The 114,047-nt window shown below is 71.8% G+C and carries 98 protein-coding genes, 4 tRNA genes and 1 pseudogene (1 of these 103 running past the window's edge); 25 read left to right on the plus strand and 78 right to left on the minus strand.

Going from position 1 to position 114,047, the window contains the following annotated elements:
* Window positions 1-45: 45 nt before the first annotated feature.
* Window positions 46-1,428, minus strand: a complete 1,383-nt coding sequence (locus tag AB0F18_RS04560) for a glycine--tRNA ligase (RefSeq protein WP_362054956.1) — start codon at window positions 1,426-1,428, stop codon at window positions 46-48.
* A 155-nt stretch (window positions 1,429-1,583) separates the two neighbouring features.
* On the opposite strand from AB0F18_RS04560, the gene AB0F18_RS04565 reads away from it, so the two are divergent.
* The 4 genes from AB0F18_RS04565 to AB0F18_RS04580 are packed head-to-tail and all read left to right on the plus strand — an operon-like array spanning window position 1,584 to window position 4,725.
* A complete protein-coding gene (locus AB0F18_RS04565; RefSeq protein ID WP_362054958.1) occupies window positions 1,584-2,558 on the plus strand; it encodes a metal ABC transporter substrate-binding protein in 975 nt (324 codons plus the stop codon).
* A 29-nt stretch (window positions 2,559-2,587) separates the two neighbouring features.
* Window positions 2,588-3,379 carry a metal ABC transporter ATP-binding protein gene (locus AB0F18_RS04570; RefSeq protein WP_362054960.1) on the plus strand — a complete coding sequence of 264 codons (792 nt, stop codon included), beginning with the start codon at window positions 2,588-2,590 and terminating at the stop codon, window positions 3,377-3,379.
* On the plus strand, window positions 3,379-4,248 hold the full coding sequence (locus tag AB0F18_RS04575) for a metal ABC transporter permease (protein WP_362054961.1): 870 nt from the start codon (window positions 3,379-3,381) through the stop codon (window positions 4,246-4,248). The genes AB0F18_RS04570 and AB0F18_RS04575 overlap by 1 nt, the downstream gene beginning before the upstream one ends.
* A gap of 48 nt (window positions 4,249-4,296) precedes the next feature.
* On the plus strand, window positions 4,297-4,725 hold the full coding sequence (locus AB0F18_RS04580) for a transcriptional repressor (RefSeq protein ID WP_150519707.1): 429 nt from the start codon (window positions 4,297-4,299) through the stop codon (window positions 4,723-4,725).
* Window positions 4,726-4,831: 106 nt separating this feature from the next.
* On the opposite strand, the gene AB0F18_RS04585 is transcribed toward AB0F18_RS04580, so the two are convergent.
* The 5 genes from AB0F18_RS04585 to leuA form a co-directional block, all read right to left on the minus strand.
* On the minus strand, window positions 4,832-5,653 hold the full coding sequence (locus AB0F18_RS04585) for an isoprenyl transferase (protein WP_362054963.1): 822 nt from the start codon (window positions 5,651-5,653) through the stop codon (window positions 4,832-4,834).
* Window positions 5,654-5,676: 23 nt separating this feature from the next.
* Window positions 5,677-6,423 carry a DNA repair protein RecO gene (gene recO, locus AB0F18_RS04590; protein WP_362054965.1) on the minus strand — a complete coding sequence of 249 codons (747 nt, stop codon included), beginning with the start codon at window positions 6,421-6,423 and terminating at the stop codon, window positions 5,677-5,679.
* 94 nt (window positions 6,424-6,517) lie between these two features.
* The gene (locus AB0F18_RS04595; protein WP_362054966.1) at window positions 6,518-8,218 is read right to left on the minus strand and encodes a solute carrier family 23 protein; all 1,701 of its coding nucleotides are present in this window, start codon (window positions 8,216-8,218) and stop codon (window positions 6,518-6,520) included.
* A gap of 559 nt (window positions 8,219-8,777) precedes the next feature.
* The gene (locus tag AB0F18_RS04600; protein ID WP_362054968.1) at window positions 8,778-9,473 is read right to left on the minus strand and encodes a TerB family tellurite resistance protein; all 696 of its coding nucleotides are present in this window, start codon (window positions 9,471-9,473) and stop codon (window positions 8,778-8,780) included.
* A gap of 212 nt (window positions 9,474-9,685) precedes the next feature.
* The gene (leuA, locus tag AB0F18_RS04605; protein ID WP_362054970.1) at window positions 9,686-11,449 is read right to left on the minus strand and encodes a 2-isopropylmalate synthase; all 1,764 of its coding nucleotides are present in this window, start codon (window positions 11,447-11,449) and stop codon (window positions 9,686-9,688) included.
* Between the two features lie 364 nt (window positions 11,450-11,813).
* Here leuA and AB0F18_RS04610 point away from each other — a divergent pair, with 364 nt between their 5' ends.
* From AB0F18_RS04610 to AB0F18_RS04625, 4 genes are all read left to right on the plus strand, one after another.
* On the plus strand, window positions 11,814-12,893 hold the full coding sequence (locus AB0F18_RS04610) for a M4 family metallopeptidase (RefSeq protein ID WP_362054972.1): 1,080 nt from the start codon (window positions 11,814-11,816) through the stop codon (window positions 12,891-12,893).
* A gap of 10 nt (window positions 12,894-12,903) precedes the next feature.
* A complete protein-coding gene (locus tag AB0F18_RS04615) occupies window positions 12,904-13,176 on the plus strand; it encodes a protealysin inhibitor emfourin (RefSeq protein ID WP_362054973.1) in 273 nt (90 codons plus the stop codon).
* Window positions 13,177-13,244: 68 nt separating this feature from the next.
* Window positions 13,245-14,054 carry a GNAT family N-acetyltransferase gene (locus AB0F18_RS04620; RefSeq protein ID WP_362054975.1) on the plus strand — a complete coding sequence of 270 codons (810 nt, stop codon included), beginning with the start codon at window positions 13,245-13,247 and terminating at the stop codon, window positions 14,052-14,054.
* A 111-nt stretch (window positions 14,055-14,165) separates the two neighbouring features.
* Entirely contained in the window at window positions 14,166-14,867 is a 702-nt protein-coding gene (locus tag AB0F18_RS04625; RefSeq protein WP_362054977.1) for a class I SAM-dependent methyltransferase, read from the plus strand.
* Window positions 14,868-14,891: 24 nt separating this feature from the next.
* Here the strand turns inward: AB0F18_RS04625 and era are convergent, their stop codons facing one another.
* Both era and AB0F18_RS04635 read right to left on the minus strand, forming a co-directional pair.
* Window positions 14,892-15,833, minus strand: a complete 942-nt coding sequence (gene era / locus AB0F18_RS04630) for a GTPase Era (protein WP_362054979.1) — start codon at window positions 15,831-15,833, stop codon at window positions 14,892-14,894.
* A 463-nt stretch (window positions 15,834-16,296) separates the two neighbouring features.
* Window positions 16,297-17,331 (minus strand): helix-turn-helix domain-containing protein, encoded by a 1,035-nt coding sequence (locus AB0F18_RS04635; RefSeq protein ID WP_362054981.1) that lies wholly within the window; start codon window positions 17,329-17,331, stop codon window positions 16,297-16,299.
* Between the two features lie 71 nt (window positions 17,332-17,402).
* On the opposite strand from AB0F18_RS04635, the gene AB0F18_RS04640 reads away from it, so the two are divergent.
* A complete protein-coding gene (locus AB0F18_RS04640) occupies window positions 17,403-18,716 on the plus strand; it encodes an MFS transporter (RefSeq protein ID WP_362054983.1) in 1,314 nt (437 codons plus the stop codon).
* A gap of 64 nt (window positions 18,717-18,780) precedes the next feature.
* Here AB0F18_RS04640 and AB0F18_RS04645 read toward each other — a convergent pair whose 3' ends face one another.
* The 12 genes from AB0F18_RS04645 to hrcA all read right to left on the minus strand — a co-directional run bounded on the left by AB0F18_RS04645 (window position 18,781) and on the right by hrcA (window position 29,465).
* Window positions 18,781-19,146 (minus strand): cytidine deaminase, encoded by a 366-nt coding sequence (locus AB0F18_RS04645; RefSeq protein ID WP_079426830.1) that lies wholly within the window; start codon window positions 19,144-19,146, stop codon window positions 18,781-18,783.
* Between the two features lie 169 nt (window positions 19,147-19,315).
* The gene (locus tag AB0F18_RS04650; RefSeq protein WP_344156017.1) at window positions 19,316-19,669 is read right to left on the minus strand and encodes an MmcQ/YjbR family DNA-binding protein; all 354 of its coding nucleotides are present in this window, start codon (window positions 19,667-19,669) and stop codon (window positions 19,316-19,318) included.
* The gene (locus AB0F18_RS04655) at window positions 19,666-20,973 is read right to left on the minus strand and encodes a hemolysin family protein (RefSeq protein WP_362054985.1); all 1,308 of its coding nucleotides are present in this window, start codon (window positions 20,971-20,973) and stop codon (window positions 19,666-19,668) included. The genes AB0F18_RS04650 and AB0F18_RS04655 overlap by 4 nt, the downstream gene beginning before the upstream one ends.
* Window positions 20,970-21,467 (minus strand): rRNA maturation RNase YbeY, encoded by a 498-nt coding sequence (ybeY, locus tag AB0F18_RS04660; protein WP_362054987.1) that lies wholly within the window; start codon window positions 21,465-21,467, stop codon window positions 20,970-20,972. Before ybeY ends, AB0F18_RS04655 begins: the two co-directional genes overlap by 4 nt.
* 13 nt (window positions 21,468-21,480) lie before the next feature.
* The gene (locus tag AB0F18_RS04665) at window positions 21,481-22,542 is read right to left on the minus strand and encodes a PhoH family protein (RefSeq protein ID WP_362054989.1); all 1,062 of its coding nucleotides are present in this window, start codon (window positions 22,540-22,542) and stop codon (window positions 21,481-21,483) included.
* A 129-nt stretch (window positions 22,543-22,671) separates the two neighbouring features.
* On the minus strand, window positions 22,672-23,769 hold the full coding sequence (locus tag AB0F18_RS04670; protein ID WP_362054991.1) for a PfkB family carbohydrate kinase: 1,098 nt from the start codon (window positions 23,767-23,769) through the stop codon (window positions 22,672-22,674).
* A 177-nt stretch (window positions 23,770-23,946) separates the two neighbouring features.
* Window positions 23,947-24,849, minus strand: a complete 903-nt coding sequence (locus AB0F18_RS04675; RefSeq protein WP_362054993.1) for a ribonuclease Z — start codon at window positions 24,847-24,849, stop codon at window positions 23,947-23,949.
* Window positions 24,850-24,855: 6 nt separating this feature from the next.
* On the minus strand, window positions 24,856-25,215 hold the full coding sequence (locus AB0F18_RS04680; RefSeq protein WP_362054995.1) for a histidine triad nucleotide-binding protein: 360 nt from the start codon (window positions 25,213-25,215) through the stop codon (window positions 24,856-24,858).
* A 102-nt stretch (window positions 25,216-25,317) separates the two neighbouring features.
* Window positions 25,318-26,064: a 16S rRNA (uracil(1498)-N(3))-methyltransferase gene (locus AB0F18_RS04685; RefSeq protein WP_362054997.1), complete on the minus strand. Its 747-nt coding sequence runs from the start codon at window positions 26,062-26,064 to the stop codon at window positions 25,318-25,320.
* Window positions 26,061-27,152 (minus strand): nitronate monooxygenase, encoded by a 1,092-nt coding sequence (locus tag AB0F18_RS04690; RefSeq protein ID WP_362054999.1) that lies wholly within the window; start codon window positions 27,150-27,152, stop codon window positions 26,061-26,063. Before AB0F18_RS04690 ends, AB0F18_RS04685 begins: the two co-directional genes overlap by 4 nt.
* Window positions 27,153-27,308: 156 nt before the next feature.
* Entirely contained in the window at window positions 27,309-28,448 is a 1,140-nt protein-coding gene (gene dnaJ / locus AB0F18_RS04695) for a molecular chaperone DnaJ (RefSeq protein ID WP_007263998.1), read from the minus strand.
* Window positions 28,449-29,465, minus strand: a complete 1,017-nt coding sequence (hrcA, locus tag AB0F18_RS04700; protein WP_362055121.1) for a heat-inducible transcriptional repressor HrcA — start codon at window positions 29,463-29,465, stop codon at window positions 28,449-28,451.
* 166 nt (window positions 29,466-29,631) lie between these two features.
* Between hrcA and AB0F18_RS04705 the strand changes: the two genes are divergently transcribed.
* Window positions 29,632-30,363 carry an MBL fold metallo-hydrolase gene (locus tag AB0F18_RS04705; RefSeq protein WP_362055001.1) on the plus strand — a complete coding sequence of 244 codons (732 nt, stop codon included), beginning with the start codon at window positions 29,632-29,634 and terminating at the stop codon, window positions 30,361-30,363.
* 28 nt (window positions 30,364-30,391) lie between these two features.
* Window positions 30,392-31,192, plus strand: coding sequence for a DUF3097 domain-containing protein (locus AB0F18_RS04710; protein WP_362055003.1), 801 nt, complete (start codon window positions 30,392-30,394; stop codon window positions 31,190-31,192).
* A gap of 5 nt (window positions 31,193-31,197) precedes the next feature.
* Here the strand turns inward: AB0F18_RS04710 and AB0F18_RS04715 are convergent, their stop codons facing one another.
* The 4 genes from AB0F18_RS04715 to lepA all read right to left on the minus strand — a co-directional run bounded on the left by AB0F18_RS04715 (window position 31,198) and on the right by lepA (window position 37,231).
* Window positions 31,198-31,728 (minus strand): Uma2 family endonuclease, encoded by a 531-nt coding sequence (locus AB0F18_RS04715; RefSeq protein ID WP_362055005.1) that lies wholly within the window; start codon window positions 31,726-31,728, stop codon window positions 31,198-31,200.
* A gap of 124 nt (window positions 31,729-31,852) precedes the next feature.
* Window positions 31,853-33,085: a radical SAM family heme chaperone HemW gene (gene hemW, locus AB0F18_RS04720; RefSeq protein ID WP_362055007.1), complete on the minus strand. Its 1,233-nt coding sequence runs from the start codon at window positions 33,083-33,085 to the stop codon at window positions 31,853-31,855.
* 133 nt (window positions 33,086-33,218) lie between these two features.
* The gene (locus AB0F18_RS04725) at window positions 33,219-35,111 is read right to left on the minus strand and encodes a long-chain fatty acid--CoA ligase (RefSeq protein WP_362055009.1); all 1,893 of its coding nucleotides are present in this window, start codon (window positions 35,109-35,111) and stop codon (window positions 33,219-33,221) included.
* Window positions 35,112-35,365: 254 nt separating this feature from the next.
* Window positions 35,366-37,231: a translation elongation factor 4 gene (gene lepA / locus AB0F18_RS04730; protein WP_362055011.1), complete on the minus strand. Its 1,866-nt coding sequence runs from the start codon at window positions 37,229-37,231 to the stop codon at window positions 35,366-35,368.
* A 210-nt stretch (window positions 37,232-37,441) separates the two neighbouring features.
* Between lepA and rpsT the strand changes: the two genes are divergently transcribed.
* Window positions 37,442-37,702: a 30S ribosomal protein S20 gene (gene rpsT, locus AB0F18_RS04735; protein ID WP_030030523.1), complete on the plus strand. Its 261-nt coding sequence runs from the start codon at window positions 37,442-37,444 to the stop codon at window positions 37,700-37,702.
* A 195-nt stretch (window positions 37,703-37,897) separates the two neighbouring features.
* Here rpsT and holA read toward each other — a convergent pair whose 3' ends face one another.
* Window positions 37,898-38,890 carry a DNA polymerase III subunit delta gene (gene holA / locus AB0F18_RS04740; RefSeq protein ID WP_362055013.1) on the minus strand — a complete coding sequence of 331 codons (993 nt, stop codon included), beginning with the start codon at window positions 38,888-38,890 and terminating at the stop codon, window positions 37,898-37,900.
* Window positions 38,891-38,951: 61 nt separating this feature from the next.
* On the opposite strand from holA, the gene AB0F18_RS04745 reads away from it, so the two are divergent.
* Window positions 38,952-39,194, plus strand: coding sequence for a hypothetical protein (locus AB0F18_RS04745; protein ID WP_362055015.1), 243 nt, complete (start codon window positions 38,952-38,954; stop codon window positions 39,192-39,194).
* A 20-nt stretch (window positions 39,195-39,214) separates the two neighbouring features.
* Here the strand turns inward: AB0F18_RS04745 and AB0F18_RS04750 are convergent, their stop codons facing one another.
* On the minus strand, window positions 39,215-40,075 hold the full coding sequence (locus AB0F18_RS04750) for a YceI family protein (protein ID WP_362055017.1): 861 nt from the start codon (window positions 40,073-40,075) through the stop codon (window positions 39,215-39,217).
* 157 nt (window positions 40,076-40,232) lie between these two features.
* A pseudogene (locus tag AB0F18_RS04755) lies at window positions 40,233-42,365 on the minus strand (ComEC/Rec2 family competence protein); the annotation flags it as partial.
* On the opposite strand from AB0F18_RS04755, the gene AB0F18_RS04760 reads away from it, so the two are divergent.
* The gene (locus tag AB0F18_RS04760) at window positions 42,303-42,707 is read left to right on the plus strand and encodes a hypothetical protein (RefSeq protein ID WP_362055019.1); all 405 of its coding nucleotides are present in this window, start codon (window positions 42,303-42,305) and stop codon (window positions 42,705-42,707) included. The pseudogene AB0F18_RS04755 and the gene AB0F18_RS04760 sit on opposite strands and share 63 nt — an antisense overlap.
* A gap of 212 nt (window positions 42,708-42,919) precedes the next feature.
* Here the strand turns inward: AB0F18_RS04760 and AB0F18_RS04765 are convergent, their stop codons facing one another.
* From AB0F18_RS04765 to AB0F18_RS04820, 12 genes are all read right to left on the minus strand, one after another.
* Window positions 42,920-43,564, minus strand: a complete 645-nt coding sequence (locus tag AB0F18_RS04765; protein ID WP_362055021.1) for a ComEA family DNA-binding protein — start codon at window positions 43,562-43,564, stop codon at window positions 42,920-42,922.
* 635 nt (window positions 43,565-44,199) lie between these two features.
* Window positions 44,200-45,045 carry a DegV family protein gene (locus AB0F18_RS04770; protein ID WP_362055023.1) on the minus strand — a complete coding sequence of 282 codons (846 nt, stop codon included), beginning with the start codon at window positions 45,043-45,045 and terminating at the stop codon, window positions 44,200-44,202.
* A gap of 133 nt (window positions 45,046-45,178) precedes the next feature.
* A complete protein-coding gene (locus AB0F18_RS04775; RefSeq protein WP_362055025.1) occupies window positions 45,179-45,937 on the minus strand; it encodes a hypothetical protein in 759 nt (252 codons plus the stop codon).
* Window positions 45,938-46,060: 123 nt separating this feature from the next.
* Complete coding sequence (leuS, locus tag AB0F18_RS04780) at window positions 46,061-48,931, minus strand: leucine--tRNA ligase (protein WP_362055026.1); 2,871 nt, start codon at window positions 48,929-48,931, stop codon at window positions 46,061-46,063.
* A gap of 246 nt (window positions 48,932-49,177) precedes the next feature.
* Window positions 49,178-49,250: transfer RNA gene (locus tag AB0F18_RS04785), tRNA-Ala, on the minus strand.
* A 146-nt stretch (window positions 49,251-49,396) separates the two neighbouring features.
* Window positions 49,397-49,630: a hypothetical protein gene (locus tag AB0F18_RS04790; protein WP_007264019.1), complete on the minus strand. Its 234-nt coding sequence runs from the start codon at window positions 49,628-49,630 to the stop codon at window positions 49,397-49,399.
* A gap of 142 nt (window positions 49,631-49,772) precedes the next feature.
* A tRNA-Ala gene (locus tag AB0F18_RS04795) sits at window positions 49,773-49,845 on the minus strand.
* Between the two features lie 112 nt (window positions 49,846-49,957).
* Complete coding sequence (locus AB0F18_RS04800; protein WP_362055122.1) at window positions 49,958-50,638, minus strand: histidine phosphatase family protein; 681 nt, start codon at window positions 50,636-50,638, stop codon at window positions 49,958-49,960.
* Window positions 50,635-51,081, minus strand: coding sequence for a ribosome silencing factor (gene rsfS, locus AB0F18_RS04805; RefSeq protein WP_045950430.1), 447 nt, complete (start codon window positions 51,079-51,081; stop codon window positions 50,635-50,637). The genes AB0F18_RS04800 and rsfS overlap by 4 nt, the downstream gene beginning before the upstream one ends.
* A 66-nt stretch (window positions 51,082-51,147) precedes the next feature.
* Window positions 51,148-52,803 (minus strand): LCP family protein, encoded by a 1,656-nt coding sequence (locus tag AB0F18_RS04810; RefSeq protein ID WP_362055028.1) that lies wholly within the window; start codon window positions 52,801-52,803, stop codon window positions 51,148-51,150.
* Between the two features lie 27 nt (window positions 52,804-52,830).
* Window positions 52,831-53,448, minus strand: coding sequence for a nicotinate-nucleotide adenylyltransferase (gene nadD, locus AB0F18_RS04815; protein WP_045951639.1), 618 nt, complete (start codon window positions 53,446-53,448; stop codon window positions 52,831-52,833).
* 60 nt (window positions 53,449-53,508) lie between these two features.
* Window positions 53,509-53,676, minus strand: a complete 168-nt coding sequence (locus tag AB0F18_RS04820; RefSeq protein WP_344156102.1) for a hypothetical protein — start codon at window positions 53,674-53,676, stop codon at window positions 53,509-53,511.
* Window positions 53,677-53,815: 139 nt separating this feature from the next.
* On the opposite strand from AB0F18_RS04820, the gene AB0F18_RS04825 reads away from it, so the two are divergent.
* Window positions 53,816-54,910 (plus strand): M48 family metallopeptidase, encoded by a 1,095-nt coding sequence (locus tag AB0F18_RS04825; protein WP_362055030.1) that lies wholly within the window; start codon window positions 53,816-53,818, stop codon window positions 54,908-54,910.
* On the opposite strand, the gene AB0F18_RS04830 is transcribed toward AB0F18_RS04825, so the two are convergent.
* The 7 genes from AB0F18_RS04830 to AB0F18_RS04860 all read right to left on the minus strand — a co-directional run bounded on the left by AB0F18_RS04830 (window position 54,894) and on the right by AB0F18_RS04860 (window position 61,576).
* On the minus strand, window positions 54,894-56,189 hold the full coding sequence (locus AB0F18_RS04830) for a hypothetical protein (RefSeq protein WP_362055032.1): 1,296 nt from the start codon (window positions 56,187-56,189) through the stop codon (window positions 54,894-54,896). The genes AB0F18_RS04825 and AB0F18_RS04830 overlap by 17 nt on opposite strands.
* Before the next feature lie 67 nt (window positions 56,190-56,256).
* Window positions 56,257-56,790 carry a hypothetical protein gene (locus AB0F18_RS04835; protein ID WP_362055034.1) on the minus strand — a complete coding sequence of 178 codons (534 nt, stop codon included), beginning with the start codon at window positions 56,788-56,790 and terminating at the stop codon, window positions 56,257-56,259.
* 77 nt (window positions 56,791-56,867) lie between these two features.
* Window positions 56,868-58,151 (minus strand): glutamate-5-semialdehyde dehydrogenase, encoded by a 1,284-nt coding sequence (locus tag AB0F18_RS04840; protein ID WP_362055036.1) that lies wholly within the window; start codon window positions 58,149-58,151, stop codon window positions 56,868-56,870.
* A gap of 304 nt (window positions 58,152-58,455) precedes the next feature.
* Complete coding sequence (locus AB0F18_RS04845; RefSeq protein WP_362055124.1) at window positions 58,456-58,848, minus strand: hypothetical protein; 393 nt, start codon at window positions 58,846-58,848, stop codon at window positions 58,456-58,458.
* A gap of 96 nt (window positions 58,849-58,944) precedes the next feature.
* Window positions 58,945-60,072: a glutamate 5-kinase gene (gene proB / locus AB0F18_RS04850; protein ID WP_362055038.1), complete on the minus strand. Its 1,128-nt coding sequence runs from the start codon at window positions 60,070-60,072 to the stop codon at window positions 58,945-58,947.
* 83 nt (window positions 60,073-60,155) lie between these two features.
* On the minus strand, window positions 60,156-60,602 hold the full coding sequence (locus tag AB0F18_RS04855; protein WP_362055040.1) for a GtrA family protein: 447 nt from the start codon (window positions 60,600-60,602) through the stop codon (window positions 60,156-60,158).
* Window positions 60,599-61,576, minus strand: coding sequence for a glycosyltransferase family 2 protein (locus tag AB0F18_RS04860; protein ID WP_362055042.1), 978 nt, complete (start codon window positions 61,574-61,576; stop codon window positions 60,599-60,601). Before AB0F18_RS04860 ends, AB0F18_RS04855 begins: the two co-directional genes overlap by 4 nt.
* 159 nt (window positions 61,577-61,735) lie before the next feature.
* Here AB0F18_RS04860 and AB0F18_RS04865 point away from each other — a divergent pair, with 159 nt between their 5' ends.
* The gene (locus AB0F18_RS04865) at window positions 61,736-64,615 is read left to right on the plus strand and encodes a bifunctional glycosyltransferase family 2 protein/CDP-glycerol:glycerophosphate glycerophosphotransferase (protein ID WP_362055044.1); all 2,880 of its coding nucleotides are present in this window, start codon (window positions 61,736-61,738) and stop codon (window positions 64,613-64,615) included.
* Complete coding sequence (locus AB0F18_RS04870) at window positions 64,612-65,760, plus strand: glycosyltransferase (RefSeq protein WP_362055046.1); 1,149 nt, start codon at window positions 64,612-64,614, stop codon at window positions 65,758-65,760. Before AB0F18_RS04865 ends, AB0F18_RS04870 begins: the two co-directional genes overlap by 4 nt.
* A gap of 71 nt (window positions 65,761-65,831) precedes the next feature.
* Here AB0F18_RS04870 and galE read toward each other — a convergent pair whose 3' ends face one another.
* From galE to AB0F18_RS04960, 18 genes are all read right to left on the minus strand, one after another.
* A complete protein-coding gene (gene galE, locus AB0F18_RS04875; protein ID WP_362055048.1) occupies window positions 65,832-66,845 on the minus strand; it encodes a UDP-glucose 4-epimerase GalE in 1,014 nt (337 codons plus the stop codon).
* Between the two features lie 16 nt (window positions 66,846-66,861).
* Window positions 66,862-68,493 carry a glycosyltransferase family 2 protein gene (locus tag AB0F18_RS04880; RefSeq protein ID WP_362055050.1) on the minus strand — a complete coding sequence of 544 codons (1,632 nt, stop codon included), beginning with the start codon at window positions 68,491-68,493 and terminating at the stop codon, window positions 66,862-66,864.
* A gap of 90 nt (window positions 68,494-68,583) precedes the next feature.
* On the minus strand, window positions 68,584-70,029 hold the full coding sequence (gene obgE / locus AB0F18_RS04885) for a GTPase ObgE (protein ID WP_362055052.1): 1,446 nt from the start codon (window positions 70,027-70,029) through the stop codon (window positions 68,584-68,586).
* Between the two features lie 170 nt (window positions 70,030-70,199).
* Complete coding sequence (rpmA, locus tag AB0F18_RS04890) at window positions 70,200-70,454, minus strand: 50S ribosomal protein L27 (RefSeq protein WP_007264038.1); 255 nt, start codon at window positions 70,452-70,454, stop codon at window positions 70,200-70,202.
* Window positions 70,455-70,467: 13 nt separating this feature from the next.
* Window positions 70,468-70,788 carry a 50S ribosomal protein L21 gene (gene rplU / locus AB0F18_RS04895; protein ID WP_015033583.1) on the minus strand — a complete coding sequence of 107 codons (321 nt, stop codon included), beginning with the start codon at window positions 70,786-70,788 and terminating at the stop codon, window positions 70,468-70,470.
* 278 nt (window positions 70,789-71,066) lie between these two features.
* Window positions 71,067-74,723 carry an Rne/Rng family ribonuclease gene (locus AB0F18_RS04900; RefSeq protein WP_362055053.1) on the minus strand — a complete coding sequence of 1,219 codons (3,657 nt, stop codon included), beginning with the start codon at window positions 74,721-74,723 and terminating at the stop codon, window positions 71,067-71,069.
* 232 nt (window positions 74,724-74,955) lie between these two features.
* Window positions 74,956-75,735, minus strand: coding sequence for a TIGR03936 family radical SAM-associated protein (locus AB0F18_RS04905; RefSeq protein ID WP_362055054.1), 780 nt, complete (start codon window positions 75,733-75,735; stop codon window positions 74,956-74,958).
* Between the two features lie 109 nt (window positions 75,736-75,844).
* Window positions 75,845-76,786 (minus strand): hypothetical protein, encoded by a 942-nt coding sequence (locus tag AB0F18_RS04910; RefSeq protein WP_362055056.1) that lies wholly within the window; start codon window positions 76,784-76,786, stop codon window positions 75,845-75,847.
* 126 nt (window positions 76,787-76,912) lie between these two features.
* Window positions 76,913-78,835 carry a TIGR03960 family B12-binding radical SAM protein gene (locus AB0F18_RS04915; RefSeq protein ID WP_362055058.1) on the minus strand — a complete coding sequence of 641 codons (1,923 nt, stop codon included), beginning with the start codon at window positions 78,833-78,835 and terminating at the stop codon, window positions 76,913-76,915.
* Window positions 78,836-78,911: 76 nt separating this feature from the next.
* Window positions 78,912-80,495, minus strand: coding sequence for a CYTH and CHAD domain-containing protein (locus AB0F18_RS04920; RefSeq protein WP_362055060.1), 1,584 nt, complete (start codon window positions 80,493-80,495; stop codon window positions 78,912-78,914).
* Between the two features lie 82 nt (window positions 80,496-80,577).
* The gene (rodA, locus tag AB0F18_RS04925) at window positions 80,578-81,777 is read right to left on the minus strand and encodes a rod shape-determining protein RodA (RefSeq protein WP_362055062.1); all 1,200 of its coding nucleotides are present in this window, start codon (window positions 81,775-81,777) and stop codon (window positions 80,578-80,580) included.
* Window positions 81,778-81,783: 6 nt separating this feature from the next.
* A complete protein-coding gene (mrdA, locus tag AB0F18_RS04930; protein ID WP_362055064.1) occupies window positions 81,784-83,958 on the minus strand; it encodes a penicillin-binding protein 2 in 2,175 nt (724 codons plus the stop codon).
* A gap of 13 nt (window positions 83,959-83,971) precedes the next feature.
* Window positions 83,972-84,685, minus strand: a complete 714-nt coding sequence (gene mreD, locus AB0F18_RS04935; protein ID WP_362055066.1) for a rod shape-determining protein MreD — start codon at window positions 84,683-84,685, stop codon at window positions 83,972-83,974.
* 12 nt (window positions 84,686-84,697) lie between these two features.
* Window positions 84,698-85,645 carry a rod shape-determining protein MreC gene (gene mreC, locus AB0F18_RS04940; protein WP_362055068.1) on the minus strand — a complete coding sequence of 316 codons (948 nt, stop codon included), beginning with the start codon at window positions 85,643-85,645 and terminating at the stop codon, window positions 84,698-84,700.
* Window positions 85,646-85,810: 165 nt separating this feature from the next.
* The gene (locus AB0F18_RS04945) at window positions 85,811-86,830 is read right to left on the minus strand and encodes a rod shape-determining protein (protein WP_008738981.1); all 1,020 of its coding nucleotides are present in this window, start codon (window positions 86,828-86,830) and stop codon (window positions 85,811-85,813) included.
* 306 nt (window positions 86,831-87,136) lie between these two features.
* Window positions 87,137-87,547 (minus strand): nucleoside-diphosphate kinase, encoded by a 411-nt coding sequence (ndk, locus tag AB0F18_RS04950; protein WP_361136923.1) that lies wholly within the window; start codon window positions 87,545-87,547, stop codon window positions 87,137-87,139.
* A 64-nt stretch (window positions 87,548-87,611) separates the two neighbouring features.
* Window positions 87,612-87,962, minus strand: a complete 351-nt coding sequence (locus AB0F18_RS04955; protein ID WP_362055070.1) for a DUF4233 domain-containing protein — start codon at window positions 87,960-87,962, stop codon at window positions 87,612-87,614.
* Between the two features lie 6 nt (window positions 87,963-87,968).
* A complete protein-coding gene (locus AB0F18_RS04960) occupies window positions 87,969-89,495 on the minus strand; it encodes a folylpolyglutamate synthase/dihydrofolate synthase family protein (RefSeq protein ID WP_362055072.1) in 1,527 nt (508 codons plus the stop codon).
* A 117-nt stretch (window positions 89,496-89,612) separates the two neighbouring features.
* Here AB0F18_RS04960 and AB0F18_RS04965 point away from each other — a divergent pair, with 117 nt between their 5' ends.
* Window positions 89,613-90,662, plus strand: coding sequence for a rod shape-determining protein (locus AB0F18_RS04965; RefSeq protein WP_362055074.1), 1,050 nt, complete (start codon window positions 89,613-89,615; stop codon window positions 90,660-90,662).
* A gap of 17 nt (window positions 90,663-90,679) precedes the next feature.
* On the opposite strand, the gene AB0F18_RS04970 is transcribed toward AB0F18_RS04965, so the two are convergent.
* Together AB0F18_RS04970 and AB0F18_RS04975 are read right to left on the minus strand one after the other, a co-directional pair.
* Window positions 90,680-91,828: a histidine kinase gene (locus tag AB0F18_RS04970; RefSeq protein ID WP_362055076.1), complete on the minus strand. Its 1,149-nt coding sequence runs from the start codon at window positions 91,826-91,828 to the stop codon at window positions 90,680-90,682.
* A gap of 153 nt (window positions 91,829-91,981) precedes the next feature.
* Window positions 91,982-94,603: a valine--tRNA ligase gene (locus AB0F18_RS04975; RefSeq protein WP_362055078.1), complete on the minus strand. Its 2,622-nt coding sequence runs from the start codon at window positions 94,601-94,603 to the stop codon at window positions 91,982-91,984.
* Window positions 94,604-94,777: 174 nt separating this feature from the next.
* Between AB0F18_RS04975 and AB0F18_RS04980 the strand changes: the two genes are divergently transcribed.
* On the plus strand, window positions 94,778-95,728 hold the full coding sequence (locus tag AB0F18_RS04980) for a hypothetical protein (protein WP_362055080.1): 951 nt from the start codon (window positions 94,778-94,780) through the stop codon (window positions 95,726-95,728).
* A 500-nt stretch (window positions 95,729-96,228) separates the two neighbouring features.
* Here the strand turns inward: AB0F18_RS04980 and clpX are convergent, their stop codons facing one another.
* The 5 genes from clpX to AB0F18_RS05005 all read right to left on the minus strand — a co-directional run bounded on the left by clpX (window position 96,229) and on the right by AB0F18_RS05005 (window position 100,948).
* Entirely contained in the window at window positions 96,229-97,515 is a 1,287-nt protein-coding gene (gene clpX, locus AB0F18_RS04985; RefSeq protein WP_007264060.1) for an ATP-dependent Clp protease ATP-binding subunit ClpX, read from the minus strand.
* Between the two features lie 153 nt (window positions 97,516-97,668).
* Window positions 97,669-98,337, minus strand: coding sequence for an ATP-dependent Clp protease proteolytic subunit (locus tag AB0F18_RS04990; protein ID WP_079426940.1), 669 nt, complete (start codon window positions 98,335-98,337; stop codon window positions 97,669-97,671).
* An 80-nt stretch (window positions 98,338-98,417) separates the two neighbouring features.
* Window positions 98,418-99,035 carry an ATP-dependent Clp protease proteolytic subunit gene (locus tag AB0F18_RS04995; RefSeq protein ID WP_362055082.1) on the minus strand — a complete coding sequence of 206 codons (618 nt, stop codon included), beginning with the start codon at window positions 99,033-99,035 and terminating at the stop codon, window positions 98,418-98,420.
* Window positions 99,036-99,311: 276 nt separating this feature from the next.
* Entirely contained in the window at window positions 99,312-100,706 is a 1,395-nt protein-coding gene (tig, locus tag AB0F18_RS05000) for a trigger factor (RefSeq protein ID WP_362055084.1), read from the minus strand.
* 165 nt (window positions 100,707-100,871) lie between these two features.
* A tRNA-Pro gene (locus AB0F18_RS05005) sits at window positions 100,872-100,948 on the minus strand.
* 181 nt (window positions 100,949-101,129) lie between these two features.
* On the opposite strand from AB0F18_RS05005, the gene AB0F18_RS05010 reads away from it, so the two are divergent.
* Window positions 101,130-101,200 (plus strand) — tRNA-Gly (locus AB0F18_RS05010).
* Window positions 101,201-101,265: 65 nt separating this feature from the next.
* Here AB0F18_RS05010 and AB0F18_RS05015 read toward each other — a convergent pair.
* The 4 genes from AB0F18_RS05015 to AB0F18_RS05030 form a co-directional block, all read right to left on the minus strand.
* Window positions 101,266-101,460: a hypothetical protein gene (locus AB0F18_RS05015; RefSeq protein ID WP_362055086.1), complete on the minus strand. Its 195-nt coding sequence runs from the start codon at window positions 101,458-101,460 to the stop codon at window positions 101,266-101,268.
* 199 nt (window positions 101,461-101,659) lie between these two features.
* Window positions 101,660-102,121 carry an HD domain-containing protein gene (locus AB0F18_RS05020; protein ID WP_362055088.1) on the minus strand — a complete coding sequence of 154 codons (462 nt, stop codon included), beginning with the start codon at window positions 102,119-102,121 and terminating at the stop codon, window positions 101,660-101,662.
* Entirely contained in the window at window positions 102,118-103,506 is a 1,389-nt protein-coding gene (locus AB0F18_RS05025) for a pyridoxal-dependent decarboxylase (RefSeq protein WP_362055090.1), read from the minus strand. Before AB0F18_RS05025 ends, AB0F18_RS05020 begins: the two co-directional genes overlap by 4 nt.
* A gap of 513 nt (window positions 103,507-104,019) precedes the next feature.
* Window positions 104,020-105,165, minus strand: coding sequence for a PP2C family protein-serine/threonine phosphatase (locus tag AB0F18_RS05030; protein WP_362055092.1), 1,146 nt, complete (start codon window positions 105,163-105,165; stop codon window positions 104,020-104,022).
* 117 nt (window positions 105,166-105,282) lie between these two features.
* Between AB0F18_RS05030 and AB0F18_RS05035 the strand changes: the two genes are divergently transcribed.
* Entirely contained in the window at window positions 105,283-106,521 is a 1,239-nt protein-coding gene (locus AB0F18_RS05035; protein WP_362055094.1) for a GNAT family N-acetyltransferase, read from the plus strand.
* A gap of 13 nt (window positions 106,522-106,534) precedes the next feature.
* Here AB0F18_RS05035 and AB0F18_RS05040 read toward each other — a convergent pair whose 3' ends face one another.
* Together AB0F18_RS05040 and AB0F18_RS05045 are read right to left on the minus strand one after the other, a co-directional pair.
* Window positions 106,535-107,341: a DNA-formamidopyrimidine glycosylase family protein gene (locus AB0F18_RS05040; protein WP_362055096.1), complete on the minus strand. Its 807-nt coding sequence runs from the start codon at window positions 107,339-107,341 to the stop codon at window positions 106,535-106,537.
* 75 nt (window positions 107,342-107,416) lie between these two features.
* Entirely contained in the window at window positions 107,417-107,905 is a 489-nt protein-coding gene (locus tag AB0F18_RS05045) for a ribose-5-phosphate isomerase (RefSeq protein ID WP_362055098.1), read from the minus strand.
* A gap of 219 nt (window positions 107,906-108,124) precedes the next feature.
* Between AB0F18_RS05045 and AB0F18_RS05050 the strand changes: the two genes are divergently transcribed.
* Window positions 108,125-109,591, plus strand: a complete 1,467-nt coding sequence (locus AB0F18_RS05050) for an amino acid permease (protein ID WP_362055100.1) — start codon at window positions 108,125-108,127, stop codon at window positions 109,589-109,591.
* Between the two features lie 87 nt (window positions 109,592-109,678).
* On the opposite strand, the gene AB0F18_RS05055 is transcribed toward AB0F18_RS05050, so the two are convergent.
* Window positions 109,679-110,263, minus strand: coding sequence for a biotin transporter BioY (locus tag AB0F18_RS05055; protein WP_362055102.1), 585 nt, complete (start codon window positions 110,261-110,263; stop codon window positions 109,679-109,681).
* Between the two features lie 284 nt (window positions 110,264-110,547).
* Here AB0F18_RS05055 and AB0F18_RS05060 point away from each other — a divergent pair, with 284 nt between their 5' ends.
* The 3 genes from AB0F18_RS05060 to AB0F18_RS05070 all read left to right on the plus strand — a co-directional run.
* On the plus strand, window positions 110,548-111,960 hold the full coding sequence (locus AB0F18_RS05060; RefSeq protein ID WP_362055104.1) for an amino acid permease: 1,413 nt from the start codon (window positions 110,548-110,550) through the stop codon (window positions 111,958-111,960).
* Between the two features lie 143 nt (window positions 111,961-112,103).
* Window positions 112,104-113,501: an amino acid permease gene (locus tag AB0F18_RS05065; RefSeq protein ID WP_362055106.1), complete on the plus strand. Its 1,398-nt coding sequence runs from the start codon at window positions 112,104-112,106 to the stop codon at window positions 113,499-113,501.
* Window positions 113,502-113,669: 168 nt separating this feature from the next.
* Window positions 113,670-114,047 carry the 5' portion of a superoxide dismutase gene (locus AB0F18_RS05070; protein WP_362055107.1) on the plus strand. The gene runs 279 nt beyond the window's last position, so only the first 378 of its 657 coding nucleotides appear in the window; the start codon lies at window positions 113,670-113,672; its stop codon lies beyond the right edge, outside the window.

Raw genomic sequence — 114,047 nt, forward strand, 5'->3', positions numbered from 1 at the left:
GGTGCGCGATCGCGCACCGGGCCACCGGTCTTTCAGGCCCGGGACCTAGCAGCCCAGCAGACGGCTGCCGAGGTAGGTCTGAATCTGGTCCAGGGAGACGCGCTCCTGCTTCATGGTGTCGCGCTCGCGCACGGTCACCGCGTTGTCGTCCAGGGTGTCGAAGTCGACGGTGACGCAGAACGGCGTACCGATCTCGTCCTGGCGGCGGTAGCGGCGGCCGATGGCGCCCGCGTCGTCGAACTCGATGTTCCAGTTCTTGCGCAGGTCGGCGGCCAGGCCCTTGGCCTTCGGCGACAGCTGCGGGTTGCGGGACAGCGGCAGGACGGCGACCTTGATCGGGGCCAGGCGCGGGTCGAAGCGCATCACGGTGCGCTTCTCCATGACGCCCTTGGCGTTCGGGGCCTCGTCCTCGATGTACGCGTCGAGCATGAAGGCGAGCATGGCGCGGTTGACACCGGCCGCCGGCTCGATGACGAACGGGGTGTAGCGCTCGCCGGCCTCCTGGTCGAAGTACGTGAGGTCCTGGCCGGAGGCGGCGGAGTGGGCCTTGAGGTCGTAGTCCGTGCGGTTGGCGACGCCCTCCAGCTCGGAGAACTCACTGCCACCGAAGTTGAAGCGGTACTCGATGTCGGCGGTGCGCTTCGAGTAGTGGGACAGCTTCTCCTTCGGGTGCTCGTACCAGCGCATGTTCTCCTCGCGCATGCCCAGGCCGCGGTACCAGTTCCACCGCTCCTGCATCCAGTACTCCTGCCACTGCTCGTCCTCGCCCGGCTTGACGAAGAACTCCATCTCCATCTGCTCGAACTCGCGCGTGCGGAAGATGAAGTTGCCCGGCGTGATCTCGTTGCGGAAGGACTTGCCCATCTGCGCGATGCCGAACGGCGGCTTGCGGCGCGAGGTGGTCTGGACGTGGGCGAAGTTGGTGAAGATGCCCTGGGCGGTCTCGGGGCGCAGGTAGGCCTTCGAGCCGGTGTCCTGGGTCGGGCCGAGGTGGGTCTCCAGCATGCCGGAGAACTGCTTCGGCTCGGTGAACTGGCCCTTCACACCACAGTTGGGGCAGTTGACGTCGGCGAGGCCGTTGGCGGGCACGCGGCCGTGCTTGGCCTCGTACGCCTCTTCCAGGTGGTCGGCACGGTGACGCTTGTGGCAGGAGGTGCACTCGGTCAGCGGGTCCGAGAAGGTGGCGACGTGACCGGAGGCCACCCAGACCTCGGGCGCCAGGATCACGGAGGAGTCGAGGCCGACGATGTCCTCACGCCCGGTGACCATCGCCTTCCACCACTGGCGCTTGATGTTCTCCTTGAGCTCGACACCCAGCGGACCGTAGTCCCAGGCAGCCCGAGAGCCGCCGTAGATGTCACTGCAAGGGAAAACGAAGCCACGGCGCTTGCTCAGGCTGACGATGGTTTCGATCTTGTCGGCGGCCACGGTGCTCTCTTCATTACGAGGACGAACGGCGAAGGCTTTAGGTTACCGGCGCCCGCACCCTCCACTTCAAGTCGGTATCCCCTTCCAGCATGCTCCCCCGGGCCCCCTACCTGCCTTGTTGACAACCGTTTCCACCTTTGATGAAAATGGATGTCATGAACGTACGACGCCTCATACCCACCGCCGCCCTCGCCGGTGCCGTCGCCCTCGGCGCCACGGCCCTGACCGCCTGCTCCGGAGCCGACACCAAGGGCGGCGAGGACGGCAAGCTCGCCGTGACGGCGTCGTTCTACCCCATGCAGTTCCTCGCCGAGCAGATAGGCAAGGAGCACGTGAAGGTCGACACCCTGACGAAGCCGGGGGTCGAACCGCACGACCTGGAGATCACCCCGCAGCAGACCGCCCAGCTCGGCGAGTCCGGCCTGGTGCTCTACCTCAAGTCCCTCCAGCCCGCCGTGGACAAGGCCGTCGCCCAGTCCGGCGTGAAGAACATCGTCGACGCCGCCACCCTCACCAAGCTGGAAGTGCACAGCTCCTCCGGCCACGACGACCACGACCACGCGGCCGAGCCCAAGGGTGCGGGCGAGGGCGAGGGCCACAACGAGGCCGGCGAAGACCCGCACATCTGGCTCGACCCCGTGAAGTACGCCGAGGTCGCCAAGGGCGTCGGCGCAGCCCTGGAGAAGGCCGACCCGGCCCACGCCGCGGACTACCAGAAGAACACCGGCGAGCTGGTGACCAAGCTGACCGCCCTGGACACCGAGTACAAGAACGGTCTGGCGAACACCGCCACCAAGACCTTCATCACCACGCACTCGGCCTTCGGCTACCTCGCCGAGCGCTACGGCCTCGACCAGGAGGGCATCGCCGGCTTCGACCCGGAGGCCGAACCCAGCCCGGCCCGGATGAAGGACCTCCAGGCCGTCGCGAAGAAGGACAATGTGTCCACCGTGTTCTTCGAGACCCTGGCCAGCGACAAGACGGCCAAGACCCTCGCCGCCGACACGGGCCTGAAGACCGATGTCCTCGACCCGCTTGAGGGAATCACGGACAAGTCCCAGGGTGCTGACTACTTCGAGGTCATGCACGCCAACCTGAAGAACCTCCAGAAGGCACTCGGTAGCAAGTAATGGCAGTAGCAGCAACGGAGGCGCGTGCCATGCAGTCCCCGCCCACGAAGGCAACGGACCAGCCCGTCATATCCCTGAGCGGGGCCACGGCCTCGCTCGGCTCACGCCCCGTGCTGCGCGGGGTCGACCTCACCGTCCGACGCGGTGAGGTCGTCGCCCTTCTCGGCGCCAACGGCTCCGGCAAGTCCACGGCCGTCCGCGCCGTCGTCGGCCAGGTCCCGCTGTCCGGCGGGACGCTCTCCCTCTTCGGCACCGAGTTCAAGCGCTTCCGGCAGTGGTCGCGCATCGGCTACGTCCCGCAGCGCACCACCGCCGCCAGCGGCGTCCCGGCCACCGTCCGCGAGGTCGTCTCCTCCGGCCGTCTGGCCCGCTCCCGTTTCGGCGTCCTGCGCAAGGCGGACAGGGCAGCCGTCGACCGCGCCCTGGCCCTGGTGGACATGGGCACGCACGCCGACGCCTCCGTGAACGCCCTCTCCGGCGGCCAGCACCAGCGCGTGCTCATAGCCCGGGCGCTGGCCGTCGAACCCGAACTGCTGATCATGGACGAGCCGATGGCCGGCGTGGACCTCGCCAACCAGGAGGTTCTCGCTCACGCGCTGCGCGCGCAGGTGGCGGCCGGCTCGACCGTTCTGCTCGTCCTGCACGAGCTGGGCCCGCTGGAGCCGCTGATCGACCGCGCCGTCGTCCTGCGTGACGGCTGCGTCGTCCACGACGGCCCGCCCCCGGAGGCCGTGGGCCAGCACGCCCTGCCCGGCCACGACCACGTACACCCCCACGCGGCGCAGGACGCCGAGCCCCTGCGGACGGGACTGCTGAGCTGATGGACCTCCTGAACTACGCCTTCATGCAGCGGGCGCTCATCGCGGCCGTGGTCGTCGGGCTCACCGCCCCCGCCATCGGCACGTACCTCGTCCAGCGGCGTCAGGCCGTCATGGGCGACGGGATCGGCCACGTGGCGATGACGGGTGTCGCGCTCGGCTTCCTGTTCCACACGAGCCCGGTGTGGATGGCGACGCTCGTCGCCATCATCGGCGCCGTCGGCATGGAGCTGATCCGCTCCCGCGGCAAGACCAGCGGCGACATCGCGCTCGCCATCCTGTTCTACGGCGGCATGGCCGGCGGCGTCATGATCATGAACCTGGCGCCGGGAGGCTCGACCGCCAACCTGACCACCTATCTCTTCGGCTCGATCACCACCGTCTCGCAGCAGGACGTCACCGCGGTCCTGGTCCTCGCGGCCTTCGTGCTCGCCGCCACCCTGGGCCTTCGCCGCCAGCTCTTCGCCGTCTGCCAGGACGAGGAGTTCGCCCGCGTCACCGGCCTGCCGGTGCGCGCCCTGAACCTGCTGATGGCCGTCACGGCCGCCGTCACCGTCACCGTGGCCATGCGGATCGTGGGCCTGCTGCTGGTCAGCGCCATGATGGTGATCCCCGTCGCGGCCGCCCAGCGGGTCACCCGCGGCTTCACCGCGACCCTGTCGCTGGCCATGGCGATCGGCGTGGTGGTCTCCCTCAGCGGTACGGCCGCCACCTACTACATCGACGCGCCGTCGGGCGGCACGATCGTGCTGCTCGCGATCGCCGTCTTCGTGACCACGACGGCCCTGTCCACGCCCCTGGCCCGGCGCCGCGCGAAGGCCGCCCGGGCCGCCGAGGTGGTCTGCACCCGGGACGACGTGAAGGTCCAGTAGGACCGGCCGCCTGGCACAATGGGGCGAGGCCGAAACGAGGAGGAACCGGTGGCGACTGCGCCTGGCGAGACGAATACCGCGCCAGTACGAGGACGGTCCACCCGGCAGCGGGCCGCCGTGGCGGCGGCGCTGGACGAGGTGGACGAGTTCCGCAGCGCCCAGGAGCTGCACGACATGCTCAAGCACCGCGGCGACTCCGTGGGCCTGACCACCGTGTACCGCACCCTCCAGTCCCTGGCGGACGCCGGCGAGGTGGACGTGCTGCGCACCAGCGACGGCGAGTCCGTCTACCGCCGCTGCTCCACGGGCGACCACCACCACCACCTGGTCTGCCGCAAGTGCGGCAAGGCCGTCGAGGTGGAGGGCCCGGCGGTGGAGAAGTGGGCGGAATCCATCGCGGCCGAGCACGGCTACGTGAACGTGGCCCACACCGTCGAGATCTTCGGCACCTGCGCGGACTGCGCGGCCGCCGGTTAGCCCGAAAAGCTCGGATTCCGGTCGAACACCGGTCGGAATCCGGCCGAAATACCACTGCCTCCGCCGCCGGGCCCGTCAGGGCCACGGCGGCGGAGTCGTACCGGGGTCAGCTCTCGGAGCCCTCGGGCTGGTTCGGGACCGCGCCGCCGAAGCGGCGGTCGCGCTTGGCGTACTCCATGCAGGCGTCCCACAGGTGGAGACGGTCGAAGTCCGGCCACAGGACGTCCTGGAAGACCATCTCGGCGTAGGCGCTCTGCCAGATCAGGTAGTTGGACGTGCGCTGCTCGCCGCTGGGGCGCAGGAACAGGTCCACGTCCGGCATGTCCGGGTAGTAGAGGTACTTGGCGAGGGTCTTCTCGTTGACCTTCGACGGGTCCAGCCGGCCGGCCTTCACGTCCGCGGCGAGGGCCTGGGCGGCGTCGGCGATCTCGGCGCGGCCGCCGTAGTTCATGCAGAAGTACAGCGTCAGCTTGTCGTTGCCCTTGGTCTGCTCCTGGGCGATCTGGAGCTCCTTGGCCACGGACTTCCACAGCTTGGGCATGCGCCCCACCCAGCGGACCCGGATGCCGAGGGCGTCGAGCTGGTCGCGGGTCTTGCGGATGAAGTCGCGGTTGAAGTTCATGAGGAAGCGCACCTCGTCGGGCGAGCGCTTCCAGTTCTCGGTGGAGAAGGCGTACAGGGAGATGTTCTTGACGCCCATCTCGATCGCGCCCTGGAGGACGTCGAGGACCCGCTCGGCGCCGACCTTGTGGCCCTCGGTGCGCGGCAGGCCCCGCTCCTTGGCCCAGCGGCCGTTGCCGTCCATCACGATCGCGACGTGCTCCGGCACCAGCTCGCCCGGGATCTTCGGCGGACGGGCGCCGGACGGGTGCGGTTCGGGGAGCGTGTAATCACGGCGGGAGAGTCCCAGGAATCCGCGTACTGCCATGGCGCTTCGGTCTCCGATCTCGGTCACTTCTCTACGTAACGCAGGGAACGCAGCCCGCGCTCCAGGTGCCAGTGCAGATAGGCGGAGACGAGTCCGCTCCCCTCGCGCACGTACCGCGGCTCCGCCGCGTCGGCCGTCGGCCAGTCCCCCGTCAGCAGGGCGCTGAGCAGCCCGATGGCCTCAGCAGATGGTACGACGCTTCCGGGGACCCGGCAGTCGCCGCATACGACCCCGCCGGCGGCGACGGAGAAGTGCCGGTTGGGTCCGTGGATCCCGCACTTCGCGCAGTCCTCGAAGCTGGGCGCGTAGCCGTTGACAGCCAGGGAGCGCAGCAGGAAGGCGTCGAGGATCAGGTGCGGTGCGTGTTCGCCGCGCGAGAGGGTGCGCAGGGCGCCGACGAGCAGGAGGTACTGCTGTACGGAGGGTTCGCCCTCGTTCTCGGTGAAGCGTTCGGCGGTCTCCAGCATCGCGGTGCCGGCGGTGTAGCGGGCGTAGTCGGTGACGATGCCGTTGCCGTAGGGGGCGATGATCTCGGTCTGGGTGCACAGGGGCAGGCTGCGGCCGATCAGCTCGCTGCCGCGGGCGAAGAACTGCACGTCGGCGTGGGAGAAAGGTTCCAGCCCGGCGCCGAACTTGGACTTCGTGCGCCGTACTCCGCGGGCGACGGCCCGGACGCGGCCGTGGCCGCGGGTGAGCAGCGTGATGATGCGGTCCGCCTCACCCAGCTTCTGGGTGCGCAGCACGATGCCGTCGTCGCGGAACAGACTCATGCGCCCATTGTCCCCTGCGCGCGGACAGCACCGACCCCCGTCCGGAGCGGTGTCCGGACGGGGGTGGCACCCCTTGGGAGGATCAGGGAGGCGGTCAGACGGCGGGAGCTCCCGCCTCGTCGGCCTCTTCGGCATCGGCCTTCACCGCGTCGTCCTTCGCGGCGTCGGGCTTCGCGGCGTCGGGCTTCGCGGCGTCGTCCTTGGCGGCTTCGGGCTTCGCCGCGTCCGCCTTCACGGCGTCTGCCTTCACGGCGTCCTCCTTGGCGGCGTCCTCCTTGGCGGCTTCGGGCTTCGCCGCGTCCGCCTTCGCGGAGCCGGCCTTCTCGGCGGCCGCCGGGGCGGCGGACGGCTGGGCGGGCAGCTCGACGTGGCCGGTCAGGGTCTCGGACAGCACCTCGGCCAGGGCCTCGGCCGCCGGGGCGGCGGTCTGCGCGTCGTCCTTGGCCAGGCCGTTGAAGATCAGGTTCAGGACGATGGCGGCGGTGGCACCGAGGGTCACACCGCTGTTGAGGAGCGAGGACAGGTCCGGGCTCATGTGCTTGTCGAAGTAGACCGGGACGGTGGCGGGGAAGAGCGCGAAGGCCAGCGGGACGCCGACGATCAGGGCGTTCTTCTCCTCCTTGAGGTCCACCTTGGCCAGGGTCTGGATACCGGCGAGGGCGACCATGCCGAACATGACGGTGGCGGCGCCGCCGAGCACGCCCGGCGGGACGGAGGCCACGATCGCGGCGGCCTTGGGGATCAGACCGAGGACGATCATGAAGGCGCCGGCGGCCACGACCACGAACCGGCTCTTGACCTTGGTCATCCGCACCAGGCCGACGTTCTCGGCGAAGGCCACGTACGGGAAGGAGTTGAGGATGCCGCCGAGGGCGGTGGCGGCGCCGTCGGCGCGCAGGGCGCGGGCGACGGTCTCGCTGTCGACCTTCTTGCCGACGATGTCGCCGACGGCGTAGGTGTCACCGGTCGTCTCGACCATGGTGATCAGCATGACGATCAGCATGAGGAGGATCGGGAACCACTCGAACTTCGGGGCACCGAAGTGGAAGGGGGTGGTGACGCCGATCCAGTCGGACTTGCCCACGTCGCCGAACTTGGCGTCGCCGAGCAGGAAGGCGACGGCCGTGCCGCCGACCAGGCCGAGCAGGATGCCGATGCTGCGCAGGAACGGTCCGCCGAACTTCATCAGGACGAGGATGAAGAGCATGGTGCCGCCGGCGTAGGCCAGCTGCGTCGGGACGCCGCCGTCGGCCACGGTGGGGGCGCCGCCTGCGGCGTCCTTGAGGCCGACCGGGATCAGGACGATGCCGAGGACCGTGATCACCGTGCCGGTGACCACCGGCGGGAACAGCCGCATGACCGCGCGGAAGGCCTTGGCGGGCAGCCAGGCGAAGGCGAAGGTCGCGAGGCCGGCGGTGATGACGGCGCCGTAGATGACCAGCAGCGCGGCGGTTCCGCCGCCCGCGCCGAGGCCGATGGCGATCATCGGGGAGACGGCGGTGAAGGTCACGCCCTGGATGAGCGGGAGCCGGGCGCCGACGCGTCCGATGCCCCAGGCCTGGATGATCGAGGCGATACCGCAGGTGAAGAGGTCCGCGTTGATCAGGTAGACCAGCTGTTCAGGGCTCAGCTTCAGCGCGCTGCCGACGATGATCGGGACGATCACCGCGCCGGCGTAGAAGGCGAGTACGTGCTGGAAGCCGTACAGCGCGAGCTTGGGGAGGGGGAGCACCTCGTCGACCGGGTGCGAGCTCTGCTCTCCGCTTTCGGAAAGCCGGGCGGCGACACGTGCCATCTCTGCCTTGCCCTTCAAGGAGGTAGGTAACTGAGAGGAAGCTGGTTATCCCCTGGCCGGAGTGGGTCGCTAACCCGTTGGTCCGCCGGGGTTGTCAGTCGGAACACGCAGATCTCGTCGTGTGACCGGAATTGAACGCCTGTGGAAGTGCTCACAGATATCGGAGACTTCGACAAAGTGTTGACGTTCAGAGACCTTGTCTCTGGAGGTTTCTCCCATGGCGGGCAGCCGCGTACAGGAGTATGGGCGACAGGCCCCCGAGCAGGTCGTTCCCCCTGCACACCTGCGAAGTTCCCTGCTCTGACAGGCGATGACCTGGTACGCAAGCATTCGGCCACGCAAATCCGACGGCCCCATTTCGGCCGTCCGAAATGCGGAAATTTTGTACGGAATTGGGGACTCCACCCCGTGCACGGACCGAACGACCCTCCGGTTCACGCCGCAGAGGCCGGATCGTTACTTCCCGAACGCCCACATCCTGGGATTTCGGGCCCCCGAAATGCGTCCGGGCCCGGCGGAAGACCTCCCCGCCGGGCCCGGATCGACGTACGGAGGCCTCCTAGGGGGCGCGCACCGCCGACAGCAGCCCGGCCACCTCGTCCGAGGCCATCCGCAGCGCCGCGCCCACGGTGGCCAGCACCTCGCGCTCGGCCGGGATGTAGGGCCCGTCCGCCAGGGCGATCCGCGCGCCCTGCAGCAGGATCGATTCGCGCCCGGGGGCGGCCAGGTGCGCGGCGAGCGGCTCCAGCGCCTCGTGGAGCTCGATGGACAGCGCGGCCCCGCAGCACTCGGGCCCGTCGTACAGCCCCAGCCGGCCCTCGTCGGTGGCCAGCGCCTCCACGAGGGACTCCAGCTGCTCCTCGGTGCAGTCCTGGAAGCCGGCGGCGCGTACGGCCGACACGGCGGCCTCCAGCGCGCTGCGCGAGGAGGTCCCCCCCGCGGCGAGCACGGCCAGCGTCACGGTGTGCACGGCGTCGCGCAGGAGCGAGGAGAAGCGGGTGGTGGTGAGGTGGTCCAGTACCTCGGTCCCGAAGCGCTCCCGGCAGGCCTGGCACTCCACGACGGGCCCCGCCTGCCCGCGCGGCAGCAGCGGCAGTCCGAGGACGGTGAACCGGCGGCGCCCGGTGCGCCGGCGGTAGTTGCGGTCACCACCGCAGCCGGGGCAGAAGAACTCCCCGTCGCCCACGGTGTTCCAGATGGTACGGATGCCCCAGAGCGTCAGCTTCCGGCCGTTCCCACCCCGAACTGGCAGCACGTCGCACCTCCGTAACCCCCCGGCAACGACGCCGGGTTGGCGTGATGTTAGCCACATCGGTGAGTGTGCGTCAGTCGTGCGACAAGACAACATGGGCCCGGGGGCGCACTTGGCCGATCTGCGCCCCCGGCCGACGGGCCCCTGACGGCCCCGGACGGCATGACGGAGCCCCGCCGCTCCGGCTGGAGGGGCGGGGCTCCGTCAGGGGTGGATCAGCGGCCCGCGCGGTTGACGGCGGAGATGACCGCCTTCAGGGAGGCGCGGGTGGTGTTGGCGTCGATGCCAATGCCCCACAGGACCCGGCCGTCGATCGCGCACTCGATGTACGAGGCGGCCACGGCGGAGGCGCCCTCGCTCATCGTGTGCTCGGTGTAGTCCAGCAGGCGGGCGTCCACGCCAATGCCGGCCAGCGCGTCGAAGAAGGCCGAGATGGGACCGTTGCCGGTGCCCGTCAGGACCGTCTCCACACCGTCCACGACCGCCTCGACGGTCAGCGTGTCCGTGCCGTCCTTGTCGGTGGCGGTGGAGCCGGAGCGCAGCTGGATGCGGCCCCACGGGTTCTCGGGGTTGGGCAGGTACTCGTCCGAGAAGACCTCCCAGATCGCCTTCGGCGTGACCTCGCCGCCCTCGGCGTCGGTCTTGGCCTGGATGATCCGCGAGAACTCGATCTGCATGCGGCGCGGCAGGTCCAGCTTGTGGTCGTTCTTCAGGACGTAGGCGATGCCGCCCTTGCCGGACTGGGAGTTGACCCGGATGACCGCCTCGTAGGAGCGGCCGACGTCCTTCGGGTCGATCGGCAGGTACGGGACGGCCCACTCGATCTCGTCGACGGTCTTGCCCTGGGCGACCGCGTCGGCCTCCATGGCGTCGAAGCCCTTCTTGATGGCGTCCTGGTGGGAGCCGGAGAAGGCGGTGTAGACCAGGTCGCCCGCGTAGGGGTGGCGCGGGTGGACCTCCATCTGGTTGCAGTACTCGCTGGTGCGGCGGATCTCGTCGATCTGCGAGAAGTCGATCTGGGGGTCGATGCCCTGGGAGAACAGGTTCATGCCCAGGGTGATCAGGTCGACGTTGCCGGTGCGCTCGCCCTGCCCGAACAGGCAGCCCTCGATGCGGTCGGCGCCGGCCATCAGGGCCAGCTCGGCGGCGGCGACGGCGGTGCCGCGGTCGTTGTGCGGGTGCACGGAGATGCAGATGTGCTCGCGGCGGGTCAGGTTGCGGGCCATCCACTCGAAGCGGTCCGCGTGGGTGGAGGGCGTCGAGCGCTCCACGGTGGCGGGCAGGTTCAGGATGATCTCGCGGCCCTCGCCCGGCTGCCAGACGTCGCAGACGGCCTCGCAGACCTCCAGGGCGAAGTCCAGCTCGGTGTCGGTGAAGATCTCGGGGCTGTACTGGTAGCCGAAGACGGTCTCGGGGCCCAGCAGCTTGTCGGCGTACTCCATGACCAGGCGGGTGCCGTCGACGGCGATCTGCTTGATCTGCTCCTTGGAGCCGCGGAAGACGACCCGGCGGAAGGTCGGGGCGGTCGCGTTGTACAGGTGCACGGTGGCGCGCTTGGCGCCGATCAGCGACTCGACGGTCCGCTCGATCAGGTCCTCGCGGGCCTGGGTCAGTACGGAGATCGTGACGTCGTCCGGGATCGCGCCCTCTTCGATGATGGAGCGCACGAAGGCGAAGTCGGTCTCACCGGAGGAGGGGAAGCCGACCTCGATCTCCTTGTAGCCCATGCGCACCAGCAGGTCGAACATCTCGCGCTTGCGGGCGGGGGTCATCGGGTCGATCAGCGACTGGTTGCCGTCGCGCAGGTCGGTGGACAGCCAGCGCGGAGCCTTGGTGACGCGGGCGTTCGGCCAGGTGCGGTCCGGGATGTCCACCTGCTCGTACACGCCGTACTTGTGGATCGGCATCCCGGAGGGCTTCTGGGTGTGGGTCGCGTTCGTGATGGGCGTGGGGCGACCGACGAAAGTGTGCTGGCTCATGGCGTTGGGCTCCTCGCGTGTCCGCGTGTAGTTCGCTGAACGGCCGACGGCGGTCGTAAAAACCGCAACACCAAACTCCGCGGGGAGGGGGCCGGCCTACGACTACAGACCCTCGCCGCGGCAGCTAAGGAGAAGCAGCCCGAAACGCATGATGGGCCGAGCCTAACCGAGCCGCGCCGTATCGCGAGGACCTGTTTCAGTATGCAAGACCGACGTGTCCGATTTGTACCCTTTGTGACCCAGGACTCCTTTCATCCGGCAAGGTCCGGCGGATCCGTCAACACGGCGCGACGGCTTTGAGACAACCGAATGAATCATGCTCGCCAGTAGTGACACCACCATCACCCACTGCCACATTTCCGGGATGGATGCCTTCCTTTCCCACGCACACGCCCCCCACCACCCCGTCTTCTGCACCGTGGTGCCGCCGCACCTGCTGGACAAGGCCGCCCGGTCCGCCGACTCCTCCCGGGCCGACGCCGCGCAGCGCACCCTGGAGACCGACGCCCTCCTGCGCACCCGGCGGCGGATCAGCACCGTCCGCGGGATCGCCCCGGCGGCGGTGGACGCCTCCGCCCCCGAAGGACCGCGGCGGACGGTCTACGACGCCCAGCACCACACCCGGCTGCCCGGGAAGAAGGTCCGGGCCGAGGGCGCCGACGCCGTCAAGGACGCCACCGTCAACCGCGCGTACGCCGGGCTCGGGGCCACGTACGAACTGTTCCTGAAGGGCTTCGGCCGGCGCTCGATCGACGGCTCCGGGCTGGCGCTGGACGCGAGCGTCCACTACGGCGAGGACTACAACAACGCCTTCTGGGACGGTCAGCAGATGGTCTTCGGCGACGGGGACGGGGACCTGTTCGTCGACTTCACGGTGTCGGTGGACGTCATCGGGCACGAGCTGACCCACGGGGTCACCCAGTACACGGCCAACCTCGACTACCACGGCCAGTCCGGCGCCCTCAACGAATCGATGTCGGACGTCTTCGGCTCGCTGATCAAGCAGTACTCGCTCGGCCAGACCGCCGACCAGGCGGACTGGCTGATCGGGGCCGGGCTGCTGGGCCCCAACGTGACCGGGGTCGCGCTGCGCTCGATGAAGGCGCCGGGGACGGCGTACGACGACGACGAGCTCGGCAAGGACCCGCAGCCGGCGACGATGGACGACTACGTGGCCACCTCGCGCGACAACGGCGGCGTCCACATCAACTCCGGCATCCCCAACCACGCCTTCTACATCGTGGCGACCGAGCTCGGCGGCAAGGCCTGGGAGCGGGCCGGGCAGATCTGGTACGACACCCTGACCGGCGGGCAGCTGGAGTCCCGGGCCGACTTCAAGGACTTCGCCCGGCTGTCGACGGCGGCCGCCGTCACCCGGTTCGGGGAGGGCGGCGCCGAGCACCAGGCCCTCCAGAAGGCCTGGGCGGCCGTCGGCCTGGGGTAGGAATGCCGGTATGAAGATCGAAGTGGTGCGGACGGGCGGTTTCTCGGGGATCGAGCGCCGGGCCGAGGTGGACACCTCGGGCCGGCCCGACGAGGAGGAGTGGCAGGCCCTGGCCCAGCTGGCCCTGCGGCCGGACCCCCGGGCCGCCCAGGGGCCGGGCGGGGTCCGGGACGGGTTCTCGTACCGCATCACGGTGGACGGGCGGACGGTGTCCTGCCACGACCCGCACCTCTCGGACGCCCAGCGCAGCCTGATCACCCGGGTACTGAAGGAAGGCGCGTAGCGGCGGGCACCCGCGGCCCGGGCGGCAATGCGGGTGCCCGGGCCGGACGGTCCTGCTTGGATGGCCGGATGACCACGACGATCTTGAACACCCTGGAGCAGTACTACGACACCGTCCCCCGCCGGGGCGGTGCCCGGGGTGAGGACTTCGGCCCGCTGACCCTCTTCGTCCAGGAGGGCAACGGCTGGCCCTACTACGCGCGGCCCACGCTCGGCGGCCCCGACGCCACCCCGGCCGACGTACGGAAGGTGCTGGAGAGGCAGAAGGAACTGGAGGTGCCCGAAGCCTTCGAATGGGTGGCCGAAAACAGCCCCTCCCTGCGGGCCGCGGTGGAGGCGGCGGGCCTCCACGTCCACGCGCACCCGCTGATGGTGCTGGACACCGCGGCCGAACCGCTCGCCCCGCACCCGGAGGTCCGCACCCTCGGCTCCGGTGACCCGCTGCTCGCGGCCGCGGTGACGGTGGTGCGGCTGGCCTTCGAGGAGCCGGGGACGGCCCTGGGCCAGGCCGGGCCGGCTGAACTGGCGGCGACGCCGGCCGACCCGTCCGTGGAGGAGCGCCGGGCCCGGGTGTCGGCAATGCTCGCGGACGGGCGCACCGGGATGGCGGCCGCCGTCCGCGACGGGGTGGTGCTGTGCGCGGGCCAGTACAACCCGGTCGGCGAGGTCGCCGAGGTCGTCGGGGTCGGTACGCTGCCCGCCGCCCGGCGCCAGGGGCTGGCCCTCGGCGTGACGGCGGCCCTGGTCGCCCAGGCCCTCGACGGCGGGGTGCGGACGGTCTTCCTGTCGGCGGGCGACGAGGACGTGGCCCGGATCTACGCCCGCGCCGGCTTCCGCCGGGTCGGAACGGCCCTGATCGCGGAGCCGCCGGCCGCGTAACGGGCCGCGCGCGCTCCGCCGTTTTGCGGGAACGGCAAGAAGGATTGCCCCGGTCACGGCGGGGGGCGGAGCATCGGCGGTGTCCGTACAGGCCCCACCGAGGAGACCGCCGTGCCCGTCCCCACCCACGACCACCCCCGCGACGACCGGGGCCACGACCACGGCCACGACGGCCGGCCCGGCGAGCGCGGCGCGACGGCCGTCGGCCAGGAGTTCTGGGACTCCCGCTACCGGGAGAGCGAGCGGATCTGGAGCGGCCGGCCGAACTCCGTACTGGTCCGCGAGACCGGGGAGCTGACTCCCGGCCGGGCCCTGGACCTCGGCTGCGGCGAGGGCGCCGACGCGGTCTGGCTGGCCGGGCGGGGCTGGCTCGTGACCGGTACCGACATCTCGCCCGTGGCCCTGGAGCGGGCCGCCGGGCACGCGGCCGACGCGGGCGTGGCCGACCGGATCACCTTCGAGCGCCACGACCTCGGGGAGTCCTTCCCCGCCGGCGAGTTCGACCTGGTCGCGGCCTGCTTCCTGCACAGCCCGGGCGAGATGCCCCGCGAGCGCATCCTGCGCACCGCCGCCGCGGCCGTCGCCCCCGGCGGGGTCCTGCTCGTGGCCGGGCACGGCGGCCCCGCGCCGGGCGCCGAGAACCCGCACCCCGAGCTGTACTTCCCCACCCCGCAGGAGGTCCTGGACGGCCTGGAGCTGCCGCAGGACGGCTGGGAGGTGCTGGTCTGCGCCGAGCACGAGCGGGTCGGCGCGGAGGCCGACCGGCCCGGGCACGGCTACGACAACACCCTCAAGGTCCGGCGCCTGGCCTGAGCCCGGCGACGGGCCGCGGCCGGCTCAGAAGCCGAGCTTGCGCAGCTGCTTGGGGTCCCGCTGCCAGTCCTTGGCGACCTTCACGTGCAGGTCGAGGAAGACCGGCGTGCCGAGCAGCGCCTCGATGTGCTTGCGCGACTTCATGCCGACCTCCTTCAGGCGGGAGCCCTTGGGGCCGATGATGATGCCCTTCTGGCTGGGCCGCTCGATGTAGACGTTGGCGTGGATGTCGAGCAGCGGACGGTCGGCGGGCCGGTTCTCGCGCGGGATCATCTCCTCGACGACGACGGCGATGGAGTGCGGGAGCTCGTCCCGTACGCCCTCCAGCGCGGCCTCGCGGATCAGCTCCGCGACCATCACCATCTCGGGCTCGTCGGTGAGGTCGCCCTCCGGGTAGAGCGGGGGGCTCTCCGGCAGCATCGGCGCGATCAGGTCGGCCAGCAGCTGGACCTGCTTGTCGCCGACCGCCGACACGGGGACGATCTCGGCCCACTCGATGCCGAGCTCGGCGCCGAGCTGCTGGATCGCGATGAGCTGCTCGGCCAGCTGCTTGGACTCGACCAGGTCGGTCTTGGTGACGATGGCGATCTTGGGGGTCTTCTTGATCCCCGCGAGCTCCTTGGCGATGAACTTGTCGCCGGGGCCGAGCTTCTGGTCGGCGGGCAGGCAGAAGCCGATGACGTCGACCTCGGCCCAGGTGGTGCGCACGACGTCGTTGAGCCGCTCGCCGAGCAGGGTGCGCGGCTTGTGCAGGCCGGGGGTGTCCACCAGCACCAGCTGGGCGTCGGGGCGGTGCACGATGCCGCGGACGGTGTGGCGGGTGGTCTGCGGCCGGTTCGAGGTGATCGCGACCTTGGTGCCCACCAGCGCGTTGGTCAGGGTCGACTTGCCCGCGTTGGGGCGGCCGACGAAGCAGGCGAAGCCCGCGCGGTGCGGGGCGGTGGGCTCGGGGGAACGATCGCTCATACGGGCCATTCTCCCCGATGCCGCCCGGCACGCCGACCAGGCCGCCCCTCAAACGCCGGCGGGGCTGTAAATAGCCGCGCCGACGATTGAGGCGGGAACGGTGGAAGGGCGGGTAGGGGACGGCCCCGCGCAGCGGCGGGCCCGCCCGGCCCGGCTACGACAGGGTGAGGGTCAGGGCCGCCCTGTACGCACCCGGCGGGGTGAACGCGGGCAGCCCCAGCACGACCGCGGCGTCGACCGTGTACGCCGCCGGGCCGAGCCCCGCTCCGCCGACCAGGTGGTGCCCTCGTACGCCACGACCCCCGTCGTACCCCGCTCCCCCACCACCGGCTCCGTCCCGAAGGCCCCGGAGCGGTCCGCGGTGGCCGTCACCCGGTCGGCCGTCCCGGCGGCGCCCGCGCGCCCGGCGACGGTCACGGCCGCACCCGGGGTGAACCCGGCCCCGGGCGGGCGGCGGAAGAGGTCAATGCACGGGCACCCCGGGACCTGGCGGCCCATCAGGGTCCGGTCCCGCGCCCGCCCCCGACGCCCGGAACGTCCGCCGGTAGGCCGTCGGGCTCACCCCCAGCGCCGCCTGGACGTGCTTGCGCAGCGACTGCGCCGTCCCGAAGCCCGCCTCCCGCGCGACCGCCTCCATCGGCAGCTCGGTCCGCTCCAGCAACTGCCGCGCCCGCTCCACCCGCCGGCCGGTGATCCACTCCCCCGGGCTGACCCCCGACTCCTGGCGGAAGCGGCGCGTGAAGGTCCGTACCGACACGGCCTCCTGCCGGGCCAGGTCGCTCAGCCGCAGCGGCTCGTGCAGCCGGTCCAGTACCCAGGCCCGCGCGGCCGTCGTGCTGGCCTGCTGCGGCGCGGGCACGGGCCGGTCGACGAACTGCGCCTGCCCGCCTTCCCGGTGGGGCGGTACGACGGTCCGCCGGGCCGTCTCGTTCGCGACGGCCGCGCCGTGGTCGCGGCGGACGATGTGCAGGCACAGGTCGACGCCGGCGGCGACCCCGGCGGAGGTCAGGACGTCCCCGTCGTCGGTGTAGAGCACGCTCGCGTCCACGCGTACGGCCGGGAACATCCGCTGGAAGTGTTCCGCGTAGACCCAGTGGGTGGTGGCCGGGCGGCCGTCCAGGTACCCCGCGGCGGCCAGGACGTAACCACCCGTGCAGATGGAGACGAGCCGGGTGCCGGGCCGGATGTGGGCGAGGGCCGCCGCGAGTTCACCGGTCAGCCGGCCCTCGTCGTGGACCGGCCCCAGCTCGTACGAGGCGGGCACCACCACGGTGTCGGCCGTGGCGAGCAGTTCGGGGCCGTGCTCGACGTGGATGGCGAAGTCGGCGTCCGTCCGCACCGGCCCGGGGGCGAGCCCGCAGGTCAGGATCTCGTACAGGCGCCGCCCCTCGCGGTCTTTGGCCAGGCCGAAGATGCGGTGGGGGATGCCCAGCTCGAAGGGCAGCAGCCCGGCGAGCACGAGGACGACGACACGGTGCGGGCGCGGCTCGATCGGCATGGCCCGATCGTATCGAAGCATGTCGGTCAGGCCACTGTCGTACCACGCACCCCCGGCCGGATGCTGTCGGGGTGACGCAGACAGCACCCCCCTCCAGCCCCCGGGCCGCCACCCTCCCGGCCCCCCGCGAGCCCGGCCGTATCCACCGGGCCTGGTTCGCCGCGGCCGTCGCCTTCGTGACGATCATCGGCGCGGCGGCGTTCGCCTCCCTCCCCGGACTGCTCATCGAGCCCCTGCACGAGGAGTTCGACTGGTCGCGCGGCACGATCGGCTTCGCCGTCTCCGTCAACCTCGCGCTCTACGGGCTGACCGCTCCCTTCGCCGCAGCCCTGATGGACCGTTTCGGCATCCGGAAGGTCGTCGCGCTGGCCCTGACCGTCATCGCCGGCGGCTCGCTGGCCACGGTGTGGATGACCGCCTCCTGGCAGCTGGTGCTGTTCTGGGGCGTGCTGGTGGGCCTGGGCAGCGGTTCGATGGCGCTGGCCTTCGCGGCGACGGTGACCAACCGCTGGTTCACCGCCCGGCGCGGGCTCGTCACGGGCATCCTGACCGCCGCGGGCGCCTCCGGGCAGCTGATCTTCCTGCCGCTGCTGTCCTGGCTGGTGGAGCACCACGGCTGGCGCCCGGCCTCGGTCACCGTGGCGCTGGCCGCGCTGTCCGTGGTGCCCTTCGTGTGGCTGCTGCTGCGCGACCACCCCGCCGACGTGGGCCTCGCCCCGTACGGGGGCACGTACGAGCCCAAGCCGGCGGCCGTGCCGGGGGCGGCCCGGCGGGCCGTGACCGTGCTCTTCCAGGCGGCCCGGACGGGCCCGTTCTGGCTGCTCGCGGGTACCTTCGCGATCTGTGGCGCCTCGACGAACGGGCTGGTCCGGACCCACTTCACGCCGGCCGCCCACGACCACGGGATGCCGGTGACGGCCGCCGCCGGGCTGCTCGCGGTGATCGGCGTGTTCGACGTGCTCGGCACCATCGCCTCCGGCTGGTTCACCGACCGGTTCGAGGCGCGCCGTCTGCTGGCGGTGTACTACGCCCTGCGCGGGGTGTCCCTGCTGTTCCTGCCGATGCTGCTGGCGCCCGCCGTGCACCCGCCGATGGTGTTCTTCATCGTCTTCTACGGTCTGGACTGGGTCGCGACCGTCCCGCCGACCATCGCCCTGTGCCGGGAGCACTACGGGCAGGACAGTGCGATCGTCTTCGGCTGGGTGCTGGCCTCGCACCAGGTGGGCGCGGCGGTGGTGGCCTTCCTCGGCGGGGTGGCCCGTGACGCGCTGGGCTCGTACGACCTGGTCTGGTACGCCGCGGGCGGGCTGTGCGCGGTGGCGGCGCTGATGGCGATGGTGATCCGCCGCCGGCCGGAGCGGGCCGCCGCCCCGGCCGCGGCCTGAGCCCGGCCGGGCGGCGTCCGGCGGGGCCGCCCGCGCGGCGAGCGGTCAGGCCGCGCCGGGGGTCTCAGGCCCCGGCGGGCGTGGTGGACTTCAGGGTGCCGTCCGGGCCGGCCAGCAGGACCGGGGTGGCCGGGCCGCCGAGGTCGCGGACGGCGGCGCGGTCGGCCTCCGCGGGGGCGTCGGCCGCGCTGACCACGGCCGCGGCCTCCAGGGAGCGGGCGCCGCTGGCCACGGCCATCGCGACGGCCGTCTGGAGGGCGCTGAGCTTGAGGGAGTCCAGCTCCACCGTGCCGGCGACGTACGTGCGGCCGGTCTCGTCGCGCACCGCCGCCCCCTCCGGGACCCCGTTGCGGGCCCGGGCGCTGCGCGCCAGGGTGATGATCTTGCTGTCCTCGGGGTCGATCCCCGCTCCCACGCTGCTCTCGGTCATAGCCGAAAGCATAGGGAGCGCCCCGGCGGTGCCGTGCAACGACCCCGCCGGGGCGCCCTTCCCCCGTCACGCCTCCCCCCGGGGCGCAGGACAAACCTAAGCAAGCCATCAGGTCCACCCTGTGATCCGAAGGTCCCGGACCCGTATGACCTTTGACCCTAATCTGCTGTTACGGCCGGTCCAGTCGCAGCCGCTCCGCCCTCGGCAGCCCCGCCACGACCAGGTCGTACGAGTCCTCCACCAGCTCCCGCACCAGCGCGTCCGGCAGCTCGCCCACCGTCACCGTGTTCCAGTGCCGCTTGTTCATGTGCCAGCCGGGGACGATCGCGGCGTGCTGCTCCCGCAGCCGCACCGCCGCCTCCGGATCGCACTTGAGGTTGACCTTCAGCGGCTCGCCGTCCAGGGCCGAGAGCGCGAACATCTTCCCCAGCACCTTGAACACCGAGGTCTCCGGGGTGAAGGGGAACTCCTCCACCGCCGCGTTGAAGCTCAGACAGAACGCGCGCAGCTCCGCCGGGGTCATTCGCCCTCCACACCCTCGCCGGCCTCCGGAACCACCGGCTCCACGAGCACCGTGACGATCTTGTTCCGGCGTCCCGCCGGGGATTCGGCCGTCAGCCGCAGGGGCCGCCCGTCCGGCAGGTCCACCATCGCCGAGGCCCCGGCGATCGGCACCCGGCCCAGGGCCTTCGCCAGCAGCCCGCCGACCGTCTCCACGTCCTCGTCGTCGAAGGCCAGGGCCCCGAACAGCTCGCCGAGGTCGGTGATGTCGAGACGCGCGGTGACCCGGTAGCGGTCGTCGCCCAGCTCCTCGACGGGCGGGATCTCCCGGTCGTACTCGTCGGTGATCTCGCCGACGATCTCCTCCAGGATGTCCTCGATCGTGACGATGCCCGCGGTGCCGCCGTACTCGTCGATGACGACGGCCACGTGGTTGCGCACCGACTGCATCTCGCGCAGCAGGTCCCCGGCGTTCTTGGTGTCGGGCACGAAGACCGCCGGACGCATCACCGTCGAGACGAGGTCCGTCTCGGCCTCCCGGTTGATGTGCGTGCGGCGGACGAGGTCCTTGAGGTACACGATGCCGACGATGTCGTCCTCGTTCTCCCCGGTGACCGGGATCCGCGAGAAACCGGAGCGCAGCGCGAGGGTCGTCGCCTGGCGGATCGTCTTGTAGCGCTCGATGCACACCAGGTCGGTGCGCGGCACCATCACCTCGCGCACGAGCGTGTCGCCGAGCTCGAAGACCGAATGCACCATCCGGCGCTCGTCGTCCTCGATCAGCGACTCCGCCTCCGCGAGGTCCACCATCGCGCGCAGCTCGGCCTCGGAGGCGAAGGGCCCCTTGCGGAAGCCCTTGCCCGGGGTGAGGGCGTTACCGATGAGGATCAGCAGCTGCGGGATCGGCCCCATGATCCGCGCCAGCGGTACGAGGACGTACGCGGCCGCCGTCGCGGTGTTCAGCGGGTGCTGGCGGCCGATCGTACGGGGGGACACGCCCACCGCCACGAACGAGACCAGCACCATCACGGCGATGGCCACCAGCAGGGCGGTCCAGTTCTCCCCGAACGCGTCGAGGCAGACGTACGTGACGAGCACGCCCGCCGCCATCTCGCAGGTGACGCGCACCAGCAGGGCCACGTTGACGTAGCGGGTGGGGTCGGCGGCGACCTGGGCCAGCTTGGCGCTGCCGCGCCGGCCCTCCCGTACGGCCTGGTCGGCCCGGAAGCTGGAGACCCGGGCGATCCCGGACTCGGCGCACGCCGCGAACCAGGCCACCACCGTCAGCAGGACCGCCCCGGTGATCAGCTGGTAGGCGCCGGTCACGAGACGGTCGGGGCCGGGGAGGGACCGGTCAGACCGCGCTCACCGCGCCAGCCGTCGACGATGGCCGCCTGGAGGCCGAACATCTCGGCCTTCTCGTCCGGCTCCTCGTGGTCGTACCCGAGCAGGTGCAGCACCCCGTGGACGGTCAGGAGCTGGAGCTCCTCGTCCATGGAGTGCTGCGTGGGGGCGTCCTCGCCCTGCTTCTTCGCCACCTCGGGGCAGAGCACGATGTCGCCGAGGAGCCCCTGCGGGGGCTCCTCGTCGTCCTTCGCCGGCGGACGCAGCTCGTCCATCGGGAAGGACATGACGTCGGTGGGTCCGGGCAGGTCCATCCACTGGATGTGGAGCTGCTCCATCGCGTCCTCGTCGACGACGATGACGGAGAGCTCGGAGAGCGGGTGGATCCGCATCCGGGTGAGCGCGTAGCGGGCAATGTCGAGGATCGCCTGCTCGTCGACTTCGGTTCCGGACTCGTTGTTGACGTCGATCGACATGGTGCGCTGGGGTCTACTTCCGCTGGTTGCCGTTCCGGGCGGGACCGGTCTCCCGGGCCGCCTGGCTGTCGTCGTACTTCTCGTACGCGTCGACGATACGGCCGATCAGCTTGTGCCGGACGACATCCTCGGACGTGAGCCGCGAGAAGTGGATGTCGGGCACCCCTTCGAGGATCTCCTGGACCTGGCGCAGACCGCTCCTGGTGCCGTTCGGGAGGTCGACCTGCGTGATGTCACCGGTGATCACGATCTTCGAGTCGAAACCGAGCCGGGTCAGGAACATCTTCATCTGCTCGGGGCTGGTGTTCTGCGCCTCGTCGAGGACGACGAAGGCGTCGTTCAACGTCCGGCCGCGCATGTACGCCAGCGGCGCCACCTCGATGGTCCCGGCGGCCATCAGCCGGGGGATGGAGTCCGGGTCCATCATGTCGTGCAGGGCGTCGTACAGCGGGCGCAGGTACGGGTCGATCTTGTCGAAGAGCGTGCCCGGCAGGAAGCCGAGACGCTCCCCCGCCTCGACGGCGGGCCGGGTCAGGATGATGCGGCTGACCTGCTTGGACTGCAGGGCCTGCACCGCCTTGGCCATGGCGAGGTAGGTCTTTCCGGTACCGGCGGGGCCGATGCCGAAGACGATCGTGTTCTTGTCGATCGCGTCGACGTACCGCTTCTGGTTGAGGGTCTTGGGGCGGATGGTGCGGCCGCGGTTGGAGAGGATGTTCTGGGTGAGCACCTCGGCCGGGGTTTCCAGCGGGCGCCCCTCCGCGTCGCTGCCGTTCGCCTTGAGCATGGCGATCGAGCGTTCCACTGCGTCCTCCGTCATCGGCTGCCCGGTGCGGAGCACCAGCATCATCTCGTCGAACAGGCGCTGGATGAGGGCGACTTCCGCCGCTTCCCCGACCGCGCTGACCTGATTGCCCCGAACGTGGATGTCGGCCCTCGGGAAGGCCTTCTCGATCACGCGCAGCAACGCGTCGCCGGAGCCGAGCACGGTCACCATCGGGTGCGTCGCCGGGACGGTGAAGTGGGCTCGCGTCTGGCCCGGTACGGGGCTGTGGGCTGTCGGTGTCTGAGTCATGGGCCGGCACTGTGGCCTGCGCATACCTCCCGCTGAGGGGCCGCGCCGGTCGACGGCCTCCGGAGTACCAAGGGTACGTCCACCCCGGACGGTTCCCGAGGGGTTTTCCGGCCCGGCCCGGGGCCCCTCCTAGGCGGGGCTGCGGAAGCCGATGGTGGGGACGGCCCGGCGGCGGGAGCAGGGGCCCGCGCCCGGCGGGACGAGGGCGTCCAGGAAGCCGTAGCGGCCGCGCAGGCCCTCGGGGGCCGTGCGCCACCAGTGGGCCACCTCGGCCCAGCCCGGGGCGGAGAGGGAGCCGCCGAACTCCTGCACCGAGAGGGCGGCGGTCAGACCGGCGAAGGCCAGCCGGTCCGCCAGCGGCCACCCCGCGAGGCTGCCGGTGACGAACCCGGCCACGTAGACGTCCCCGGCGCCGGTCGGGTCGAGGGCGTCGACGGCGATCGCGGGTACCTCGGCCGTCTCCCCCGTCCGGGAGTCCACGGCGTACGAGCCCTCCGAGCCCATCGTCACCACGGCGACCGGCACCTTGTCGGCCAGCGCGCGGGCCGCGGCGCGGGGGCAGTCGGTGCGGGTGTACCGCATGGCCTCGCCGGCGTTGGGCAGGAAGGCCTCGCAGTGCTCCAGGTCGGTCAGGGAGCCGAGGTCCCAGCGGCCGGTGTCGTCCCAGCCGACGTCGGCGAAGATCCGCGAGCCGCGGCGGGCCGCCTCGCCGATCCAGTCCTCCCGGCGGTCGGCGGCCAGCGAGGCCACGGCGGCGCGGGTCCTCGGCGGACACCAGGGGAAGGGGCCGGGGCCGGCCGGGGGCGGGGCCTCGTGGCCGTGGGAGACCATCGTGCGCTCGCCCTCGTAGGCCATGGAGACGGTGACGGGGCTGTGCCAGCCGGGGACGGTGCGCGACATGGACAGGTCGATGCCCTCGCCCTGTGCGAGGGCGTCCCAGCAGTACTCGCCGTAGTGGTCGTCGCCGAAGGCGGCGGCGAGGGAGGTGCGCAGGCCCAGGCGGGCGAGGGCGGTGGCCATGTTGGCGACGCCGCCGGGGCTGGATCCCATGCCGCGCGCCCAGGACTCCGTCCCGCGGACGGGGGCGGAGTCGAGGCCGGTGAAGATGATGTCGAGGAAGACGGTCCCGGTCAGGAAGACGTCACAGCCGGGCTCTTGCGGGTCGCGCAGCGGGCCCAGGGGGTCGAGGGTTCCGGGGCGGCTGGTGCGGCTGTCCCGACTGGTCACGGTGTACTCCCCGTTGAAGTGTCGTTTCTGCGTTCGACTGGAGGGCTGCCAGGTTTGCCCGGGCACCTCACGGCCAAACCCAGTGTGACGCACCTCACCTGAGCCTGGCTCTCCTCTCACCCTCGCCCCGCTAGGCCCACGCCAGCGCCCGGACCACCGCTGCGCGGCCCCGCCCGGCTACCGCTTCGGGAGGGACACCCGCGCCAGGTCCGCCGCGATCGTCAGCTCGCCCTCGAACCCCGCCCCCCGCGCCTCCCGTTCGAACTCCGACGGATCGGAGTACCGCTGCGAGAAGTGCGTCAGCACCAGGTGCCGGACCCCGGCGTCCCGCGCCACGCCCGCCGCCTGCGCGGCGGTCAGGTGCCCGTGGTCGGCGGCCAGCCCCGCGTCCGCGTCCAGGAACGTGGACTCGATGACCAGCATGTCGCAGCCTTCTGCCAGTTCCTCCACGCCGGGACACATCCGGGTGTCCATGACGAAGGCGAACCGCTGCCCGGCCCGGTGCTCGCTGACGTCTTCCAGGGTGACCTCGCCCAGCCGTCCCTCGCGCTGGATCCGCCCGACGTCCGGCCCCTTGATGCCGTGCCGTGCGAGCAGCTCCGGCCGCATCCGCCGCCCGTCCGGCTCGGTGAGCCGGTAGCCGAAGGACTCCACCGGGTGGGAGAGCAGCCGCGCCTCCAGGACGTACGAGGGGCCCTGCCCGAGCACCCCGTCCCGTGCCACCGGCTCCTCCCGGAGCCGCACCGTCTCCCGGTAGGCGGTCGCGTACCGCAGCCGGTCGAAGAACTTCTGCCCCGAGGCCGGGTAGTGCGCGGTCACGGGGTGCGGGACCTGGTCGAGGTTGATCCGCTGGATCACCCCGGCCAGGCCGAGGCTGTGGTCACCGTGGAAGTGGGTGACGCAGATCCGGTTGATGTCGTGGGCCGCGACCCCGGCCCGCAGCATCTGCCGCTGCGTGCCCTCGCCCGGGTCGAAGAGGATGCCCTCGCCGTCCCAGCGCAGCAGGTAGCCGTTGTGGTTGCGGTGCCGGGTGGGTACCTGGCTGGCGGTGCCGAGGACCACGAACTCGCGTGCGGACACGGACCGCTACCCGGGGGGCCACTGGAGGCCGCGGCCGCCCAGGACGTGCAGGTGGGCGTGGAAGACGGTCTGGCCCGCGCCGGCGCCGGTGTTGAACACGACCCGGTAGCCGTGCTCGTCGATCTTCTCCTCGGCGGCGATCACCCCGGCCTCACGCAGTATGTCGGCGACCACGGTGGGCTCGGCGGCGGCGAGGGATGCCGCGTCGGGGTAGTGCACCTTCGGGATGACGAGCACGTGCGTCGGCGCCTGCGGGTTGATGTCCCGGAAGGCGAGGGTGGTCTCGGTCTCCCGGACCACGGTCGCGGGGACCTTGCCCGCGACGATCTTGCAGAACAGGCAGTCCGCCTGCGGTTCCCCGGCCATGGCCGCGCCTCCCGTGATGTTGATCGGTCGGGGCATGCTACCGGCCCGGCCACCCGCCCGACCCTCCGGCCGAGCGGGACTCGACCCTCCGCCCGCCGGGGCCTACGCCCAGCGTCCCGTACGGGCCAGCAGGACCGCCGTGGCCGCCGTGCCCGCCGTCGAGGTGCGCAGCACGCTGTGGCCCAGGCGGTACGGGCGGGCGCCGGCCTCGGCGAAGGCGGCCAGTTCCTCCGGGGAGACCCCGCCCTCCGGGCCGACCACCAGGACCACCGAGCCGGACTCCGGCAGCGCGGCCGTCGCCAGGGGCTCGGAGGCGGCCTCGCGGTCCTCGTGGAGCACCATCGCCAGGTCGGCGGTGGCCAGCAGCTGGGCCACCTGCTTCGTGGACAGCGCCTCGCCCACCTCCGGGAAGCGGACCCGGCGCGACTGCTTGCCCGACTCCCGGGCGGTGGCCCGCCACTTGGCCAGGGACTTGGCCCCGCGCTCGCCCCGCCACTGGGTGATGCACCGCGAGGCCTGCCACGGCACGATGGCGTCGACGCCGGTCTCCGTCATCGTCTCCACCGCGACCTCGCCCCGGTCGCCCTTCGGCAGCGCCTGCACCACCGTGATCCGCACGGCCGGCTCCGGCTCCTCCCGGATCTCGTGCAGGTCCGTGACGACCAGGCGGTCCTTGCCCTCGGCCGCCTTGACCACGCCCTCCGCCCAGCGGCCGCGCCCGTCGGTGAGGACCACGTCCTCGCCCGGGGCCAGCCGCTTCACGGACACGGCGTGCCGTCCCTCGGGGCCCTCCAGCACGAACTCCGGCCCCGCGGGGACCTCTTCGACCACGAACACGGGGGCCGTCATGACGCTCTCCTCATCTGCAACACCTTCAACGCGCTCTGTGCCTCGGCCAGTTCGGCCGCCAGCACCTCCACCAGCTCCCCCGCCGGCAGCGCCCGGGCCAGCCGGTGCCCCTGCCCCGCCCACAGCGCCATGCCCTGCGGGTCCCCGGCCGCGGCGGCCGCCTTGCGCAGCCCGGAGGTCATGTGGTGGATCTGGGGGTAGGCGGCCGGGGCGTAGGGGCCGTGCTCGCGCATGAAGCGGTTCACCAGACCCCGCGCGGGCCGGCCCGTGAAGGCCCGGGTGAGCTCCGTGTGCGGGAACATCGGGTCGGTCAGGGCCTTCTTGTGCAGCGGGTGCGCGCCGGACTCCGGGCAGACCAGGAAGGCCGTGCCGAGCTGGACCGACCCCGCGCCCGCCGCGAGGAGCGCCGCGATCTGCGCGCCGCGCATCACTCCGCCCGCCGCGATGATCGGCAGCGTGACGGCCTCCCGTACCTGGGTGACCAGCGTGAGCAGGCCGACGCCCGCCGTGGCGTCGGTCTGCGGGTCGTCGCGGTGGGTGCCCTGGTGGCCGCCGGCCTCGACGCCCTGGACGCAGACGGCGTCCGCGCCGGCCGCCTGGGCGGTGCGGGCCTCGTCGGCCGAGGTCACGGTGACGATCGTGTACGTGCCGGCCGCGCGCAGGCGGGCGAGCGCGGCGGGCTCGGGGCAGCCGTAGGTGAAGGAGACCACCGGTACGGGGTCTTCCAGCAGGATGGCGAGTTTGGCGTCGTAGCCGTCGTCGACGGTGCCGATGATGTCCTCCTCGGCGAGGGAGACCTCGTACCAGCTCGCCTCGCCGGCCAGCTGCCCGCGGTAGGCCTCGACCGCGGCGGGGTCGACGTACCCGGTCTGCGGGAGGAAGAGGTTCACTCCGAAGGGGCGGCGGGTGAGCCCGCGCGTCTGTTTGATCTCCTGGTACATGCCGTCGGCGGTCTTGTAGCCGCCGGCCAGGAAGCCGAGCCCGCCCGCCTCGCACACGGCGGCGACCAGGGGCGGTCCGGAGACGCCGCCCGCCATGGGAGCCTGCACGATCGGGTAGGGGTGGAGACCGTTCGGTGCGGAGGACATGCCCTGCATCGTGCCATGTCCGGGTCACGGCACCGAATCATGGCATTCGCCTGGCATAGTCCGCTTTCCGGATGCCGGGCGGCGGGGGCGTGGAACGGCGAGGAGCCCGGTACGGGGTCTCCCGTACCGGGCTCCTACGACGTCGGCGCCGAACGGTCAGCGGCCGTTGAACGCGTCCTTCAGGCGGCTGAACAGGCCCTGCTGGCCCGGCGCGAACTGGCCCATGGGCCGCTCCTCGCCGCGCAGCTTCGCGAGCTGGCGCAGCAGCTCCTCCTGCTGGGCGTCCAGCTTGCCGGGGGTGGTGACCTCGACGTGGACGATCAGGTCGCCGCGGCCGCCGCCGCGCAGGTGCGTGACGCCGCGCCCGTGCAGCGGGATCGCCTGGCCGGACTGGGTGCCGGGGCGGATGTCGATCTCCTCCATGCCGTCCAGCGTCTCCAGCGGGCACTTGGTGCCCAGGGCCGCCGCCGTCATGGGGATGGTGACCGTGCAGTGCAGGTCGTCCCCGCGCCGCTGGAAGGTCGGGTGCGGCAGCTCGTGGATCTCCACGTACAGGTCACCGGCGGGGCCGCCGCCGGGGCCGACCTCGCCCTCGCCCGCGAGCTGGATGCGGGTGCCGTTCTCGACGCCGGCCGGGATCTTGACCGTCAGGCTGCGGCGGGAGCGGACCCGGCCGTCGCCCGCGCACTCGGGGCACGGGGTCGGGACCACGGTGCCGAAGCCCTGGCACTGCGGGCAGGGGCGCGAGGTCATGACCTGGCCCAGGAAGGACCGGGTGACCTGCGAGACCTCACCGCGGCCGCGGCACATGTCACAGGTCTGCGCCGAGGTGCCGGGCGCGGCGCCCTCGCCGGAGCAGGTGCCGCAGACCACGGCGGTGTCGACCTGGATGTCCTTGGTCGTACCGAAGGCGGCCTCGTCCAGCTCCAGGTCCAGGCGGATCATGGCGTCCTGGCCGCGGCGGGTCCGCGAGCGCGGTCCGCGCTGCGAGGCCTGGCCGAAGAAGGCGTCCATGATGTCGGAGAAGTTTCCGAAGCCGCCGGCTCCGAAGCCGCCCGCGCCACCGCCGCCGCCCGAGGAGGACAGCGGGTCGCCGCCGAGGTCGTAGACCTGCTTCTTCTGCGGGTCGGAGAGGACCTCGTAGGCCGCGTTGATCTCCTTGAAGCGCTCCTGCGTCTTCGGGTCCGGGTTCACGTCCGGGTGGAGTTCACGCGCGAGGCGGCGGAAGGCCTTCTTGATCTCGTCCTGCGATGCGTCGCGGCGCACGCCGAGAACGGCGTAGTAGTCCGTGGCCACTTACGACTCCGCCAGGATCTGTCCGACGTAACGTGCCACTGCGCGTACCGCTCCCATCGTTCCGGGGTAGTCCATGCGGGTCGGTCCGACCACGCCGAGTTTGGCGACTGCTTCGCCGCCCGAACCGTAGCCGACGGACACGACCGACGTGGAGTTGAGCCCCTCGTAGGCGTTCTCGTGCCCGATCCGTACGGCCATCCCCGACTCCCCGGCCTCGCCCAGCAGCTTGAGGAGCACCACGTGCTCCTCCAGCGCTTCGAGCACCGGCCTGATCGTCAAGGGAAAGTCATGTCCGAAGCGAGTGAGGTTGGCGGTGCCGCCGATCATCAGCCGCTCCTCCGCCTCCTCGGCCAGGGTTTCGAGAAGGGTCGCGAGCACCGCCTTGACGGTCGCCCGGTCGTCGATCTCGAACGACTCCGGCAGGTCCTGCACCAGGTTCGGTACGTCGGTGAAACGACGGCCGACGACCCGGCTGTTGAGCCGCGCCCGCAGATCGGCGAGGGAGGTCTCGCCGAACGGGGTCTGGGTGTCGACCATGCGCTGCTCGACCCGCCCGGTGTCGGTGATCAGTACGAGCATCAGCCGGGCCGGGGCCAGCGACAGCAGCTCGACGTGCCGGACGGTGGAGCGGGTCAGCGACGGGTACTGGACGACGGCGACCTGGCGGGTGAGCTGCGCGAGCAGCCGGACCGTGCGGCCGACGACGTCGTCGAGGTCCACGGCCCCGTCGAGGAAGTTCTGGATGGCCCTGCGCTCGGGCGTCGACAGCGGCTTGACCCCGGCCAGCCGGTCGACGAAGAGGCGGTAGCCCTTGTCGGTGGGGATCCGGCCGGCGCTGGTGTGGGGCTGGGCGATGTAGCCCTCCTCCTCCAGCACGGCCATGTCGTTGCGCACGGTGGCCGGTGAGACGCCCAGCTTGTGCCGCTCGGTGAGGGCCTTGGATCCGACGGGCTCCTCCGTCCCGACGTAGTCCTGGACGATGGCGCGTAGCACTTCGAGTCTGCGTTCACTGAGCATCGCGCACACCTCCGGATGCGGTCGGTCGTCGGTCATCGGTCGGTCTTGGCCGGTCGGTCTTGATCGGCTGGCACTCTGGGCGCCCGAGTGCCAGAGATCCCCCGGTCAGTGTACGGCCGGGTAGTACGCCGCAGGCAAGGGCGGCCTGCCAGGGTAACGTCGCCGCATGGACGTACGGTGGGAAGAGGCGGGCTGGGAACGGCTGACCGGACGGGCCGGACGGCGACGGCTGCCGGTGTGGGACTGCACGGTGGGTCTGGTGGTGGGGGACGAGTCGGTGCTCCTGATCGACCCCGGATCCAGTGTGCGGGAGGGGGCGCAGGTGCGGGCCGAGGCGGAGCGGCTGACCGGCCGGCACGTGACCCATATCGCATTCACCCACGGACATTTCGACCACGTGCTGGGCGGCGCCGCCTTCGCGGGCGCCCAGTTCTACGGCGCGGTGGGGCTGGACCGGCTGCTGGCGACGCCCACGGGCCGGGAGGAGCTCCGGTACAGCGCGGTGGCCCAGGGCCTGGCGCAGGACGCGGCCGCAGAGGCCTGCGACCTGCTGAAGGCGCCGGGGCACCTGGTGTCGGGCGAGTGGACGCTGGAGCTGGGCGGGGTGCAGGTGCTGCTGGCCAACGTGGGGCCCGCGCACTCCCAGCACGACCTGGCCGTCTTCGTGCCGGGCGAGCGGGAGACGGTGTTCTGCGGGGACCTGGTGGAGGAGTCGGGCGAGCCGCAGGCGGGGTCGGACGCGGTGCCGGGCCAGTGGCCGGCCGCCCTGGACCGGCTGCTGTCGCTGGGCGGCGAGGACGCGCTGTACGTGCCGGGTCACGGAGCGGTGGTGGACGCGGGCTTCGTACGTGCGCAACGCGCCACACTGGCGGCCCGTTTCGGCGTGTCGCGGGCGTGAGGGCGGCCGCGCTCCTAGTGTCGGCCGGATGCGTGAGTACTCCCCCGACCTGACCCCGCAGTGGAAGCGCGCCAAGCCGGTGCCGGAGGTGCCGGCCGACCCCGATCTGGTGGTCGAGGTGGCGGGTACGGACTTCTGCGGCGCGGTGGTGGCGTGCGAGGCGGGCACGGTGACCCTGGAGGACCGGTTCGGCAAGCGGCGGGTCTTCCCGCTGGAGCCGCGCGGCTTCCTGCTGGACGGCGCGGTGGTGACCCTGACCCGCCCGTCACGGGCTCCCGCCGCACCGGCCCGTACGGCCTCGGGCTCGATCGCCGTACCGGGGGCGCGGGCCCGGGTGGCGCGGGCGGGGCGGATCTACGTGGAGGGGCGGCACGACGCCGAGCTGGTCGAGCGGGTCTGGGGCGACGACCTGCGCATCGAGGGCGTGGTGGTGGAGTACCTGGAGGGGATCGACGACCTCGCGGCCGTGGTGGCGGAGTTCGCCCCCGGCCCCGACGCCCGCCTGGGCGTCCTGGTGGACCACCTGGTGCCGGGTTCGAAGGAGTCCCGGATCGCGGCCTCGGTGACCTCGCCGGACGTGCTGGTGGTGGGCCACCCGTACGTGGACGTCTGGCAGGCGGTGAAGCCGTCGGCACTGGGCATCGGGGCGTGGCCGGAGATCCCGCGCGGCCAGGACTGGAAGACGGGCGTCTGCCGGGCCCTGGGCTGGCCGCAGAACACAGGGGCCGCCTGGCAGCACATCCTGTCCCGCGTGACGTCCTACCGCGACCTGGAGCCGACGCTGCTGGGGCGGGTGGAGGAGCTGATCGACTTCGTCACGGCCCCCTGACCGGGCTACTGGAGAGTGCCGAACTCCGTGGTGTCGAGCGTGATGCCGAGGGCGTCGAGGGGAACCGGATCGCCGAACTTGCCGGTCCACTCGTTGCGGTAACCGGCCTCTTCGCCGGCGCCGAAGGGTTCGGTGAGCACCACGCACTTGGCCTGGAAAGGGTCGATGATCAAGTAGGCGGGGATGCGGCCGCCCGCGTAGATGGACCGCTTGGTCACGTAATCACGCAGCTTGCTGGTCTTGGATACGACCTCGACCACCATCGCCAAGGCGCCTGCGGGCAGTAGGCGACCCGACTCCGGCGCCGCCTCGATAGGCAGGACGACGAGGTCGGGCTGCGGCTCGGACGATTCGGCCGGGATGTCCACGTCCTGCGTCTGGAGCGGGTACCAGCGATCCACGGGGATCTGCCGCTGCACGAACATGACGATCAGGTTGTGGACCACGTCAGGCCCCGCCATCATCACGATTTCCCCCCTGAGGAGCTCGACCTTGAAGCCCTCGGGAGCCTCGAAGCTCTCGAAGTACTCGGTCATCCGGCGATCGTCCACAGCGGTCATCTCCGTGCCCTCCACTTCTGCCGCCGGGGTTGCGACAGAAAGCTACTCACAGGCTAGGCCGCGCCCGCCCGTATCCGCAGCGATTCACTCCGGGGAGTGATCAGTCCACCAGGTCCCGCACCACCGCGTCCGCCAGGAGCCGCCCCCGCAGGGTCAGCACCGCGCGCCCGGCCTCGTACGGGACGGGTTCCAGCAGGCCGTCGGCCAGGGCGCGGCGGGAAGCCGCCAGGCCCGCCGGGGCCAGCAGGGACAGCGGGACGCCGTCGACGAGGCGGAGCTCCAGCAGGATCCGCTCCACCCGCCGGTCCTCCTCCGAGAGGAGCTCGCGCCCCGCGCCCGGGGAGCGGCCCTCGGCGAGGGCGGCCGCGTAGGCGCCGGGGTGCTTGACGTTCCACCAGCGGACCCCGCCCACGTGCGAGTGGGCGCCGGGGCCGGCGCCCCACCAGTCGGCCCCGCGCCAGTACAGCTCGTTGTGCAGGCAGCGGCCGGCCTCGGAGGTGGCCCAGTTCGAGACCTCGTACCAGGAGTACCCGGCCCGCTCCATGACCTCGTCGGCGATCAGGTACCGGTCGGCGTGGACGTCGTCGTCGGTCATCGGGACCTCGCCGCGGCGGATCCGGCGGGCCAGCTGGGTGCCCTCCTCGACGATGAGGGCGTACGCGCTGATGTGGTCGGGCCCGGCGCCGAGCGCGGCGTCCAGGGAGGCCCGCCAGTCCTCGTCGGACTCGCCGGGGGTGCCGTAGATCAGGTCGAGGTTGACGTGCTCGAAGCCCGCCGCGCGCGCCTCGGCGACGCAGGCCTCGGGGCGGCCGGGGGTGTGGGTGCGGTCGAGCACCTTCAGGACGTGCTGCTTCGCGCTCTGCATGCCGAAGGAGATCCGGTTGAAGCCGCCCGCGCGCAGCTCGGCCAGGTACGCGGGGTTCACGGACTCCGGGTTGGCCTCGGTGGTGATCTCGGCGTCCTCGGCGAGGCCGAACTCGTCGCGGATCGCCCCGAGCATGCGGACGAGGTCCCCGGCGGGCAGCAGCGTGGGCGTGCCGCCGCCGACGAAGACGGTCCGTACGGCGCGCGGGTCGTCGCCGAGCACCTTGCGGGCCAGGCGGACCTCGTCGATCAGGGTGTCGGCGTAGTTCTCCCGGGAGGCGAGGACGCCGCCGGTGCCGCGCAGCTCGGTGGCGGTGTAGGTGTTGAAGTCGCAGTACCCGCAGCGCGTGGCGCAGTACGGGACGTGCAGGTAGAACCCCAGCGGCCGCCCCCCGGCGCCCGCCAGGGCATGCGACGGCAGCGAGCCGTCTTCGGGCATGGGGTCACCATCGGGCAGTGCGGAAGGCATGTGCCCATTGTCCCGCACTCGCCGTGGCCCGGCGGCCCCGCGCCGGACGGACCGCCGGGCCGGGGCTCACGGCGTGCGGGGCCGGCGGGGCGGCGGCCCCGCCGCCCCGCCCCGTGCGGCTCGCCGCCAGGCGTCAGGCCTCGCGGGAGCCCGCGTACATCTCCTCGATGAGGTGCTTGAACTCACGCTCGACGACCGGGCGCTTCAGCTTGAGGCTGGGCGTGAGGTCGCCGTGCTCGACGTCGAGGTCGCGCGGGAGGATCCGGAACTTCTTGATCGTCTGCCAGCGCTGGAGGTTCTCGTTGAGCGTCTGGACGTAGGTCTCGATCAGGCGGTTGGTCTCGGGCGCGGCGAGGACCTCGCCGTACGTCCTGCCCTCCAGGCCGTTCTCGGCGGCCCAGCCCAGGATCGCGGGCTCGTCGAGGGCGACGAGGGCGGAGCAGAAGTTCCGGTCGGCGCCGTGCACCACGATGGTGGAGACGTAGGGGCAGATCGCCTTGAACTGGCCCTCGATCTCGGCGGGGGCGACGTACTTGCCGCCGGAGGTCTTGATCAGGTCCTTCTTGCGGTCGGTGATGCGCAGGTAGCCGTCCGGGGAGAGCTCGCCGATGTCGCCGGTGTGCAGCCAGCCGTCGCTCTCCAGGACCTCGTCGGTCTTGTCGGGCTGGCGGTGGTAGCCCTGCATGATGCCGGGGCCGCGCAGCAGGACCTCGCCGTCGTCGGCGATGCGCACCTCGGTGCCGGGCAGGGGCTTGCCGACGGTGCCGGTGCGGTAGGCCTCGCCGGGGTTGACGAAGGAGGCGGCGCTGGACTCCGTCAGGCCGTAGCCCTCCAGGATGTGGATGCCGGCGCCGGAGAAGAAGTAGCCGATCTCGGGGGCCAGGGCGGAGGCGCCGGAGACGGCGGCGCGCAGCTTGCCGCCGAAGGCCTCGCGCAGCTTGGAGTAGACGAGCGCGTCGGCGACCTTGTGCCGGGTGGCGAGGCCGAAGGGGGCGGTGGCCCGGCCGGTGCGGCGGTAGTTGTCCTGGGTGACCTTGGCGTACTCGCGGGCGACGCCGACGGCCCACTGGAAGATCTTGTACTTGGCGCCGCCGCCGGCCCGGGCCTTGGCGGCCACGCCGTTGTAGACCTTCTCGAAGATGCGCGGGACGGCCGCCATGTAGGTCGGCTGGACGACCGGCAGGTTTTCGATGATCTTGTCGATGCGGCCGTCGACGGCGGTGACGTGCCCGACCTCGATCTGGCCGGAGGTGAGCACCTTGCCGAAGACGTGCGCGAGGGGCAGCCACAGGTACTGGACGTCGTCGCTGTGGATCATGCCGGTGGCGACGGTGGCCTTCGCCATGTATGACCAGTTGTCGTGCGGGAGCCGGACGCCCTTGGGGCGGCCGGTGGTGCCCGAGGTGTAGATGAGGGTGGCGAGCTGGTCGGCGGTGATGGCCGCGATCCGGTCCTTGACCGCCGCCGGGTGCTGGGCGAGGTACTCCTTGCCGCGGGCCTCCAGGTCGGCGAGGGAGAGCACCCAGCCCTCCGGGTCGCCCTCGGCGGCGACGGCGTCGGCCGTCTCCACGACGACCACGTGGGCGAGGTCGGGGAGGTCGGCGCGGCACTCGCGGGCCTTGGCCAGCTGGGCGGCGTCCTCGGCGATGAGCACCCGGCTCTCGGAGTCCGAGAGGATGAAGGCGGACTCCTCCGCGTTGGTGCTGGGGTAGATCGTGGTGACGGCGCCGCCGGCGCACATCACGCCCAGGTCGGCGAGGATCCACTCGACGCGGGTGTTGGAGGCGAGCGCCACGCGCTCCTCGGGGCGCAGGCCCAGGGTGATCAGGCCGGCGGCGATGGCGAAGACCCGGTCGGCCGCCTGCCCCCAGCTGAGCGACTTCCAGTCATCGGGGCCCCCCTCGGGGCGGGCCGAGGGGACGGGGTAGCGGTAGGCCTCCCCGTTCGGCGTGGCGGCGACGCGGTCAAGGAAGAGGGCCGCCACGGTGGGCGGGCGGTTCTCGATCAAGGTCTGTGTGTCGCTCACGACATCCTCCGGACCGGGTCCACGCGGCCAGGGCGTGGGCGTGGGGCGCTTGGGACTGGCGGGGGTACAGCCGCCGGGTGAGCGGCTGGCGGGTTTCATTACCGGCCGGTTAACTGGCCGGTAACCATCGAGCTTTGATCAGGGTAGAGGCCGTCCGCCCGGTGCGTAAGGGCCTCCGAGGCGCCGCTTGATAACGAAAAGGGCCCCCATGCGTGTGCATGTGGGCCCTTTCGCGCGACATGGGACCGCCGCGGCTACTTCTTCTTGGCGCTGGACTCGTCGCTGGAGAGGACGGCGATGAAGGCCTCCTGCGGGACCTCCACGGAGCCGACCATCTTCATGCGCTTCTTGCCTTCCTTCTGCTTCTCCAGCAGCTTCCGCTTACGGGAGATGTCACCGCCGTAGCACTTGGCGAGGACGTCCTTGCGGATGGCGCGGATGGTCTCGCGGGCGATGACGCGGGAGCCGACGGCCGCCTGGATCGGCACCTCGAACGCCTGCCGCGGGATGAGCTCGCGCAGCTTGGCGACCAGGCGCACGCCGTAGGCGTAGGCGGCGTCCTTGTGGCAGACGGCGGAGAAGGCGTCGACCTTGTCGCCGTGCAGCAGGATGTCCACCTTGACCAGGCTGGAGGCCTGCTCGCCGGTGGGCTCGTAGTCGAGGGAGGCGTAACCGCGCGTCTTGGACTTCAGCTGGTCGAAGAAGTCGAACACGATCTCCGCGAGCGGGAGCGTGTAGCGGATCTCGACGCGGTCCTCGGAGAGGTAGTCCATGCCGAGCAGGGTGCCGCGGCGGGTCTGGCAGAGCTCCATGATCGCGCCGATGAACTCGGTGGGCGCGAGGACGGTGGCCCGGACGACCGGCTCGAAGACGTCCTTGATCTTGCCTTCGGGGAACTCGCTCGGGTTGGTGACGGTGACTTCCTTGCCGTCCTCCAGCACCACCCGGTAGACCACGTTGGGCGCGGTGGCGATCAGGTCGAGGCCGAACTCGCGCTCCAGGCGCTCGCGGACCACGTCCAGGTGGAGCAGGCCGAGGAAGCCGACGCGGAAGCCGAAGCCGAGCGCCGCCGAGGTCTCCGGCTCGTAGACGAGCGCGGCGTCGTTGAGCTGGAGCTTGTCCAGGGCCTCGCGCAGCTCCGGGTAGTCCGAACCGTCGAGCGGGTACAGGCCCGAGAAGACCATCGGCTTCGGGTCCTTGTAGCCGCCGAGGGACTCGGTGGCGCCGCCGACCTGCTGAGTGATGGTGTCGCCGACCTTGGACTGGCGGACGTCCTTCACACCGGTGATCAGGTAGCCCACCTCGCCGACGGACAGGCCGTCGGCCGGGAGCATCTCTGGCGAGTTGGTGCCGATCTCCAGCAGCTCGTGCGTGGCGCCGGTGGACATCATCCGGATGCGCTCGCGCTTGTTGAGCGTGCCGTCGACCACACGGACGTACGTGACCACGCCGCGGTAGGAGTCGTAGACCGAGTCGAAGATCATCGCGCGGGCGGGGGCGTCCTTGACGCCGACCGGGGCCGGGACGGTGTCGACGACGCGGTTGAGCAGCGCGTCGACGCCCAGGCCGGTCTTCGCCGAGACGCGCAGGACGTCGTCCGGGTCGCAGCCGACCAGGTTCGCGAGCTCCTCGGCGAACTTCTCCGGCTGGGCGGCCGGCAGGTCGATCTTGTTCAGGACCGGGACGATCGCGAGGTCGTTCTCCATCGCCAGGTACAGGTTGGCGAGGGTCTGGGCCTCGATCCCCTGCGCGGCGTCCACCAGGAGGATCGTGCCCTCGCAGGCGGCGAGGGAGCGGGAGACCTCGTAGGTGAAGTCGACGTGCCCGGGCGTGTCGATCATGTTCAGGATGTGCGTGGTGCCCGTGCCGGCGCCCTCGGTGGGGGCCCAGGGCAGGCGGACCGCCTGCGACTTGATCGTGATGCCGCGCTCACGCTCGATGTCCATGCGGTCGAGGTACTGGGCGCGCATCTGCCGCTGGTCGACGACACCGGTGAGCTGGAGCATCCGGTCGGCGAGGGTCGACTTGCCGTGGTCGATGTGCGCGATGATGCAGAAGTTACGGATCAGCGCCGGGTCGGTACGGCTCGGCTCGGGCACGTGGCTGGGGATGGCGGGCACGCAGTGTCCTGATTCTCGGGTCGCTGTCGGATCTGCTGTCGGATCGGTACGCAGACTTGTACGCAGACTCCCATGGTCCCATGGACGCGGGGATGCGCTCGGTTTGGGCCGGTCGAAGCGCGCCTGGTAGCCTGGGTGGCTGTGTCTCGCATGCCCTCTCAGCAGACGAGGCACATCCGGAAAATACTCTGAACCTGAAAAGGCTCTTTCGTGGCGAACATCAAGTCCCAGATCAAGCGGAACAAGACCAACGAGAAGGCTCGCCTTCGCAACAAGTCGGTCAAGTCCGAGCTGCGCACCTTCATCCGCAAGGCCAACGAGGCCATCCTCGCCGGCGACGCGGAGAAGGCCACCGCTGCGGCCCGCCTGGCTTCCAAGAAGCTGGACAAGGCCGTCTCGAAGGGTGTCATCCACAAGAACGCCGCCGCCAACAAGAAGTCGGCGCTGGCCTCCAAGGTTGCCGCCATCTGAGTTCCGCACTCGATGTGATCGCCGGGACGGACCAAGCGGGCCCTCTCATCCGCTCCTGACCGGCAACCCGCGCCGCACGCGGCCTGCGTTCGCCACGCGGGTGCGGCGCACACAGCAGTGACCGAAGGCCCCGGCCTCCGCCCTTCCCCAGGGCGGCGGCCGGGGCCTTCGTGTGTCCTCGGTGCCCGGAGGGCCTCAGCGGCGCTGGGGGCGGGCCGCGCGGGCCACCGCCACGACGGCCTTCTCCAGCGCGTACTCGGGGTCGTCACCGCCGCCCTTGACGCCCGCGTCGGCCAGCGCGACCGCGCGCAGCGCCTCCGAGACCCCGTCCGCCGACCAGCCCCGCATCTGCTGGCGGACCCGGTCGATCTTCCACGGCGGCATCCCGAGGTCCCGCGCGAGGTCGCCCGGACGGGCTCCGCGCGGTGCCGACGCCAGCTTCCCGATCGCCCGGACCGCCTGGGCCAGCGCGCTCGTGATCAGCACCGGCGCCACCCCGGTGGCCAGGGACCAGCGCAGGGCCTCCAGGGCCTCCGCCGCCCGCCCCTCGACCGCCCGGTCGGCGACGGTGAAGCTGGACGCCTCGGCCCGGCCCGTGTAGTAGCGGCCGACCACGGCCTCGTCGATGGTGCCCTCGACGTCCGCGCACAGCTGCGCCGCCGCGCTCGCCAGCTCCCGCAGGTCGCCGCCGATCGCGTCGACCAGGTTCTGGCAGGCCTCGGGGGTGGCCGAACGGCCCAGCGCCCGGAACTCGCCCCGGACGAACGAGAGCCGGTCCGCGGCCTTCGTCATCTTCGGGCAGGCGATCTCCCGGGCCCCGGCCTTGCGGGCCGCGTCCAGCACGGCCTTGCCCTTGACCCCGCCCGCGTGGAGGAGGACGAGGCTGATCTCCTCGTACGGGGCGGCGAGGTAGGCCTTGACCTCCTTGACCGTGTCCGCGCCGAGGTCCTGCGCGTTCCGCACGATCAGGACCTTGCGCTCGGAGAAGAGCGAAGGACTCGTCAGCTCGGCCAGGGTGCCGGGCTGGAGCTGGTCGGAGGTGAGGTCCCGCACGTCCGTGTCGGCGTCGGCCGCGCGGGCGGCCGCCACCACGTCCCGGACGACGCGGTCGAGCAGCAGGTCCTCCTGCCCCACCGCGAGGGTGGTCGGGGCGAGGGGATCGTCGGTGGGGTTCTTCCTGGTGGCCATCGGCCCCAGCATCCCACGCCGCACTGACAGCGCCCCGCCCACGGTGCCCGAGAATGGTCCGGTGAACGTGCGACATGTACTGGTCCTGCCCGACCGCGACGCCGCCGAGGAGGTGGCCCAGGAGGCCGTCGACCGCTTCGGCCTGTCCGAGGAACCCCAGCTGGTGCGCGACGCCCTGGCCGGCGAGGACGACGCCGAGGACGCCCAGTGGCTGGTGGTCGTCGAGGACCCGCAGCAGCGGCTGGACACCGCCGTGCTGGACGAGCTCGCCGCCGCGTACGAGGGCTGGCTCGAAGCCCCCTGAGCCCCGCCCCGCCGCCGCTCTCAGGCCTTGTGGACGATCTGGACGTCCAGGGCCACTTCCACGCTCGAACCGATCGCCGCGATCCCCTGCGCCAGTATCGACTGCCAGTTGAGGGTGAAGTCCTCGCGGTGCAGCTCCGCCGAGGCGCGGCAGGCGGCCCGCGGCTCGCCCTCCAGGCCCGTGCCGACGCCCAGGTACTGGGTGTCCAGGGTGACGGTACGGCTGACCCCGTGGAGGGTCAGAGCGCCCGCGACCGCCCAGCGGCTGCCGCCGCGGTGGATGAACCGCTCGCTGTAGAACTCCACCGTCGGGTAGCGGGCCGCGTCCAGGAAGTCCACCGACCGCAGGTGGTCGTCCCGCATCCGCAGCCCGGTGTCGATGCTCGCCGCGTCGATGATGACGTGCATGGTGGAGTCCTCCATCCGCTCCGCGATCCGCACCGCGCCGGCGAAGGTGGTGAACCGGCCGTGGATCCGGGCGAAGCCGATGTGCTTCGCGGTGAAGCCGATCGAGGAGTGCGTCGGGTCCAGCTCCCAGTGACCGGGCTGCGGGAGCACCGGCGGCTCCACCGCGTCCAGGACGATCTCCGCGGTGCCCGGCTGCGCCGGGTCGCCGACGAGCGTCGCCCCGTGGAAGGGCGCGTAGCCCTCGGCGCTCACCGACAGCCGGTACTCCCCCTCCGGCATCGCCGCGGTGAACCCCCCGTACGGGTCCGTCTCGCCGCTGACGACCCGTCGGCCGATCGGATCGGTCACCTCGAACTTGGCCTGCCGGATGGGCTGGTGGACCGTGTCGAGGACCCGACAGCTCAACAGGCGTGCCGTGGGCGGCAGCGTGAGTGTGGCGGACGACTGCGAACTGCCGCTTCCGGCCGTATCCATCCCCCGTCGGCGACCGAACATGGCTGATGCACCCCCGTGCTGTGTGTACTTGGTCCGTTCTGGCGAAGAGGCATTCGATCATGCTGTCGGGTTGTGGGCAAACAGAGTGGTCGCGCCCGGTATGACCGCGCCTTTTCGGACGCCGTCCGGCCGGAAAGGCACGCATCCCCGAACCGCTGCCGCAGACCGCCACGGAGCCGTCCGTATCGGTGCGCAGCACAGCCGTCCCAAGGGCTCTGAGCCCTGCCAGAGTGGCCCGCGCCGGGTGCCCGTAGCGGTTGCCGGCACCGACCGGGACCAGGGCGAGCCGTGGCCGGATCCGGTCGCGCAGACCGGGGTCCTGGTGCGCCGAACCGTGGTGGGCGACCTTGAGCACGTCCACCGGTCCGAGTTCCGGATGCTCCCTCAGCAAGGCCTGCTGGGACGGTGGTTCGAGATCTCCGAGCAGCAGGAACGTCAGCCCCTTCGCGCGGGCCAGCAGGGCCACGCTCGCATCGTTGGGCCCCTGCGGCGGCGGCGCGGTCGCCGACGGCCACAGCACCTGCCACTCCAGCGGCCCGACCCGGCGCCGCTCCCCCGCCACCGCCGCCACCACGGGCACCCCGGCATCCGCCGCCGTCCGCCGGACCAGGGCGGCCTGGGCGGGCGGATCCGCCACCGCGGTGGTCTCGATCACACCCACGGAGCGGCCCCGCAGCACCCCCGGAAGCCCGCCCACGTGGTCGGCGTGAAAGTGCGTCAGCAGCAGCAACGGGACGCGTCTTACACCCAGGGCCCGCAGACAGGCGTCCACCGGCCCCGGCTCCGGCCCGGCGTCGACCACGACGGCCGTACCGGGTCCCGCGGCGAGCACGGCCGCGTCCCCCTGGCCCACGGCGCACTGGACGTAGCTCCAGTCCGGCGGCGGCCAGCCGGCGATCGTACGGGTCAGCTGCGGCGGGCGCACCACCACGACCAGCAGCAGCACCGCCACGGCCGCACACGCCCCGCGCCGCCGCCCGAACCGGACCCCGAGCCCCACGAGGGCCACCGTGACCGCGGCCAGCAGCACGCCCCCTCCCGGCCCGCCCGGCCAGGGCAACTCCGCCCCCGGCAGCCGGGCCCCCGCCCGTGCCACGGCGGCGATCCACCCCGCCGGCACCCCCGCGCACCAGGCCAGCAGCTTCGCGACGGGCAGGCACACCGGGGCCGCGGCGAGCGCCGCGAAGCCCAGCACCGTGGCGGGCCCCGCCGCGAGCTCCGCCAGCAGGTTGCACGGCACCGCGACCAGGCTCACCCGGGCCGACAGCACGACCACCACCGGGGCGCACACGGCCTGCGCCGCCGCAGCGGCCCCCAGGGCCTCGGCCAGCCGCGGCGGCACCCCGCGCCCCCGCAGCGCCCGGGCCCAGCGCGGCCCGAGGGTGAGGAGCGCCCCGGTGGCCAGCACCGAGAGCAGGAACCCGTACGCACGGGCCAGCCAGGGCTCGTACAGCACCAGCAGCAGCACCGCCCCGCCCAGCGCCGGGAGCAGGGACCTGCGCCGCCCCGTGGCGAGGGCCAGCAGGGTCACCGCCCCGCAGGCGGCGGCCCGCAGCACGCTCGGGTCGGGCCGGCACACCACGACGAAGCCCAGCGTCAGGGCCGCCCCGCACAGGGCCGTGAACCGCAGCGACAGCCCCAGCCGGGGCGCCAGCCCGCCCCGCTCGACGTACCGGGCGCGGCCCGGGGGCCCGATGAGCAGGTAGAGCACCACGGTGAGGTTGGACCCGGAGACGGCCAGCAGGTGCAGCAGGTCGGTGGCTTCGAACGCCTCGTGCAGATCGGGCGGGACCCGGGAGGTGTCCCCGACCACCAGGCCCGGCAACAGGGCCCTGGCATCCCCCCGGAGCCCGTCGGACGCCTCCCTCAGCCCGGCCCGCAGCCTCCCGGCGAGCCGCTGTCCGGTGTCAGGGCCGCCCGTCACCCGGGGCGGCACGTCCACGGCCGGCCGGAGCAGCGCCACGGCCCGCTCCCCGTCCCGCGCCGGGGCCAGCCGGGCCACCACCGCCACCCGGGTCGAGGGCAGCAGCCGGGCCCAGTCCGGATGCCCGGCCAGCACCCGCACCGGGGTCTCCACCCGGGTCCGCGCGCCGTCGGGGGAGGTCACCCCGGTCACCACCGCGTCCAGCACCACCGCGGGCGGCCCGCTCCCGCTCCGGGCGGCCCGGGGGTCCGAGCCGACGGTGAGCTCCGCCAGGACCCGGGCGTGCTCCCCGGCCAGCCGGGCCACGGGCCCCGCCCGCGCCTCGGCCCGCTCCAGCCCGGCCACCCCCGCCCCGGCGGCCGCGCACAGCAGGGCGGCGGCCGCGGCCGTACCGACCTGCCACCCCGGCTGCGCCCCGCGAGCCGCCGCCACCAGCAGCACCCCCGCCGCGACCACCGCGACCCCCACCCCGACGGCACACCACGCCCCCGGCACCCCGAGCCCGAGGGCAGCCGCCCCCCAGGCAGCCACGGCGGGCCCCACGAGCCGCAGATCCAGGGGCCCTGTGGACTCCACCCCGGCCACCTCCGGCTCAACGGCCACCGACCCGCCACCACCCGGCCCGGCCACAGCCCCCGGCACCCGAACGTCCGCCGGCCCGGCAGCCGCCGACCCACCCCCTCCTGACCCGGCCGGCCACGACCCGGCCTGCTCCGCCGCCGCCCGTCCGGCCGACGCGGGCTGCGGCCCAGCCTGCTCCCGTCCGGCACGGCCCGACCCGGCCTGCACCGCCGCCGCCCGTCCGGGCGGCGCGGGCGTCGGCCCGGCCTCTCGCGGCCCCGCCCGCTGCGGCCCGGCCGGCCCCGAACCGGCCCCCGCCCCCAGGCCCCCGGCGGCGCTCACAGCCGCACCAGCTTCCGCAGCTCGGCGAACCGGCGCTCGCCGATGCCGTCGACCTGCCGCAGGTCGTCCACGGCCCGGAACCCGCCCCGGGCGGTGCGGAACTCCACGATGTGCCGCGCCAGCACCGGGCCGACCCCCGGCAGCCCGTCCAGCTGCTCGACCGTCGCATTGCCGAGGCTCAGCGGGCCGGGGCCGGGTCCGGGGCCTCCGCCGGGACCCACGCCCCCCGGCGCCGGCTGCACGGTGACACCCACCAGCACCTGCTCGCCGTCCGCCAGGACCCGGGCCCGGTTGAGCCCGGAGGTGTCCGTGCCCGGCCGCACTCCCCCGGCGGCGGCCAGCGCGTCCTCCACCCGCGAGCCGCCCGGCAGCCGCCGCACGCCGGGATCGCGGACCTTGCCGCCGACATCCACCACGATCGGGCCACCCGGCCCGCCGGAGCCCGCCCCCGGTACGGGAGGCGGGGTCGGAGGCGCGGCGGGGGCGAGCACGGCGGGCGCCGTCACCGGCTGCGGCCTGGCCGACCAGTACTGCTGGGCGGCGAACCCCACCGCCAGGACCAGCACCACCCCCACGGCGGCCACCGCCCGGGGCTCCACCCCGCACCGCGCCTGCACCCACACCGGCAGCCGCTCCCGCACCGCCAGCCACCTCCCGGCCCCGGCCCCCACCACAGGCCCCCCGGCCCCGACCTCCGGAAAAGCAACCGCAGGGGCACCCGGCGGCAACGACACCGGCGGAACCACGGCCGAAGCCGGACCCGCAGACTCAGGCGGAGCCCCAGACCAAGGCAGAGCCCCGACCTCAGCCGCGGCCCCGGACGGCGGTGGAGCCCCCGCCGCCGGCGGCGCGGCACCGCCCAGCAACGCTTCGGCCCGGCGGCGCACGGCGGCGGGATCGGGCCGGGGCCGCGACCGGGCGCGGCCCGGGCCCCTGAGGCGCCCGTCCGACCGCCGCCCCCTGCCGGGCCCGCTGCTACCCCCGCCACGCCCACGGGGCGGATCGAAGGCATTGAAGGACCCGGTACGGCGAGATCCGGCATCGAGGGATCCGCCACCGCCGGACCCGGAGTTTTCGGAGAGGCGCGAAGCGCGCGTTCGTAGAGTCATGCCACGACGCTAGGACCGCCCCCGGACACCCCGCTCGGAGCCTTCGATTCCGGTGGATGACCCGCCCGTTGTGGACAACCCCGCCACCCGTTCCGGTGAACGCGACCGCCACCGCGGCCGCCCCCGCCACCGCCAACCGGCACCGGCCCGCCACCACTCCCCAGAGATCAGCGCGGCGAGACGACCGCCGCCAGCAGCCCCGGCCCGGTGTGTGCGCCGATCACCGCGCCGACCTCGCTCACGTGCAGCTCGACCAGGCCGGGAATGCGCTCCTTCAGCCGCTGCGCGAGCTTCTCGGCCCGCTCCGGGGCCGCCAGGTGGTGGACGGCCACGTCGACGCTGCGCGAGCCGGCCCGCTCCACGGCGAGCTCCTCCAGCCGCGCGATGGCCCTGGAGGCCGTCCGTACCTTCTCCAGCATCTCGATCCGCCCGCCGTCCAGCGTGAGCAGCGGCTTGACCGCCAGCGCCGAGCCGAGGAGGGCCTGCGCCGCCCCGATCCGGCCGCCGCGCCGCAGGTAGTCGAGGGTGTCCACGTAGAAGTAGGCCGACATCTCCACCGCCCGCTTCTCGGCGGCGGCCACGGCCTCGTCGACGGAACCCCCCGCCTCGGCCGTCTCGGCGGCGGCGAGGGCGCAGAAGCCGAGGGCCATCGCGACCATGCCGGTGTCCACCACGCGGACCGGGACCGGGGCCGTCTTCGCCGCGACCACGGCGGCGTCGTAGGTGCCGGAGAACTCGGCGGAGAGGTGCAGGCTCACGATGCCGGTCGCGCCGGCGTCCGCCGCCGCCCGGTAGGCCCGTACGAACTGTTCCGGACCGGGGCGGGAGGTGGTGACCGAGCGGCGCTTCTGCAGGGCCACGGCCAGGCTGCGGGCCGAGATCTCGGTGCCCTCTTCCAGGGCCTCGTCCCCCAGGACCACGGTCAGGGGGACGGCGGTGATCCCATGCCGCGCCATCGCCTGCGGGGGCAGATAGGCCGTGGAATCGGTGACGATCGCGACATGGCGGGACATGAGCCGGAGGTTACCGCCCGCGGGGGTGATCCGGCAGCCCGGCCCACATGCGTCACCCCGGCCTCCCACTCTCCACCGCGCACCGGCCGCGGTCTCCAGGGCCGCACCGGCGCCCCGCACCGGCACCCGGTCCCTAGGAAGCGGCCTCCGGCCTGGGAGCCTTCTGCCAGGGGTAGCCGGGCGCCTGCGCCGCGGGGTTCAGCGCGGCCCGTCCCTGCCCCGGGGCCTGCCCCCGCTGCGCCTGCGACGGCGCGCCCGTCCCCGCACCCGTACCCGGCGCCTGCTCCCGCTGCCCCGCGTCCCACGCGGCCGCGGCGGCCGCCAGGTCGTCCACGGACTCCCGGGACCAGTCGCGCAGCGCGCTCGACTCCACCTCGATCTGCGCCGACAGCGCCGCGAGGTCCTCGTCCGCGAACTGCCGGGCCCGGTCCCGGGCGGCCCACCGCAGCGAGTCGGCGGACTCGGTGATCTTGGCGGTGCGCTCCCGCAGGTCGGGCAGGCGTTCCGCGATCCTCTTGCGGTCCGGTTCCTGCTCCAGCCGCTTCAGCTCGTCGTCCAGCTCGTGCCCGTGCCGGCTCAGCCGTTCGAAGAGGGCGATCGATTCCTTCAGCGAGCCGTCCGCCTGGACCCCCTGGTGGAGGGCCGCCTGCGTGGCCCGCATCGACGTCCGCAGGTCCAGCCGCAGCTGCGCCAGGGCCGCCGTGACCCCGACCTGGCCGAGGCTCTTGGCCTTCAGGGTGGTGTCCTCGACCGTCCGGCGGGCCTGCGTGATCGTCCGGTCCACGCCGCGCTTGGCCGCGCCGACCGCCTTGACCGTGACCCAGGCGCCCAGCCCCAGGAAGGCGAACAGCACCACCAGGGCAAAGATGATGACCAACGCGCCTACCTCCATGAGGTTCCCTTCCCCGGCCTGTTCCCGTCCCCTCCACCGTAAACGCCACGGGCAGGCCGGGGGTTCCATTCGAACCCCCAACCTGCCCGTACGGGATCACCCCGAGACGCGGAACCTCACACGTCAGATGACGATGTTCACCAGCTTCGGCGCGCGCACGATCACCTTGCGGATCTCGGCGCCGCCCAGCGCCGCCACGACGCCCGCGTCGGTGACCGCCAGCTGCTCCAGGTCGGCCTCCGAGATGCTCGGCGGCACCTCCAGGCGGGCCTTGACCTTGCCCTTGACCTGGACCACGCAGGTGACGGTCTCGTCCACGACGTACGCCGGGTCCGCGACCGGGAAGTCCTGGTGGACCACCGAGTCGGTGTGGCCCAGGCGGTGCCACAGCTCCTCGGCGATGTGCGGGGCCAGCGGGGCGATCAGCAGCACCAGGCGCTCGGCCACGGACCGCTCCAGCGGGCGGCCCGCCTTCGTCAGGGCGTTGTTCAGCTCGGTGATCTTGGCGATGGCGGTGTTGAACCGCAGGCCCGCCATGTCGGAGCCGGCCCCGTCGATGGCCTTGTGCAGGGCGCGCAGCGTGTCCTCGGCGGGCTCGGTGTCGACGACCGTCACCGCGCCCGTCTCCTCGTCCACGATGTTGCGCCACAGGCGCTGCAGCAGCCGGTACTGGCCGACCACGGCGCGGGTGTCCCACGGACGCGAGACGTCCAGCGGACCCATCGCCATCTCGTACAGGCGCAGGGTGTCCGCGCCGTACTCCTCGCAGATCTCGTCCGGGGTGACGGCGTTCTTCAGGGACTTGCCCATCTTGCCCAGCTCGCGCTTGACCGGCTCGCCCTCGAAGAAGAACGCGCCGTCGCGCTCCTCGACCTCGGTGGCCGTGACCGGGAAGCCGCGCTCGTCACGGTAGACGTAGGCCTGGATCATGCCCTGGTTGAACAGCTTGTGGAACGGCTCGACCGAGGACACGTGGCCCAGGTCGAACAGGACCTTGGACCAGAAACGCGCGTACAGCAGGTGCAGCACCGCGTGCTCGGCGCCGCCCACGTACAGGTCGACACCGCCGTGCGGGGCGCCCTCGCGCGGGCCCATCCAGTACTGCTCGATCTCCGGGTCGACCAGCGCGTCCGCGTTGTGCGGGTCCAGGTAGCGCAGCTCGTACCAGCAGGAGCCGGCCCAGTTCGGCATGGTGTTGGTCTCGCGGCGGTACGACCGCACGCCGCGTCCGTCGCCCAGGTCCAGCTCGACGTTGACCCAGTCGGCCTTGCGCGACAGCGGGGTCTCCGGCTGGGAGTCCGCGTCGTCGGGCTCGAAGGTGCGCGGCGAGTAGTCCTCGACCTCCGGCAGCTCCAGCGGCAGCATCGACTCGGGCAGCGGGTGCGCGACGCCGTCCTCGTCGTAGACGATCGGGAAGGGCTCGCCCCAGTAGCGCTGGCGGCTGAACAGCCAGTCTCGCAGGCGGAAGTTGACGGTGCCCTCACCGATGCCGCGCTCCGACAGCCACTCGGTGATGGCGGCCTTGGCCTCCGTCACGCCCAGGCCGTCCAGCGAGATGCCCTCGCCGGCCGAGTTGACCAGCTTCGCGTCGTAGGAGACGAACGCGTCCTCCCACTCGGCCGGGTCGGTGCCGCGGCCGTCCGTGGGCTCGACCACGCAGCGGATCGGCAGCTCGAAGGCGCGGGCGAACTCGAAGTCGCGGGTGTCGTGCGCCGGGACGGCCATGATCGCGCCGGTGCCGTAGCCCATCAGCACGTAGTCGGCGATGAAGACGGGGACCTTCTCGCCGCTGACGGGGTTGACGGCGTACTCGCCGGTGAAGACGCCGGTCTTCTCCTTGGCGTCGGCCTGCCGCTCGACGTCCGACTTGGCGCCGGCCTGCTTGCGGTACGCGGCGACGGCCTCGGCGGGGGTGGCGTGTCCGCCGGTCCAGGCGGCGTGGGTGCCCTCGGGCCAGGCGGCCGGGACGAACTTCTCCACCAGCGGGTGCTCGGGGGCCAGGACCATGTAGGTGGCGCCGAACAGGGTGTCCGGGCGGGTGGTGAAGACGGTGATGGCCTCGTCGCCCAGGGCGAAGTCGACGCGCGCGCCCTCGCTGCGGCCGATCCAGTTGCGCTGCTGCAGCTTGATGGCCTCGGGCCAGTCCAGCGCGTCCAGGTCGTCCAGCAGCCGGTCGGCGTACGCGGTGATGCGCATGTTCCACTGGCTCAGCCGGGACTTGAAGACCGGGAAGTTGCCGCGCTCGGACCGGCCGTCGGCGGTGACCTCCTCGTTGGCCAGTACGGTGCCCAGCCCGGGGCACCAGTTGACGGGCGCGTCCGAGGCGTAGGCCAGGCGGTACTGGTTCAGCACGTCGGCCCGCTCGCCGGCGGTCAGCTCCGCCCAGGCACGGCCGCCGGGGACCTCACGGGTGCCGTTCTCGAAGGCGGCGACCAGCTCGGCGATCGGGCGGGCCTTCTTCGCGTCCGCGTCGTAGTAGGAGTTGTAGATCTGCAGGAAGATCCACTGGGTCCACTTGTAGTACTCCGGGTCGATCGTCGCGAACGACCGGCGCTTGTCGTGGCCCAGGCCCAGGCGGCGCAGCTGGGCCTTCATGTTCTCGATGTTCGCCTCGGTCGACACGCGCGGGTGCGTGCCGGTCTGCACGGCGTACTGCTCGGCCGGCAGGCCGAAGGCGTCGAAGCCCAGGGTGTGCAGGACGTTGTGGCCGGACATGCGCTGGTGGCGGGCGAAGACGTCGGTGGCGATGTACCCGAGGGGGTGACCGACGTGCAGGCCCGCACCGGAGGGGTACGGGAACATGTCCATGATGAACTTCTTGGGCCGCGCGACGACCGCCGGGTCACCGGCCAGGTCACCGGTGGGGTTGGGCGCCTCGTAGGTGCCCTCCGCGTCCCATACGTCCTGCCAGCGTGCCTCGATGTCGGCGGCCATGGCAGCCGTGTAACGGTGCCCCTCGGCCGCCTCGGGGGCCGGGGTGTGCGTCTCGCTCATGATTCCTGAAGCTCCATCGATCGTCTCTGCCGTCTCTGCCTGCCCAAACGAAAAAACCCCTCGCACAGGAGGGGACGCCGCGCCGAAGCCGACCTTCTCGGGGTCGGTGCTGCTCAGCGCGGCTCGGTAAGCAGAAGGCGTACGGCACGCATGGCGTCAGGGTACCGCAGCGGCCCGCGCGGCTGCTCGGTCGTTCCGCACAACGAGAAGAGGGCCACCCGATCCGGGTGACCCTCTTCCACACTGTGGAGCTAAGGAGAATTGAACTCCTGACCTCCTGCATGCCATGCAGGCGCTCTACCAACTGAGCTATAGCCCCTTGTTTCTCTCTGCCGCCGGGCCCCTTCTCGGTTTCCCTTGCCGGTTCCCCCTGGCGACATCGAGAACATTACACGGTCATGGCCTCAGACCAAAAATCGGTTTCCGGGAGCCCTGTTATGCCCGATTCGTCCACCGTTGACCCCGTCAAGCCCGGGCGAACTGGTAGAAGCGCTTGAGCGTGCAGTGCTCGTCGAGGAGCCGGCCGTAGATCGGCTCGCCCTCCAGCTCCCGGTACGTCTCGATGGGGTCGCCTTTTATGATCAGCGCCCGCGCGCATTCCTCGCACCAGTACTGGTAGTCGGGATTGACGGGCTCCATGTCCCGAACGATCGGCGTGCCGTTGTTGCACCAGTCGCACCGCCGCCGGTGTGCACCCATCCGTCAGCGACTCCCTCCCGCGTCGGACCGTCGTGTCCCCTCCGGCCGTCCGATTCTGCCACGCCGGTCCCGGCGGGGTCAGCAAGCACGGGGAGGACAAACGCAAGGATCCCGCCCCCTGTTGGGGACGGGATCCTGATTGTGGAGCTAAGGAGAATTGAACTCCTGACCTCCTGCATGCCATGCAGGCGCTCTACCAACTGAGCTATAGCCCCGCTCTCCGCGGCGTTCCCCCCGTTTCCGGTGTTCTTCGCTGCGAACAAGAAGAACTCTAGCCTGTGACCAGCCGGAAAGTGAAATCCGGGTCGGAGCGGCCCGCGGAGGGGCTCAGTCGTCGTCGCCGAGCACCGGTTCCGGCAGGGTGCCGGCGTTGTGCTCCAGCAGCCGCCAGCCGCGTGCGCCCTCGCCGAGGACGGACCAGCAGCAGTTGGAGAGCCCGCCCAGGCTCTCCCAGTCGCGCGCCTCCAGCCGCAGCAGGCGGCCGATGGTCGTACGGATGGTGCCGCCGTGGCTGACGACGACGAGCGTGCCGCCCTCGGGCAGCCGGTCGGCGTGGCTCAGCACCACCGGGGCGGCCCGGTCGGCGACCTCGGTCTCCAGCTCGCCCCCGCCGCGCCGCACGGGCTCGCCGCGCTTCCACGCCGCGTACTGCTCGCCGTACTTCCCGAGGATCTCCTCGTGCGTCAGACCCTGCCACTCACCGGCGTACGTCTCGCGCAGCGCCTCGGTGTGCGCAACGGGCAGGTGCGTGATGGCGGCCAGCTCGGCGGCCGTGGCCGCCGCGCGCTTCAGGTCGGAGGCCACGATGGCGTCCGGCTTCAGCGAGGCGAGCAGCCGGGCGGAGCGGCGCGCCTGCGCCAGGCCCGTCTCGGTCAGCTCGATGTCCGTGGAGCCCTGGAAGCGGCGCTCCAGGTTCCAGGAGGTCTGGCCGTGCCGCCAGAGGACGATCTTCCTGCCGGTGCGGGCAGAGCCCCCGGAGGGGGTACCCGTGCTGGTGGCCGCGCTCAGAACAGATCACCGTCCAGCTCGTCGTCGCCCTGCGCCTCGCGCAGCTTGGCGTGCTCCTCGGCCTTGCCGATGGTGAGCTTGGCGTCCTCGGGGAGCTCGATCTCGGGGCAGTCCTTCCACAGGCGCTCCAGCGCGTAGAAGACGCGCTCCTCGCTGTGCTGGACGTGGACCACGATGTCGACGTAGTCGAGCAGGATCCAGCGGGCGTCGCGGTCGCCTTCGCGGCGCACCGGCTTGGCGCCGAGCTCCTTGAGCAGCCGCTCCTCGATCTCGTCCACGATCGACTTGACCTGGCGGTCGTTGGGCGCGGAGGCGAGGAGGAAGGCATCGGTGATCGACAGCACGTCGCTGACGTCGTACGCGATGATGTCGTGCGCGAGCCGGTCGGCCGCAGCCTGGGCGGCGGTGGTGATGAGCTCGATGGAGCGGTCCGTGGCGGTCACTGGCCATGCTTTCGGGTTGGCGGGCAGATCCCTACAAGGGTCTCATGTACTACCGGCCCCGCCCGGTCAGGACGGTTTGTAGTCCTTGCCCAGGGTCACCACGACGTCCGCGTTCACCACGCTCTCGGCCTTCCGCACGACCGTCTCGGGCAGCCCCAGCGTCTTGGCGACGTCGACCGCCCGGTCCCGCCGGCCCTCGTCCTGGTACGTGATCTGCGTGGCGGCGGCCGTCCCCGCGGCCTTGCCCCCGTCCACGAAGGCGTAGCCGGCGTTGAGCAGGGCCGCCTTGGCCGCGACCTGCGCCTTCTCGTCCCCGGTGGCGTCCTTGAGGCCCACGCGCGGTGCGGCGCCCGGCTGGGCGGCGGTGGCGGTGCCGCCCAGGATCTCCTTGACCACCTTCTTGGCGGCGTCGTCGGTGAGGCCGCCGTCGGGCTTCACCGAGAGCAGCTCGGTGCGGTACGCGGCCGTCTTGGCGTGCTCGCCGATCCGGGACAGGAGTCCGCCGAGGTTCTGCGCGTCGAGCCCGGGATCCAGGATCTGGCCCATGCTCTCGACGGTCGTGGCGGCCGCCTTCGGGTCGGAGGGGATCTTGCGGAGGACGGCGTACAGGACCCGGCCGGTGCGCTCCAGCTGCTTGGCCTCCGGTTCGCCCTGGGCCCGGTGGGTGGCGTAGGCGACGGCCATGGCGCCGGTCAGGCTCTGCCGCGGGCCCTGCGCGACGGCCGGGGTCTTGGCCTGCTCGTCGGCGGGCACGGCGGCGTCGGTGTCGACCTCGATCCCGCCGACCAGCTCGACCAGGCGCTCCAGGAAGGGGGTGTCCAGGCGCCAGGTGCCGCCGATGCGGGTGCCGAGGACGGTGTCGAGGGCCTCGCGGGTGCCGATGCTGCCGTCCTCGACGGACTTGCCGAGGGTGGTGCCCGTGCCGTCCTGCTTGGCGACGCCGAGGGTGTTCGGCAGCAGGACGGTGGCCCCCTGCCTGGTGGTGACGTTGTCGACCAGGAGGGCGGTGGAGCTGCCGCCCCGCTTGGTGTTGTGCAGGTGGACGACGATCATGTCGCGCTTCTGGGCGCCGGGGGCGGCCGTGGCGGCCTTCTGCCCGCCGGGGCCGTCGAGGAAGGGCAGCTTGCCCGCGTACCAGAGGTAGCCGAGGCCCCCGACGACGAGGAGGGCCAGGACGACGATCAGCGCGACGACCCGGTTGCGGCCGCGGCGGCGGGCCTCCTCGCGGCGTTCGGTGCGGCTCTCGGTGAAGGCGAGCCAGTCGATGACGTCCTCGGAGTCCTCGTCCGGCTGGTCGAGGAAGGAGAACTGCTCGGTGCGGTAGCCGTCGCCCGGCCCGTCCGGGGCCCGGTCCGCGGCCCCGCCGGCGGCCGTGTCCGCCCGGCGCGGCTCGGGTACGGGGGCCGGGGCGGGCGGCTGGGCGGGGGCTTCCGGGGCGGCGGTCTGCTGCGGGATCCACTGCTGCTGCGGGGTGCCGTACCCGTGGGCGGGGGCCTGGGCGTAGCCCTGCTGCTGCTGCCCGTAGTCGTACTGCTGTCCGTGGGGCTGCTGTGCGTACGGCTGCTCGTACGAGGGCTCGTACTGCTGTCCGTACGGGGGCGGGGCGGGCTGGAGGGGCTGCTGCGCGGGCACGTGGCCGTACAGCGGTCTGCCGTACGGGTCGTAGCCGATGAGCTGCTGCTGGGCGGCGTACGGGTCGTACGGATCCTGGGGGTCGTTCACCGCGGGGCCTCTCCTCGTTGCGGAAGCTCAGGCTCCCCGGTACAGCTCACGCTTGTCGATATAGCGCACCACGCCGTCCGGGACCAGGTACCAGACGGGATCGCCCTCGGCGACGCGGGCGCGGCAGTCCGTGGAGGAGATCGCCAGCGCCGGTACCTCGACGAGCGAGACGCCGCCCTCGGGCAGGCCGTCGTCGGTCAGGACGTGGCCGGGACGGGTCACGCCGATGAAGTGGGCGAGGGAGAAGAGTTCGTCGGCGTTGCGCCAGGTCAGGATCTGCGCGAGGGCGTCGGCGCCGGTGATGAAGAAGAGGTCGGCGTCCTGGTTGAGCGCGCTCAGGTCCCGCAGGGTGTCGATCGTGTACGTCGGGCCGCCGCGGTCGATGTCGATGCGGCTCACGGAGAACTGGGGGTTCGAGGCCGTCGCGATGACCGTCATGAGGTAGCGGTCCTCGGCGGGCGACACGGCCCGCTGGGACTTCTGCCACGGTTCGCCCGTGGGGACGAACACCACCTCGTCGAGGTGGAAAAGGGCGGCCACCTCACTGGCGGCCACCAGGTGTCCGTGGTGGATCGGGTCAAACGTCCCGCCCATCACGCCGAGCCGGCGCTTGACCGGGCCCGTAGGCACTTCCTGCTCTCCCATGAGCGCAGAGCCTACTGGCCCGGTGGCGGGTGCGCGGCGGCCGCCTCCGAACGAGGGGGTTCAGCGGTCGCGGTTCAGGCGCGTGGTCACCCAGAGCATCAGCAGCAGGACGAAGAGCGCACCGCCACCGGTGAGGTAGGGGCTCAGGCTCTCGTGGTTGCCGCCGTGCTGCTCGGCGCCCTCCGAGGCGAGGACGACGAGGTTGTGGGCGGTGGTGGAGAGGCTCATCAGGCAGGTACCTATCGAGTCGGGGAGCGGGCGGAGACTTCCCTCACATCGTATGCGGGGGCCCGGGGCACGCTCACGCCGACTCAGGCGTTGAGAGGATGGACGCAGTGCAGCACAGGCCGATCCAGGGGGAGGCGCCATGACGGACAGCGGATTCGAGAAGACACCGGCACGCGATCGCAGGAGGTTCCCGGGCATCTCCTCGCGGGCCTACGAGCACCCGGCGGACCGCTCGGCGCTGGTCGCCCTGCGCAAGCTGACCGGCTTCGACACGGTCTTCAAGGCCCTCAGCGGGCTGCTCCCCGAGCGCAGCCTGCGGCTGCTGTTCCTGTCGGACTCGGTGCGGGTGGGCGAGACCCAGTTCCCCCATCTGTACGAGATGCTGCGGGACGCCTGCTACATCCTGGACCTGGAGAAGGTCCCGCAGATGTACGTGCAGCAGGACCCGAAGCCGAACGCCATGTGCATCGGGCTGGACGAGCCGATCATCGTGGTGACGACGGCGCTGGTGGAGCTGCTCGACGAGGAGGAGATGCGGGCGGTCGTGGGCCACGAGGTGGGCCACGCGCTGTCCGGGCACTCCGTGTACCGCACGGTGCTGCTGTTCCTGACGAACCTGGCGCTGAAGGTGGCGTGGATCCCGCTGGGCAATGTGGCGATCATGGCGATCGTCACCGCGCTGCGGGAGTGGTTCCGCAAGTCGGAGCTGTCGGCCGACCGGGCGGGGCTGCTGGTGGGGCAGGACGTGAACGCCTCGATGCGGGGGCTGATGAAGATCGCGGGCGGCAACCACCTGCACGAGATGAACGTCGACGCCTTCCTGGCCCAGGCCGACGAGTACGAGTCGAGCGGCGACCTGCGCGACTCGGTCCTGAAGATCCTCAACGTGCTGCCGCGCACGCACCCCTTCACCACGGTGCGGGCCGCCGAGCTGCGCACGTGGTCGCAGAGCCGGGACTACCAGCGGATCATGGACGGGCACTACCCGCGGCGGGACGAGGACAAGGACGCCTCGGTGGCCGACTCCTTCCGCCAGTCCGCCTCGCACTACGCGGAGTCGGTGCGCACGAGCAGGGATCCGCTGATGAAGCTGGTCGGCGACATAGCCGGCGGAGCGGGCGACCTGGGCGGGAAGCTGCGCGACCGGTTCACCGGCGCGGCCGGCGGCGGCTCGTCCGCCCCGGAGGGCGGCGAGGCCGGGGGCAAGGGCAAGGGCGCTACCGAAGAGGGCTGACGGAGGCCGGCGGGGGCGGTGCCTGGGGTTGCGCCACGGGCACCTGCGAGGGCGACCGTAAGGACGCCGACGACCCCGAAGACGCCGCGGACGCCGAAGACCCTGAGGGCCCCACGGACCCCGAGGGTTGCGGGGACGATGGCTGGGCCGACGGGTCGGGCGGGGTTGCCGCCGGATCCATGACCCCGCACAGCCCGGCGGTGCGCCGGGGATGGCCGCTGGCGTACGGGTCGCTCACGGGCGGGCCGATGGTGGTGGGGGCGGCCCCGGCGAGCAGCGGGCGGAAGCCCCCGGCCGGGTCGGCGGCGCAGTCCTGCGGCCCGGCCATCACGTAGGCGGAGGCCAGCTCCGCCCGCCGGGTGGTGAGGTCGTCGTGGTCGAAGCGCAGCCGCAGCTCGCGCCGGACGGTGAAGAGGGAGGCCGCGTCGGGCCCGGCCGGCGGTCCGGCCGCTGGGCGTACGGCGTACACGAAGGTGTGGTCGGTGGTCACCGCCAGCACCTCGGGGCTGATCTCCTCGAAGGCGAGGGTGCCGCTCACCCGGACGCGGGTGTCGGCCAGGACGGCGGTGTGGGGGTCGAAGCGGACGAGCCAGCCGGTGGCGGCGTGCCGGCCGTCGCCGGAGGGCGAGGTCGTGCTCTCGTCGAACTGGGCCAGCTGCCCGGGGTCGAGGAGGACCCGTACGGGCCGGGAGGCCGCGCCGGAGAGCACGTCGGGGTCCAGGGAGGACTGCACCAGGTAGTCCTTGGCGATGGACAGCGCGGCGACGATCTGGCTCTCGGTGAAGTGGTGGGTGCGGCGTACGGCCGGCAGGGCGATCCCGGCCGCCCCGGTGCGGTAGTCGGCCGCCGGGCTCTGCGCGTAGAGGGCGGCCGGCTGGCCGCCGGGTACGGCGGAGGACGGCGTCAGGGGTACGACGGTGCTGGCGAGCGGTTCGGCGTTGCCGCCGGCCGGGGGCACGTACGGGTTGCGCAGGCCCAGGTAGACGGCGACGGCGAAGGCCGTGGCGATGAGCAGCACGAGCAGCATGCCCTGCCGGGCGCCACGGCCCGGGGTGCCGGTGCCGCGGCCCGGGGAGCCGCCGCCCGACCAGATGGAGCGGCTGCGGACGGCCCGGGCGTGTTCGCCCATGCGTTCCTGGGCGGAGAACTCCTGGAGCCGGGCAGCGCGGACGAAGTCCTCGTCGAACACCACCGACCGGTACTCGTCCGGGCGCAGTTCGTCGTCACCCCCGCCGATGCCCTCGGGGGTGCCGTTGGGTGGATCTCCTGGTACGGCCATCGCTTCTCCCGCTGTCCCCGCTTCAGAGAAGCCCCCAGCTCCGGAACGGGCGAGTGGGGTCGTACCTTCAGGGTTGGCGGCCGACGGGGTACGTAAACGCGCCGACGCCGGTGACTTCCCCGAGTGGGGTACTGGCGGGGGCGGGTGCGGGGTCCGCGTCGCCCGCGGCGCTGCGGTAGACGGCGCTGAAGGCGAGCGCGACCATCCCGAGCCCCATGACGACGGCGAGCACCCAGGCGACCGGTCTCAGCCAGCCGGCGCGGCCGCGGTAGGGGCGCAGGCTGCCGCCGTAGGCCCCGTACGGGCCCTCGGCGTAGCCGTAGTGGCCGGCCTCCCAGGCGGGGTCGTCGAGCGGGTACCCGTCCAGGTGGCCGTAGTCGTCCTCGCCCGCCCAGCCTCCGGCGACGCGGGCGGCCTCGGCCTCGGCGCGGGCCAGGTCGGCGGCGCGCTGGCGTTCGGCCGCGCTCGGTTCATGGATCTCGGCGCTCCGGACGAAGGCCTCGTCGAACACCACGGAGGCGAAGTCGTGATCCGCGCCTCCGCGGTCGTCGTCGGGCTCCCCGTCGTCCGGGAACGGCTTGCCCCCCACGTCGTCCGGCACGGGAACAGCGTAGACCTGGGGGGCCGCTTTGGGCAGGGTGAAAGCCGGAATCCGGCCACACCGGGTTCGGGTGGCGGTTACCGGATGTGACCGTCGCCGGTGACGATGTACTTGGTGGAGGTGAGCTCGGGCAGGCCCATCGGGCCGCGGGCGTGCAGCTTCTGGGTGGAGATGCCGATCTCGGCGCCGAACCCGAACTGGCCACCGTCGGTGAACCGGGTGGAGGCGTTCACCGCGACGGTGGTCGAGTCGACCAGCTGGGTGAACCGGCGCGCGGCGGCCTGCGAGGTGGTGACGATCGCCTCGGTGTGGCCGGAGGTCCAGCGGCGGATGTGGGCGACGGCGTCGTCGAGGGAGTCCACGACGGCCGCGGCGATGTCGTACGACAGGTACTCGGCGGCCCAGTCCTCGTCGGTGGCGGGCAGGGCGGTGACCTTGCTCCCCTCGGCGGCGGCGAGGACCCGGTCGTCGCCGTGGACGGTCACGCCGGCGTCGGCGAGCGCGTCGAGGGCGAGCGGGAGGAAGGCGTCGGCGATGTCGCGGTGGACGAGGAGGGTCTCGGCGGAGTTGCAGACGGAGGGCCGCTGGGCCTTGGAGTTGACGAGGATGTCCACGGCCATGGCGAGGTCGGTCTGGGCGTCGACGTAGACGTGGCAGTTGCCGGTACCGGTCTCGATGACCGGGACGGTGGACTCCTCGACGACGGTCTTGATGAGGGAGGCGCCGCCGCGCGGGATGAGCACGTCGACGAGGCCGCGGGCGCGCATCAGCTCGCGGACGGAGTCGCGGGACTCGCCGGGGACGAGCTGGATCGCGTCGGCGGGCAGGCCGGCGCCCTCGATCGCGTCGCGCAGGATGGCCACGAGGGCGGTGTTGGAGGCGTAGGCGGAGGAACTGCCGCGCAGGAGGACGGCGTTGCCGGACTTCAGGCAGAGCGCGGCGGCGTCGACGGTGACGTTGGGCCGGGCCTCGTAGATGATGCCGACGACGCCGAGGGGGACGCGGATCTGGCGGAGGTCGATGCCGTTGGGGAGGGTGGAGCCGCGGACGACCTCCCCGACGGGGTCGGGGAGGGCGGCGACGTCGCGCACGTCGGAGGCGATGGCGGCGACCCGCTCCGGGGTGAGGGTGAGCCGGTCGACGACGGTCTCGCTGGTGCCGGCGGCGCGGGCCTTCTCGATGTCCTGGGCGTTGGCGGCGACGATCTCGTCGGTACGGGCCGTCAGCGCGTCCGCGATGGCCAGGAGGGCCGTGTCCTTGGCGGACCGCGAGAGTGGGGCGATGGCCGCGGCGGCGGTACGGGCCGCTGCCGCGGTGGCGAGGACGGGGGAGGTCGCGGTGGCGTCGTCGAGCGAGGTCATGCCGCCCAGGGTAATCCCCGGGTCCCCCGGACCCCGCGTGAGTTTCACCCCGCGAGACGCCGCCCCGCCCCGCCCTTCCACCGTTCCCGCCTCAGACGCCGGCGCGCCTGAAAACCCCTGGGGCTCCGACCCAGACCCCGCGCCTCAAACGCCGGCGGGGCTGGAATGTGCTGCGCACATCCAGCCCGCGCGGCGATTGAGCGCACCCCAGCCGGGGCCAGCGGCCGCGCCCGGCGGACGGAGTCCGGCGCAGCGGCGCGAAGCCGGGGAGGCCGCTCGCGGCCGAGCCGCGCGAGCAGCGCGTCTAGTAGGGGTGCACGCCCACCGGGTGGGCCGGGGGTGGGCCGTAGCCCTCGGCCACGCGTTGGTGGTACGTCGTGCGGTCGATGACCTCCAGGCCGACGATCTCCCACGGCGGCAGCTGCGCCGTCGAGCGGTGTTCGCCCCACAGCCGCAGGGCGACGGCCGCCGCGTCGTGGAGGTCGCGGGCCTCCTCCCAGTACCGGATCTCCGCGTGGTCGTCGGCGTACCGGCTGGTCAGCAGGAAGGGGTGGTCGTGCGCGAGCTGCTCCAGCCCGCGCCGCACTTCCGGCAGCGGCGTCGGCTTGCCCGAGACGCTCAGCGTCACGTGCCAGAGACGGGACACCGGGCCCTGTTCCTCCCCGCCGGCGCCGTCCCCGGTACCGACGCTGGTCAGCGCTCGTCTCACCAGCCGCCTCCTGTCTGCGCTACGCGTGTCCGCCCCTCACAGTTGACCAGTCCCCGGCCCGCCGCGCGGTGGTTTTCCCGAACCTCAGCCCTGGAGCAGGACCAGATCGTCCCGGTGCACGACCTCCCGCTCGTACGCGGGTCCGAGCTCCCGCGCAAGCTCGCGGGTGGAGCGGCCGAGCAGTTGCGGGAGTTCCTTGGCGTCGAAGTTGACCAGGCCCCGGGCCACCGCGACCCCCTCGGCGGAGCGCAGTTCGACGGGGTCGCCCGCGACGAAGTCGCCCTCGACGGCGGCGATCCCGGCGGGCAGCAGGGAGCTGCCGCGCTGGGTGACGGCGCGGACGGCGCCGTCGTCCAGGACGAGGTGCCCCTGCGGGGTCGAGGCGTGCTGGAGCCACAGGAGCCGGTCGGCGGAGCGGCGGCCGGTGGGGTGGAAGAGGGTGCCGGTCTCGCGGCCGGCCAGGGCGTCCGCCGCCCGGCTGGCGGAGGTGAGGACGACGGGGACGCCCGCCGCGGCCGCAATCCGCGCGGCCTCGACCTTGGTGACCATGCCGCCGGTGCCGACGCCCGCCTTGCCGGCGCTGCCGATGGAGACGTGGGCGATGTCCTCGGCCCCGCGCACCTCCTCGATGCGGGTGGTGCCGGGCAGGGAGGGGTCCCCGTCGTAGAGGCCGTCGACGTCGGAGAGGAGGACGAGGAGGTCGGCGCGGACCAGGTGGGCCACGAGGGCGGCCAGCCGGTCGTTGTCGCCGAAGCGGATCTCGTCGGTGGCGACGGTGTCGTTCTCGTTGACGACGGGCATCGCGCCCATGGCCAGGAGCTGGTCCAGGGTGTTGAACGCGTTGCGGTAGTGGGCGCGCCGGCTGGTGTCGTCGGTGGTGAGCAGCACCTGGCCGACGCGGACGCCGTAGCGGGCGAAGGAGGCGGTGTACCGGGCGACGAGCAGGCCCTGTCCGACGCTGGCGGCGGCCTGCTGGCGGGCGAGGTCCTTGGGGCGGCGGGCCAGGCCGAGCGGGGAGAGTCCGGCGGCGATGGCTCCGGAGGAGACCAGGACGATCTCCTTCTCGCCGCCGCTGCGGGCCTTGGCCAGTACGTCGACCAGCGCGTCCACCCGGTCGGCGTCGAGCCCTCCCGCCGCGGTGGTCAGGGAGGAGGAGCCGACCTTGATCACGATCCTGCGGGCGTCCACGACACCCTGCCTAGCCGCTGACACGTCTTTTCCCCTCGCACACGCACGAAACCGACCAACCGACCCGGTCAATCTACGGGGTCCCGCGCCGCGCCCGCCCGCGGGTTTCAGCCCCTGGACGGGGAGCCGGCCGCGGCCCGCTCCGATGCGGGGGCCGCGGCCGCGCCCGTTCCCGGGATGAGGATCTTCCGCGAGAGGAGGAAGGTGAACGGGATGGCCACGACGGCCGCGACCAGCGGGGCGATCCGGGTGTCCAGGCCGGCCCAGGTGACCAGGGCGTAGAGGCCGGCGGACTGGATCACGTAGTTGGTGACGTTCGTCAGCGGGAAGAGGAGGAACTTCTTCCAGGTGGGGCGGGTGCGGTAGGTGAAGTAGGTGTTCATGAAGAACGAGCCGACCATCGACAGCACGAAGGCCAGGGTGTAGGCGGCGAAGTACGGCATCCACGGGTGCAGCAGCAGGTAGATGGCGAAGAAGGTGCCGGTGTTGACCCCGCCCACCAGGGCGAAGCGGAGGATCTGGCCGAGCTGGTCGCGCCGGGACGGGCTGCTCATCGGCTGCTGCGCTCCGCGACGACCGGTTCCGAGGGACCGGGGGCCGGGGCCGCGCCGTGGGATTCCTTGACCAGGAAGTGCGGGCGGCGCTTGGTCTCGTAGTAGATGCGGCCGATGTACTCGCCGATCAGCCCGAGCATGATCATCTGCATTCCGCCGATGCCGGCGATCATCGCGATGATCGTGACGTAACCGGGCGAGTCGATGCCGTTGGTGATCGCCATCACGGTGATCCACAGCGCGTACAGGCCGGTCAGCGCGACGAGCGAGACCCCGAGCCAGATGCCAATGCGCAACGGGCGGTTGTTGAAGGAGATCAGCCCGTCCATGCCGTAGTTCAGCAGGGAGGCGAACTTCCACTTCGTCTCGCCGGCCTCGCGCTGGGCGTTCTGGTAGTCGAAGTGAACGGTGTCGAAGCCGATCCAGGAGAAGAGACCCTTGGAGAAGCGGTTGTACTCGGGCAGCGCGAGCAGGGCGTCCACGGCGGGCCGGGACAGCAGCCGGAAGTCGCCGACCCCGTCGGTGAGCTCGACGTCGACCCAGCGGTTGACTCCCCGGTAGTAGAGGCGGCTGAGGGCCGATCGGAGCTTCTTGTCGCCTTCGCGGGTGCGCCGGGCGATGACCTGGTCGTGGCCCTGGCGGTAGTGCTCCAGCATGGTCTCGATCAGCTCCGGCGGGTGCTGGAGGTCCGCGTCCATGATCACCACGGCGTCGCCGGTGGCCTCGCGCAGGCCGGCGAGCATGCCCGCTTCCTTGCCGAAGTTCCTGCTGAAGGAGACGTAGCGGGTCTGGTCCCGGTGCTCGGCGGCGATCTTCCGGAGCTTGCCGAGGGTCCCGTCGCGGCTGCCGTCGTCGACGTAACAGACCTCGTACTCGACGGGCAGGGCGTCCAGAACCTTGCGGATCTCCTCGTCGAAGCGGTCGATGACGGCTTCTTCGTTGTAACAGGGGACGACTACCGACAGCTTGGTCATGGGCACTTCCTGCTGGGGTCCGAACGGGTGATTGTCGGCGACCGGACCCGCGACTCACCTCTTCCTTAGAAGTATGCACGGCGGAGGTCGGCCTGCCCGAGTCGTGTGCGGCACACGGTAGCTTTGACGGGATAAGCGGAATGGAACGAAGGGATCGAGGTGCACGTGCCTGACGTCTCCGTGGTCGTCATCGTCTACAACGACGCAGAGCGTCTGCCGACAGCCGTCCGGTCGGTTTTGGACCAGACCCTGCGCGGGGTCGAAGTCGTGATCGTGGACGACTGCAGCAAGGACCGGTCCTACGAGGTCGCCCAGGAGCTCGAAGCGGCGAACCCGGGGCGCGTCCGTGCCTTCCGGCTGCCCGAGAACAGCGGCGGCTGCGGCGCGCCGCGCAACCACGGCATCAAGCAGGCCACCGGCACCTACGTCATGTTCCTGGACAGCGACGACGTCCTGGAGCGCAACGCCTGCCGCAACATGCTCGCCGCCGCCGAGCGCACCGGCTCCGACCTGGTCTCGGGCATGTGCGTGCGCGTGCACCTCGACAACCGCTGGGGCAAGACCACGGAGTGGTACCCGTGGATCTACGCGCGCACCCGCACGCTGGAGTCGATCACCGAGTACCCGGACCTGCTGGTCTACGACACCCTCTCCACGAACAAGTGCTACCGGCGCGCGTTCCTGCTGGAGCAGGGCCTGGAGTTCCCGGTCGGCATCCACTACGAGGACCTGCTGTTCTCGGCCCAGGCCTACGTAGCGGCCCGCCGCATCACGCTGATCCCCAACCACGTCTACTACTGGAACGTGGTCGAGAAGGCCGCCGCGAAGTCGATCAGCAACCGGCGTCACGAGATCGCGAACTTCGTCCACCGGATGGAGATCCACCGCCGGGTCGACGAGCTGCTGGCCGCCAAGGGCCACACCGCCATCAAGACCGCCAAGGACGCCAAGTTCCTCAAGCACGACCTGGTGCTGCACCTGCGCGACCTGCCCCTGCTGGGCGACGCCTACCGCCAGGAGTTCGCCCGGCTCGCCAACGGCTACCTGGCCGGCATCGACCCGGCCGCGTACGAGAACGTCACGTACCTCCAGGCCATCTGCGCCTACCTGCTGGGCAAGGAGGACTGGAAGAACCTCCTCGCGGCCGCCGACGCGATGATCAACAAGGGCCGGCTGTCCTCCCCGCTCGCCGAGCGCGACGGCCGCGTCTACTGGTGCGCACAGCACATCGACGACCCGGCCGAGGCCGAGGGCCGCCGGATACTGGACGTCACCGACCAGGGCTTCCACACCACGCCGCTGTCCTCCCTGATCCTGGGCAACCGTCTGACCTCGTACGAGGACGACGGGCGCGGCAAGGTCACCCTCTCCGGCGCCGTCGTGAACCCCCTGGGCCGGATCGCGGAGGGCGCCGAGCTGTCGGCCTCGCTGGAGTTCCGGGCCCGGCGGCAGATCGGCGTGCGCTCCTTCAGCTTCCCCGTGGCAACCGTGCGCCACGCCGGTGACACGATCGAGTGGAGCACCACCGCCGACGTCGGCGGCACCGTCCGCCCGCTCGGCATCATCGACGCCGTCTGGGACGTGCGCCTGAAGCTGACGGCCGGCGGGGACCGGGTCACCACCCGCGTCTCGGTCGGCGGGGTGGACCTGGAGTCGGCGGCCCGGCTGCGGGTGCGCCCGCGCCTGACCCGGCTGGTCTCCGACCGCTTCGAGCCGGAGATGACCAAGAAGGGCAACCTCTCCTACGTCCTGACCGCCGAGGGCCCCGCCGCCGTCCGCACCCAGTCGCTGATCAGCAGCGCCATGCACGGCAAGGCCGCCGGCGTGGTCAAGCGCAGCCTGCGCCGGGCCCTGAGGGCGCGCCGCAACATCGGCTCGGGCGAGCAGAAGGTGAAGGTCTACCACGAGGTCTTCTCGAAGCTGCCGATCAAGAAGGGCACGGTCGTCTTCGAGAGCCACATGGGCAAGCAGTACAGCGACAGCCCGAAGGCCATCTACGAGGAGCTGGTCCGCCAGAACGCCCCCTTCGAGGCGATCTGGTCCTACGCGGGTGCCAAGCCCACCGGCTTCCCCAAGGAGGCCACCCTGGTCAAGCGCTGGAGCTGGCAGTACCTGCGGGCACTGGCGCAGGCCGAGTACTGGGTCGACAACCAGGGCTTCCCGCTGGCCCTGGCCAAGCGCCCCGGGACCACGTACATCCAGACCTGGCACGGCTCCGCCCTCAAGCGGATGGGCTTCCACGAGCCCCGCACCAAGGCCCAGGGCAAGCCCGCGCAGGACCGGTTCCAGGCGGCCGTCAACCGCTTCGACCACTTCCTGATCCGCTCCGAGCACGACGTCCGCACCCTCGCCCGGGGCTTCCGGCTGCGCGACGAGGTACTGCTGCGCACCGGCTACCCGCGCAACGACGCCCTGGTCGAGGCGCACCGCGCCGAGACGGACAGCGGGGAGCGGGTGCGCGGGCCGCTCGCCGCCGAGCTGGGCATCGACCCGGACAAGCGGGTGCTGCTGTACGCGCCGACCTTCCGGGCCACCGCGGACGGCGCGGTGGAGGGCTTCGAGTTCCCCTTCGACGTGGAGGAGTTCGCGGACCGGCTGGGCGACCGCTGCACGCTGCTGGTGCGCACGCACTACCTCAACAGCGTCTCCCTGCCGCCCTCGGTCGCCGGCCGGGTCATCGACGTCTCCCGGCACCACGACATCACCCCGCTGCTGGCGCTCGCCGACGGGCTGATCACCGACTACTCGTCCGTGATGTTCGACTACGCGGTGCTGGACCGGCCGATGATCTTCTTCGCGTACGACTACGAGAAGTACGCGACGGACATCCGCGGCACCTACTTCGACCTGAAGGAGAAGGCCCCGGGCCCGGTGGTGGCCACGGCGGACGAGCTGATGCAGGCCGTCGCCGCCTTCGACGAGGCCGACGCCAAGTACGCCGAGGCCCGCCAGCGATTCCTCGCCGAGTTCGGCGAGTACGACCGCGGGGACGCCGCCCGCCGGATCGTCGAGAAGTTCTTCACGAGGAGCGGCAAGTGAGCCGGGACATCTTCATCGTCTCCAACAGCGTGGACGAGCTCGGCGGTGTGACCACCTGGTCCCACCAGATGGCCAGGCTCTTCACCGACCGCGGCCACCGCGTGCACATCGTCGGCATCGCCCCCGTCGCCGAGGAGATCCGGCAGAAGCTGCCCGCCGGCCTCCCGTACGAGATGACCACCCTGTACGAGACCCACCCGCCGAAGGCGCGCCGGCTGCACGGCGTCAAGGGCCGCCTCAACGCCCCCGAGCGGCGCCGCCAGGCGGCCCGGCGGGCGCAGATGCGGGCCAAGGCGGAGCAGCTGGGCGAGCTGTTCCGCGCGGCGGGCCCGGGCGCCGTGGTGATCGTCACCCAGGTCTGGGCGATGGAGTGGGTGGCCCTCGCCGACACCAAGGGTCTCTCCGTCATCGGCATGAGCCACGAGTCCTTCGAGGCCAGCCAGAAGTCCACCCGCGGCGACCGGGTCCGCCGCTGGTACCAGGACGTCGACCGGCTGCTGGTGCTGACCCCGGAGGACGCGGACCTGTGGATCCGGGCCGGCATGGAGAACGTGGACAGCATGCCGAACCCGCTGCCGTTCATGCCGGACTCCCCCGCCCCGCGCACCGCGAAGGTCGTCGCGAGCGTCGGCCGCCTCGCCTTCGAGAAGGGCGTGGACCTGCTGCTCGACGCCTGGGCGGACGCCGCCCCGCGCCACCCCGACTGGACCCTGCGGATCTACGGGGCGGGCACGGAGGAGGCGACCCTGCGGGCGCACTGCTCCTCCCTCGGGCTGGACGACTCCGTGGAGTGGATGGGCAGCACCGACGACGTCCTGGGCGCGCTCAGCGAGGCCTCCGTCTTCGCGCAGGCCTCCCGGGCCGAGGGCTTCCCGATCACCTTGCTGGAGGCGATGGCGGCGGGCCTGCCCGTGGCCGCGTTCGACTGCGCGCCCGGCGTACGGGAGATCGTCCGCCACGGCGAGGACGGGCTGCTGGCCCGCCTGGGCAACACGATGGAGCTGGCCGGCCACCTGGACACCCTGATGTCGGACGCCGGCACCCGCCACCGGCTCGGCGACGAGGCCTTCCGCAGCGTGCGCCGCTACTCCAGCGCGGAGATCACCGACCGGTGGGAGAAGCTGTTCGACTTCCTGGAGCGCTGACCGCGCCGCGGAACCGAGAAGCCGCCCGCCCCGGAGCTGATCCGGGGCGGGCGGCTTCGTACGCGGGGGCGTCAGACCGTGTGGGCGTCCTTGCGGCGGTCCCGGTGCGCCTCGCGGTTGGCCTCCCAGCCCGCCCACGCCGAGCTGATCATCTCGCGGACGTCGTGCCGCGCCTTCCAGCCCAGCTCCGCGGCGATCCGGTCGGCGGAGGCCACGACCTTCGCCGGGTCGCCGGGACGGCGCGGGGTGACGACCGGCGCGTACGTGTGCCCGGTGCCGGCGTTCAGCAGCTCGACCATCTCCTTGACGGAGACGCCCTCACCGCGCCCGATGTTGACCGTGAGGTCCCTGTACTCCCCCGCCGCGCCCCACTCGGCGAGCCGGCGGGCCGCCACCACGTGGGCGTCCGCCAGGTCCTCGACGTGGATGTAGTCGCGGATGCAGGTGCCGTCCGGGGTGGGGTAGTCGTCGCCGAAGATGCGGGCGCCCTCACCGGCGTCGTAGCGCTCGAAGACCATCGGGACCAGGTTGAAGACCCCGGTGTCCGCGAGCTCGGGGGTGGCCGCGCCCGCCACGTTGAAGTAGCGCAGGCAGGCCGTGGAGATGCCGTGGGCCTTGCCGGCGGCCCGGACCAGCCACTCGCCGGCCAGCTTGGTCTCGCCGTACGGGCTCAGCGGCTTGCAGGGGGTCTCCTCGGTGACGGAGTCCACGTCGGGCATCCCGTACACGGAGGCGGAGGAGGAGAAGAGGAAGTTGCGGATGCCGGCCGCGGCCACGGCGCCGAGCAGGACCTGAAGGCCCTCGACGTTCTCGTGGTAGTAGTACAGCGGCTTCTCGACGGACTCGCCGACCTGCTTCTTGCCCGCCAGGTGCACCACGCCGGTGATCTTGTGTTCGGCGAGGGCCTCGTCCAGGGCGAGGCGGTCCAGCACCGAGGCGGTCACCAGCGGCACGCCCTCCGGTACCCGGTCCTCCCGGCCCGTGGAGAGGTCGTCGAAGACCACGACCTTCTGCCCCGCGAGCAGCATCGCGCGGACGACGTGGGCGCCGATGTATCCGGCGCCACCGGTGATCAGAAACGTCATGCGTATCTCCCGAGCTCTAGCGTGACCTGCGCGCGCGGGCGCGGTCGAGGCGGTTGCGTACGAAGGTCAGCGCGCCCCCGGCACCGGGGGCGAGGCGCAGCGCGAGCGCGCCGGAGGCCGTGCGGTAGGGCTGCGCCAGCAGAACACCGTACCGGCTGCTGGGCAGGGCCCTGCGGCGGAGCAGTCCGCCCAGGGGGCGCAGCGAGGTGAGCGGGGAGCTCCCGTCGGCGCAGCCCACGCCCGCCCGGACGTCCCAGGCCTGCATCCCGCGCAGCCCCCGGCGGCGGCCCTCGGCGGCCAGCGCGGCCAGGCGGAACGGGACCTCGGCGGTCCAGCCGTCCCCGTCGGCGGCGGGCCGCAGCTCCGCCGGGCGCACCAGGACGGGATCGCCGCCGGCGCGGGGCAGGAAGCTCAGCGAGACGGTCTGCGGGCGGGCCTGCGCGAGCCGCCCGTACAGGTCGCGGACCCGGACCTGGACGGCGCCGCCCCCGGCGGGCCGCGCGTCGACGGTCAGGGGCAGGTCGGCGGCGGGCAGGTCGGCGAGCCCGTCCAGCGGGACCGGCAGCTCCTCGCTCCACACCGGCTCCCCGGCGCCGTCGGCGGCGTACGGGGGCAGCAGCCGGGCGGGCTCGGCGGCCAGACCCGTCATCAGCCGCTCCACGTCGGCGGGCGGGGTCCGGGAGGCCAGCAGCACCCGGGCGGTCCAGCGGGCCCGGGCGGGGGCGGCGTCGACGTCGGCCGGGTCGAAGCCGGCCAGGTAGTCGCGGGTCAGGGTCCACCAGGCGGCCCGGTAGCCGGGGTCCCCGCCGAGCTCGCGCAGGTACATGCGCAGGTCGTAGTCGAGGAACTTCACCTGGCAGGCGTGCCCCAGCTCCGGGGAGGCGGCGGCGAGGGTGCGGGAGGCGGTGCGGTGGGCCTCGACGCGCGAGGCCCAGTTGCCGATGTCCTTGCGGTCCAGGGAGATGGACACCTGGGCGGCGCTCCGGCGCACGTGCCACACGTAGACCAGGTCGCCGACGACCGCGATGCGGGGGGCGGCGGCCAGGACGCGGGAGGTGAAGACGAAGTCCTCGTAGACGAACCGGCCGTCGGGGAAGCGGATCCGGTGCTTCTCCAGGAAGGCGCGTTCGTACAGCTTGTTGACGCAGAGGGTGTCGCGGACCAGCTCGGGCCGGTCGGCGGGCCGCTCGATGACCTCCCCCGGCGTGTACAGCCCGGGCATCCACGGCACGTCGCGGCCCTCCGGCAGCTCGCGCCGGACGCAGGCACCGACCGTGACGGGGGCCCGGTGCTCCTCGGCCGCCCGTACCAGGGCGTCGGCCGCGCCCGGCGGCAGGACGTCGTCGCTGTCGAGGAACAGGACGTACGGGGAGGTCGCGGCGGCGATCCCGTCGTTGCGCGGGGTGCCGCAGCCGCCGCTGTTCTCCGTGCGGTGGACCACCTTCAGGCGCGGGTGCACGGCGGACAGCTCGTCCAGGACCCGCGCGGTCGCGTCCGAGGAGGCGTCGTCGACCGCGATGACCTCGGCGACCACCGGGCCCTGGGCGAGGGCCGAGGAGACGGCCTCGCCCACGAGCCCGGCGTCGTTGTACGCGATCACGACCACGGACACCGAGGGGGTGTCACTGCTGGAATTGCTGCTGCTCACCCGCAGGATCCTAGGCGAACGGCGTAAAGGCGGCTTCAAATCCGTCCGAACGCACCGGATCGGACGGATCAGAAGCGGCGGAGGGGCGGATCAGAAGGGACGGAACTCGTCGTACTCCTGCTGGGCGGCGTCGCCGCGCTTGGCTTCCTTCTCCTTGCGGCGCTGCGTGGCCGGACGCGGGGCCTCCATGCGGTGGTCCTCGCCGCGGCGGCCCAGCATCTCGGCGCCGGCCATCATGGTCGGCTCCCAGTCGAAGACGACGGCGTTCTCGTCGGAGCCGATGGCGACGCCGTCGCCCGCCTTCGCGCCGGCCTTCTTCAGGGCGTCCTCGACGCCGAGGCGGTTGAGGCGGTCGGCGAGGTAGCCGACGGCCTCGTCGTTGTTGAAGTCGGTCTGGCGCACCCAGCGCTCCGGCTTCTCGCCGCGCACGCGGTACACGTCCTCCACCTCGTCGTAGCTGACGGTGAAGCCGGCGTCGTCCACGGCCTTCGGGCGGATGACGATGCGGGTCGCCTCCTGCTTGGGCTTGCGGGCGCGCGCCTTGGCGACGACCTCGGCGAGGAAGTAGGAGAGCTCCTTGAGGCCCGTACGGGCGACCGCGGAGACCTCGAAGACCTTGTAGCCGCGGGCCTCCAGGTCCGGGCGGACCATGTCGGCGAGCTCCTGGCCGTCGGGGATGTCGACCTTGTTCAGCACGACGAGGCGCGGGCGCTTCTCCAGGCCGCCGCCGTAGAGCTTGAGCTCCTCCTCGATGAGGTCGAGGTCGCCGACCGGGTCGCGGTCCGACTCCAGGGTCGCGGTGTCCAGGACGTGCACGAGGACCGAGCAGCGCTCGACGTGCCGCAGGAACTCCAGGCCGAGGCCCTTGCCCTGGCTGGCGCCGGGGATCAGGCCGGGGACGTCGGCGATCGTGTAGACGGTCGAGCCGGCGGTGACCACGCCCAGGTTCGGGACGAGGGTGGTGAAGGGGTAGTCCGCGATCTTCGGCTTGGCGGCGGAGAGCACCGAGATCAGCGAGGACTTGCCGGCGCTCGGGAAGCCGACGAGCGCCACGTCGGCGACGGTCTTCAGCTCCAGGACGATGTCGCCCGTGGTGCCGGGGACGCCGAGCAGCGCGAAGCCGGGGGCCTTGCGGCGGGCGGAGGACAGCGCGGCGTTGCCGAGGCCGCCGCGGCCGCCCTCGGCGGCCACGTACGTGGTCCCCTGGCCGACGAGGTCGGCGAGGACGTTGCCCTCCTTGTCGAGGACGACGGTGCCGTCCGGCACGGGCAGGATCAGGTCCTGGCCGTCCTTGCCGGAGCGGTTGCCGCCCTCGCCGGGCTTGCCGTTGGTGGCCTTGCGGTGCGGGCTGTGGTGGTAGTCGAGCAGGGTGGTGATCGCCTGCTCCACCACCAGGATGACGTCGCCGCCACGGCCGCCGTTGCCGCCGTCCGGTCCGCCCAGGGGCTTGAACTTCTCCCGGTGAACGGAGGCGCAGCCGTGGCCCCCGTTACCCGCGGCGACGTGCAGCTCGACGCGGTCCACGAAGGTGGTCATGGGTGTTCCTCCAGATACATACGGGAATGTCCCGGGCAGGCCTTGCTGCCCATTAAACGTGTCTATGTGACAACGCGCCGAGGGCGGACCTCTCTTCCCGGCACGTGCCGGGAAGAGTTGAGATCCGCCCTCGGGGTGTTACGAACGCTTGTGATTCAGCAGGAGCTGGATCAGGCGGCCGGAACGATGTTGACGACCTTGCGGCCACGGTGCGTGCCGAACTGCACCGCACCCGGCAGCAGCGCGAACAGCGTGTCGTCGCCACCGCGACCGACACCCGCACCCGGGTGGAAGTGGGTGCCGCGCTGGCGGACGAGGATCTCGCCGGCGGAAACGACCTGACCGCCGAAGCGCTTCACGCCGAGCCGCTGAGCGTTGGAATCGCGCCCGTTCCGGGTGGACGATGCGCCCTTCTTGTGTGCCATGTCTCAGTCCCTCTTACTTCGCAGCCGCGGGGATACCGGTGACCTTGATCGCCGTGTACTGCTGGCGGTGACCCTGGCGACGGCGGTAGCCGGTCTTGTTCTTGTAGCGCAGGATGTCGATCTTGGCGCCCTTGTGGTGGTCCACGACCTCGGCCGTGACCTTGATGCCGGCCAGGACCCACGGGTCGCTGGTCACGGCGTCGCCGTCGACAACGAGCAGGGTCGAGAGCTCGACCGTGTCGCCAACCTTGGCAGTGGAAATCTTGTCAACCTCAACGATGTCGCCGACAGCAACCTTGTGCTGGCGACCACCGCTGCGCACGATGGCGTACACGCGGATCTCTCTCTCACTCGGGGCGGAAACTCCTGAAGCCAGCCGCTCACGCGGGCCGGGGCCCACGGTGATCCGGAATGGACGAGCGGCCTCTCCCGTGTCCCGTCCGCTTGCGCGGAGGGTGCGGGAGGAAGGTGCTCAGGAGCGTGGCGCGCTGCACGGTAAACGTCCAGGACACGCCGACGGTCTAGGTTACGGGGCTGGTTCCGGAGGGTCAAACCGGGCCCCGCGCGCCCGTGGGCCCCGCCGGTACGGCGGGGCCCACGGACAGGCGTCGATCAGGCCTCGGCCGGAGCCGAGACGGACGGCGGGGTCTGCTGCTCCGCCGCCGCGGTCTTCTTCGTCGCCCGCTTCACGGCGGTCTTCTTGACCGTCGTCGTCTTCTTCGCGGCGGTCTTCTTGGCGGCCGCCGCCTTCTTGGCCGGGGCCTTCTTCGCCGTGGCCGCCTTCTTGGCCGGAGCCTTGCGGGCGGTCTTCTTGGCCGGCGCCGGGGCCTCGGCCTCGGCATCCGCCTCGACGACGGGCTCGGCCTCGGCCGGAGCAGCAGCCTCGGCCGGAGCGGCAGCCTCGGCGGACGGCTCGGCCACGGGGGCCTCGACGACCACGATGGCGGCCTCGGCCGCACCGGCTGGAGCGGTGGCCTTGCGGACCGCGCGGCGGCGCGGACGCGCCGGGGCGGCCTCCACGACGGGCTCGGGCTCGGCCACGGGCTCCGCGACGGCCGCGGCGACCGGCTCGGGCTCCGCCTCCACGACGGGCTCGGTGACGGCCTCCACGACCGGCTCCGGCTCCGCCTCCACGACGGGCTCGGCCACGGCCTCCACGACCGGCTCCGGGGCCGGAGCGGTGGCCTTGCGGGTCGCCCGGCGACGGGTACGGCCCTTCGGCGCGGCCTCCTCGGCCACCGGGGCGGCCTCGACCGGAGCGGCCTCGACCGTCTCCGCGGCCTCCACGGCCTCGGCGACGACCTCGGCGGCCGGCTCCAGCACCGTGTCGGCGGCCTCGGTGACCGGCTCGTCCAGGACGACCGGGGTCACCGGCGCCGGGGCGGCCTGACGCTCACCGCCGCGCGGGGCGCCCGCCGGAGCGGTCGCCTTGCGGGTGGCACGGCGACGGTTGCGGCGCCCGCTGATGCCCGCCGCGGCCTCGGCCTCGGCCGGGCTGCTGTACAGCTCCTCGCCCGGGACGAACTCCGGCTCGGGCAGCGCCCGCGGCGCGGCGACCTCGGCGGCCACCTCCGCCTCGGTCTCGGCCTCGAACACCTCGGCCTCGACGACGCCGGCCGTCTCCAGCTCGTGCTCGTGCTCGTGTTCCAGGGCACGGCCGCCGCGGCGCTTGGCGCGCTTGCCGTTGCCACCGCCGCCGACCGCGGCCGGGGTGTCCATGTGCACGATGACACCGCGCCCGTTGCAGTGGACGCAGGTCTCCGAGAAGGACTCCAGCAGACCCTGGCCCACCCGCTTGCGGGTCATCTGGACCAGGCCCAGCGAGGTGACCTCGGCCACCTGGTGCTTCGTGCGGTCGCGGCCCAGGCACTCCAGCATGCGCCGCAGCACCAGGTCGCGGTTGGACTCCAGGACCATGTCGATGAAGTCGATGACGACGATGCCGCCCAGGTCGCGCAGCCGCAGCTGGCGCACGATCTCCTCGGCCGCCTCCAGGTTGTTCCGGGTGACGGTCTCTTCGAGGTTGCCGCCCTGACCGGTGAACTTGCCCGTGTTGACGTCGATGACGATCATCGCCTCGGTCTTGTCGATCACGAGGGAGCCGCCCGACGGCAGCCACACCTTGCGGTCGAGCGCCTTGGCGAGCTGCTCGTCGATCCGGTACGTCGCGAAGACGTCCACCTCGGAGGTCCAGCGGGACAGCCGGTCGGCCAGGTCCGGGGCCACGTGGGACACGTAGCCGTGGATGGTCTCCCACGCCTGGTCACCGCTGATGATGACCTTGGAGAAGTCCTCGTTGAAGATGTCGCGCACGACGCGGACGGTCATGTCCGGCTCGCCGTACAGCAGGCTCGGCGACGAGGTCGTGATCTGCTTCGACTTCTTCTGGATGTCCTCCCACTGCGCCTGCAGACGCTCGACGTCGCGGCGCAGCTCGTCCTCGCTCGCGCCCTCGGCGGCGGTGCGCACGATGACGCCCGCGTCCTCGGGGACGATCTTCTTGAGGATGGTCTTCAGGCGCGCGCGCTCGGTGTCGGGCAGCTTGCGGCTGATGCCGGTCATCGAGCCCTCGGGCACGTAGACCAGGTAGCGGCCGGGCAGGGACACCTGGCTGGTCAGACGGGCGCCCTTGTGGCCGATCGGGTCCTTGGTGACCTGGACCAGCACGGACTGGCCGGACTTGAGGGCGGACTCGATGCGGCGCGGCCCGTTGGCCATGCCGAGCGCCTCGAAGTTGACCTCACCGGCGTACAGGACGGCGTTGCGGCCCTTGCCGATGTCGATGAAGGCGGCCTCCATCGACGGCAGCACGTTCTGGACCTTGCCCAGGTAGACGTTGCCGACGTACGAGGTGGCCTCTTCCTTGTTGACGTAGTGCTCGACGAGCACGTTGTCCTCGAGGACGCCGATCTGGGTGCGGTCGCCGTTCTGGCGCACGACCATCACGCGCTCGACGGCCTCGCGGCGGGCCAGGAACTCGGCCTCGGTGATGATCGGGACGCGGCGGCGGCCCTGCTCGCGGCCCTCACGGCGGCGCTGCTTCTTCGCCTCCAGGCGGGTCGAGCCCTTGATGGACTGGACCTCGTCGGACGGCTCGGCCTTCTCGCGCGCCGGGCGCGGCTCGCGGACCTTGACGACGGTGCGGACACCGTCCTCCTCGCCCGCCTCGACCTCGGCGGCGTCACCGCTGCGGCGGCGACGGCGACGGCGGCGACGGCTGGAGGAGGAACCGAGGGCCTCCTCGGCCTCCTCTTCCTCTTCCTGCTCGGCCTCCTCGGCCTCGGCCTCGGCCTCCTCCTCGGCGCTCTCGTCCAGGTCGGCGGCCTCACCGCGACGACGGCGACGGCCACCGCGGCGACGGCGGCGCGACGGGCGCTCGTCCGACTCGTCGGCCTCGTCCTCGTCGAGCTCGGCGGCCTCGGCCTCCGGCTCCTCCTCGGCGTACTCGGCCTCGGCCGGGGCCACGGGCTCGGCGGCGGCGCCACGACGGCGGCGACGGCGGCCGGCCGGCTGGGCGGCGACGGGGGCCTGGACCTCGGCGACGGCCTCCTCGGCCTCTTCCTCCTCGGCCTCCTCCGCCTCGACGGCGGCGGCAGCGGCCGCGGCGGCGAGGGCGGCGGTCTCCGGGGTCTGGAACATCGGCTCGGCGAAGACCGGGGCCTGGAAGACGGGCACGGCGGGACGCGCGGCACGGCGGGCGGCGCGGTTCGGGGCGGCGGGCGCCTCGGTCTCGGCGGCGGCCTCGGGCTGCGCGGGGGCGGCGGCCGGAGCGGCGGCCCGGGTGGCGCGGCGGCGGCCGCGCTTCGGGGCGTCGACGGCGTCGGCGACGGTGCGGGTGGCGACCTTGGGGGCCTCCGCCACGACCGGGGCCTCCTCGACGGGCTCCTCGGCCACGACCGGGGCGGCCTCGGCGGCCGGGGCGGCGACGGCACGGGTCGCACGGCGACGGGCACGCGGGGCGGGAGCGGCCGGAGCCTCCTCCTCGACGGCCGGAGCGGCCGGAGCCTCCACGACGAGCTCGACCGGCTCGGCGGCGGCCGGAGCGGCCACGGCACGGACCGCACGGCGACGGGCACGCGGAGCCGGAGCGGCCGGAGCCTCCTCGGCCACGGCGGGCGCGGGGGCGGTCTCGGCGGGCGCCTCGGCGGCGACACCGCCGGGCGGGCCGGCCGGGCGGGAAGCCGCGCGGCGACGCCTGCGCGGGGGCAGGTTGTCGCTGGGGCTGCCTGCGTCGGCGGCGGGGGTGTTCTCGTTTTCGTTGTTGAGCATGCGGGGTTCTCCCGTCACGCTCCCGGGCGCCGCGGCTGACGTCCGGTCCGGCACGGCTCCGCGCGATGTACGCGGAGCCGGCCTCCGGGGCGCGTTCGCCACACGGGAGCTGTAGTCCATGGCCGCCGGTTCCGTACGTCTTGTCCGTACGGCCTGGCGGAAGTCTTCAGGTCAGTGCGCTGCCCGACCCAGGTGGCTCCCGAGTGCCAGGGCGGCGCGACGACGACGATCCCTACGCGGCGGGACCTTCCGGCGCCTTCGCGTCGGCGTTCACGGCGGCCGTGGGTGGGGCGGCCGTGACAGCCTCGCGGTCGGGCGCGAGCGGGTCGGTCACCGTGCCGGACTCCTCGTCGAAGAGCCCCTGCGCCAGCCTGGTCACCGCGGCGGGGACCGGCGGCGCCAGGTCGGCCACAGCTTGGAGACCGGACAGGACGTCGTCGGGTCGCACGGCAGGTGTCAAATGCCGAACAACCAGCCGCAGTATCGCACAGGCATTGTCCAGCGGCCTATCAACCTGGGCGGGAAGGGCTTCGAGGCTGACGACGGCGCCCCGGGTGTCGAAGGTGCGCATGCCGTTCTTGGTGCGGCGCTGCACCTCCACCGTCTCGGCGGCGAGGTACGTCTCCACCGCGCGCTCGGCGTCGGCGAGCTCCACGCCCTCCAGGCGCAGCTCCCAGATGGAGGCCGTCAGCCGGTCCGCGAGCCCGGAGGTGCGGGCCTCGACGGCGTCGATGATGTCGAGGCCGAGCGGCATCGACTCGTCGAGCAGCTTGCGCAGCGTCTCGGGGTCGCGGGGCGCGGCGAGGGCGATCTCCAGGTACTCGGCCTCGCTGCCGGTGCCGGTCGGAGCGGCGTTCGCGTACGAGACGCGGGGGTGCGGGGTGAAGCCCGCCGAGTACGCCATGGGCACCTCGGCACGGCGCAGGGCGCGCTCGAAGGCGCGCTGGAAGTCTCGGTGGCTGGTGAACCGGAGGCGGCCACGCTTGGTGTAGCGCAGTCGGATGCGCTGCACCACCGGTGCGGGAGGCGGGCCTTCGGGCTGTCGCTTGCCCAGTGGTTCTTCTCCTTGTGCGGGGCGTCGCGGCTCGCGCGCCGCCCTGAGTTCCGTCGACCCGTCCGGCTCACCCCTGCCGGTGCGGCAGGGAGATCTCGGTGGCGGGTGCCGCGTCGGCGGCTGTCGTACTACCCAGAGTACGCGCCCGTGACCTCGCCGGTTCCCCCGCGGGCCTGCCGAACAGCACCCGCCGCACCTCGGCCCGCGCCTCGCGCACCGCGGCGCGGGAGGTGCGCCACACCTGGCGCAGGGCGTGCCCGACGGGGGTGGCCACCTGCCGGTGGACCCAGGCGAGGGGCCGGGCGACGCAGCCGCGCCACAGCCAGCGCAGTCCGCGCCCGAGGGCCTTGGTGATCCGGCCGGCGAGGTGCCAGGCGGGCACGAGCACCTGCCGTACGAGGAGGACGAGCGGCGGGGCCACGACGTGCACGAGCACCCAGCCCGCCCCGCGCCCGAGCGGCAGGACCGCGTACCGCCACAGCCCCACCCAGGGCCAGACGAACACCAGCAGGCAGGCCCCGCGCACCAGCCACCGCACCCCGTGCCCCAGCGGCGTCAGCACCCGCCGGTACAGCCAGGCCAGCGGCGGCGCGACCACGTCCCGCAGCAGCCACCCGAGCCCGGCCCCCACGGGCGCGAGCACGTACCGTCCGAAGCCCAGCACCACCCAGGCCGCCCCCAGGCCGAGCGGCCGCAGGACGTACCGGTACACCGCCCCGCCGACGGGAGCGGCGACGTACCGCCACAGCCCCACCCAGGGCCAGTAGAAGACGACCAGCGCGAGCGGTTTCAGCCCGTAGCGCCACAGCCGCACGAGCAGCCACCCGAGGCCCCGGCCCAGCGGCGCCAGCACGTGCCGCCCGGCCGCCCGCGCACCGGCCGCGAACAGGTCCCAGACCACCCGCACCGGCAGCACCACCAGGACGGCGACGACCTTCACCGGGACCCTGACGAACCCCGTCAGACACCCGTCCCCGCCCTGCGCGGCCTGCGGCTTCTCGATTTCCATGCTGCTAAGGACACCAGAGCCGCCCGAGCCGTTGCGCCGCCCCCCGACGATTCGGGCGCTCACGCACGTGTGCCCCTCACCGTTCCCGGTGAAGGGCACACGCGTGTTGACCTCGGGTCGCTCAGATCACTTCACGACCGACAGCGGCAGCAGCTTCTTGCCGGTGGGGCCGATCTGGATCTGGGTGTCCATCTGAGGACAGACGCCGCAGTCGAAGCACGGGGTCCAGCGGCAGTCCTCGACCTCGGTCTCGTCGAGGGCGTCCTGCCAGTCCTCCCACAGCCAGTCCTTGTCCAGGCCGGAGTCCAGGTGGTCCCAGGGCAGGACCTCCTCGTACGTGCGTTCGCGGGTGGTGTACCAGGCCACGTCCACGCCGTACGCGGGCAGGGTCTTCTCCGCGGCCTGCATCCAGCGGTCGTACGAGAAGTGCTCGCGCCAGCCGTCGAAGCGGCCGCCGTCCTCGTAGACGGCGCGGATGACGTCGCCGATGCGGCGGTCGCCGCGCGAGAGCAGGCCCTCGACGATGCCGGGCTTGCCGTCGTGGTAGCGGAAGCCGATGGAGCGGCCGTACTTCTTGTCCCCGCGGATCTTGTCGCGGAGCTTCGTCAGGCGGGCGTCCGTCTCCTCGGCGGAGAGCTGGGGCGCCCACTGGAACGGGGTGTGCGGCTTCGGGACGAAACCGCCGATCGACACCGTGCAGCGGATGTCGTTCTGGCCCGAGACCTCGCGGCCCTTGGCGATGACGTTGATCGCCATGTCGGCGATCTGGAGGACGTCCTCGTCGGTCTCCGTCGGCAGGCCGCACATGAAGTACAGCTTCACCTGGCGCCAGCCGTTGCCGTAGGCGGTGGCGACCGTACGGATCAGGTCCTCTTCCGAGACCATCTTGTTGATGACCTTGCGCATGCGCTCGGAGCCGCCCTCGGGGGCGAAGGTCAGGCCGGAGCGGCGCCCGTTGCGGGTGAGCTCGTTGGCCAGGTCCACGTTGAAGGCGTCCACGCGGGTCGAGGGCAGCGACAGGCCGATCTTGTCGTCCGTGTAGCGGTCCGCGAGGCCCTTGGCGATGTCCGCGATCTCGGTGTGGTCCGCGGAGGAGAGGGAGAGCAGGCCGACCTCTTCGAAGCCGGTGGCCTTCAGGCCCTTCTCCACCATTTCGCCGATGCCGGTGATGCTTCGCTCCCGCACGGGGCGCGTGATCATGCCGGCCTGGCAGAAACGGCAGCCGCGGGTGCAGCCGCGGAAGATCTCGACGGACATCCGCTCGTGGACGGTCTCGGCGAGCGGGACCAGCGGCTGCTTGGGGTAGGGCCACTCGTCGAGGTCCATGACGGTGTGCTTGGAGACGCGCCACGGCACACCGGAGCGGTTCGGCACGACACGGCCGATGCGGCCGTCCTCCAGGTACTCCACGTCGTAGAAGCCCGGGATGTAGACGCTGCCGGTCTTCGCGAGGCGCAGCAGCACCTCCTCGCGGCCGCCCGGACGGCCTTCGGCCTTCCAGGTGCGGATGATCTCGGTCATGTCGAGGACGGCCTGCTCGCCGTCGCCGATGATGGCCGCGTCGATGAACTCCGCGATCGGCTCGGGGTTGAAGGCCGCGTGGCCGCCCGCGAGGACGATGGGGTGGTCGACCGTGCGGTTCTTGGACTCCAGGGGGATGCCCGCGAGGTCCAGGGCCGTGAGCATGTTGGTGTAGCCCAGCTCCGTGGAGAAGGACAGGCCGAACACGTCGAAGGCGGAGACCGGGCGGTGGCTGTCCACCGTGAACTGCGGCACCTTGTGCTCGCGCATCAGGGCTTCGAGGTCCGGCCACACCGAGTAGGTGCGCTCGGCCAGGACGCCCTCGCGCTCGTTCAGTACCTCGTAGAGGATCATGACGCCCTGGTTGGGCAGGCCCACCTCGTACGCGTCCGGGTACATGAGCGCCCAGCGGACGTCACACGACTCCCACGGCTTCACGGTGGAGTTGAGCTCACCACCGACGTACTGGATGGGCTTCTGCACATGCGGGAGCAGAGCTTCGAGCTGTGGGAAGACCGACTCGGACATCACGCGACTTTCGTGAAGCGGGCAGGGGGCGACTCTCAAGCGTACCCCGAGGCCCGGACCCCCCTTCCCCACGTGATCACTTCAGGTGGGTCCGTGACCGGCGGCGGGCGGCCTTGGCCCAGATGGCCGGAAGGCGGTGTTCGAGGCGGGCGGACAGGCCTTCCTCGCGGGCGTAGAGCAGGCCCCAGGTGAAGGAGGGCTCCTGCGCGTCGGCCGCCTGGGCGCCGAGGCCGAGCAGGGCCTCGCGGGCGACGACCCCGTCGCGGTGGTCGCCGAGCAGGGACTGCACGGACTTGGCGGCCTTGGCCAGGCGGCGGGCGGGCTTGCCGAGGGCGGGGGCGGCCGCCTCGGCGGCGTAGCGGGCGCGCTTGGCGGCCTTGCGGGCCTCGTGGAGGGCCAGGTTCCGTTCCTCGCCCGGGTCCAGGGCGAGGGCCCCGGCGACCCGGTCGGCGAGCCGGTCCCAGTCGCGCAGGACGGCCTTGGGCAGCTGCCGGGTGGCGGGGCGGGCGGCTGCGGGGCGCAGGGGCGGGGCGGTGAGCAGGGCGTCGACGGAGTCGAGGAGGGCCAGGTAGCGGTCGCTGTCGAGGGCGGCGACCGCGCGGCGGCGGGTGCGCTTGCGGCGGAGGGCGTTCCAGGTGCGGAGCCGGTCGCGGACGGGGCCCAGGAGCAGGTCGGGCGGGAGTTCCCCGAGCCGGGTGCGCAGCAGTTCCAGGAGGACTTCGCGGTCGCGGTCGGCGCCGAGTTCGGCGCCGAGCCAGCGCAGCTCGTCGCGGACGGGGTCGGTGGCGGTGCGGTCGAGGATCTTGCGGTGGGTGGCGAGGGCGCTGCGCAGCCGTCGGGTGGCGACGCGCATCTGGTGGACGGAGTCGGGCAGGTCGCGGCGTACGGCGGGGTCCTGGGCGATGAGGGCGTCGCGCTGTTCGCGCAGGTACGCGAGGACGTGCGCGCCGGCCGTCCCGTCGGCGGGGCCGGGGGCGGGGCGGGCGGGGGGCGGGGCGCCGGTCTCGGCGAGGGCGCGGGCGAGCTTCGAGGGGGCGTCGGAGACGTGCAGGCCGGCCTCGGCGAAGCGGTCGCCGACGGCGTCGAGGAGGGCGGGGTCGCCTCCGTCGGCGAGTTCCACCTCGACCTCGGTCCAGGCGGTGGCGGCCTCGCCGCGTTCGGCGCGGACGGAGTCGGTGCACAGCTGTGCGAGGAGGTTGCCGTCGCCGTCGAGGAGGTCGTCGGTGTGGCGTTCGGAGTACAGCCGGACCTGGGGTTCCAGGCCGGTGCGCCGGGTCCGGGAGCGGACGAGGGCGGCGAGCTCGGGCGGGAGGGTGTCGGAGAGGGGGGCGCGGACCTCGTCGCGGACGCCGGGGGCGACGGGCAGTTTGAGGTGCCAGCCGGCGTCCTCGCCGCCGGTGCGGCGGCGCAGGGTGAGGCCGTCGGCGGCGAGTGCCTGGCCGGGGGTGTCGTAGTAGACGGCGTCGAGGCGGGCGGTGCCCCGGTCGCGGACGGCGGCGATCCCGGCGGTCCCGGTCAGGTCGGGCACGCGTCGGCGGGCGGCGCCGGGCTTGCGGGCCTGCTTGGCCCGTTTCCCGTGCGCCGGCTTTTCGTCCGCCGGCTTCCCGTGACTCCCGGTGAACTCGAATTTCCGCTCGACCTCGCGCTGGGTGTCCGCCATGCATCGAATCTAGTCCCGGTGCCGGGCCGGCGGCAGGCCGCTGAGCGCACTGCGGCGCGAAGCGGCCCGCGCACCGCCCGGATCAGGCCGACATCGGGCGTTGCACCCTTATCGACTGGAGCAGTCCGACCGCCACCCAGACGGCGAACATGGAGGAGCCTCCGTAGGAGACGAACGGCAGCGGGAGTCCGGCGACGGGCATGATGCCGAGGGTCATCCCGATGTTCTCGAAGGCCTGGAAGGCGAACCAGGCGATGATCCCGGCGCACACGACGGTCCCGTACAGCTCGGGGGTCTCGCGGGCGATCACGCAGGCCCGCCACAGGATGACGCCCAGCAGGACCAGGATCAGCCCGGCCCCGACGAAGCCGAGCTCCTCGCCCGCGACCGTGAAGACGAAGTCGGTCTGCTGTTCGGGGACGAACTGGCCGGTGGTCTGGGAGCCCTTGAAGAGTCCGGAGCCGAGGAGGCCGCCGGAGCCGATGGCGATGCGTGCCTGGTTGGTGTTGTAGCCGACGCCGGCGGGGTCGAGCTCGGGGTTGGCGAAGGCGGCGAACCGGTTGATCTGGTACTCGTCGAGGACGCCGAGCTGCCAGATCAGGATGGCTCCGGCGGCGCCGGAGGCGAGCAGGCCGACGACCCAGCGGTTGGAGGCGCCGGAGGCGAGCAGGACGCCGAGCACGATGATGACCATGACCATGACGGAGCCGAGGTCGGGCATCAGCATGACGATGCCCATGGGGGCGGCGGCCAGGCACAGGGCCTTGACCACGGTGCGGTGGTCGGGGTGTTCGAGGTCGCCGGCGTCGACGCGGGCGGCGAGCAGCATGGCCATGCCCAGGATGATGGTGATCTTGACGAACTCGCCGGGCTGGAGGGAGAACCCGCCGCCGATGACGATCCAGGCGTGGGCGCCGTTGATGGTCGAGCCGAGCGGGGTGAGGACGGCCAGGACGAGCACCAGGGAGAGCCCGTAGAGGATCGGCACGGCTCCGCGCAGGGTGCGGTGGCCCAGCCAGATGGTGCCGATCATCAGGACGAGGCCGATGCCGGTGTTCATGGCGTGCCGGGTCAGGAAGTAGTACGGGTCTCCCTGGTTGAGGGTGGTGCGGTTGCGGGTGGCCGACCACACGAGCAGGGCGCCGAGGAAGGACAGCGCGAGAGCGGAGAGCAGTATCGGCCAGTCGAGCCGGCGCAGGATCGAGTCCCGTGAGGTCAGCCTGGCGACGGGGCCGCGCTCGGGCGCGTACCGGGAGACGGAGAACTTGTTGGCGGTCTGCATCGGGCCTCAGTCCTGCTTGTGCGCGGGCGGGGCCGGGGGGCCGGCGAGCGCGGGCGGCGCGTCCTCGGGGGACGGCGGCACGTAGGGCCGGACCTCGGGGGCGTCGATGGAGCCGTCCGGCTGGATGGTGGGCAGGTTGGCCTCGGGCTTGAGCAGCAGGGCCTTGCTCGTGTCCTGCTTGCCGGCCATGTCGAGGCCGTAGAGGGCGTTGTAGATGTTGCGCACGGCGGGGCCGGAGGCGCCGGAGCCGGTGCCGCCCTGGGAGATCGTCATGACGATGGTGTAGTCGTCGGTGTAGGTGGCGAACCAGGAGGTCGTCTGCTTGCCGTAGACCTCGGCGGTGCCGGTCTTGGCGTGCATGGGGATCTGCTTCTGCGGCCAGCCGCCGAAGCGCCAGGCGGCGGTGCCGCGGGTGGCGACGCCCTCCAGTGCTTCGCTTATCTGCTGCCGGGTCTTCTCGTCCATGGGCAGCTTGCCGTGGGCCTGGGGCTTGATCTCCTCGACCTTCTTGCCGTCGGCGCTGATGACGGCCTTGCCGATGGTCGGGTTCCACATGGTGCCGCCGTTGGAGATGGCCGCGTAGATGGTGGCCATCTGGATCGGGGTGACGAGGGTGTCGCCCTGGCCGATGGAGTAGTTGACGGCGTCACCGGCGCGCATGAGGTTGCCTTCGAGGCAGTTCTCGTAGGAGAGCAGCTCGACGTAGGTGCCGCCCTTCTTGCCGGTCTTGCACCACTGGTCCTTGTTGGCCTCCCAGAACCGCTGCTTCCAGGCGCGGTCGGGGACGCGGCCCTTCTCCTCGCCGGGCAGGTCGACGTGGGTCTCGGAGCCGAGGCCGAACTGGTGGGCGGTCTTGTAGAAGATCTCCGCGGGGTTCTTCACGGGGTGCAGCCCGCCGTCCTTGAGCCACTGCTGGTGGCCGAGGGCGTAGAAGACGGTGTCGCAGGAGACCTCCAGGGCCTGGCCGAGGGTGATGCTGCCGTGGCCCTGGGACTCGAAGTTCTTGAAGACCTGTCCGCCGATGGAGTAGGAGCTGGGGCAGGGGTAGCTGCCGTCGAAGGCGTATCCGGCGTTGACGGCGGCGGTGGTCGGGATGACCTTGAAGATGGAGCCGGGGGCGGCCTGGCCCTGGATCGCCCGGTTCATCAGCGGGACGTTGGACTCCTTGGCGGTGAGCTTGGCGTAGTCCTTGCCGGAGATCCCGCCGACCCAGACGTTGGGGTCGTAGGTGGGGTTGGAGGCCATGGCCACGACCCGGCCGGTCTTGGACTCCAGGACGACGACGGCTCCGGCGTCGGCCTTGTAGGGGACGCCGGTGTTGCGGTCGATCTGCTTGCGGGCCTCGACCATGGCGGCGTTCAGCTCGTACTCGACGACGCCCTGGACGCGGGCGTCGATGCTGGTGACGAGGTTGGCGCCGGGGACCGTGGGGTCGTTCTCGGCCTCGCCGATGACGCGGCCGAGGTTGTCGACCTCGTAGCGGGTGACGCCGGACTTGCCGCGCAGCTGCTTGTCGTAGGTGCGTTCCAGGCCGAAGCGGCCGACCTGGTCGGAGCGCAGGAACGGCGAGTTGGTGTTCTTGGCCTTGATGATCTCGTCGTCGGTGACCGGGGAGAGGTAGCCGAGGACCTGGCCGGTGTTGGCGCCGCCGGGGGCCGGGTAGCGGCGTACGGCGGTGGGTTCGGCGGTGATGCCGGGGAAGTCCTCGGGGCGTTCGCGGATCTGGAGGGCCTGCTGGGTGGTGGCTTCCAGGGTGACCGGGATCGGCTGGTACGGGGAGCCGTTCCAGCAGGGCTGGGGGGTCTTGGAGTCGCAGAGGCGGACCTTGTCCATGACGTCCTGCGGCTTCATGTCCAGCACCCCGGCGAGCCGGGTCAGGACGCCCTTGCCCTTGTCCTTTATCTTCATCAGCTCGGTGCGGCTGGCGGAGACGACGAGGCGGGTCTCGTTGTCGGCGAGCGGGACCCCGCGGGCGTCGAGGATGGAACCGCGCACGGCGGGCTGGACGACCTGCTGGACGTGGTTGTTCTTGGCCTCGTCGGAGTATTCCTTGCCGTTGCGGATCTGGAGGTACCACAGCCGCCCGCCGAGGGTGAGCAGCAGCGAGAAGACGAGCACCTGGAGGATGACGAGCCGGATCTGCACCCGGGGGGTGCGTCCGGTCTCCGGAATGTTGGTCACTACTGCTCCCCCGTCACAGCTTCCTGACGCTCTTCACGCCTTTGACACCCTTGACGCCCTTGACGCCCTTTATGCGGCCGGCCCGGTTGGCGCGGCCCCGCGCGGTCATCATCCGCAGGCCGCCGCGCTGACTGCCGATGCGCAGGCCGGTGCCGCCGGCCAGCCAGCCGGAGGCGACGTCCTTGCCCTGCGCGGGGCCGCCGTTGGCCTCGACGGCCATCGGGTCGTTCTCGGCCCGGCGGGCCAGGGCCATGATGAACGGCACGGTGAACGGTGCGAGCAGCAGGTCGTAGAGGGTCGCGGTGAACAGCAGCCCGACCAGGCCGACGTGGCGGGCGGCGGTGTCGCCGACGAGGGCGCCGACGCCCGCGTAGAGGAGGGTGGAGACGATCGCGGCGGCGACGACGGTCAGCATCGGCCCCCAGGCGGAGCGGAAGCGGCCGTTGTCGGGGCGGACGAGTCCCACGAGGTAGCCGATGAGGCACAGGACGAGGGCGTACCGTCCGGCGGCGTGGTCGGCGGGCGGGGCCAGGTCGGTGAGCAGGCCGGCGGCGAAGCCGATGAGGGCTCCGCTGACGTGCCCGTAGACCAGGGCGAGGGCGACGACGGTCAGCAGGACGAGGTCGGGGACGGCTCCGGGCAGCTGGAGCCGGCCGAGGACGGTGACCTGGAGGACGAGGGCGACGGAGACGAGCGAGCCCGCGAGCAGGATCCGGTTGAAGCGCATGGCGGTCAGCTCCTACTCGTCGGCCGGCTTGCCGGAGACGCTGACGGAGGGCGACGGGGTGACCGTGACGGTGACCGTCGGCGTGGGCTTGGGCGGCTCGGGCTTGGGGGGCAGGACGGCGTCGCGGGGGTCCTCGCGCGGGGGCATGACGACGACTCCGACGATGTCCAGGCGGGAGAAGCCGACGAACGGGCGGACCCACACGGTGCGGGTCAGGTCGCCGCGCGAGGGGTCGACCTTGACGACCTCGCCGATCGGGACCCCTGGGACGAAGGGCTTGTTGGCGCGGGAGCCGAAGGTGACGAGCCGGTCGCCGGGGTTGATCTTGGCGCGGCCGTTGAGCATCTGGACGGAGAGGTCGCGGTCGCCCTGGCCGGTGGCGAAGCCGAGTTCGCCGGTCTTCTCCAGACGGGTGCCGACGGTGAAGCCGGGGTCGTTGGCGAGGACGACGGTGGCGGTGTCGGGGCCGACGGTGGCGACGCGGCCGACGAGTCCGTCCCCGTTGAGGACGGTCATGTCGCGCTCGATGCCGTCCTTGCTGCCCGCGTCGATGGTGACGGTCCAGGAGAAGCCCTGGGCCGCTCCTATCCCGATGACCTCGGCGCCCTTGATGCCGTACTGGCCTGCGCCGGCCCGCTTGAGCATCTCGTCGAGCTCGTGGATGCGGCTGCGGTTGCGGTCGTCGCTGCCGAGCCTGGTCTTCAGGGCGGTGTTCTCGCGCTCCAGGGTCGTGATCCGGTTGTGGCGCTCGTCGGAGTCGCGGACGGCCCCTATGGCGTTGGCGACCGGGTCCACGGCGGTCGCGACGCCCTTCTCGACGGGGCCGAAGACGGCGGCGGCGGCCCGCCGGGCGCCGTCGACCGGCGAAGCCTCTCCCGCCCTGATGTCCACCGTGATCAGCGCGAACGCGATGGCGATCAGCAGCACCAGGAGCAGCCGGCTCTCTCGTGTGTCCCTCACGTGCGGCGGCCGTGCCTTCCTCGTAGAAACTCGTGCGGCGGAACCGTTCCGGCGGAGCCGGGGCTGCACCGGACTGTGCCTGTATATCAACGATCCGCCGCACGGGTGCGGCAGCACCCGTACGGCGGATCCTTGTGTTCCACATGCCCCGTTACGGGGATTTGATCACCGCCGGGGCTGGGCGTCCAGGACCTGCTGGAGGGCCTCGAACTCCTCGACGCACTTGCCGGAGCCGAGGGCGACGGAGTCGAGCGGGTCCTCGGCGATGTGGATCGGCATGCCGGTCTCCCGGCGCAGCCGCTCGTCGAGGCCGCGCAGCAGGGCGCCGCCGCCGGTGAGCACGATGCCGCGGTCCATGATGTCGCCGGAGAGCTCCGGCGGGCACTTGTCGAGGGTCGTCTTGACGGCGTCGACGATGGCGTTGACGGGCTCCTCGATGGCCTTGCGCACCTCGGCCGCGGAGATGACCACGGTCTTGGGGAGGCCCGAGACCAGGTCGCGGCCGCGGATCTCGGTGTGCTCGTCCTTGTCGAGGTCGTACGCCGACCCGATGGTGATCTTGATCTGCTCGGCGGTGCGCTCGCCGAGGAGGAGCGAGTACTCCTTCTTGATGTGCTGGATGATCGCGTTGTCCAGCTCGTCGCCGGCCACCCGGATGGACTGTGCCGTGACGATTCCGCCGAGGGAGATGACGGCGACCTCGGTGGTGCCGCCGCCGATGTCCACGACCATGTTGCCGGTGGCCTCGTGGACGGGCAGGCCCGAGCCGATGGCGGCGGCCATGGGCTCCTCGATGATGTGCACCTGGCGGGCGCCGGCCTGCGTGGACGCCTCGATGACGGCGCGGCGCTCCACTCCGGTGATACCGGAGGGCACGCAGACCACCACGCGCGGGCGCGCCAGGTAGCGACGCTTGTGGATCTTGAGGATGAAGTACCGGAGCATCCGCTCGGTGATCTCGAAGTCGGCGATCACGCCGTCCTTGAGGGGGCGTACGGCGACGATGTTGCCGGGCGTCCGGCCGATCATCTTCTTCGCCTCGGAGCCGACCGCCAGGATGCCACCGGTGTTCGTGTTGATGGCGACCACGGACGGCTCGTTCAGGACGATTCCCCGGCCCCTCACGTACACCAGCGTGTTGGCGGTCCCGAGGTCGATCGCCATGTCACGGCCGATGAACGACATGTTGTTCCCCTTGTTCCCCATGAGGAGCGTCTGGCCTTCCAGTTGATAGCGGCTGCTGTCAGGTCGGCGAGGTGGGTGTGTGGGTGGAGGCCCCATCGTAGTGCCGCAGGTACGGACATCGCGCGACGGGACTCCGGCAATCCCGCCGGAACGGATACCCGCCCCCTTAGTGGTGACGTCGTGTCCTGTCCATGCGTTCCCGGGTAGCGCCCGCAATACCGAAGGGCGACCGAAATTACTTCGGTCGCCCCAGGTCATGAGCGCTATTTGGCTGATGTCACGTCAGGAAAGAGTGCTCGCGGCCGCTCAGAGAGCGGGGAAGAACAGCTTCAGCTCGCGCTCCGCGGACTCCTCGGAATCCGAGGCGTGGATCAGGTTCTCCCGGGTGATGGAGCCGAAGTCGCCCCGGATGGATCCGGGCGCGGCGGCGATCGGATCGGTGGGTCCGGCCAGCTGGCGGACACCCTCGATCACGCGTTCCCCTTCCACCACGAGGACGACGACCGGGCCGCTCGCCATGAAGCCCATGAGGGGCTCGTAGAAGGGCTTGCCCTTGTGCTCCCCGTAGTGCGTCTCCAGGGTCTCCTGGTCCAGCGTGCGCAGCTCCAGCGCCGGAATGGTCCAGCCGGCCTTCCGCTCGATCCGGCCGATGATCTCGCCGATCAGGCCACGACGGACGGCGTCCGGCTTGAGGATGACGAGCGTGCGCTGGGTCATGTTCCAACTCCTTGCGGCATACGGGTGCGGTGGGACGAATCTACAGGGCCGTTACGGGGACCCGTCACGCAGCGTCAGCCTCCGCCTGGCGGGCGGCCCAGCTCGCCTTGATCGCGTCGATCCGCCGGCCGTAGTGCACCGAGCACCACCACAGGCCCGCGAAGACCGCGCCCAGGAAGAACATCGTCGGGACCACGAAACCGCTCGCGATCAGGCCGATCTGCAGCGCCCAGCCGAGCTCCACCGCACCGCGGCGCGACAGCATCCCGCACAGCAGCACCGACAGCAGCATCGTCACGCCGCAGACCGTCCACACCTCGGCCTGGGTCAGGTCCGGGTCCTTCATGGCCACCAGGCCCGCGAAGCCGACGACGAAGAATTCACCGATCAGCGTGCTCGCGCAGAGCGTGCGCATCGATCCTCAGCCCCTCTTGAACAGCAGGCGCGCCTCGCCCACCGTGATCACGGAACCGGTCACGAGGACCCCGGCCCCTCCGTACTCGGCCTCTTCCTCCGCGAGCGTGACGGCCGCCTCCAGGGCGTCGTCCAGCCGCGGCTCCACCTGCACCCGGTCGGGGCCGAAGACCTCGACCGCGATCGCGGCCAGCTCGTCGGCGCCCATGGCGCGGTGGCTGGTGTTCTCGGTGACCACGACCTCCGCGAAGATCGGCTCGAAGGCCTCGAAGACGCCCTTGACGTCCTTGCCCTCGCTCGCCGCCACCACGCCGATCAGCCGGCTGAAGCCGAAGGCCTCGGTGACGGCCTCAGCGGTGACCTGCGCGCCCGCCGGGTTGTGCGCGGCGTCCAGGATCACCGTCGGGCTGCGGCGCACGACCTCCATGCGGCCCGGCGACGTCACCGAGGCGAAGGCCTGCCGCACCGTGTCCGCGTCCAGCTCCCGCGCCTGCTGCCCGCCGACGCCGAAGAAGGCCTCGACGGCGGCCAGGGCGACCGCCGCGTTGTGCGCCATGTGGGCGCCGTACAGCGGCAGGAAGATGTTGTCGTACTCGCCGCCCATCCCGCGCAGGGTCAGCATCTGGCCGCCGACCGCCACCTCGCGGGAGACCACGCCGAACTCCATGCCCTCGCGGGCCACGGTCGCGTCGACCTCGACGGCGCGCTTCAGCAGCACCTGCGCCGCGTCCACCGGCTGCTGCGCCAGGATCACCGTGGCGTCCTGCTTGATGACGCCGCCCTTCTCCTGGGCGATCTCACCGGGCGTGGAGCCCAGCCGGTCCGTGTGGTCCAGGCTGATCGGGGTGATCACCGCGACCGAGGCGTCGATCACGTTCGTGGCGTCCCAGGTACCGCCCATGCCGACCTCGATCACGGCCGCGTCCACGGGCGCGTCCGCGAAGGCCGCGTACGCCATGCCCGTGAGGACCTCGAAGAAGGACAGCCGGAAGTCCTCGGAGGCGTCGACCATCTCCACGTACGGCTTGATGTCGTGGTAGGTCTCGATGAAACGCTCGGCGCTGATCGGCGCCCCGTCCAGGCTGATCCGCTCGGTGACGGACTGGACGTGCGGGCTGGTGTAGCGGCCGGTGCGCAGCTCGAAGGCGTTCAGCAGGGCCTCGATCATGCGGGCCGTGCTGGTCTTGCCGTTCGTACCGGTGACGTGGATGGTCGGGTAGGCGCGCTGGGGCTGGCCCAGGACGTCCATCAGCGCCTCGATGCGGCTGACGGACGGGTCCAGCTTGGTCTCGCCCCAGCGGGTGGACAGCTCCTGCTCCACCTCCAGCAGCGCCTTGGCCACCTCGGGGTCCTCGGGGCGGGCGGGCACCGGGTCGCCCGTGGGCGGTCCTGCCTGGGCGCGCAGGGTGCGGCTGCCGGCCTCGATCACCGCCAGGTCGGGGTCGCGGTCTGACTCTTCCGCCACTATCTGGTCGAACTCGTCGAACGTACCGTCGCGGTCGCGGTCGGGGCCCTCGGGCTGCTGCTCACTCACAGCCCCAGTCTACGGACGCGGGCCCGGAGGACTTTCGGCCCGGCCGTTTCGGGACCTTCGGCGGCGAAAGCGACCGGATCGTTATGAAAGTCTTGCGGACGGGAGATTGGGGAACAAATGCCGCAGGCCAGTACCGACAAGACCGCCTCCAGCCGCGACATAGGCATAGATCTGGGGACCGCGAACACCCTCGTCTACGCCCGCGGACACGGGATCGTGCTCAATGAGCCGTCCGTGGTCGCGGTCAAGGCCGGCACGACCACCGCCCTCGCCGTCGGCGCGGAGGCCAAGGAGACCATCGGCCGCACCCCGGGCTCCATCACCGCGATCCGCCCCCTCAAGGACGGGGTGATCTGCGACTACGAGGCCGCCGAGGAGATGATCCGGCACTTCGTCCGCAAGGCGGTCCCCGGCCGGCGGCCCCGCACCCGCATGGTGATCTGCGTACCGTCCGGGGTCACCCCGGTCGAACGGCGGGCCATCGTCCACGCCTCGACCCGGGCCGGCGCCAGGAGCGTCCACCTGATCGAGGAGCCGATGGCGGCCGCGATCGGCGCCGGGCTGCCGGTGGCCGAGCCGCGCGGCTCGATGGTCGTGGACATCGGCGGCGGCACCTCCGAGGTGGCCGTCATCTCCCTCGGCGGGATCGTCACCTCGCAGTCCCTGCGCATCGGCGGGGACCGGCTCGACGCCTCGATCATGGACTACGTGCGCAAGGAGCACTCCCTGCTGATCGGCGAGCGCACCGCCGAGGACGTCAAGGTCGCCATCGGCTCGGCCTGGCCCGTCCCCGAGCGGCCGGAGCTGGAGACCCGCACCTTCACCGTGCGGGGCCGGGAGAGGGTCGGCGGCATGCCCAAGACCCTGGAGCTGACCGCGACCGATGTACGGGCCGCGCTGGACGAGCCGGTCGAGGCGATCATCGCCGCCGTCCGCGCCACCCTGGAGGAATGCCCGCCCGAGCTGTCGGGCGACGTCATGGAGCACGGCATCGTGCTCACCGGCGGCGGCGCGCTGCTGCCCGGCCTGGACCTGCGCATGGCCTCCGCGACCGGTATCCCGGTCTTCGTCGCGGACGCGCCCCTGGACTGCGTGGCCCTCGGCTCGGGCCGCTGCGTCGAGGACCTCGACACCCTGGGCTCCCTGCTGTCCCCGGCGAAGGCCTGACGGGCCCTCCGGCGGGGTCAGCCGCGCGGCAGGGTCGCGACGACCTCGTACGCGTCCTCGCCCCGGCGGGCCGTCAGCGTCCCGCCCAGGCTGCGGACGCGCTCGGCCATGCTCGCCGTGCCCGACCCGGCCGAGACCGGCGCCCGGCCCGGGGTGCGGGCCGGGAGGGCGTTGCTGACGGAGATCCTCAGGTGCGGGCCGTCCGTCCGGACCGACACCTCGATGGTCTCGCCCTGCGCGTGCTTGGCCGCGTTCGTCAGGCACTCCTGCACCACCCGGTAGACCGCCGCCTGCCGCAGCGGGGACAGCGCGTGCGCCTGCGGGTCCATCGTCAGCCGGACCGGCGAACCGGCCCGCCCGCTCTCCTCCGCCAGCGCCGCCAGCCCCTCCACCCCGGGGGTCGCCGCCCGCTCGCCGCGCTGCACGATGATCTCGTTCAGCACCAGGTGGGCCCGCCGGGCCGTGTCGGACAGCTCTTCGAAGTCCTTCGCGTACGGGGTCTCGCGCGCCCGCATCGACAGCACCTCGGAGCGCACGGTCAGCAGGGTCAGCTCGCGCCCGACGAAGTCGTGGACGTCGCGGGCGACGGAGGTCCGCTCCTCCTGGACGGCGTTCAGCACGGCCGCCTCGGCCCGCCGGGCCTCCAGTTCGCGCACCAGGTCGTGCCGGTAGGCAGCGACGCCGACGGCCGAGGCGAGCACCCCGATGGGCACGATCAGGCTGAGGAAGGAGCTGAGGGTCGCCGCCTTCGGCTCGGGCCAGCCCGGCAGGCAGAACACGCCGAGCGCGAAGGCGACGTAGCCGGTGGTGGCGAGGACCGCGGCCCGGCGGCCCCGGTTGCGGCCGACGGAGTACAGGGCGAACTGGATCAGCGTCAGCTCGTGCAGCCAGCCGATGAACAGCAGGGCGGTGAGGTACGCCGCCCAGGGCATCCGGCGCCGCACCAGCAGGCTCGTACAGCCGGCCGTGAGTACCAGGGCGGCCTGCCAGCCGTTGAGCGAGTTGTCGGCGGCGGCCAGGCCCGGCAGGTCCAGCGCCATCAGGCCCAGACAGCTCAGCGCGGCGAGGGCGTCCTGCGCCCGGGGCGAGGCGCCCCAGCCCTCGGCGAGCCGGCGCCCGGAGGCCACGGCCCGGTTCCATGCCGGGACGGAGGGCTTCAGGTGCATGCCCCCCATCATGCGTGGTCCGTGCCCGGGATCGACTCAGCCTTTCGGACATATCAAGTGATAAACGGCACTCGGGGTAGGGGCGTACGTCCCGCCCCGGCACGCAAAAGGCCCCCGCCGGGGGCGGGGGCCTTTCTCGCGATGCGCTGCCGGCTAGGCGGCGGGCAGGGCGTCCAGCTGGGCCTGGATCCGGGCGATGTCCGCCTCGGCCTTGGCCAGACGGCCCTTGATCTTGTCCACGACGTTGTCGGGGGCCTTGGCCAGGAAGGCCTCGTTCCCGAGCTTCGCCTCGGCCTGCTGCTTCTCCTTCTCGGCGGCGCCGAGGTCCTTGGAGAGGCGCTTGCGCTCGGCGGCCACGTCGATGGTGCCGGACAGGTCGAGGGCGACCGTGGCGCCGGCGACCGGCAGGGTGGCGGTGGCGCTGAAGCCCTCGCCCTCCGGCTGGAGGCGCAGCAGCTGACGGATGGCACCCTCGTGCGCGGCCAGCGGCGTACCGGCCAGGTCCAGGCGGGCCGGGACCTTCTGACCGGGCTGCAGACCCTGGTCGGCGCGGAACCGGCGGACCTCGGTGACGACGGCCTGGAGGTTCTCGATCTCCGCCTCGGCGGCCTCGTCGCGGAAGCCGCTGTCGGTCGGCCACTCGGCGATCACGATGGACTCGCGGCCCGTGAGGGTGGTCCACAGGGTCTCGGTGACGAACGGGACGACCGGGTGCAGCAGGCGCATCAGGACGTCCAGGACCTCGCCGAGGACGCGGCCGGAGGCCTTGGCGCCCTCGCCACCGGCGAAGAACGTGGTCTTCGACAGCTCGACGTACCAGTCGAACACCTCGTCCCACGCGAAGTGGTACAGGGCGTCCGCGAGCTTGGCGAACTGGTAGTCCTCGTAGAAGGCGTCGACCTCGGCCACCGTCTTGTTCAGGCGGGAGAGGATCCAGCGGTCGGTGGCCGACAGCTGTTCGGCCGGCGGCAGCTCGCCCTCGATCGTCGCGCCGTTCATCAGCGCGAAGCGCGTGGCGTTCCAGATCTTGTTGGCGAAGTTGCGGGAGGCCTGGACCCAGTCCTCGCCGATCGGCACGTCGATGCCCGGGTTGGCGCCCTTGGCCAGCGTGAAGCGGACCGCGTCGGAGCCGTACTTGTCCATCCAGTCCAGCGGGTTGACCGCGTTGCCGAAGGACTTCGACATCTTCTTGCCGAACTGGTCGCGGACCATGCCGTGCAGGGCGATGGTGTGGAACGGCGGGGTGCCGTCCATCGCGTACAGGCCGAACATCATCATCCGGGCGACCCAGAAGAAGAGGATGTCGTAGCCGGTGACCAGGACGGAGTTCGGGTAGAACTTCGCCAGGCTCTCGGTCTGCTGCGGCCAGCCGAGGGTGGAGAACGGCCACAGGCCCGAGGAGAACCACGTGTCGAGCACGTCGGTGTCCTGGTGCCAGCCCTCGCCGGCCGGCGGCTGCTCGTCCGGTCCGACGCAGACGACCTCGCCGCCCGGGCCGTACCAGACGGGGATGCGGTGGCCCCACCACAGCTGGCGCGAGATGCACCAGTCGTGGAGGTTGTCGACCCAGTCGAAGTACCGCTTCTCCATCTCCTGCGGGTGGATCTTGACCTTGCCGTCGCGGACCGCGTCACCGGCGGCCTTGGCGAGCGGGCCGACCTTGACCCACCACTGCATCGACAGGCGCGGCTCGATGGTGGTCTTGCAGCGCGAGCAGTGGCCCACGGAGTGGACGTACGGGCGCTTCTCGGCGACGATCCGGCCCTCGGCGCGCAGCGCGGCGACGATGGCGGAACGGGCCTCCAGGCGGTCCAGGCCCTGGAAGGGGCCGTGCGCGGTGATGACCGCGCGCTCGTCCATGACGGCGAGGTTGGGCAGGTTGTGGCGCTGGCCGATCTCGAAGTCGTTCGGGTCGTGCGCCGGGGTCACCTTGACGGCGCCGGTGCCGAACTCCGGGTCGACGTGCGTGTCGGCGACGACCGGGATGCTGCGGTCGGTCAGCGGCAGCTTGATCTCGCGGCCGACGAGGTGCTTGTAGCGCTCGTCGTCCGGGTGGACGGCCACGGCGGTGTCGCCGAGCATCGTCTCGGCGCGGGTGGTCGCCACGACGAGGGAGTCCTCGCCCTCGCCGTACCGGATGGAGACGAGCTCGCCGTCGTCGTCCTGGTACTCGACCTCGATGTCCGAGATCGCGGTCAGGCAGCGCGGGCACCAGTTGATGATGCGCTCGGCGCGGTAGATCAGCTCGTCGTCGTAGAGCTTCTTGAAGATGGTCTGGACGGCCTGGGACAGGCCCTCGTCCATCGTGAAGCGCTCGCGGGACCAGTCGACGCCGTCGCCGAGGCGGCGCATCTGGCCGGAGATCTGGCCGCCGGACTCGGCCTTCCACTGCCAGACGCGCTCGACGAACGCCTCGCGGCCCAGGTCGTGGCGGGACTTGCCCTCCTTGGCGAGCTCGCGCTCGACGACGTTCTGGGTGGCGATGCCGGCGTGGTCCATGCCGGGCTGCCACAGGGTCTCGAAGCCCTGCATGCGCTTGCGGCGGGTGAGGGCGTCGATCAGCGTGTGCTCGAAGGCGTGGCCCAGGTGGAGCGAGCCGGTGACGTTCGGCGGCGGGATGACGATGGTGTACGCGGGCTTCTCGCTCGCGGGGTCTGCGGTGAAGTATCCACGCTCTACCCAGCGCTCGTAGAGCTTCCCCTCTACCTCGGCCGGCGCGTACTGGGTCGGCAGTTCGGAGTTGGGGGCACTGGGTGTCTGCGTGTTCTCGGTCACGGGGCACAGGATACGGCGGGTGCCGCCCGCGTCACGAATCGATACCGCAGGGGGCGGGGCGCAGGCGCGTGCGCGTCGTAGCTCGGTAACGACTGGGACCCCGATGCCCTGTCCTGGCTGCGCTTCCGCCAGGATGTGTGAAACGGATAAGCAGACCTCACAGGGGGACTCGGGATGAGTTACAACCAGCCAGGGCCGTACGGCCAGCAGCCCCAGCAGCCGGGCCCCTACGGGCAGCAGCCCCCGCAGCAGCCCAACCCGTACGGCCAGCCGGCCCCGCAGCCGGGCTACGGCTACCCCCAGCAGGCCCCGCCGCCGCCCCCGCCGCCGGCCTACCCCCAGCAGGGCGGCTACCAGCAGCCCCCGCCGCCGCCCCAGCCCGCGTACGGCTACCAGCAGCCGCAGCCCCCGCAGCAGCAGGCGTACATGCCCCCGCCGCAGCCCCCGAAGAAGTCCAAGGCGGGCCCGATCATCGCGGTGGTCGCGGTCGTGGCCGTCATCGGCGGCGCCGGCTGGTGGTTCCTGGGCTCGGGCGGCTCGGTCTCCGACGCCACGAAGGGCTACAAGCTGGTCGCGCCGGAATCGGTGGGCGAGTTCCAGAAGAACCCGAGCTACAAAGAGTCGCCCATCACCGACAAGGACAAGCAGGATGCCGAAGCGGCTGGCATCAAGAACCCGACCAAGGTGGGTATGAGCTACCTGGCCGGCGACCCCAAGACCCCGCTGACCAACAAGAACCTGAGTTTCAGCGGCTTCTACGGTGAGATCGCCGACCCGGAGAAAGCGGTCGACGGCTACTTCGCCATGGCCAAGCTGAACCTCTCCAAGACCAACGACAAGATGACGGCCGATCTCATCGGCAGCCCGAAGCAGATCACCCCGTCAGGCTTCAAGGGCGCGGTGCTCAAGTGCCAGGAGCTCAAGTACACCTCGAAGGACCCGAAGGCGACGGGCGGCATCAAGGAGTTTTCGGCACCGATCTGCATCTGGGGTGACTACAGCACCCTGGGCGTGGTCAGCGCTGGTGACACGGCCTCCGCACTGGCCGGCAAGGCCGGCTACACCCTGGAGCAGGACGCGGACCTCGCCGCGAAGATCTACAACACCGCCCGCGTCAAGGCCTGATCAGCCGGGCGCCCGGCGAGGGCATTTGCTGCCCTCGCCGGGCCCGGCTACATCACCAATCCGCCGCGTAACACGCCCCGACAGCGTCCGCGTCCCTCACCCCGATGCTGGTCAACCCGATGACACACTGAGCCCAGCGCCCAGGGTTCCAACGGTCGGCACCCGTCCTGCAGGCAGACTCCACGTTCGGGCCGACCCTGTAGCCCCTGTCGATCAGGTAGAGCTGGCAATCACCCTGATCAGCAGACGCGGGTGAAGCCACCACAATCGGCAGGGCAGCAGCGGCGAATACCACCGCCAGGACCCCTCCTGCGCGCTTCTTCTTCATGTCTCGTTCCCCTCTATAGAAGACGGCGTCGAGACAAAGTCGATCAAGGAAGCGGAAATCACGCCAAGGATCGAACGAACTACTGTCCGATTAATGGTGAAGGTCGTCCTGAATGCAAGGAGGGGCGCCCCGGGCATCCGGAGCGCCCCTTCTGCGTGCAACAGCCGTGCGGCTACGCCGACTTCTCGTGCGGGCCCTGGTCCTTCGGGACGATGCGGGGGACCAGGGTCGGGTTGACGTTCGAGCGGACCACGTCCGCCGTGATGACCACGCGGGCCACGTCCTTGCGGGACGGGACCTCGTACATCACCGACATCAGGACCTCCTCCATGATGGCGCGCAGGCCGCGCGCGCCGGTCTGGCGCAGGATGGCCTGGTCCGCGATGGCCTCCAGGGCCTCGCGCTCGAAGTCCAGTTCCACGCCGTCGAGTTCGAAGAGGCGCTGGTACTGCTTCACCAGGGCGTTGCGCGGCTCGACCAGGATCTGGAGGAGGGCCTCGCGGTCCAGGTTGTGGACCGAGGTGATGACGGGCAGACGGCCGATGAACTCGGGGATCATCCCGAACTTCACCAGGTCCTCCGGCATGACCTCCTGGAACTGGTCGCTCGCCTCGATCTCCCGCTTCGAGCGGATCGTCGCCCCGAAGCCGATGCCCTTGGCGCCCGCGCGCGACTCGATGATCTTCTCCAGGCCGGCGAAGGCGCCGCCCACGATGAAGAGCACGTTCGTCGTGTCGATCTGGATGAACTCCTGGTGCGGGTGCTTGCGGCCGCCCTGCGGCGGGACCGAGGCGGTCGTGCCTTCCAGGATCTTCAGGAGGGCCTGCTGGACGCCCTCGCCCGAGACATCGCGGGTGATCGACGGGTTCTCGCTCTTGCGGGCGACCTTGTCGATCTCGTCGATGTAGATGATCCCGGTCTCGGCCTTCTTGACGTCGTAGTCGGCCGCCTGGATCAGCTTGAGGAGGATGTTCTCCACGTCCTCGCCGACGTAGCCGGCCTCCGTCAGCGCCGTCGCGTCGGCGATGGCGAACGGGACGTTCAGCATGCGGGCCAGCGTCTGGGCCAGCAGGGTCTTGCCCGAGCCCGTGGGGCCCAGCAGCAGGATGTTGGACTTCGCGAGCTCGATCGCGTCGTCACGGCCCTGCGCGCCGCCGTTCTCGCCGGCCTGGACGCGCTTGTAGTGGTTGTACACCGCTACCGAGAGCGCCTTCTTCGCCGGCTCCTGGCCGACGACGTAGCTCTCCAGGAACTCGTAGATCTCACGGGGCTTGGGGAGTTCCTCCCACCGGACCTCGGAGGTCTCCGCGAGTTCCTCTTCGATGATCTCGTTGCAGAGGTCGATGCACTCGTCGCAGATGTACACACCGGGTCCTGCGATGAGCTTCTTCACCTGCTTCTGGCTCTTTCCGCAGAACGAGCACTTGAGCAGGTCGCCGCCGTCACCGATGCGTGCCACGAGGTGCTTCCCCTTCGCCTGGGAGACGCTTGGTTCAGCGCTCCTGGTGCCTCATATCCGACGGTACCTTGCCGGGGGCCCCGTACGGGGCCCCCTTGACGCGGTTCACATCGCAGAATCCTGCGGTGCGGCCACGCCAACTGGCGGCAAGGATCAGGCCGCGTTCATCTTGCGGGTCGAGACGATCTGGTCGATCAGCCCGTAGGCCAGCGCGTCCTCGGCCGTGAGGATCTTGTCGCGCTCGATGTCGTCGCGGATCTTCTCGATCGGCGTAGTCGAGTGCTTGGCCAGCATGCTCTCCAGCTGGTCGCGCATGCGCAGGATCTCGTTGGCCGCGATCTCCAGGTCGGAGAGCTGCTCGCGGCCGGTGCCGCCGGACGGCTGGTGGATCAGCACGCGGGCGTTCGGGAGGGCCATGCGCTTGCCCGGGGTGCCGGCGGCGAGCAGGACCGCGGCGGCGGACGCCGCCTGGCCCATGCAGACCGTCTGGATGTCGGGCTTCACGAACTGCATCGTGTCGTAGATGGCCGTCAGCGCCGTGAAGGAGCCGCCGGGGCTGTTGATGTAGATCGAGATGTCGCGGTCCGGGTCCATCGACTCCAGGCACAGCAGCTGCGCCATGACGTCGTTGGCGGAGGCGTCGTCGATCTGCACGCCGAGGAAGATCACGCGCTCTTCGAAGAGCTTCGCGTACGGGTCGTACTCGCGCACGCCCTGCGAGGTGCGCTCGACGAAGCGCGGGACGACGTAGCGGTTGTCCACCTGCGGGCCGGAGTAGAGGCCGCTCGCGGAGAAGTTGTTCTGCATCTGGGTGTTCACCATCCTGGTGGCGTTCTACGGGCTGGGGTTGCCTGGAGCGGGCCTGGGGGCGTACGAGAGCCCGTACGCCGGGCCCGGGGCGGTCAGGCCCCGGTGCCGCCGCCGCCCGGAGCGAGGGACGCGGCCGCGATGATGTCGTCGATCAGGCCGTACTCCTTGGCCTCCTCGGCGGTGAACCAGCGGTCGCGGTCGCCGTCGCGGATGATCGCCTCGACGGTCTGGCCCGAGTGGTGGGCGGTGATCTCGGCCATGCGCTGCTTGGTGCGCAGCAGGTACTGGGCCTGGATCTTGATGTCCGACGCGGTGCCGCCGATGCCGGCGGAGCCCTGGTGCATCAGGATGTCGGTGTTCGGGAGCGCGAAGCGCTTGCCCGGGGTGCCGCCGGTGAGCAGGAACTGGCCCATGGAGGCGGCCATGCCCATGCCGATGGTGACGACGTCGTTCGGGATGAACTGCATGGTGTCGTAGATCGCCATGCCGGCCGTCACGGAGCCACCGGGGCTGTTGATGTACAGGTAGATGTCCTTGTCCGGGTCCGCGGCCAGGAGCAGGAGCTGCGCCGTGATCTTGTTGGCGATCTCGTCGTCGACCTGCTGGCCGAGGAAGATGATGCGCTCGCCGAGCAGCCGGTTGTAGACATGGTCGCCGAGGCCGCCACCGATGGACGGCTCACCCGCGGCGTAAGGCTTCAGATTCGTCACGTATCCACCTGCTCGTCTCCGACGGCCACATGCCGTCTCAGCGTCTCGTTCTGGGGCGCGGACCGGCCGGTGGTGCGATGCCCCGCCGGCTCCGGGTACTCCCGTGCCCTCGTATTCATGGACCCTAACGCGCAGGTCGGACAACGCCATCCCGCTTCCCGAACTGTTCGCTCGGAGCGCAAGGTCCCGAGGGCCTTCCGAGGGGGTGCGGAAGGGCCCGGACGCGGCTGCGTCCGGGCCCTTCGCGGCACTGCTCAGCGGGCTTCGCCCGGGGTGTTACTTGGCCTCGTCGGCCTTGGCCTCGTCGTCACCCTCGACGGCGGCCTCGACGACCTCGGCGGCCGTCTCGATCTCGTCCTCTTCGTCGGACAGGTCGATGACCTCACCCTTGGTGTCGACGACCTTGGCGGCCTCGACGACGACCGCGAGGGCCTTGCCGCGGGCGACCTCGCCGACCAGCATCGGGACCTGGCCGCCCTCGACGACGGCCTGGGCGAACTGGTCGGGGGACATGCCGGAGGACTGCGCACGGCGCATGAGGTGCTCGGTGAGCTCCTCCTGGTTGACGCCCAGCTTCTCCTTGTTGACCAGGGCGTCGAGGACGAACTGGGTCTTGATGCCCTTGACGGCCTGCTCGGAGGTCTCGGCGTCGAACTCCTCGACCGTCTTGCCCTGGATCTCCAGGAACTTCTCCAGGTTCAGACCCATCTGGCCGAGCTGGTGGTGCTCCAGGTTGTGCTTGCGGGTCTGGACCTCGTCCGCGAGGAGCTTCTCGGGGATCGGGACCTCGACGAGCTCCAGCAGCTTCTCCAGGACGCGCTCCTGGGCCTGGGTGGCCTGGTCGTACTGCTTCATGTTCTCGAGGCGCTTGCGGCTGTCCGCCTTGAGCTCCTCCAGGGTGTCGAACTCGCTCGCCATCTGGGCGAACTCGTCGTCCAGCTCCGGCAGCTCACGGGCGGAGACCTTGGTGACCTTGACGGTGACCTCGGCGTCCTTGCCCTCGGCGGAGCCGCCCTTCAGCTGCGAGGTGAAGGTGGCCTCGCCGCCGGCCTCCAGGCCCTTGACGGCCTCGTCGATGCCGTCGAGGAGCTCGCCCGAGCCGATGGTGTACGAGACGTCGGTGGCGACGCCGTCCGCGAGGACCTCGCCGTCGACCTTGGCTTCGAGGTCGATGGTGACGACGTCACCCTCGGCGGCGGCGCGCTCGACGTCCTTGGTGGACGCGAAGCGGCCGCGCAGCTGCTCGACGGACTTCTCGACGTCCTCGTCCGAGACCTCGACCGCGTCGACCTCGACCTCGATGCCGGAGTAGTCCGGGATCTCGATCTCGGGGCGGACGTCCACCTCGGCGGTGAACTTCAGGAGCTCGTTGTCCTTGAGCTCCGTGATGTCGACCTCGGGCTGGCCCAGCGGGTTCAGGTCCGCCTCGTTGACGGCCTCGGTGTAGAACTTCGGGAGGGCGTCGTTGACGGCCTCCTCCAGCACCGCACCGCGGCCGAAGCGCTGGTCGATGACGCGGGCAGGGATCTTGCCCTTGCGGAAGCCCTTCACCGTGACCTGCTGGTTGATCTTCTTGTACGCCGCGTCGAGGCTGTCCTTGAGCTCCTCGAAGGGCACCTCGACAGTGAGCCGAACCCGAGTCGGGTTCAGGGTCTCCACGGCGCTCTTCACGGTTCGGTCTCCTTGTGGCTGACTGCTGGGGGTTCTGCCGGAACGCTGTGAATCAGCGGCCTCGACGGATTCGGCCCGGTACATCAGACACACGGGCACGCAGCTTGCATAGTAACCGCAAGCGGCAATCAGCCCACAACGCGATCTTCGTGGGGACCCTGCTGGTGGTCGGGGTGGCCGGATTCGAACCGACGACCTTCCGCTCCCAAAGCGGACGCGCTACCAAGCTGCGCCACACCCCGTCGGTGCGACACGTAGGGTACATGCCCGAAGACGCTCCGGCGCCCCCGGTTTTCCCGCCGGGCGTACGCGCGCGCGGAGCGGAGCGGGGACACGGCGCTGGAAAGCGGTGTGCACTCCCCCGGTACGACCCGCTAGGATGCTGTTCGTGCCGCGGTCCGACGGACCTGCGGCGCATGCGTTGCGGGTGTAGCTCAATGGTAGAGCCCTAGTCTTCCAAACTAGCTACGCGGGTTCGATTCCCGTCACCCGCTCTGAACGGCTCAGGGCCGGGTCGAGGACGTCTCCTCGGCCCGGCCCTGACGCGTTTCACCGCCGCTCACAGCTTGATGCCGGCGATGGTGTCCGCGAGGGAGTTCAGGAAGCGGTTGACGTCCGGGGCGATGGAGCTGGACGCCAGGAAGAAGCCGAAGAGGACGGCGATGATCGCCGGGCCCGCCTTGATGTGCTTGCCGCGGATCAGGATCACCAGGATGACCGCCAACAGAACCACCACTGACAGCGAAATGGCCACTACTGATCACACCTTCGGTCGTCCCCTGGCCGGCCCGGGGCGCACCCCCGTGCCCACCCCCACATGGACCATCCTCCCACCAACCGGGGCCACCTATCCGCCTCGTGACGAATCGCCGGCACCTCTTTCCCGCCCTTTCCCATCAAGCACGTACGAACCGGGCGCATTTCGGGCGTGCGGGAGGGTGCCGGGCGGGAGGTCAGGGAGTGGGGATGCCGAGGAGTGAGCGGACGCGTGCGTACTTGGCGGTCAGCCGGTCGCGGGTGGGCGCGTCCAGCACGGAGAGACGTACGGGATCCGCGTTGTGCGCGAGGTCGGCCTCCTTGACGAGGACGGCGCCGGGCGTGGCCAGGATGCGGGCGGTGTACTCCTCCAGCGGTTCTCCGGGGCGTTTCGTGAGGGCCAGGACCATGTCCTTGACCTCCTGCGGGAGGGCCGCCGCCGCGAGCTCCTCAGCGCTGAGGGCCTCGTCCTCGACGGAGTCGTGCAGCCAGGCCGCGGCCTGCTGGGCGGGGCTGCCGCCGCGCAGGCGGACGCCCTCGGCCACGGCCGCGAGGTGCCCGGCGTAGGGTCGGCCGGCCTTGTCGGTCTGGCCCTCGTGCGCGGAGCGGGCCAGGGCCTCGACCTCGGCGAGGGTGAGGGACCGGTTCCGGTCGGTCATGCGATCTCCTTCGCTGCCGTGCGGAGGGCCTCGGCGGCCCGGCGCACGTCCGCCTGCGTCGTCCGCCAGTTGGAGAACGCGGCGCGCAGGGCGGGGGTTCCCCCGAGGACGGTGGGGGTCACGAAGACCTCGGCGGCGACGGCCTCGCGGAGGGCGGCCAGCCGTTCGGGGGTGGGGTCCTCGGCGAGGGTGAAGCAGACGACGTTGAGGCGGACGGGGGCGAGCAGGCGCAGGGCAGGGTCCTCGCCGAGGAGGCCGCCGAGGGCGCGGGCGCAGGCGACGTCCCGTTCGACGATCTCCCGGTGGCCCTCGCGGCCGTAGGCGCGCAGGGTGAACCACGCGGCCAGGGCCCGCAGCCGGTGGGAGTTCTCGGGGGTCAGGTGCACCAGGTCGGGATCGTCGCCGAGGGGGCCGAGGTAGGCGGCGGAGTTGGCGAAGACGCGGGCCTGGAGGTCCCGGCGGCGGGTGAACTGGACGGCGCTGTCGTAGGGGACGTTGAGCCACTTGTGCAGGTCGACGCAGACGGAGTCGGAGGCGTCGAGGCCCTCGGTGAGGTGGGCGTGTTCCGGGGAGAGGGCCGCGAAGGCGCCGAAGGCTGCGTCGGTGTGCAGCCAGAAGTCGTGGCGGGCGCGGAGGGCGGCGACGGCCCGGAGGTCGTCGAAGTCCACGGTGTTGACGGTGCCGGCGTTCGCGACGACGACGGCCGGGCCGGGCGTGTCGGCGAGGGCGCGGTCCAGGGCGGCGGGGTCGACGGCCTCGCGGCCGGGCAGGGTGGGCACCGGGACGAGGGCGGCGCGGCCGAGGCCGAGGACGGAGAGGGCCTTGGCGATGGAGGAGTGCGGGGCGCCGGAGAGGACCCGGACGGGGCCGAGGGCGGCGACGCCGTCCTCGGCCGGGGAGACGCCGAGGCGCTCGCCGAGCCACTCGCGGGCGATGGCGAGGCCGGCGGTGTTGGACAGGGTGGCGCCGCTGACGAAGGTGCCGGTGTGGGCGGGGGTCAGCCCGAAGAGCTCGCGCAGCCAGCCGACGGTCTCGCGTTCGAGGTGCTGGCCGGCGGGGTCGAGGGAGGAGTTGGAGTTCTGGTCGTGGGCGGCGGTCAGCCAGTCGCCCGCGAGGGCGGCGGGGGTGGCGCCGCCGGTGACGAAGCCGAGGTAGCGGGGGCCGGCGGAGGCGGAGAGCCGGGGCTCCCAGCGGGTCCGGAACTCGTCGAGGGCGGCCGCCGTGCCGGTGGCGTGCGCGGGCAGGGGGCGGGGTTCCGGCGGCCCGTCCTGCGGGGGCAGGACGGGCCGCGCGGCCAGCCCCGCGAGCGCCTCGCCTGCGGCGTGGCGGGTGGCGTCGAGGAGGGCGGGGAGGTGGGCGAGGTCGGCGGCGAGCGTGGGGTCCATGGGCGGACGGTAGCCCTGCCGGGGGCGGGGCGGACCTGCCAATCGCCACGCAGTGGCCCGGTCCCGCGAACCGGTGCCCCCGCTGCGCGGAGCCGTCCCCGACCCGCCCTTCCACCGTTCCCCGGGCTCCGCCCGGACCCGCGCCTCAAACGCCGGCGAGGCTGGAAAGACCCGGGGCTCCGCCCCGGACCCCGCGCCTCAAACGCCGGCGAGGCTGGATTTTGCCGCTGCCCGGCAATTCCAGCCCGCGCGGCGTTTGAGCGCACCGGGCGCGCAGCGCCCGGAAACGGGGTCAGGGGCAGCGCCCCTGGGAACTGGGTAGCTGGGGGAGGAAGGGCGGGTAGGGGACCGCTCCGCGCAGCGGCACGGACCCGCAGGCGACGGCCGGGCTCGGCCAGGGGCAGCGGCCCCGCCCGGCGCCCGACGGACGGAGTCCGGCGCAGCGGCGCGAAGCCGGGGAGGCCGCTCGCGGCCGAGCCGCGCGAGCGGCGCGTCAAGAAGGTGTGCGGCGCGTCAAGAAGATGTGCGGCGGATGAGGAGGAGGGCTCGGTCGTCGTTGACGTCCTTCGCCACCTTTTCGATCAGGTGCCACGCCGCCCCCTCCCAGCCGGCGGCCACGTACCGGTCGGCCTCGCCGGTGAGGCGGTCGATGCCCTCGCTGATCTCGCGGTCCGCGGTCTCGACCAGCCCGTCGGTGAAGAGCATCAGGACGTCCCCGGGGCGGAGGTTTCCGCGCGCGGGCTCGAACTCGGCGCCGTCGTAGACGCCCAGGAGGGGGCCCTCGCCGGACTTCTCCTGCCAGCGCCCGGTGCCGGCGGACAGCTGGAGCGCGGGCAGGTGGCCGGCGGAGAGGAGTTCGTAGTCGCCGGTCTCCAGGTCCAGGACGAGGTGGATGGAGGTGGCGAAGCCCTCGTCCCAGTCCTGGCGGAGGAGGTAGCCGTTGGCAGCGGGGAGGAAGTCCTGCGGCGGGAGGGCTCCGAGGAGGCCGCCGAAGGCACCGGAGAGGAGGAGGGCTCGGGAGCCGGCTTCCATGCCCTTGCCGGAGACGTCGGTGAGGACGACCTCCAGGGTGCGGCCGCCGTTGGTGCGGGCGGCGACGACGAAGTCCCCGGAGAACGACTGCCCGCCGGCCGGCCGCAGGGCCATCTCGCGGTGCCAGCCGGGCGGCAGGGCGGGCAGCTTGCTCTGCACCCGGATGCGTTCGCGCAGGTCGAAGAGCATGGTGCCGCCGCGCCGCCACGGCACGCCGACGCGGCTGCGGAACTGGGCGATGATCAGGCCGAAGAACCCGCAGGCGGCGACGACGAGGACGGTGCCCGGGGTGACCCTGGCCGGCCCCTCGGTGTAGGGGCCGAGGACCAGGGCCTCGACGATCAGGGCGGTCGCGGAGGCGGCGTAGAGGCCGAGCAGGCTGGCCGGCCGCAGCAGCAGGCCGCCGGCCACGATGGGCAGGACGAGCGCCGACGGGGAGAACCAGACGGGCAGCATCAGGGTGCCGCAGGCGATGGCGGGGACGGTGAGCAGCAGGCCGCCGAAGGCCAGCCAGTCGGAGGCGTCCCCGCGGAAGTAGTCGACGGCGGATTTGCGCAGGGCTGTGCGCGCCCGGTGCGACATCATGCGCGTCCGGGCCGTCAGCATCTCCATACGTGCTCCGGCCATTGCTTCGGGACCTTATCCATCATGGCTGGGTGCGCGCAGGGGTACCCCCGTTCCGCGGGCCTGCTGCTGCCCGAAAAAGGTTCGACCGGGCCGTATTGCCCTGGTAGCAATGGCCCCATGGCTCTTGATACGCGCGTATTGCAGGCTGATGAGTGGGATGCCTGGTACGACCATCTCGAACTTGCGTTCGGTGGCGTGCCGGAGTCCCCCGAGGAGCGGGCGCTCTACCGCTCCCTGACGGAGCCCGGCCGCTCGCTGGGCGTATGGGACGGCGGGACGTGCGTCGGCTCGGCCGGGGCCTTCAGCTTCCGGCTGTCGGTGCCGGGCGGGGCGGTGGTTCCGGCGGCGGGCGTGACCATGGTCGGCGTGGCGCCGACCCACCGCAGGCGGGGCGTGCTGACCTCGATGATGCGGCGCCAGCTGGACGACGTCCGCGCGGGTGGCGAAACGGTCGCAGTGCTGACGGCCTCGGAGCCGGAGATCTACGGGCGCTTCGGCTACGGCACGGCCGCGTACGCCCTGTCGGTCGACGTCGACACCACCCGCGTACGGCTGCAGGTGCCGCCGGGGACGGACGGGGTGCGGCTGCGGCTCGTGGACCCGGAGAAGGCGCTGGCCGACTGCGAGCGGGTGTACGCCGCCCTGGTCCCGGGCCGGCCGGGGATGACGGCCCGGCAGCCGGGGTGGGAGCGGCAGGCGCTGCTGGACCCGGAGTCACAGCGGGAGGGGGCGTCGCCGCTGAAGTGCGTGGTGGCGGAGGACGCGGACGGCGAGGTCGTCGGCTACGCGCGCTACCGGGTGCGGTCGGACTGGGAGCAGACCGGGGCGGACGGCAAGGTGCTGGTGGGGCAGGTGGACGCGCTGGACCCGGCGGCGTACGCGGCGCTGTGGCGGTACCTGTTCGAGATCGACCTGACCTGGCACGTACGGGCGACGGGGCGGCCGATGGACGATCCGCTGCTGCACCTGGTGAACGACGTCCGGCGGATCCGGGCGCGGCAGCGGGACGCGCTGCACCTGCGGGTGGTGGACCTGCCGGGGGCGCTGGAGGCGCGGGGGTACGAGGCTCCGGTAGACGTGGTGCTGGAGGTGGAGGACGGCTTCTGCCCGTGGAACGCGGGGCGGTGGCGGCTGACCGCCGCTGCCGAGGGGGGCGGGGTGCGGTGCGTGCGGACCTCCGACGCGGCGGAGCTGGCCCTCTCGGCGCGGGAGCTGGGGGCCGCGTACCTGGGCGGGGTCACGCTGGCCTCCCTCGCGGGGGCGGGGCGGGTGCGGGAACTCCGGCCGGGGGCCCTGCGGGAGGCGTCGCGGGCCTTCGCGGGGCACGCCGCCCCCTGGCTCCCCCACGGGTTCTGAGGCCGGACACCCCCTAGCGGCGCTGGCAGGCCGGGCACCAGAAGAGGTTGCGGGCGGCGAGGTCGGCGGTGCGGATCTCGCCCCCGCAGATGTGACACGGCTGGTTCGCGCGCCGGTAGACGTACACCTCGCCCCCGTGGTCGTCGACCCGCGGCGGGCGCCCCATCGCCTCCGGGAGGTGCTCGTCGCGCACGGTGTCGATGCGGTTGCGGCGGACGCCCTCGCGCATCAGCTCCACCAGGTCCGCCCACATCGCGTCCCATTCGGCACGGGTGAGGTCCCTGCCCAGGCGGTAGGGGTCGATGCCGTGCCGGAAGAGGACCTCGGCGCGGTAGACGTTGCCGACGCCCGCGATGATCTTCTGATCCATCAGCAGGGCGGCGATCGTCGTACGGCTGCGGGAGATGCGGGACCAGGCGCGGCCGGGGTCGTCGGCCGGGCGCAGCGGGTCGGGGCCGAGGCGGTCGTGTATCGCCTTCTTCTCGGCCTCGGTGACCAGCGCGCAGGCCGTCGGGCCGCGCAGGTCCGCGTAGTGGTCCTCGTTCAGCAGCCGCAGCCGCACCGTGTCGGCCGCCGGCGGGGCCGGGGCGGGGCCGAAGCCGAGCTTGCCGAAGAGGCCGAGGTGGATGTGGATCCAGGCGTCGCCGAGCTCCAGGAAGAGGTGCTTGCCGTGTGCCTCCGCGCTCTCCAGCTCGCGGCCGTCGAGCAGGGCCGCGCTCTCGGCGAAGCGTCCCTGGGGGCTGCTGACCCGGACCGGGCGGGCGGCGAAGCGCTCGCTGTGGTCCTGGGCGAGGCGGTGGATCGTGTGGCCCTCGGGCACGGCCTTGCTCCTGCGTCCATGTGAAGCGGAAATGGGTGTGCCGCCGGACGGCCTGCGTCCGGCGGCACGGGCGTGCTACTGGTCCTGCGGGTGGTGGGCCGGGATCGGGGGGAGCTCGCCGGTCTGCTCGTAGGCCGAGAGCATGTCGATGCGGCGGGTGTGGCGCTCCTCGTCGGAGTACGGGGTCGCGAGGAAGGCCTCGATGAAGCTGGTGGCCTCGTCCTGGGTGTGCATACGGCCGCCGACGGAGATGACGTTGGCGTTGTTGTGCTCACGGCCGAGCTTCGCGGTCTCCACGCTCCAGGCGAGGATGGCGCGGACGCCCTTGACCTTGTTCGCGGCGATCTGCTCGCCGTTGCCGGAGCCGCCGATCACGACGCCGAGGCTGTCGGCGTCCGCGGCGGTCTTCTCCGCGGCGCGCAGGCAGAACGGCGGGTAGTCGTCGACGGCGTCGTAGATGTGGGGCCCGCAGTCGACGGGCTCGTGGCCGTTGTTCTTGAGCCAGTCCACGAGGTGGTTCTTGAGCTCAAAGCCGGCATGGTCGGATCCGAGATACACGCGCATGGGTCGAGTGTGGCATGCGAGGCCTTGAGGGACCGCAGAGGGGTGTCGCATAAATCACTTCTAAACCTCAAGTAAACCCAAAGAACGCAGACGGGAGGGGTCGGGACCTTGGTCCCGAGATGGGGGCCTTGGGTAACCATCGGAAGAAGGTCTTCCGTACTGGCCGGAAATCGGGTTTGAATGCCGGAACTCTCCACCCGAGAACCTAAGGATTCGTCCATGAGCACGACGACGACCCTTCAGAAGGCAGGCGACCCGACCGGCGAACCCGGTTCCGCCCAGCCCTCCGACGGTCTCAAGGCCGGTCTCAAGAACCGCCACCTCTCCATGATCGCCATCGGCGGTGTCATCGGCGCCGGCCTGTTCGTCGGCTCCGGCGGCGGTATCGCCAAGGCCGGCCCCGCCATCCTGATCTCGTACCTCCTCGTCGGTGCGATGGTCGTCTTCGTGATGCGGATGCTCGGCGAGATGGCCGCCGCCAGCCCGAACTCGGGCTCCTTCTCCGCGTACGCCGACCGGGCGCTCGGCCGCTGGGCCGGCTTCTCCATCGGCTGGCTGTACTGGTTCTTCTGGGTCGTCGTGCTCGCCGTCGAGGCGACCGCCGGCGCGAAGATCCTCGAAGGCTGGGTCCCGGCCGTCCCGCAGTGGGCCTGGGCTCTGATCGTCATGGTGGTCCTGACGGCCACCAACCTCGGCTCCGTCGCCTCCTACGGCGAGTTCGAGTTCTGGTTCGCCGGCATCAAGGTCGTCGCCATCGGCGCCTTCGTGGTCGTCGGCATGCTCGCCGTCTTCGGCGTGCTGCCGGGCTCGGACAACCCGGGCGCGGGCTTCGCCCACCTCACCGACGCCGGCGGATTCATGCCGAACGGCTGGGGCTCGATCCTCACCGGTGTGCTGATGGTCGTCTTCTCCTTCATGGGCAGCGAGATCGTCACCCTGGCGGCCGGCGAGTCCGAGGACCCGCGCCGCGCGGTCACCAAGGCCACCAACTCGGTGATCTGGCGCATCGGCGTCTTCTACCTGGGCTCGATCTTCATCGTCCTGACCCTGCTGCCCTGGAACGACGAGTCGATCGTCAAGAAGGGCTCGTACGTCGCCGCGCTGGACTCGATCGGCATCGCGCACGCCGGCCAGATCATGAACGTGATCGTCCTGACGGCCGTCCTGTCCTGCCTGAACTCGGGCCTCTACACCGCTTCCCGCATGGCGTTCTCGCTGGGCGAGCGCGGTGACGCGCCCAAGGCCTTCGCCAAGACCAGCAAGAACGGCGTCCCCACGGTCGCCATCCTGGGCTCGGTGGTGTTCGGCTTCATCGCCGTCTACTTCAACTACACCTCCCCGGACACGGTCTTCAACTTCCTGCTGAACTCGTCGGGCGCCATCGCGCTCTTCGTGTGGCTGGTCATCTGCCTGACCCAGCTGCGGATGCGCGGGATCCTGATGCGCGAGGCTCCGGAGAAGGTCACCGTCAAGATGTGGCTCTTCCCGTACCTGACCTGGGCCACCGCCGCGATGATCACCTTCGTCCTCGGCTACATGGTCTACGACAAGGACAACCGCGAGACGGTGCTGTACTCCCTGCTCGTCGCGGCCGTCGTGATCGCGATCGGCGTGGTGCGCAACGCCCGCCGCAAGGGCGAGCTCGCGTCCGAGGCCGCGGTCGAGGCCGCGGTCGACGCCGCCTGACCGGCCCCGCAGACGACAGCAGCCCCGGACCGCCCGCTCGCGGTCCGGGGCTGCTGTGCAGGCACCGGCAGGTGTGTCCGTACGGGGTCAGCCGCGGCGGCCGGCCAGCTTCCAGGCGGCCGGCAGCGCGCCCATGGCCAGCGCGGCCTTGACGGCGTCGCCGATCAGGAACGGGGTCAGGCCCGCCGCGAGGGCGGCAGCGAGCGACATCCCCGTGACGGCCATCAGGTACGGCACGCCCACCGCGTAGATCACGGCCGAGCCCAGCACCATCGTGCCCGCCGTGCGCAGCACCGAGCGGTCCCCGCCGCGCTGCGCGAGGGCGCCGACGAGGGTGGAGGCCAGCAGCATGCCGAGCACGTAGCCGAAGGAGGCCCCGCCCGCGCCGGAGGTGCCGTGCGCGAACCACGGCAGGCCGGCCGCGCCCAGGGCGGCGTACAGGCCGAGTGCGAGGAAGCCGCGGCGGGCGCCGAAGGCGGTGCCCACGAGCAGGGCGGCGAAGGTCTGGCCGGTGACCGGGACGGGCGAGCCGGGTACGGGTACGGAGATCTGCGCGGCCAGACCGGTGAGCGCGGCTCCGCCGACGACGAGCGCGACGTCGCGGACGCGGCTCGCGGGCAGCAGGTCGGCGAGGACGGCGCCGGGCCGGAAGGAGACGGAAGCAGTGCTCATGAGGGGGCTCCGCGGGGTGGTGATCTACAGGACACCGTGACGCTAGTGCGCGCCGCCGCACCGCCCCACCGTCGGCCGGGACAAAGGCGTACTGTCCGGTTTGGTGGGGACCACACAAAGTCCACGCCCTACACCCGAGTTGAAGTGATCCCCATCACGGGGAACATCCGACGGCACGTCCTTTTTGCTCCCACGGGCGCCCTCCAGCGAGACTGTAGGGTCCCGCCAATCCCTTGCGCAGCCCCCAGCGCCGCTTGGCCGACCGAGAGTACGAGCACCTCCTCATGCGCGACCCACTGCCCGAACCGTCCGTCACCGAGGGCGGCCTGCCCCCGGAACCCCTGAGTCACAGCCTCAAGCAGCGCCACCTGACCATGCTGGGCCTCGGCGGCGTGATCGGCGCCGGGCTCTTCGTCGGCTCCGGCGCCGGCATCGGCATCGCCGGCCCCGCGATCATCTGTTCGTACCTGCTCGCGGGCGCGCTCGCGATGCTGGTGATGCGGGCGCTCGGCGAGATGTCGGCGGCGATGCCCGCCTCCGGCTCCTTTTCGGTCTACGCGGAGAAGGCCCTGGGGCGCTGGGCCGGGTTCTCGGCGGGCTGGCTGTACTGGTTCCTGCTGGTCGTGGTGCTCGCCGTGGAGGCGACGGGCGCCGCGAAGATCGCCCACGGCTGGCTGCCGTCGGTCGACCAGTGGGTGTGGGTGTTGGCCTTCATGGTGGTCTTCACCCTGACCAACCTGGCCGCCGTGCGGAACTTCGGCGAGTTCGAGTTCTGGTTCGCCGCGCTCAAGGTCGGCGCGATCGTGCTGTTCCTGGTCCTGGGGACGCTGGCGGTCTTCGGCCTGCTGCCCACTGCGTCCAATCCCTCTGGCGATCCGGTGGGCCTGGCCAACCTGACCGGGCAGGGCGGGTTCTTCCCCAAGGGCATGGGCGGGGTGGTCGCCGGCATGCTCGCGGTGGTCTTCGCGTTCGGCGGCCTGGAGGTCGTCACCATCGCGGCCGCCGAGTCGGACGACCCGGCCCGGTCGGTGTCCCGCGCGGTGCGCAGCGCGGTGTGGCGCATCCTCTTCTTCTACGTCGGCTCGATGCTGGTCATCGTGACCCTGCTGCCGTGGGACTCGCTGGAGCCGGGCCAGAGCCCGTACGTGGCCGTGCTCGACTCCATCGGGATCCCGGCTGCCGGGCAGATCATGAACATCGTGGTGTTCGTGGCGCTGCTGTCGGCGCTCAACGCGAACCTGTACGGCTCCTCGCGCATGATCTTCTCGCTCGCCGAGCGGGGTGAGGCGCCGCAGGCGCTGCTGAAGGTGTCGGGCGGCGGGGTGCCGCGGCGGGCGGTGCTGGCCTCGGTGGTCTTCGGGTTCGTGTCGGTGGTGCTGAACCTGCTGTGGCCGGACACGGTCTTCCTCTACATGCTCAACGCGGTCGGCGCGGTGCTGCTGTTCGTGTGGGCGCTGATCGCGGTCTCGCAGCTGCGGCTGCGGCCCCGGCTGGAGCGGGAGATGCCGGAGCGGCTGACGCTGCCGATGTGGGCGTTCCCGTACCTGACGTGGGCGGCGCTGCTGGGGATGGCGGCGGTGCTGGTGCTGATGCTGTTCGACGACTCGGCGCGGCCGCAGCTGCTGTGGTCCTCGGGCGCGGCGGCGGTGGTCCTGCTGGTGGCCGCCTACCGCGAGGTGCGGGCGCGCCGGGGCTGAGGTCCCGTCATACGCCGGACGGCCCGGGGCTTTCGCCCCGGGCCGTTGCGTCGTGCGGGGCGGACGGTCACGCGGCGTGAGCCGGGTGTCCGGATGATGGACAAGAGACGTCCGATAAACGGACGCTCGGCAGACTGGCCCCCATGAGTCAGAGCACCATCACACCCCCCGAACTGCGGCCGTCCGCGCCCGGATCCCCCCTCGGCAACGGCCTCAAGCAGCGCCACCTCTCGATGATCGCCCTCGGCGGGGTCATCGGCGCCGGCCTCTTCGTCGGCTCGGGCGCCGGCATCGCGGCCGCGGGGCCCTCGATCGTGCTCGCGTACGCCGTGTCCGGTCTGCTGGTGATGTTCGTGATGCGGATGCTCGGCGAGATGTCGGCGGCCAACCCGGCGTCGGGCTCCTTCTCGGTGCACGCCGAACGGGCGATCGGACCCTGGGCCGGGTTCACGGCGGGCTGGATGTTCTGGACCCTGCTGTGCGTCGGCGTGGCCATCGAGGCCATCGGCGCGGCGCACATCATGACGGGCTGGTTCCCGGGCACCCCGTCGTGGCTGTGGGTGCTGGTCTTCATGGCGCTGTTCTGCGGCAGCAACCTGGGCGCGGTGCGCAACTTCGGCGAGTTCGAGTTCTGGTTCGCCGCCCTGAAGATCGGCGCCATCGGCCTCTTCCTGGGCCTGGGCGTCCTCGCCGTCCTGGGCCTGCTGCCCGGCACCTCCTCCCCCGGCGCCGCCAACCTGGTGCACGACGGCGGCTTCCTGCCCAACGGGGTCGACGGCCTGCTCGTCGGCGTGCTGGCCTCGGTCGTCGCGTACGGCGGCCTGGAGACGGTGACCATCGCGGCCGCCGAGTCCGACGACCCGGTGCGGGGCGTCGCCAAGGCCGTGCGGACCACCATGTGGCGGATCGCGATCGTCTACGTCGGCTCGATGCTGGTGATCGTCACCCTGCTGCCCTGGAACGACCCGGCCGTCACCGAGCAGGGCCCGTACGCCGCGGCCCTGGACCGCCTGGGCATCCCGGCCGCCGGCCAGGTCATGAACGCGGTCATCCTGATCGCCCTGCTGTCCGCGATGAACGCCAACATCTACGGCTCCTCGCGCATGGCCCACTCGCTGGTCTCCCGCGGCCAGGGTCCCCGGGCCCTGGGCAAGGTCTCGGGCGGGGTGCCGCGCCGGGCGGTGCTCGCCTCCTGCGGGTTCGGGTTCGTCACGGTCCTGCTGTCGTACTGGTACCCGGACACCCTGTTCGCCTGGCTGCTGAACATGGTCGGCGGGGTCATCCTCATCGTCTGGGGCTTCATCGCGGTCTCGCAGCTCGTGCTGCGCCGGCGGCTGGAGCGGGAGGCGCCCGGGAAGCTGACCGTGCGAATGTGGGGCTTCCCGTACCTGACGTGGGTGGCGCTGGCCGGGGTCGCCGGGGTGCTGGTGCTGATGGCCGCGGACGCGGAGACCCGGACGCAGGTGCTGTTCACCGGCGGGCTGGCGGTGGCCCTGGCGGTGACCGGGTACGCCAAGCAGCGCCGCGCGGCGCGGGGCTGACGGCCCGGCACTTCCCGACCCGAGAGGCGGATCCCGTGCGCGACACGGGGTCCGCCTCTCTTCGTACCCAGGTAACCCTTACGCGCGACTCGGAATAGATACTGCTAGCGTGCAGTTGCGCATTAATTGCAATAAGCGATTGGCACGCCGAGGGGACCGGATACACGCATGGCCATCTACACGCTTCCTGAGCTTCCTTACGACTACGCGGCGCTCGAACCGGTGATCAACCCGCAGATCATCGAGCTGCACCACGACAAGCACCACGCGGCCTACGTCACAGGTGCCAACACCACGCTGGAGCAGCTGGAAGAGGCGCGCGAGAAGGAGAACTGGGGCGCGCTCAACGGGCTGGAGAAGAACCTGGCGTTCCACCTCTCCGGCCACATCCTGCACAGCATCTACTGGCACAACATGGCCAGCCCGAAGACCGGCGAGGGCGGCGGCGAGCCGACCGCGGCCGACGGCGTGGGCGAGCTCGCCGACGCGATCGCCGAGTCCTTCGGCTCCTTCGCCAGGTTCAAGAAGCAGCTGACCTTCGCGTCC

The sequence above is a fragment of the Streptomyces sp. NPDC029216 genome, assembly GCF_040648015.1.
In the GTDB taxonomy this organism is placed as follows: domain Bacteria; phylum Actinomycetota; class Actinomycetes; order Streptomycetales; family Streptomycetaceae; genus Streptomyces.

Excerpts from the sequence above, each read along its gene's own strand:
- AB0F18_RS04565 (WP_362054958.1), top strand. The coding sequence starts at position 1,584 with ATGAACGTACGACGCCTCATACCCACCGCCGCCCTCGCCGGTGCCGTC.
- AB0F18_RS04570 (WP_362054960.1), top strand. The coding sequence starts at position 2,588 with ATGCAGTCCCCGCCCACGAAGGCAACGGACCAGCCCGTCATATCCCTG.
- AB0F18_RS04575 (WP_362054961.1), top strand. The coding sequence starts at position 3,379 with ATGGACCTCCTGAACTACGCCTTCATGCAGCGGGCGCTCATCGCGGCC.
- AB0F18_RS04585 (WP_362054963.1), bottom strand. The coding sequence starts at position 5,653 with ATGGCAGTACGCGGATTCCTGGGACTCTCCCGCCGTGATTACACGCTC.
- recO (WP_362054965.1), bottom strand. The coding sequence starts at position 6,423 with ATGAGTCTGTTCCGCGACGACGGCATCGTGCTGCGCACCCAGAAGCTG.
- AB0F18_RS04595 (WP_362054966.1), bottom strand. The coding sequence starts at position 8,218 with ATGGCACGTGTCGCCGCCCGGCTTTCCGAAAGCGGAGAGCAGAGCTCG.
- leuA (WP_362054970.1), bottom strand. The coding sequence starts at position 11,449 with ATGAGCCAGCACACTTTCGTCGGTCGCCCCACGCCCATCACGAACGCG.
- AB0F18_RS04610 (WP_362054972.1), top strand. The coding sequence starts at position 11,814 with ATGGATGCCTTCCTTTCCCACGCACACGCCCCCCACCACCCCGTCTTC.
- AB0F18_RS04615 (WP_362054973.1), top strand. The coding sequence starts at position 12,904 with ATGAAGATCGAAGTGGTGCGGACGGGCGGTTTCTCGGGGATCGAGCGC.
- AB0F18_RS04620 (WP_362054975.1), top strand. The coding sequence starts at position 13,245 with ATGACCACGACGATCTTGAACACCCTGGAGCAGTACTACGACACCGTC.
- era (WP_362054979.1), bottom strand. The coding sequence starts at position 15,833 with ATGAGCGATCGTTCCCCCGAGCCCACCGCCCCGCACCGCGCGGGCTTC.
- AB0F18_RS04635 (WP_362054981.1), bottom strand. The coding sequence starts at position 17,331 with ATGCCGATCGAGCCGCGCCCGCACCGTGTCGTCGTCCTCGTGCTCGCC.
- AB0F18_RS04645 (WP_079426830.1), bottom strand. The coding sequence starts at position 19,146 with ATGACCGAGAGCAGCGTGGGAGCGGGGATCGACCCCGAGGACAGCAAG.
- AB0F18_RS04650 (WP_344156017.1), bottom strand. The coding sequence starts at position 19,669 with ATGACCCCGGCGGAGCTGCGCGCGTTCTGTCTGAGCTTCAACGCGGCG.
- ybeY (WP_362054987.1), bottom strand. The coding sequence starts at position 21,467 with ATGTCGATCGACGTCAACAACGAGTCCGGAACCGAAGTCGACGAGCAG.
- AB0F18_RS04665 (WP_362054989.1), bottom strand. The coding sequence starts at position 22,542 with ATGACTCAGACACCGACAGCCCACAGCCCCGTACCGGGCCAGACGCGA.
- AB0F18_RS04680 (WP_362054995.1), bottom strand. The coding sequence starts at position 25,215 with ATGGCCGGGGAACCGCAGGCGGACTGCCTGTTCTGCAAGATCGTCGCG.
- AB0F18_RS04685 (WP_362054997.1), bottom strand. The coding sequence starts at position 26,064 with ATGACGGCCCCCGTGTTCGTGGTCGAAGAGGTCCCCGCGGGGCCGGAG.
- AB0F18_RS04690 (WP_362054999.1), bottom strand. The coding sequence starts at position 27,152 with ATGTCCTCCGCACCGAACGGTCTCCACCCCTACCCGATCGTGCAGGCT.
- hrcA (WP_362055121.1), bottom strand. The coding sequence starts at position 29,465 with ATGCTCAGTGAACGCAGACTCGAAGTGCTACGCGCCATCGTCCAGGAC.
- AB0F18_RS04705 (WP_362055001.1), top strand. The coding sequence starts at position 29,632 with ATGGACGTACGGTGGGAAGAGGCGGGCTGGGAACGGCTGACCGGACGG.
- AB0F18_RS04710 (WP_362055003.1), top strand. The coding sequence starts at position 30,392 with ATGCGTGAGTACTCCCCCGACCTGACCCCGCAGTGGAAGCGCGCCAAG.
- AB0F18_RS04715 (WP_362055005.1), bottom strand. The coding sequence starts at position 31,728 with ATGACCGAGTACTTCGAGAGCTTCGAGGCTCCCGAGGGCTTCAAGGTC.
- hemW (WP_362055007.1), bottom strand. The coding sequence starts at position 33,085 with ATGCCTTCCGCACTGCCCGATGGTGACCCCATGCCCGAAGACGGCTCG.
- holA (WP_362055013.1), bottom strand. The coding sequence starts at position 38,890 with ATGGCCACCAGGAAGAACCCCACCGACGATCCCCTCGCCCCGACCACC.
- AB0F18_RS04750 (WP_362055017.1), bottom strand. The coding sequence starts at position 40,075 with ATGGATACGGCCGGAAGCGGCAGTTCGCAGTCGTCCGCCACACTCACG.
- AB0F18_RS04770 (WP_362055023.1), bottom strand. The coding sequence starts at position 45,045 with ATGTCCCGCCATGTCGCGATCGTCACCGATTCCACGGCCTATCTGCCC.
- AB0F18_RS04775 (WP_362055025.1), bottom strand. The coding sequence starts at position 45,937 with ATGGAGGTAGGCGCGTTGGTCATCATCTTTGCCCTGGTGGTGCTGTTC.
- leuS (WP_362055026.1), bottom strand. The coding sequence starts at position 48,931 with ATGAGCGAGACGCACACCCCGGCCCCCGAGGCGGCCGAGGGGCACCGT.
- AB0F18_RS04790 (WP_007264019.1), bottom strand. The coding sequence starts at position 49,630 with ATGGGTGCACACCGGCGGCGGTGCGACTGGTGCAACAACGGCACGCCG.
- nadD (WP_045951639.1), bottom strand. The coding sequence starts at position 53,448 with ATGGGAGAGCAGGAAGTGCCTACGGGCCCGGTCAAGCGCCGGCTCGGC.
- AB0F18_RS04820 (WP_344156102.1), bottom strand. The coding sequence starts at position 53,676 with ATGAGCCTCTCCACCACCGCCCACAACCTCGTCGTCCTCGCCTCGGAG.
- AB0F18_RS04825 (WP_362055030.1), top strand. The coding sequence starts at position 53,816 with ATGACGGACAGCGGATTCGAGAAGACACCGGCACGCGATCGCAGGAGG.
- AB0F18_RS04830 (WP_362055032.1), bottom strand. The coding sequence starts at position 56,189 with ATGGCCGTACCAGGAGATCCACCCAACGGCACCCCCGAGGGCATCGGC.
- AB0F18_RS04840 (WP_362055036.1), bottom strand. The coding sequence starts at position 58,151 with ATGACCTCGCTCGACGACGCCACCGCGACCTCCCCCGTCCTCGCCACC.
- AB0F18_RS04855 (WP_362055040.1), bottom strand. The coding sequence starts at position 60,602 with ATGAGCAGCCCGTCCCGGCGCGACCAGCTCGGCCAGATCCTCCGCTTC.
- AB0F18_RS04860 (WP_362055042.1), bottom strand. The coding sequence starts at position 61,576 with ATGACCAAGCTGTCGGTAGTCGTCCCCTGTTACAACGAAGAAGCCGTC.
- galE (WP_362055048.1), bottom strand. The coding sequence starts at position 66,845 with ATGACGTTTCTGATCACCGGTGGCGCCGGATACATCGGCGCCCACGTC.
- obgE (WP_362055052.1), bottom strand. The coding sequence starts at position 70,029 with ATGACCACCTTCGTGGACCGCGTCGAGCTGCACGTCGCCGCGGGTAAC.
- rpmA (WP_007264038.1), bottom strand. The coding sequence starts at position 70,454 with ATGGCACACAAGAAGGGCGCATCGTCCACCCGGAACGGGCGCGATTCC.
- AB0F18_RS04900 (WP_362055053.1), bottom strand. The coding sequence starts at position 74,723 with ATGCTCAACAACGAAAACGAGAACACCCCCGCCGCCGACGCAGGCAGC.
- AB0F18_RS04910 (WP_362055056.1), bottom strand. The coding sequence starts at position 76,786 with ATGGAAATCGAGAAGCCGCAGGCCGCGCAGGGCGGGGACGGGTGTCTG.
- AB0F18_RS04915 (WP_362055058.1), bottom strand. The coding sequence starts at position 78,835 with ATGTCCGAGTCGGTCTTCCCACAGCTCGAAGCTCTGCTCCCGCATGTG.
- AB0F18_RS04920 (WP_362055060.1), bottom strand. The coding sequence starts at position 80,495 with ATGGCGGACACCCAGCGCGAGGTCGAGCGGAAATTCGAGTTCACCGGG.
- rodA (WP_362055062.1), bottom strand. The coding sequence starts at position 81,777 with ATGCAGACCGCCAACAAGTTCTCCGTCTCCCGGTACGCGCCCGAGCGC.
- mreD (WP_362055066.1), bottom strand. The coding sequence starts at position 84,685 with ATGCGCTTCAACCGGATCCTGCTCGCGGGCTCGCTCGTCTCCGTCGCC.
- AB0F18_RS04945 (WP_008738981.1), bottom strand. The coding sequence starts at position 86,830 with ATGTCGTTCATCGGCCGTGACATGGCGATCGACCTCGGGACCGCCAAC.
- ndk (WP_361136923.1), bottom strand. The coding sequence starts at position 87,547 with ATGACCCAGCGCACGCTCGTCATCCTCAAGCCGGACGCCGTCCGTCGT.
- AB0F18_RS04955 (WP_362055070.1), bottom strand. The coding sequence starts at position 87,962 with ATGCGCACGCTCTGCGCGAGCACGCTGATCGGTGAATTCTTCGTCGTC.
- AB0F18_RS04965 (WP_362055074.1), top strand. The coding sequence starts at position 89,613 with ATGCCGCAGGCCAGTACCGACAAGACCGCCTCCAGCCGCGACATAGGC.
- AB0F18_RS04970 (WP_362055076.1), bottom strand. The coding sequence starts at position 91,828 with ATGCACCTGAAGCCCTCCGTCCCGGCATGGAACCGGGCCGTGGCCTCC.
- AB0F18_RS04980 (WP_362055080.1), top strand. The coding sequence starts at position 94,778 with ATGAGTTACAACCAGCCAGGGCCGTACGGCCAGCAGCCCCAGCAGCCG.
- AB0F18_RS04990 (WP_079426940.1), bottom strand. The coding sequence starts at position 98,337 with ATGGTGAACACCCAGATGCAGAACAACTTCTCCGCGAGCGGCCTCTAC.
- AB0F18_RS05020 (WP_362055088.1), bottom strand. The coding sequence starts at position 102,121 with ATGACCGACCGGAACCGGTCCCTCACCCTCGCCGAGGTCGAGGCCCTG.
- AB0F18_RS05025 (WP_362055090.1), bottom strand. The coding sequence starts at position 103,506 with ATGGACCCCACGCTCGCCGCCGACCTCGCCCACCTCCCCGCCCTCCTC.
- AB0F18_RS05030 (WP_362055092.1), bottom strand. The coding sequence starts at position 105,165 with ATGGCCGGAGCACGTATGGAGATGCTGACGGCCCGGACGCGCATGATG.
- AB0F18_RS05035 (WP_362055094.1), top strand. The coding sequence starts at position 105,283 with ATGGCTCTTGATACGCGCGTATTGCAGGCTGATGAGTGGGATGCCTGG.
- AB0F18_RS05045 (WP_362055098.1), bottom strand. The coding sequence starts at position 107,905 with ATGCGCGTGTATCTCGGATCCGACCATGCCGGCTTTGAGCTCAAGAAC.
- AB0F18_RS05050 (WP_362055100.1), top strand. The coding sequence starts at position 108,125 with ATGAGCACGACGACGACCCTTCAGAAGGCAGGCGACCCGACCGGCGAA.
- AB0F18_RS05055 (WP_362055102.1), bottom strand. The coding sequence starts at position 110,263 with ATGAGCACTGCTTCCGTCTCCTTCCGGCCCGGCGCCGTCCTCGCCGAC.
- AB0F18_RS05060 (WP_362055104.1), top strand. The coding sequence starts at position 110,548 with ATGCGCGACCCACTGCCCGAACCGTCCGTCACCGAGGGCGGCCTGCCC.
- AB0F18_RS05065 (WP_362055106.1), top strand. The coding sequence starts at position 112,104 with ATGAGTCAGAGCACCATCACACCCCCCGAACTGCGGCCGTCCGCGCCC.